The 113676-nt window shown below is 63.2% G+C and carries 101 protein-coding genes, 2 tRNA genes and 1 pseudogene (1 of these 104 only partly in view); 54 read left to right on the top strand and 50 right to left on the bottom strand.

Annotated features, from left to right (window positions below; translation table 11 throughout):
• Window positions 1-29 precede the first annotated feature (29 nt).
• From AB5Y47_RS00015 to AB5Y47_RS00030, 4 genes are all read right to left on the bottom strand, one after another.
• Window positions 30-1310 carry a sigma 54-interacting transcriptional regulator gene (locus AB5Y47_RS00015; protein ID WP_368219568.1) on the bottom strand — a complete coding sequence of 427 codons (1281 nt, stop codon included), beginning with the start codon at window positions 1308-1310 and terminating at the stop codon, window positions 30-32.
• A gap of 54 nt (window positions 1311-1364) precedes the next feature.
• A complete protein-coding gene (locus tag AB5Y47_RS00020; protein ID WP_039039694.1) occupies window positions 1365-1874 on the bottom strand; it encodes a hypothetical protein in 510 nt (169 codons plus the stop codon).
• 105 nt (window positions 1875-1979) lie between these two features.
• Complete coding sequence (locus AB5Y47_RS00025; protein WP_045522797.1) at window positions 1980-3392, bottom strand: sensor histidine kinase KdpD; 1413 nt, start codon at window positions 3390-3392, stop codon at window positions 1980-1982.
• A 102-nt stretch (window positions 3393-3494) separates the two neighbouring features.
• Window positions 3495-3587 (bottom strand): YnhF family membrane protein, encoded by a 93-nt coding sequence (locus tag AB5Y47_RS00030; protein ID WP_010675981.1) that lies wholly within the window; start codon window positions 3585-3587, stop codon window positions 3495-3497.
• Between the two features lie 125 nt (window positions 3588-3712).
• On the opposite strand from AB5Y47_RS00030, the gene folK reads away from it, so the two are divergent.
• Entirely contained in the window at window positions 3713-4258 is a 546-nt protein-coding gene (gene folK / locus AB5Y47_RS00035; RefSeq protein ID WP_049636031.1) for a 2-amino-4-hydroxy-6-hydroxymethyldihydropteridine diphosphokinase, read from the top strand.
• Window positions 4259-4316: 58 nt separating this feature from the next.
• Here folK and AB5Y47_RS00040 read toward each other — a convergent pair whose 3' ends face one another.
• Window positions 4317-5021: an SDR family oxidoreductase gene (locus AB5Y47_RS00040; protein WP_039039618.1), complete on the bottom strand. Its 705-nt coding sequence runs from the start codon at window positions 5019-5021 to the stop codon at window positions 4317-4319.
• A 159-nt stretch (window positions 5022-5180) separates the two neighbouring features.
• On the opposite strand from AB5Y47_RS00040, the gene AB5Y47_RS00045 reads away from it, so the two are divergent.
• Together AB5Y47_RS00045 and AB5Y47_RS00050 are read left to right on the top strand one after the other, a co-directional pair.
• Complete coding sequence (locus AB5Y47_RS00045; protein WP_029314862.1) at window positions 5181-5585, top strand: CBS domain-containing protein; 405 nt, start codon at window positions 5181-5183, stop codon at window positions 5583-5585.
• 248 nt (window positions 5586-5833) lie between these two features.
• Window positions 5834-6598, top strand: coding sequence for an ABC transporter substrate-binding protein (locus AB5Y47_RS00050; protein ID WP_049636033.1), 765 nt, complete (start codon window positions 5834-5836; stop codon window positions 6596-6598).
• A gap of 101 nt (window positions 6599-6699) precedes the next feature.
• Here AB5Y47_RS00050 and asnC read toward each other — a convergent pair whose 3' ends face one another.
• Window positions 6700-7161, bottom strand: a complete 462-nt coding sequence (asnC, locus tag AB5Y47_RS00055; protein ID WP_041214272.1) for a transcriptional regulator AsnC — start codon at window positions 7159-7161, stop codon at window positions 6700-6702.
• 154 nt (window positions 7162-7315) lie between these two features.
• On the opposite strand from asnC, the gene asnA reads away from it, so the two are divergent.
• Window positions 7316-8308: an aspartate--ammonia ligase gene (asnA, locus tag AB5Y47_RS00060; protein WP_049636034.1), complete on the top strand. Its 993-nt coding sequence runs from the start codon at window positions 7316-7318 to the stop codon at window positions 8306-8308.
• Window positions 8309-8562: 254 nt separating this feature from the next.
• Here the strand turns inward: asnA and AB5Y47_RS00065 are convergent, their stop codons facing one another.
• A complete protein-coding gene (locus AB5Y47_RS00065) occupies window positions 8563-9069 on the bottom strand; it encodes a DUF1543 domain-containing protein (RefSeq protein WP_049636035.1) in 507 nt (168 codons plus the stop codon).
• Between the two features lie 26 nt (window positions 9070-9095).
• A complete protein-coding gene (locus AB5Y47_RS00070) occupies window positions 9096-9722 on the bottom strand; it encodes a LysE family translocator (RefSeq protein ID WP_049636036.1) in 627 nt (208 codons plus the stop codon).
• A gap of 171 nt (window positions 9723-9893) precedes the next feature.
• On the opposite strand from AB5Y47_RS00070, the gene AB5Y47_RS00075 reads away from it, so the two are divergent.
• A complete protein-coding gene (locus AB5Y47_RS00075) occupies window positions 9894-10799 on the top strand; it encodes a LysR substrate-binding domain-containing protein (RefSeq protein ID WP_223953867.1) in 906 nt (301 codons plus the stop codon).
• 93 nt (window positions 10800-10892) lie between these two features.
• On the opposite strand, the gene clpB is transcribed toward AB5Y47_RS00075, so the two are convergent.
• The 3 genes from clpB to rluD all read right to left on the bottom strand — a co-directional run bounded on the left by clpB (window position 10893) and on the right by rluD (window position 15557).
• Complete coding sequence (gene clpB, locus AB5Y47_RS00080) at window positions 10893-13469, bottom strand: ATP-dependent chaperone ClpB (RefSeq protein ID WP_236275558.1); 2577 nt, start codon at window positions 13467-13469, stop codon at window positions 10893-10895.
• A 250-nt stretch (window positions 13470-13719) separates the two neighbouring features.
• Window positions 13720-14457, bottom strand: a complete 738-nt coding sequence (gene pgeF / locus AB5Y47_RS00085; protein ID WP_368219570.1) for a peptidoglycan editing factor PgeF — start codon at window positions 14455-14457, stop codon at window positions 13720-13722.
• Window positions 14458-14576: 119 nt separating this feature from the next.
• Window positions 14577-15557: a 23S rRNA pseudouridine(1911/1915/1917) synthase RluD gene (gene rluD, locus AB5Y47_RS00090; protein WP_010675991.1), complete on the bottom strand. Its 981-nt coding sequence runs from the start codon at window positions 15555-15557 to the stop codon at window positions 14577-14579.
• A 116-nt stretch (window positions 15558-15673) separates the two neighbouring features.
• On the opposite strand from rluD, the gene AB5Y47_RS00095 reads away from it, so the two are divergent.
• On the top strand, window positions 15674-16429 hold the full coding sequence (locus AB5Y47_RS00095; protein WP_029314864.1) for an outer membrane protein assembly factor BamD: 756 nt from the start codon (window positions 15674-15676) through the stop codon (window positions 16427-16429).
• 72 nt (window positions 16430-16501) lie between these two features.
• On the opposite strand, the gene AB5Y47_RS00100 is transcribed toward AB5Y47_RS00095, so the two are convergent.
• From AB5Y47_RS00100 to yqhD, 5 genes are all read right to left on the bottom strand, one after another.
• Complete coding sequence (locus tag AB5Y47_RS00100) at window positions 16502-17809, bottom strand: serine dehydratase subunit alpha family protein (RefSeq protein WP_368219571.1); 1308 nt, start codon at window positions 17807-17809, stop codon at window positions 16502-16504.
• A gap of 26 nt (window positions 17810-17835) precedes the next feature.
• A complete protein-coding gene (locus AB5Y47_RS00105; RefSeq protein WP_069652367.1) occupies window positions 17836-18507 on the bottom strand; it encodes a transcriptional regulator in 672 nt (223 codons plus the stop codon).
• Between the two features lie 327 nt (window positions 18508-18834).
• A complete protein-coding gene (pntB, locus tag AB5Y47_RS00110) occupies window positions 18835-20319 on the bottom strand; it encodes a Re/Si-specific NAD(P)(+) transhydrogenase subunit beta (RefSeq protein ID WP_010675995.1) in 1485 nt (494 codons plus the stop codon).
• Window positions 20320-20330: 11 nt separating this feature from the next.
• A complete protein-coding gene (locus tag AB5Y47_RS00115; RefSeq protein ID WP_010675996.1) occupies window positions 20331-21857 on the bottom strand; it encodes a Re/Si-specific NAD(P)(+) transhydrogenase subunit alpha in 1527 nt (508 codons plus the stop codon).
• A 506-nt stretch (window positions 21858-22363) separates the two neighbouring features.
• Window positions 22364-23524 carry an alcohol dehydrogenase gene (gene yqhD, locus AB5Y47_RS00120; protein WP_324029491.1) on the bottom strand — a complete coding sequence of 387 codons (1161 nt, stop codon included), beginning with the start codon at window positions 23522-23524 and terminating at the stop codon, window positions 22364-22366.
• A gap of 118 nt (window positions 23525-23642) precedes the next feature.
• Here yqhD and AB5Y47_RS00125 point away from each other — a divergent pair, with 118 nt between their 5' ends.
• From AB5Y47_RS00125 to AB5Y47_RS00135, 3 genes are read left to right on the top strand one after another with little or no spacing between them, the layout of a single operon-like run.
• Window positions 23643-24566: an AraC family transcriptional regulator gene (locus AB5Y47_RS00125; protein WP_010675998.1), complete on the top strand. Its 924-nt coding sequence runs from the start codon at window positions 23643-23645 to the stop codon at window positions 24564-24566.
• 1 nt (window position 24567) lies between these two features.
• A complete protein-coding gene (locus AB5Y47_RS00130) occupies window positions 24568-25089 on the top strand; it encodes a lipocalin family protein (RefSeq protein WP_041211937.1) in 522 nt (173 codons plus the stop codon).
• On the top strand, window positions 25086-25529 hold the full coding sequence (locus AB5Y47_RS00135) for an N-acetyltransferase (protein WP_049636043.1): 444 nt from the start codon (window positions 25086-25088) through the stop codon (window positions 25527-25529). Before AB5Y47_RS00130 ends, AB5Y47_RS00135 begins: the two co-directional genes overlap by 4 nt.
• 128 nt (window positions 25530-25657) lie before the next feature.
• Here AB5Y47_RS00135 and AB5Y47_RS00140 read toward each other — a convergent pair whose 3' ends face one another.
• Entirely contained in the window at window positions 25658-27547 is a 1890-nt protein-coding gene (locus AB5Y47_RS00140; protein WP_102948937.1) for a methyl-accepting chemotaxis protein, read from the bottom strand.
• Between the two features lie 200 nt (window positions 27548-27747).
• Window positions 27748-28245, bottom strand: a complete 498-nt coding sequence (locus AB5Y47_RS00145; RefSeq protein WP_041209527.1) for a lactoylglutathione lyase family protein — start codon at window positions 28243-28245, stop codon at window positions 27748-27750.
• A 100-nt stretch (window positions 28246-28345) separates the two neighbouring features.
• Here AB5Y47_RS00145 and AB5Y47_RS00150 point away from each other — a divergent pair, with 100 nt between their 5' ends.
• A complete protein-coding gene (locus tag AB5Y47_RS00150) occupies window positions 28346-29218 on the top strand; it encodes a LysR family transcriptional regulator (protein WP_049636044.1) in 873 nt (290 codons plus the stop codon).
• A 54-nt stretch (window positions 29219-29272) separates the two neighbouring features.
• Here the strand turns inward: AB5Y47_RS00150 and AB5Y47_RS00155 are convergent, their stop codons facing one another.
• Together AB5Y47_RS00155 and AB5Y47_RS00160 are read right to left on the bottom strand one after the other, a co-directional pair.
• Complete coding sequence (locus tag AB5Y47_RS00155; protein ID WP_368219574.1) at window positions 29273-30643, bottom strand: phosphatidylserine decarboxylase family protein; 1371 nt, start codon at window positions 30641-30643, stop codon at window positions 29273-29275.
• A 209-nt stretch (window positions 30644-30852) separates the two neighbouring features.
• Window positions 30853-30929, bottom strand: a tRNA-Trp gene (locus tag AB5Y47_RS00160).
• A 202-nt stretch (window positions 30930-31131) separates the two neighbouring features.
• Here AB5Y47_RS00160 and AB5Y47_RS00165 point away from each other — a divergent pair.
• The 4 genes from AB5Y47_RS00165 (at window position 31132) to AB5Y47_RS00180 (ending at window position 34060) form a co-directional block, all read left to right on the top strand.
• Entirely contained in the window at window positions 31132-31674 is a 543-nt protein-coding gene (locus tag AB5Y47_RS00165; RefSeq protein ID WP_227263204.1) for a hypothetical protein, read from the top strand.
• 274 nt (window positions 31675-31948) lie between these two features.
• Window positions 31949-32869, top strand: coding sequence for an aspartate carbamoyltransferase (pyrB, locus tag AB5Y47_RS00170; protein ID WP_010676005.1), 921 nt, complete (start codon window positions 31949-31951; stop codon window positions 32867-32869).
• A gap of 16 nt (window positions 32870-32885) precedes the next feature.
• Window positions 32886-33350, top strand: a complete 465-nt coding sequence (pyrI, locus tag AB5Y47_RS00175; RefSeq protein ID WP_010676006.1) for an aspartate carbamoyltransferase regulatory subunit — start codon at window positions 32886-32888, stop codon at window positions 33348-33350.
• Between the two features lie 218 nt (window positions 33351-33568).
• Window positions 33569-34060, top strand: coding sequence for an arginine repressor (locus tag AB5Y47_RS00180; RefSeq protein WP_039039633.1), 492 nt, complete (start codon window positions 33569-33571; stop codon window positions 34058-34060).
• A 154-nt stretch (window positions 34061-34214) separates the two neighbouring features.
• Here the strand turns inward: AB5Y47_RS00180 and AB5Y47_RS00185 are convergent, their stop codons facing one another.
• From AB5Y47_RS00185 to arcA, 4 genes are all read right to left on the bottom strand, one after another.
• Window positions 34215-35621, bottom strand: a complete 1407-nt coding sequence (locus AB5Y47_RS00185) for a YfcC family protein (RefSeq protein WP_010676008.1) — start codon at window positions 35619-35621, stop codon at window positions 34215-34217.
• A 121-nt stretch (window positions 35622-35742) separates the two neighbouring features.
• Complete coding sequence (gene argF, locus AB5Y47_RS00190; RefSeq protein ID WP_042864776.1) at window positions 35743-36747, bottom strand: ornithine carbamoyltransferase; 1005 nt, start codon at window positions 36745-36747, stop codon at window positions 35743-35745.
• Between the two features lie 78 nt (window positions 36748-36825).
• On the bottom strand, window positions 36826-37752 hold the full coding sequence (gene arcC, locus AB5Y47_RS00195; protein ID WP_253583727.1) for a carbamate kinase: 927 nt from the start codon (window positions 37750-37752) through the stop codon (window positions 36826-36828).
• A 62-nt stretch (window positions 37753-37814) separates the two neighbouring features.
• The gene (gene arcA / locus AB5Y47_RS00200; protein ID WP_010676011.1) at window positions 37815-39035 is read right to left on the bottom strand and encodes an arginine deiminase; all 1221 of its coding nucleotides are present in this window, start codon (window positions 39033-39035) and stop codon (window positions 37815-37817) included.
• Between the two features lie 746 nt (window positions 39036-39781).
• On the opposite strand from arcA, the gene AB5Y47_RS00205 reads away from it, so the two are divergent.
• Entirely contained in the window at window positions 39782-39958 is a 177-nt protein-coding gene (locus AB5Y47_RS00205) for a hypothetical protein (protein WP_167292772.1), read from the top strand.
• Window positions 39959-40700: 742 nt separating this feature from the next.
• Here the strand turns inward: AB5Y47_RS00205 and AB5Y47_RS00210 are convergent.
• The 6 genes from AB5Y47_RS00210 to AB5Y47_RS00235 form a co-directional block, all read right to left on the bottom strand.
• Window positions 40701-42434, bottom strand: a complete 1734-nt coding sequence (locus AB5Y47_RS00210) for a methyl-accepting chemotaxis protein (RefSeq protein WP_039039635.1) — start codon at window positions 42432-42434, stop codon at window positions 40701-40703.
• Window positions 42435-42491: 57 nt separating this feature from the next.
• Entirely contained in the window at window positions 42492-43502 is a 1011-nt protein-coding gene (gene mglC / locus AB5Y47_RS00215) for a galactose/methyl galactoside ABC transporter permease MglC (protein ID WP_010676014.1), read from the bottom strand.
• 15 nt (window positions 43503-43517) lie between these two features.
• Window positions 43518-45038 (bottom strand): galactose/methyl galactoside ABC transporter ATP-binding protein MglA, encoded by a 1521-nt coding sequence (gene mglA, locus AB5Y47_RS00220; protein WP_010676015.1) that lies wholly within the window; start codon window positions 45036-45038, stop codon window positions 43518-43520.
• A 53-nt stretch (window positions 45039-45091) separates the two neighbouring features.
• Window positions 45092-46078, bottom strand: coding sequence for a galactose/glucose ABC transporter substrate-binding protein MglB (gene mglB, locus AB5Y47_RS00225; protein ID WP_010676016.1), 987 nt, complete (start codon window positions 46076-46078; stop codon window positions 45092-45094).
• A gap of 219 nt (window positions 46079-46297) precedes the next feature.
• A complete protein-coding gene (locus tag AB5Y47_RS00230; protein ID WP_266109691.1) occupies window positions 46298-49372 on the bottom strand; it encodes a beta-galactosidase in 3075 nt (1024 codons plus the stop codon).
• A 657-nt stretch (window positions 49373-50029) separates the two neighbouring features.
• Window positions 50030-51034, bottom strand: coding sequence for a substrate-binding domain-containing protein (locus tag AB5Y47_RS00235; RefSeq protein WP_010676018.1), 1005 nt, complete (start codon window positions 51032-51034; stop codon window positions 50030-50032).
• A gap of 216 nt (window positions 51035-51250) precedes the next feature.
• Between AB5Y47_RS00235 and galE the strand changes: the two genes are divergently transcribed.
• From galE to bacA, 6 genes are all read left to right on the top strand, one after another.
• Window positions 51251-52264 carry a UDP-glucose 4-epimerase GalE gene (galE, locus tag AB5Y47_RS00240; protein WP_266109690.1) on the top strand — a complete coding sequence of 338 codons (1014 nt, stop codon included), beginning with the start codon at window positions 51251-51253 and terminating at the stop codon, window positions 52262-52264.
• A gap of 106 nt (window positions 52265-52370) precedes the next feature.
• Window positions 52371-53429 (top strand): UDP-glucose--hexose-1-phosphate uridylyltransferase, encoded by a 1059-nt coding sequence (locus tag AB5Y47_RS00245; protein ID WP_069784958.1) that lies wholly within the window; start codon window positions 52371-52373, stop codon window positions 53427-53429.
• The gene (gene galK / locus AB5Y47_RS00250) at window positions 53426-54574 is read left to right on the top strand and encodes a galactokinase (RefSeq protein ID WP_113069160.1); all 1149 of its coding nucleotides are present in this window, start codon (window positions 53426-53428) and stop codon (window positions 54572-54574) included. Before AB5Y47_RS00245 ends, galK begins: the two co-directional genes overlap by 4 nt.
• 27 nt (window positions 54575-54601) lie before the next feature.
• Entirely contained in the window at window positions 54602-55669 is a 1068-nt protein-coding gene (galM, locus tag AB5Y47_RS00255) for a galactose-1-epimerase (RefSeq protein ID WP_368219604.1), read from the top strand.
• Between the two features lie 148 nt (window positions 55670-55817).
• Window positions 55818-56813 (top strand): aldo/keto reductase, encoded by a 996-nt coding sequence (locus tag AB5Y47_RS00260; protein ID WP_113069165.1) that lies wholly within the window; start codon window positions 55818-55820, stop codon window positions 56811-56813.
• Window positions 56814-57067: 254 nt separating this feature from the next.
• A complete protein-coding gene (gene bacA, locus AB5Y47_RS00265; protein WP_368219578.1) occupies window positions 57068-57883 on the top strand; it encodes an undecaprenyl-diphosphate phosphatase in 816 nt (271 codons plus the stop codon).
• 112 nt (window positions 57884-57995) lie between these two features.
• Here bacA and AB5Y47_RS00270 read toward each other — a convergent pair whose 3' ends face one another.
• From AB5Y47_RS00270 to AB5Y47_RS00280, 3 genes are all read right to left on the bottom strand, one after another.
• Window positions 57996-58661: a ChrR family anti-sigma-E factor gene (locus AB5Y47_RS00270; protein WP_053288019.1), complete on the bottom strand. Its 666-nt coding sequence runs from the start codon at window positions 58659-58661 to the stop codon at window positions 57996-57998.
• A complete protein-coding gene (locus AB5Y47_RS00275; protein ID WP_010676026.1) occupies window positions 58654-59223 on the bottom strand; it encodes a sigma-70 family RNA polymerase sigma factor in 570 nt (189 codons plus the stop codon). Before AB5Y47_RS00275 ends, AB5Y47_RS00270 begins: the two co-directional genes overlap by 8 nt.
• A 124-nt stretch (window positions 59224-59347) precedes the next feature.
• Window positions 59348-59914 (bottom strand): LON peptidase substrate-binding domain-containing protein, encoded by a 567-nt coding sequence (locus AB5Y47_RS00280; RefSeq protein ID WP_041211950.1) that lies wholly within the window; start codon window positions 59912-59914, stop codon window positions 59348-59350.
• Between the two features lie 314 nt (window positions 59915-60228).
• Between AB5Y47_RS00280 and argS the strand changes: the two genes are divergently transcribed.
• The 4 genes from argS (at window position 60229) to hslU (ending at window position 64970) form a co-directional block, all read left to right on the top strand.
• Window positions 60229-61974 (top strand): arginine--tRNA ligase, encoded by a 1746-nt coding sequence (gene argS, locus AB5Y47_RS00285; RefSeq protein ID WP_010676028.1) that lies wholly within the window; start codon window positions 60229-60231, stop codon window positions 61972-61974.
• 3 nt (window positions 61975-61977) lie between these two features.
• Window positions 61978-62826 carry an SPOR domain-containing protein gene (locus AB5Y47_RS00290; RefSeq protein WP_052815344.1) on the top strand — a complete coding sequence of 283 codons (849 nt, stop codon included), beginning with the start codon at window positions 61978-61980 and terminating at the stop codon, window positions 62824-62826.
• Between the two features lie 186 nt (window positions 62827-63012).
• Window positions 63013-63546: an ATP-dependent protease subunit HslV gene (gene hslV, locus AB5Y47_RS00295; protein ID WP_005306539.1), complete on the top strand. Its 534-nt coding sequence runs from the start codon at window positions 63013-63015 to the stop codon at window positions 63544-63546.
• Window positions 63547-63641: 95 nt separating this feature from the next.
• On the top strand, window positions 63642-64970 hold the full coding sequence (gene hslU / locus AB5Y47_RS00300) for an HslU--HslV peptidase ATPase subunit (protein ID WP_010676031.1): 1329 nt from the start codon (window positions 63642-63644) through the stop codon (window positions 64968-64970).
• A gap of 88 nt (window positions 64971-65058) precedes the next feature.
• Here hslU and AB5Y47_RS00305 read toward each other — a convergent pair whose 3' ends face one another.
• Complete coding sequence (locus tag AB5Y47_RS00305) at window positions 65059-66483, bottom strand: MFS transporter (protein WP_368219580.1); 1425 nt, start codon at window positions 66481-66483, stop codon at window positions 65059-65061.
• A gap of 168 nt (window positions 66484-66651) precedes the next feature.
• On the opposite strand from AB5Y47_RS00305, the gene AB5Y47_RS00310 reads away from it, so the two are divergent.
• From AB5Y47_RS00310 to rraA, 13 genes and pseudogenes are all read left to right on the top strand, one after another.
• A complete protein-coding gene (locus tag AB5Y47_RS00310; protein ID WP_336591765.1) occupies window positions 66652-67572 on the top strand; it encodes a LysR family transcriptional regulator in 921 nt (306 codons plus the stop codon).
• 272 nt (window positions 67573-67844) lie between these two features.
• On the top strand, window positions 67845-68486 hold the full coding sequence (locus AB5Y47_RS00315) for a TetR/AcrR family transcriptional regulator (protein ID WP_319908112.1): 642 nt from the start codon (window positions 67845-67847) through the stop codon (window positions 68484-68486).
• 94 nt (window positions 68487-68580) lie between these two features.
• A complete protein-coding gene (gene hlyD / locus AB5Y47_RS00320) occupies window positions 68581-69549 on the top strand; it encodes a secretion protein HlyD (RefSeq protein ID WP_151028339.1) in 969 nt (322 codons plus the stop codon).
• On the top strand, window positions 69546-71315 hold the full coding sequence (locus AB5Y47_RS00325; RefSeq protein WP_368219581.1) for an ATP-binding cassette domain-containing protein: 1770 nt from the start codon (window positions 69546-69548) through the stop codon (window positions 71313-71315). Before hlyD ends, AB5Y47_RS00325 begins: the two co-directional genes overlap by 4 nt.
• Complete coding sequence (locus AB5Y47_RS00330) at window positions 71312-72421, top strand: ABC transporter permease (RefSeq protein ID WP_279987321.1); 1110 nt, start codon at window positions 71312-71314, stop codon at window positions 72419-72421. The genes AB5Y47_RS00325 and AB5Y47_RS00330 overlap by 4 nt, the downstream gene beginning before the upstream one ends.
• 3 nt (window positions 72422-72424) lie before the next feature.
• Window positions 72425-73513, top strand: a complete 1089-nt coding sequence (locus tag AB5Y47_RS00335; RefSeq protein ID WP_102948952.1) for an ABC transporter permease — start codon at window positions 72425-72427, stop codon at window positions 73511-73513.
• Between the two features lie 293 nt (window positions 73514-73806).
• Complete coding sequence (gene nirB / locus AB5Y47_RS00340) at window positions 73807-76353, top strand: nitrite reductase large subunit NirB (protein ID WP_368219583.1); 2547 nt, start codon at window positions 73807-73809, stop codon at window positions 76351-76353.
• A pseudogene (nirD, locus tag AB5Y47_RS00345) lies at window positions 76353-76424 on the top strand (nitrite reductase small subunit); the annotation flags it as partial. The gene nirB and the pseudogene nirD (AB5Y47_RS00345), both read left to right, overlap by 1 nt.
• Before the next feature lie 35 nt (window positions 76425-76459).
• Window positions 76460-76777 carry a nitrite reductase small subunit NirD gene (nirD, locus tag AB5Y47_RS00350; protein ID WP_368219585.1) on the top strand — a complete coding sequence of 106 codons (318 nt, stop codon included), beginning with the start codon at window positions 76460-76462 and terminating at the stop codon, window positions 76775-76777.
• Window positions 76778-76914: 137 nt separating this feature from the next.
• Complete coding sequence (nirC, locus tag AB5Y47_RS00355) at window positions 76915-77727, top strand: nitrite transporter NirC (protein WP_368219586.1); 813 nt, start codon at window positions 76915-76917, stop codon at window positions 77725-77727.
• Window positions 77728-77739: 12 nt separating this feature from the next.
• Window positions 77740-79146, top strand: a complete 1407-nt coding sequence (gene cysG / locus AB5Y47_RS00360; RefSeq protein WP_368219587.1) for a siroheme synthase CysG — start codon at window positions 77740-77742, stop codon at window positions 79144-79146.
• Between the two features lie 132 nt (window positions 79147-79278).
• On the top strand, window positions 79279-80703 hold the full coding sequence (gene mgtE, locus AB5Y47_RS00365) for a magnesium transporter (RefSeq protein ID WP_202043268.1): 1425 nt from the start codon (window positions 79279-79281) through the stop codon (window positions 80701-80703).
• Window positions 80704-80857: 154 nt separating this feature from the next.
• Window positions 80858-81343, top strand: coding sequence for a ribonuclease E activity regulator RraA (gene rraA / locus AB5Y47_RS00370; protein ID WP_010676045.1), 486 nt, complete (start codon window positions 80858-80860; stop codon window positions 81341-81343).
• A 271-nt stretch (window positions 81344-81614) separates the two neighbouring features.
• On the opposite strand, the gene AB5Y47_RS00375 is transcribed toward rraA, so the two are convergent.
• The 3 genes from AB5Y47_RS00375 to AB5Y47_RS00385 all read right to left on the bottom strand — a co-directional run bounded on the left by AB5Y47_RS00375 (window position 81615) and on the right by AB5Y47_RS00385 (window position 84159).
• The gene (locus tag AB5Y47_RS00375; protein ID WP_010676046.1) at window positions 81615-82289 is read right to left on the bottom strand and encodes a 7-cyano-7-deazaguanine/7-aminomethyl-7-deazaguanine transporter; all 675 of its coding nucleotides are present in this window, start codon (window positions 82287-82289) and stop codon (window positions 81615-81617) included.
• Window positions 82290-82433: 144 nt separating this feature from the next.
• The gene (locus AB5Y47_RS00380) at window positions 82434-82721 is read right to left on the bottom strand and encodes a DUF3630 family protein (RefSeq protein ID WP_139736524.1); all 288 of its coding nucleotides are present in this window, start codon (window positions 82719-82721) and stop codon (window positions 82434-82436) included.
• Window positions 82722-82731: 10 nt separating this feature from the next.
• Window positions 82732-84159: a YdiU family protein gene (locus AB5Y47_RS00385; protein ID WP_368219589.1), complete on the bottom strand. Its 1428-nt coding sequence runs from the start codon at window positions 84157-84159 to the stop codon at window positions 82732-82734.
• Window positions 84160-84263: 104 nt separating this feature from the next.
• Between AB5Y47_RS00385 and AB5Y47_RS00390 the strand changes: the two genes are divergently transcribed.
• The gene (locus AB5Y47_RS00390; RefSeq protein WP_043153448.1) at window positions 84264-84566 is read left to right on the top strand and encodes a cytochrome c; all 303 of its coding nucleotides are present in this window, start codon (window positions 84264-84266) and stop codon (window positions 84564-84566) included.
• A gap of 116 nt (window positions 84567-84682) precedes the next feature.
• Here the strand turns inward: AB5Y47_RS00390 and recQ are convergent, their stop codons facing one another.
• Window positions 84683-86518, bottom strand: coding sequence for an ATP-dependent DNA helicase RecQ (gene recQ, locus AB5Y47_RS00395; protein WP_049636068.1), 1836 nt, complete (start codon window positions 86516-86518; stop codon window positions 84683-84685).
• A gap of 131 nt (window positions 86519-86649) precedes the next feature.
• Here recQ and AB5Y47_RS00400 point away from each other — a divergent pair, with 131 nt between their 5' ends.
• Window positions 86650-87114, top strand: a complete 465-nt coding sequence (locus AB5Y47_RS00400) for a thioesterase family protein (RefSeq protein WP_039039661.1) — start codon at window positions 86650-86652, stop codon at window positions 87112-87114.
• A 123-nt stretch (window positions 87115-87237) separates the two neighbouring features.
• Complete coding sequence (locus tag AB5Y47_RS00405; RefSeq protein ID WP_010676052.1) at window positions 87238-87765, top strand: hypothetical protein; 528 nt, start codon at window positions 87238-87240, stop codon at window positions 87763-87765.
• A 238-nt stretch (window positions 87766-88003) separates the two neighbouring features.
• Here the strand turns inward: AB5Y47_RS00405 and AB5Y47_RS00410 are convergent.
• The 9 genes from AB5Y47_RS00410 to AB5Y47_RS00450 all read right to left on the bottom strand — a co-directional run bounded on the left by AB5Y47_RS00410 (window position 88004) and on the right by AB5Y47_RS00450 (window position 97305).
• Window positions 88004-88080 (bottom strand) — tRNA-Pro (locus AB5Y47_RS00410).
• Between the two features lie 140 nt (window positions 88081-88220).
• A complete protein-coding gene (locus AB5Y47_RS00415) occupies window positions 88221-88946 on the bottom strand; it encodes an MOSC domain-containing protein (protein WP_200164605.1) in 726 nt (241 codons plus the stop codon).
• A gap of 48 nt (window positions 88947-88994) precedes the next feature.
• Window positions 88995-89837: an ABC transporter permease subunit gene (locus tag AB5Y47_RS00420; RefSeq protein ID WP_010676054.1), complete on the bottom strand. Its 843-nt coding sequence runs from the start codon at window positions 89835-89837 to the stop codon at window positions 88995-88997.
• Window positions 89834-90739: an ABC transporter permease subunit gene (locus tag AB5Y47_RS00425; RefSeq protein ID WP_010676055.1), complete on the bottom strand. Its 906-nt coding sequence runs from the start codon at window positions 90737-90739 to the stop codon at window positions 89834-89836. Before AB5Y47_RS00425 ends, AB5Y47_RS00420 begins: the two co-directional genes overlap by 4 nt.
• Complete coding sequence (potA, locus tag AB5Y47_RS00430) at window positions 90736-91890, bottom strand: polyamine ABC transporter ATP-binding protein (RefSeq protein ID WP_010676056.1); 1155 nt, start codon at window positions 91888-91890, stop codon at window positions 90736-90738. The genes AB5Y47_RS00425 and potA overlap by 4 nt, the downstream gene beginning before the upstream one ends.
• A gap of 76 nt (window positions 91891-91966) precedes the next feature.
• Window positions 91967-93052, bottom strand: coding sequence for a polyamine ABC transporter substrate-binding protein (locus AB5Y47_RS00435; RefSeq protein WP_043153440.1), 1086 nt, complete (start codon window positions 93050-93052; stop codon window positions 91967-91969).
• Window positions 93053-93169: 117 nt separating this feature from the next.
• Window positions 93170-94267, bottom strand: coding sequence for a polyamine ABC transporter substrate-binding protein (locus AB5Y47_RS00440; RefSeq protein ID WP_039039663.1), 1098 nt, complete (start codon window positions 94265-94267; stop codon window positions 93170-93172).
• A gap of 54 nt (window positions 94268-94321) precedes the next feature.
• Complete coding sequence (locus AB5Y47_RS00445) at window positions 94322-95683, bottom strand: aspartate aminotransferase family protein (RefSeq protein ID WP_010676059.1); 1362 nt, start codon at window positions 95681-95683, stop codon at window positions 94322-94324.
• Window positions 95684-95973: 290 nt separating this feature from the next.
• Window positions 95974-97305 (bottom strand): glutamine synthetase family protein, encoded by a 1332-nt coding sequence (locus AB5Y47_RS00450; protein WP_010676060.1) that lies wholly within the window; start codon window positions 97303-97305, stop codon window positions 95974-95976.
• 462 nt (window positions 97306-97767) lie between these two features.
• On the opposite strand from AB5Y47_RS00450, the gene AB5Y47_RS00455 reads away from it, so the two are divergent.
• The 9 genes from AB5Y47_RS00455 (at window position 97768) to malZ (ending at window position 106481) form a co-directional block, all read left to right on the top strand.
• Window positions 97768-98154 carry a TraR/DksA C4-type zinc finger protein gene (locus AB5Y47_RS00455; RefSeq protein WP_010676061.1) on the top strand — a complete coding sequence of 129 codons (387 nt, stop codon included), beginning with the start codon at window positions 97768-97770 and terminating at the stop codon, window positions 98152-98154.
• 156 nt (window positions 98155-98310) lie between these two features.
• Complete coding sequence (locus AB5Y47_RS00460) at window positions 98311-99171, top strand: hypothetical protein (protein WP_010676062.1); 861 nt, start codon at window positions 98311-98313, stop codon at window positions 99169-99171.
• Window positions 99172-99409: 238 nt separating this feature from the next.
• A complete protein-coding gene (locus tag AB5Y47_RS00465) occupies window positions 99410-99856 on the top strand; it encodes a DUF962 domain-containing protein (RefSeq protein ID WP_041214237.1) in 447 nt (148 codons plus the stop codon).
• Window positions 99857-99877: 21 nt separating this feature from the next.
• Entirely contained in the window at window positions 99878-100357 is a 480-nt protein-coding gene (locus AB5Y47_RS00470; RefSeq protein ID WP_316287107.1) for a CreA family protein, read from the top strand.
• Window positions 100358-100434: 77 nt separating this feature from the next.
• The gene (locus tag AB5Y47_RS00475; RefSeq protein WP_042864752.1) at window positions 100435-101424 is read left to right on the top strand and encodes a 2-hydroxyacid dehydrogenase; all 990 of its coding nucleotides are present in this window, start codon (window positions 100435-100437) and stop codon (window positions 101422-101424) included.
• 104 nt (window positions 101425-101528) lie between these two features.
• Window positions 101529-102890 (top strand): molecular chaperone, encoded by a 1362-nt coding sequence (gene yegD / locus AB5Y47_RS00480; RefSeq protein WP_368219591.1) that lies wholly within the window; start codon window positions 101529-101531, stop codon window positions 102888-102890.
• A 178-nt stretch (window positions 102891-103068) separates the two neighbouring features.
• Window positions 103069-103488 carry an META domain-containing protein gene (locus tag AB5Y47_RS00485; RefSeq protein ID WP_010676067.1) on the top strand — a complete coding sequence of 140 codons (420 nt, stop codon included), beginning with the start codon at window positions 103069-103071 and terminating at the stop codon, window positions 103486-103488.
• A 69-nt stretch (window positions 103489-103557) separates the two neighbouring features.
• On the top strand, window positions 103558-104406 hold the full coding sequence (locus AB5Y47_RS00490) for an HDOD domain-containing protein (RefSeq protein ID WP_039039670.1): 849 nt from the start codon (window positions 103558-103560) through the stop codon (window positions 104404-104406).
• A gap of 245 nt (window positions 104407-104651) precedes the next feature.
• Window positions 104652-106481: a maltodextrin glucosidase gene (malZ, locus tag AB5Y47_RS00495; protein WP_029314873.1), complete on the top strand. Its 1830-nt coding sequence runs from the start codon at window positions 104652-104654 to the stop codon at window positions 106479-106481.
• A 155-nt stretch (window positions 106482-106636) separates the two neighbouring features.
• On the opposite strand, the gene AB5Y47_RS00500 is transcribed toward malZ, so the two are convergent.
• Together AB5Y47_RS00500 and AB5Y47_RS00505 are read right to left on the bottom strand one after the other, a co-directional pair.
• Entirely contained in the window at window positions 106637-107170 is a 534-nt protein-coding gene (locus AB5Y47_RS00500; RefSeq protein WP_042016441.1) for an ATP--cob(I)alamin adenosyltransferase, read from the bottom strand.
• A gap of 94 nt (window positions 107171-107264) precedes the next feature.
• Entirely contained in the window at window positions 107265-108386 is a 1122-nt protein-coding gene (locus AB5Y47_RS00505; protein ID WP_049636071.1) for a DUF5610 domain-containing protein, read from the bottom strand.
• A 169-nt stretch (window positions 108387-108555) separates the two neighbouring features.
• Between AB5Y47_RS00505 and trmA the strand changes: the two genes are divergently transcribed.
• The 4 genes from trmA (at window position 108556) to AB5Y47_RS00525 (ending at window position 112450) form a co-directional block, all read left to right on the top strand.
• Window positions 108556-109689, top strand: a complete 1134-nt coding sequence (gene trmA / locus AB5Y47_RS00510) for a tRNA (uridine(54)-C5)-methyltransferase TrmA (protein ID WP_042864749.1) — start codon at window positions 108556-108558, stop codon at window positions 109687-109689.
• A 264-nt stretch (window positions 109690-109953) separates the two neighbouring features.
• Window positions 109954-110661 (top strand): two-component system response regulator RstA, encoded by a 708-nt coding sequence (rstA, locus tag AB5Y47_RS00515; RefSeq protein ID WP_010676073.1) that lies wholly within the window; start codon window positions 109954-109956, stop codon window positions 110659-110661.
• Between the two features lie 226 nt (window positions 110662-110887).
• Window positions 110888-112213: a two-component system sensor histidine kinase RstB gene (gene rstB, locus AB5Y47_RS00520; RefSeq protein ID WP_323913925.1), complete on the top strand. Its 1326-nt coding sequence runs from the start codon at window positions 110888-110890 to the stop codon at window positions 112211-112213.
• Window positions 112214-112267: 54 nt separating this feature from the next.
• Window positions 112268-112450, top strand: coding sequence for a hypothetical protein (locus AB5Y47_RS00525; RefSeq protein WP_010676075.1), 183 nt, complete (start codon window positions 112268-112270; stop codon window positions 112448-112450).
• A gap of 74 nt (window positions 112451-112524) precedes the next feature.
• Here the strand turns inward: AB5Y47_RS00525 and AB5Y47_RS00530 are convergent, their stop codons facing one another.
• Window positions 112525-113676: the 3' portion of a malic enzyme-like NAD(P)-binding protein gene (locus tag AB5Y47_RS00530; RefSeq protein ID WP_043153426.1), read on the bottom strand. 105 nt of this gene lie beyond the right edge of the window; only the last 1152 of its 1257 coding nucleotides appear in the window; its start codon lies off the right edge, out of view; its stop codon occupies window positions 112525-112527.

The following is a 113676-nucleotide window of genomic DNA, read 5'->3' on the forward strand; positions in this document are numbered from 1 at the left end:
CCGTCATCGACGGGCCGCCCCTCTGTCATTTATCCCTTCGACTTGAAGTTGGCCGCCTCGATGCCGTGCCGATTCAGCAGCTTGTAGAAGTCGGTGCGGTTTCTCCCCGCCATGTTGGCCGCCAGGGTCACATTGCCTTCCGTGGTGCGCAGCAGCCGGATCAGGTACTCCTTTTCAAACTCGGCCCGCGCCTCGTTGAACGAGGGAATGCCGCCACCGCCGCCACTCAGGGCCGACTCCACCATGGCCGCGCCGATCACCGGGCTGCAGCAGAGGCTCGCGAGCTGCTCCACCACCCCGCAGAGCTGGCGCACGTTGCCCGGCCAGGCCGCGGCGGCCAGCAGGGCCAGCGCCTCAGGCGAGAAGCCGAGGGCGGCGCAATCGGGGTGACGGTTGCGGTAATCGTCCAGCGCCTGACGGGCCAGCAGGGGGATGTCCTCGCTGCGGGCGCTCAGAGGCGGCAGAGTGATGTTGGCCACGTTGAGGCGGTAGAAGAGATCCTCGCGAAAACGCCCCTCTTCCATGGCGGTCACCAGATCCTGATGGCTGGAGCTGATGACCCGCACCTCGGGGGTGCCCTGACCATACTCCGCCAGCACCTGGAGCAACTTGGCCTGGAGTGACTCCGACAGATCCCCTATCTCGTCGAGGAAGAGGGTGCCGCCTTTGGCCTCGGCAAACAGGCCGGACTGGCCATCCTCGCCAAACAGCTGCAAGTCCAGCGTGGGCCAGGGCAGAGCCGCGCAGTTGATGGTATGCAGCGGCTTGTCGCGGCGGTGGCTGGCCTGGTGCAGCACCTGGGTCATCACCCCCTTGCCGACGCCGGAGGGACCCAGGATCAGCACGGGCACGTCCATGGTGGCGATGCTGCTCGCCTGGATCAGCAATTGCTCCATCTGCGGGTTACGGGTCTGGATGAGGGACTGCCACTCCTGCTGCTGCTTCGGACGGGTCAGGCTGAGAGCATGCTCTATGGTGACCAGCAGCTCGTCCTTGTCGATGGGCTTGGTGAGGAAGCTGAACACCCCGGAGCGGGTCGCCTGGATGGCGTCGGGAATGGTGCCGTGGGCGGTCATGATGATCACCGGCATGCCGAGCCACTGGGACTGGATCCGCTCGAACAGCGCCAGCCCGTCCATGCCCCCCATGCGCAGATCGCTCAGCACCAGGTCGGCCCGCTGTTGGCGCAGCCTGTCCAGCGCTCCTTCGGCGCTGTCGGCGGTATCCACCTCGTAACCCTGGCTGCGCAGGCGCATGCTCATCAGCTTGAGCAGGCTGGCATCATCGTCCACCAGCAGAATACGGCTCATGCTCTCACCCCCTCTTGGCGAAAAACGCGATCATTGCGGCGCGGTCCGGAGCTGTCATGGCTGACCTCCCCCATTGAGCTTACGCTGGTTGAGCTGCTCGTCGATGGCGGAGAGCTGCTCTATCTGCTGGCGCAGACGCTTCACCTCCTGACTCTGATCGTCGCGGCGGCTGTCTCGCACCAGCAGCTCCTCCCCGAGGGCGATCCAGCTGCGCAGGAAGGCCTGGGCATCGAGACCGAGCTCCGGCAACAGAGCCTTCAGCTGATCCAGCCCGGCCCGGCGGCTGGCCACCGATTCGGACGGGTGGGTGTTGACCATGGCCAGGCTGACCCGGCTCTCGAGGTCGGTGGCGCCGGCCAGTCGCTGGCGCTCCTGCATCCGCTGCTGGGGATGGCTGGCCAGCAGCCAGTCCGAGTATTGCAGGCGCACCTGCATCTCCTTGTTGGCAAACTCCATCCGCCTGGCGATCGCCTCCTGGGAAGGCTCGGTGAGGCTGGTAGAAGGCAGCAGGGAACAGCCAGCGAGCAGGCCTATCATCAATACGGGAATCACAAATCGTTTCATCTTGAATGTCACTTCAGATCCTGGTGGGGAACAGGCACCTGCCCGCTCCTCTCAATATTCGGTGTCAAGGCGCCACCCGCACCTGCGGGGTCGCCGCCACGCCCGTCAGCTCGGGCGCACGTTCAAATCCAGCCGGAAACAGACATCCGCCTGGGCATCCTCGATCAGCCTGAGCTCGCCGCCCAGACTCATGGCAGACTCACGGGCAATGGAGAGGCCCATGCCGGAGCCTTTCAGCAATCCCTGGCGCACTATGCTGCCCTGTTCAAAGGGCTCGAAGATGCGCTCCCGCTCGTCTGGCGGGATGACAGGCCCTTCGTTGGCCACCTCCAGCCAGCCGCCGCCCGCTCCCGCCCCGGCGCGGATCCAGATCTGTCCGCCCCTGGCGCCATAGCTGACCGCGTTGGAAAAGAGATTGTCGAGGATGAGTCGCAGGCGGTAGGGCTCTGCCCGCAGGCTGATGGGCTCGGGCGGCAAGTGTACACTGATTTGCTTGGATTCCAGCGCGAGCCGGTACTCTTCGGACAAGTCTGACAACAAGGGCGCCAGGGGCACCTCGGACAGGGTGAACACCTCCTGCTGGCTGAGGCGATTGAAGTCGAGCAGCCGCTCGATCAGGGTCTGCAGACGGCGGCTGTTCTCCTCCAGCATCTGGCAGATCTCCTGCTGATCCCCGTTGAGGGGCCCCACCAGCTGCTCCGAGAGCAGATCAGCCCCCTCCCGCAGCACGGCAAGGGGGGTTTTCAGCTCGTGGGATACGTGGCGCAGGAACTGGTATTTCTGCTGTTCCAGCTCCTTGAGCTTGTCGTGCAGCCAGCTGATCCGCTCCCCCAGCAGCACCAGTTCGGCCGGGCCATCCACCGGGCGCTGATCCGGCTCGACGCCTGCGCCCAGACTCAGGATCCGCGACTCAATCTGACGTACCGGGTGGATGATGAGGTAGGTAAAGAGCAACACCAGCAGCAGGCTGAGCCCGACCACGAAGCCGCTGACCCACCAGATCTGCTGTTTCAGCTCCACGATGGCGCCCCGCATGCGGGTCACGTGATCATCCACCTGGCTGCGGGTGACCACTTCCAGTTGCTGGTTCAGTTCGTTGAAGTCGGTGAAACGGGGGCTGGTCGCCTCCTGCCTGGCCTTGCGCAGATCCTGCAGGCCGTCGAGCCAGACCAGCGTCGCCTCGAGATCTCCGTAGACCTCGGCATCCGGAATGGAGTCCTGATGGGTCGCGAGCAGTTCCCGGTAGCGCACCAGCTGCTGCCGATAGCTGGCCAGGATGCGATCATCACCCAGGACCGCATAGCGGCGCAGGGTGCGCTCCAGATCGATGGCCTGGGTGGAGAGCAGCGTCGCCCGGCGAGTGTCCCGCACCGCACGTTCCATCTCGTCGCTGGTGAGCTGGCCCAGGTGGGAGAGAGCCTGACTGTCGTGCCAGATCATGCCCCCCAGGGGCATCAGCACCAGCACGAAGCCCATCAGTACTACCTGGAGCAGGGAGCGGGGCCGAACCTTGGTCATCTTCTGCGGTCTCGATTCGTCATGGGGGAGCCAGCATATCCGCACTGCCCCAAAAAGCAAAACCGGCCATAAAGCCGGTTTGATTGCTCACCGAGGCCGGATTCACGCCAGGCCGACGGACGCCACACAGATGACAATGATCATGGCAAGGGCCCCTGACGCGGCCAACAGTGCCCATTTCATTTCTACGCTCATGCAAACCTCCTTTCTGCCAATCAGCGTTGGATCACAACAGATAACGACATGTTAATTCATAGTGAATCCCATAACCGTGAGCTGCGTATATATTTCAGACGAGCCCAACCCAAGGAATGGAAAGCATGTTTTACCTCTGTAGCATTGGATCCAATCTCGACCCCGCCCTGCACGTCAGTCAGGTCGTCGCCGAATTGCTGGCCCGCTTTGGTCGCCTTCACCTGAGTTCCGTCATCCAGACCAAACCCGTGGGCATGCATTCGCGCCACGACTTCCTCAACTGCCTGTTCGTCGTCCAGAGCGACCTCTCCCCCGTCCAGCTCAAGGCCGAGTTTGTCACCATGGAGCTGACCCATGGCCGGGATCGCAGCAACCCCCTGTGCAAGGTGGCGGACAGGCCACTGGACATCGACATACTGGCCTGCGGCGAACGGGATGACTTCGCCGAGGCCGGGGTGGATGCCTACCTGGGGGATCTGCTGGCGGAGATGTATCAGGGCGGCAGTGTGGACTCCGGCAAGGTGACCCTCGGCCTGCCGGGCAGCAAGGTGTTTGCGAAGCAGCGCATCGGCCAGGCCCCCATCCATCTCTGCCAGCAAGACGAGGCCCTGCTTCCCGGCAACGGCCACCCCGGCCCCCCTTCCCGGCACGCCGCCATCCGGCACCCTTGAGCCGTTCACACACATGAGGCGCCCAAAGGCGCCTCATGTCATGGCGGCCCGCCTTGCCCTAGATGACGGCGAGGGCGCGCCCCCCGTCCACCCGGATGCTGGCCCCGGTCATGTAGTCGTTCTTCATCAGCATCTGTACCGCCTGCCAGATGGGCTCCAGACCCCCTTCCCGCGCCAGCGGCGTCTTCGCCAGCACCTGCTGGCGCCAGTCATCCCCGTGCTCGTCGAGAAACAGGATGGGGCCAGGCTCTATGGTGTTGACCCGCACGGCAGGCGCCAGTTCGCGGGCAAAGCTCATGGCCAGGGAATGGGCTCCCGCCTTGGTGGCCACGTAGGCGGCAAACTGGGGCGCCGGGGCATGGATGTAGATATCGGTGATGTGGATGATGCCCCCGTTGGGCTGGCGGGCAAGGGCAGGGGCCAGCGCCCGGTTGAGCTGGAACGGAGCCGCCATGTGTACCCGGTAGAACTGATCAAACTGGGCCAGCTGCACCGCAGGATCCGCCGCCTGGGGCTCGAAGGCGGAGGCATTGTGGATGATCAGGGCAAGATCCTCATGGGCCGCCAGCGCCGTCACCACAGCGCCCACCTCCTCTTCCCGGGTGAAGTCCGCCTGTACCAGCTCGACGCCCACGTCTCGCAGACGATCCAGCTCGGGCCGTTCGCTGCGATAGCTGCCCGTCACCTGCCAGCCAGCGGCCACCAGCTGCTCACACAGATAGAATCCCAGGCGACGGCCACAGCCCGTTACCAATGCACGCATACCCTCTCCTTGTGGTTGTCGCCCTCCCCGATCCATGCAGGATCGCACGGAGGGCCCATTCATCGGCCATGACCTATCGATGTCCGAGGCAAAACCCATTGGCCCCGTGTCACAGCCACCGGGCATAGTGGCCCCATCGACCCCCATGGAGCCACCATCATGCTACAAATTCGCGATCATATGCAGCCATTGACCCACTCACTGCACCCCGGCCTCGGTCTGGCCGAGGCGCTGGACAGACTCCATCGGGCAAACCTGGGGGGCCTGCCGGTACTGGATGACCATCAGCACCTCGTCGGATTTCTCTCCGAGCAGGATTGCATTCCCGCCCTGCTCACGGGCAGCTATCACTGCGACACCCGTACTCTGGTCGAAGATCTGATGAGCCGGACCCCGCTGTTCGTCTCTCCTGATGACAACATCGTGGATCTCGCCCGCCAGATGGCCGGGGCCAGACCCAAGGTCTATCCGGTAATGGAGGGAGGCAAGGTGACGGGCATCATCAGCCGTCGTCAGGTGATGCAGGCCCTCAACACCCAGATGAAACAGTGTCAGGCAACCTGAGGCAGGCAACCTCGCACAGGTTTCATGCCGACCACCCTCCCGCCCACAGCCGGCGAGTGGCTGGTCCATCCCGCCCGACTCTGCCACGGGGCGGCCTGTCGATGCAGCCCGCCCCCCTCCCACCGGCACCGTTCGTTTGTCCCCTCCCCATTTCAGGGTTTGCCATCCGTGGTCGTCTCTAGTTAGATAGGTGCCGGTCACAGTCCCTGCCGGATGCGACCCCGTCCCGAGTGCTCAGGAGATGTAACGTGCGACGCTTGCTCGTATTCTGCTTGCTGCTGCCCTGCTGGCTGTCAGCCAGGGAGCTGGTCATTGGTGGCATCCTGGAGCCCCCTCTCAAGTGGCTGGATGCACAGGGACACCCTCGCGGGCTGGATGTTGATCTCGTCACCGCCATCTTCGGCACGCTCCATACCCCCATCAGGATTGAGCTCATCGATTCGGGGGCCAGGCTCACCCGCAATGCCGAAAGCGGCTTCTATGACCTGCTGCTGACCCACTCCTACAAACCGGAGCGGGAGGCCTATCTGCTCTACCCCGAACAGGCCCATATGCTCCATAGCTGGCACTTCTTCATACGCAAGGAGTCCGCAGGCCGGATCCATTATGACCATCTGACGGATCTCAAACCCTGGCGCATCGGTGTCACCCGGGATTTCTCCTATACCCCCGAGCTCGCGGCGGCCATGACAGACCCGAGCTATCACTTCCAGGAGATCCCCATCAACCAGCTGCAACTGCGCAAACTCATCGCCGGTCGCATCGACGTGGTGCCCATGTCCCTGGTCACCGCCTTCACCCAGATAAGAGAGGAGGGACTGGAAGGCAAGCTCGACTACCTGCCAAAACCCCTCAAGACCAGCCCCTACTTCAATGTCTGGACCCGTTCCCGGGCCGATGCCGACACCCCGGCCCTGATGGCCGCCTATGATGCCGAACTGCTGCACATGAAGCGGGACGGCCGGCTCAAGGCCCTCTACGACAAATACGGCATCCCCTATATCGAACCCTGATCCACCGGTCAGGGTGTCATAGCCCACAGGGTCAAATTCTGCTGCGCGGACAGGGTCTCGCACGGGAGAGGGATCTCAACGCCCCCCTCAGACCACCCGACTCAAGGCTTCACATCCCGCAGGATCGGGTTTTGCAGCGAAATCAGCGTCTCGGTGGACTGGATCTCGTCGATGGTCTGGATCTTGTGGATCAGTACCGTCTGCAACTCGTCGATGGAGCGGGTCATCACCTTCATGAAGATGCTGTAGTGGCCCGTGGTGTAGTAGGCCTCCACCACCTCGTCCAGCGCCTGCAGTTTGGCCAGGGCCGACGGGTAATCCTTGGCGCTCTTGAGGTTGATCCCGATGAAGCAGCAGACGTCGTAGCCCAGCTTCTTGGGGTTCACCTGCACCCGCGTTCCCTCGATGATGCCCGCCTGCTTCATCTTCTCTACCCGCACGTGGATGGTGCCCGGGCTCACCAGCAGTTGTTTGGCCAGCTCGGCGTAAGGCAGGCGCGCATTCTCCATCAGGGCGGAGAGGATGGCCTGATCGAGATTATCGATCCGATAATTTTCTGACACTTTTTTGCGCTCCTTTTAATGATTCATCATTAATTGATGGCTTATTTTGAAGAAAAAAACACACAAAGCCTATTTCAATTATCGAATATTGAATTTAGTTGGCATTCTGTTGAAGAATCACCGCATTCAACGGATTCACGACAGGTAATTCAGCATGAAACAGCACTACATCCGCAGCCAACAGCAGATCAGCTTCGTCAAAGAGATGTTCTCCCGCCAACTCGCACTGCAACTCGGCCTGATGGAGGTACAAGCCCCCATTCTGAGCCGGGTCGGTGACGGCACCCAGGACAACCTCTCCGGCTGCGAGCATGCAGTGCAGGTCAAGGTGAAAACCCTGCCGGAGCACAGCTATGAGGTGGTCCACTCCCTGGCCAAGTGGAAGCGCCAGACCCTGGGTCGCTTCGGTTTCGGCCCGGGTGAAGGCATCTACACCCACATGAAGGCACTGCGTCCGGACGAGGATCGTCTCAGCCCCATTCACTCCGTCTACGTCGACCAGTGGGACTGGGAGAAGGTGATGCCGGGCGAGCGCCGGGATCTGGCCTATCTGCAGGAGACGGTGCGCGGCATCTGGGCCGCCATCAAGGCCACCGAGCGCGCGGTCTGTGCCGAGCACGACCTGACCCCCTTCCTGCCGGCGGATATTCAGTTCCTGCACAGTGAAGAGCTGCTGACCCGCTACCCGAACCTCGATGCCAAGGGACGCGAGCGCGCCATCGCCAAAGAGCTGGGAGCGGTCTTCCTCATCGGTATCGGTGGCGCCCTCTCCCACGGCGAACGCCACGACGTGCGAGCCCCGGACTACGACGACTGGAGCAGCGAGAGCGAGCTCGGGCTGGCGGGTCTGAACGGTGACATCCTGGTGTGGAACCCGGTGCTGGAAGACAGCTTCGAGATCTCCTCCATGGGGATCCGGGTGGACGCAGAGGCCCTGCGCCGCCAGCTCGCCATCACCGGCGACGAGGATCGCCTGCAATATGACTGGCATCAGGATCTGCTGGCAGCACGGATGCCGCAAACCATCGGCGGCGGCATCGGCCAATCCCGTCTGGCCATGCTGCTGCTGCAAAAAGAGCACATCGGTCAGGTCCAGGTCGGCGTCTGGCCATCTGAAATGAAAGCTGCCATCCCAGGCATGCTGTAACGAATTGATTTGATTGCATCTGTCCTCCTATCGCGGCAACACGGCGCGGGACAGACGCGATAGCGAAGCTGGTCAGCCGGGGTGGAGAGCGTATCCCGACTGACTGTAAGGCGGGCATGGTCGCTGACTGTGCCTGCCGACCCTGGGGCTTGCCCCTGCGATCCGCTCAACCCACGTCAGATCGCATCGAATACATTCCTCCCGGCAATCTTCGGATTGCCGCTTTTTTTATCCCCCGCCTGCAACCGTCACGCTCAGCGGCCGATGGGCTGATATCCCTGCCATTGCGGTCTGAAGGGGCTCCCTTCGGAATCGGGCACAAGGTGCACGTACAGACCGCTCACCGTCTCCAGCAGCAGGCAGTCGTCCACCTCTTTCAGGTTGTCCTTGTGCTGGTGCCTGACCCCCTTTAGCAAGGATGCGAGCCCCCTGGCTTTTGCTTCCTTTGCATCCTTTGCCACAAAGAAATCGAAGGCATGCAGCTCCGCGAGGGAGTCTGGGTGATAGCCACCCATGTTCACAAAGTAGAGGCGGGGAGCTTCTTTCTCAGGAGGCGTCTCCCGCAGATACACCGAATAGCCATCCGCCCAGAGCAGCCTGGCGTAACCGTCGATATGCACCTTGTCGGGATCGCCGAACCAGGCCTCCCGCAGTGCAGGCCAGGCCCCCTCGGGGGTCTGCGCCGCCACAAACTGGATGTCGTGGACCTCGATATTGGATTGGCCGGCGTTGCCGCCCAGATAGAACACGAATAGAAACATGTCTGACTCCCTTGTCTCACCCCTGGTCACGCCAGCATCAGGGTGACTTTCACCCCATTGTACAGAACCCCGAACAGTGAAACTGCGAGCAAAAACAAAGATGAAATCAACGCGATATGCTTGCTGTGCCGGGCCGGCATCCAACGCTTCACCAGCAGGACATAGAGACTCAGCACCAGCAGATCGAAGAAGATCCATACCATGGAGAGGGTCAGAATGCTGGTGCCAAAGTGCGGTGTCACCGCGATGAACTGCGGGAAGAAGGCGACGAAGAAGAGAATGTCCTTGGGATTGGCCACGCCGGTCATGAAGCCCTGCGTAAAGCCACCACCTGCAAGGACAGGCGCACCGGACCGGGTATCCCGGCTCACCCCTGCCATCAAGCCGCCCACGGCCGCATAACCGATGTAGAGTGACCCCGCCCCGCCCAGCAGATAGAGCCACAAGGGTGGCAGAGAGATCACGCCGGCCAAGATCAGGGTCGCCATCAGGATCAGCACCAGGGAGGCCCCGTTGGTGCCGAGCAGGGTCATCCAGGCCTGGCGATAACCATGACGAACCGCCGTGCCGGTGACGAGCGCCACGACAGGCCCCGGAGTCAACAACAGGAGCACGACCGACAAGGTGTAGGCCCCCAGCAACATCATGTTCATTCCGTCTTTCCTCCTTCGTTGATACCGCCATGTCCGCCTTTAGCCAAGGCGGCATGATGAGTCATGCTCAACCAGCCCCGGGGTTGGCTGCATTATTCAACGGGACTCGGCCCTTGAAAAACGGATAAAACTCCCATTGAATGTGAGTAAAGCTCACATTGATATCGAACGATGACCCTTCCCCCTCTCTACGCGCTGCGTGCGTTTGAAGCCGCGGCCCGGCTCGGCTCCTTCAGCAAGGCGGCAGCCTCTCTGCACGTGACGCCGGGCGCCGTCAGTCGCCATGTCCAGACCCTGGAGGCCTGGTTCGAGTGCGAACTCTTTCACCGCCATGGCCCCAGGGTCGAGGTGACGGAAGCCGGCCGCGCCCTGGCGGAGCAGTTGACGGAGGGGTTCCAGAGCCTGACGATGGCGTGTCAGACTTTTCGCCGCAACGGCCAGGAGCTGCGACTCAAGGCGCCCTCGACCCTGACCATGCGCTGGCTGCTGGATGTGCTCGGCACGTTCCGTGAACATCACCCCACTCCCAGGATCCTGGCCTCCAGCGTCTGGATGGACATAGACGGCGTCGATTTTCACCGCGAGCCCTATGACTGCGCCATCTTGCTGGGGAACGGCCATTTCGGGGATGACACCGAGTGTCACCTGCTGTTCGAAGAGTGGCTGATCCCCCTCTGTGCCCCGGCCCTGGTGGAAACCGCCCGCACGGATTTGGCGGCGTGCGAACTGATCCACCCCTCGCCGGATCGCCGTGACTGGCGGCGGTGGCTCAAGGGAACCGGCGCCAGGCCAGGGCTCAATCTGGCCAGTGGCAAGGTGTTCGACACCCTGGAGCAGGGCAACATGGCCGCCATCAGCGGACACGGCATCTCGGTCGGGGATCTGCTGCTGAGCCAGGAGGCCATCGCAAACGGGCTGCTGGCACTGCCCTTTCACCAAGCCGTCGCCACCACGGATGGATACTACCTGGTGTGGCCCAGACACAGCGCACGGCGCAAGCATATCGACAGCCTGCGCCGCTGGCTGACCGACGCCGTGCCACACAACAGGCTGGAGCACATTGAATGGGTCGGGTGACATGCCGCAACAGTGCACAGGATCCCCCTGACGGGTTGCGAACGCCCATAAAAAAACGCAGGCGCGAGGCCTGCGTTTTCATCGATAACGGCGTTAAGGCTGGCTCATGGTGAGCCCATTGCTGTCGGCCCCCAGCCGCAGTGTCTTGCCCGGGATGACCCGGCCGCTGAGCAGGGCCTGGGCCAGCGGGTTCTCCACCTTCTGCTGGATCGCCCGCTTGAGGGGGCGCGCCCCGTAGACGGGATCAAACCCGGCATGAACCAGCTTGGTCAGCAGCTCCTCGCTCACCTCCACCTCGAAGCCCTGGGACTCCAGACGGCTCATCAGGCTCTTGAGCTGGATGCGGGCGATGGACTTGATGTGCTCCTCACCGAGGGGGTGGAACACCACGGTCTCGTCGATCCGGTTGATGAACTCCGGCCGGAAGCTGCGGGTCAGCACCTCCATCAGCATGGCCTTCATCTCGTCATAATCCTTCTCGGAGTGGTGCTCCTGGATGAGATCAGACCCGAGGTTGGAGGTCATGATGACGACCGTGTTGCGGAAGTCCACGGTACGCCCCTGACCGTCGGTCAGGCGGCCATCGTCCAGCACCTGCAACAGGATGTTGAAGACATCCGGGTGGGCTTTTTCCACCTCGTCCAGCAGGATCACCGAATAGGGGCGACGGCGCACCGCCTCGGTGAGATACCCCCCTTCCTCGTAACCCACGTATCCCGGAGGCGCCCCCACCAGACGGGCCACGCTGTGTTTCTCCATGAACTCGGACATGTCGATCCGCACCATGGCGTCCTGGGTATCGAACAGGAACTCCGCCAGCGCCTTGCACAGCTCGGTCTTGCCCACCCCGGTGGGGCCGAGGAAGAGGAAGGAGCCGATGGGGCGGTTCGGGTCGGACAGCCCGGCACGAGAGCGGCGAATGGCGTTGGAGACGGCGTCCACCGCCTCTTCCTGGCCGATCACCCGGCTGTGCAGCTGATCCTCCATCCGCAGCAGCTTCTCCCGTTCTCCTTCCAGCATGCGGGCCACCGGAATGCCGGTCCAGCGGGCCAGGACGTCGGCGATCTCCACGTCGGTGACCCGGTTGCGCAGCAGGCTGGTCTCCTGCATCTCGGCCTGGGTGGCGAGATCCAGCTGTTTCTCCAGCTCCGGGATGCGGCCGTACTGCAGCTCGGACATGCGGCCCAAGTCCCCTGCGCGGCGCGCCACCTCGAGATCCTGACGGGCCTGCTCCAGTGCCGCCTTGATGTGCTGGGTCCCGGCGAGGGCAGCCTTCTCGGCCTTCCACACCTCTTCCAGCTCGTTGTATTCCCGCTCTTTTTCCGTCAGCTCCTGATTGAGCAGATCGAGGCGCTTGCGGCTGGCGTCATCGTCCTCCTTCATCAGCGCCTGCTGCTCCAGCTTGAGCTGGATGATGCGCCGCTCGAGCCGGTCCAGGGATTCCGGCTTGGAGTCGATCTGGAGCCGGATGCTGGCCGCCGCCTCGTCGATGAGGTCGATGGCCTTGTCAGGCAGCTGGCGATCCGCGATGTAGCGGTGGGAGAGCTGGGCCGCCGCGACGATGGCGGGGTCGGTGATCTGCACATGGTGGTGCAGCTCGTAGCGCTCCTTCAGGCCACGCAGGATGGCGATGGTGTCCTCCACCGAGGGCTCCTCCACCAGCACCTTCTGGAAACGGCGCTCCAGGGCGGCATCCTTCTCCACGTACTGCCTGTACTCATCGAGGGTGGTGGCCCCGACGCAGTGCAGCTCGCCGCGGGCCAGGGCGGGCTTGAGCATGTTGCCCGCATCCATGGCACCCTCGCCCTTGCCGGCGCCGACCATGGTGTGCAGCTCGTCCACGAAGAGGATGACGTTGCCCTCCTCCTTGGCCAGATCGTTCAGAACCGCCTTGAGCCGCTCCTCGAACTCGCCGCGATACTTGGCTCCGGCCACCAGGGCCCCCATGTCGAGGGAGAGCACCCGCTTGTTCTTGAGCCCTTCCGGCACTTCGCCATTGATGATGCGCTGGGCCAGACCCTCGACGATGGCGGTCTTGCCGACGCCGGGGGCACCGATCAGCACCGGGTTGTTCTTGGTGCGGCGTTGCAGCACCTGGATGGTGCGGCGAATTTCGTCATCCCGGCCGATCACCGGGTCGAGCTTGCCGAGTTCTGCCCGCTCGGTGAGATCGATGGTGTACTTCTCCAGCGCCTGGCGATTCTCCTCGGCGTTGGCATCCTCCACCTTCTTGCCGCCACGGACCTTGTCGATGGCTGCCTCGAGTTTTTCCTTGGTCAGCCCCTGGGCACGCAGCAGTTCGCCCAGCGTCCCCTTCTCGTCCAGGGCCGCCAGCACGAACAGCTCGGACGAGATGAACTGATCCTTGCGCTGCTGGGCCAGCTTGTCGCAGACGTTGAGCAGGCGGCCTAGGCCGTTGGAGAGCTGTACGTCCCCTTCCACGCCGCTGACGCGGGGCAGGCGGTCCAGCTCCTCGCCGAGGCGCGAGCGCAGGGTATTGATGTCGAGCCCGGTCAGGGTGAGCAGCGGACGAATGGATCCGCCGTCCTGATTGAGCAAGGCGCTCATCAGATGGACGGGTTCAATGAATTGGTGGTCACGACCCAGTGCAAGAGACTGGGCATCGGAAATGGCAATCTGGAATTTGCTGGTCAGGCGATCGAGGCGCATTGCACTCCCCCTTCAAGACAGACGCCGCATGCGCGGCAACAACATCGCTTTCTGACAAGGAAGATGTGGTCTTGAAGGGCAATTTCAAGGGGTGGCTGTTTATTTTTTCCTCAATAGCAATGACCGAGGGAAAACGACCTCGCAATGGCAGCCTGTACCCTGAGCCTGCTCGGCAGCAAGACATGGCCGCCAAAGGGCCATCACCAGGGAGTGAAGAGGCGCTTGCGGCCACTCGCGAGCGCCTCTTCGGCTATTTTTCCAGCCACACAAGGGAGGCCATGCGACCCGTCTGCCCGTCGCGGCGATAGGAGTAGAAGCGCTCGCTGTCGCTGAAGGTGCAGTATTCGCCGCCATAGATGGCGGTGACGCCGGCGCGGGCGAGGCGCAGTCGGGCCAGCTGATAGATATCCGCCAGCCATTTCCCTTCGTTGAGGGATGGCACGAATACAGTCGCCGCTTCCGCCTGCTCCGCCATGAAGGCATCGCGCACCTCGCCACCCACTTCGAACGCGGCGGGACCGATGGCCGGGCCCAGCCAGACCAGGATCTCGCCAGGCTCGCAGCCCATGGCAGCGATGCTTGCCTCCAATACGCCCCCCTGCAGTCCGCGCCAGCCGGCATGGGCCGCCGCCACTACGGTGCCTGCCCGATCGCAGAACAGCACCGGCAGGCAGTCGGCAGTCATCACGATGCAGGCCTGCCCCGCCTCATGCGCACAGGCGGCATCGGCATCCGGTACGCGCTCATAACGGTCGCTCACCGGATGGACGGCGATGCCATGTACCTGGTTGAGCCAGTTGAGAGTGCCGGGGATCCCCGCCACCTGCTGCAGTCGGGCGCGGTTGGCCTCGACCCTGGTCAGTTCATCGCCCACATGGGCCCCGAGGTTCAGACCAGCAAAGACCCCTTCGCTGATGCCGCCGTCCCGGGTGGTCGAGAGAGCCCTGACATTGCCCGGTGCGGGCCAGTCGGGTGCGATCCAGTTCATTTGTGGCTCCTTTCGTTCATATGAAAACGGGGCCCCTTGGCTGCAACCAGTCAAGGGGCCCCGCATCAGATCATGGAGGGCAGGTTACGGCAGGAATCGTCGCAAGGCCGCCCCCGGGATCAGTTCCAGACCAGATCGTCCGGATTGGCCAGGGTATCCGCCCGCAGCACTTCCATCAGCGCCACCATGTCCTGCGGCGTGGGGGAGTGCCACTCCATCACTTCACCCGTGATGGGATGCGCCAGCTTCAGCATGGTGGCGTGCAGCGCCTGACGGTGGAAACCGCGCAGGGCCTCCGTCAGTTCGGGGGTGGCGTTGCGCAGCAGACGCAGACGACCGCCGTAGGCGGGATCCCCCACCAGCGGATGCTTGATGTGGGCCATGTGGACACGGATCTGGTGGGTACGGCCGGTCTCCAGCCGCAACCGCAGACGGGTGTGCCCACGGAACTTCTCGTGCACCCGGTAGTGGGTGACGGACTCGCGCCCGTTGGGCACCACGGCCATGTGGGTACGCTGGGTCGGGTGACGACCGATGGGGGCATCGACGGTGCCGCCGGCGGTCATGTGACCGATGGCAATCGCCTCGTACTCACGGGTGATCTGGCGTGCCTGCAGGGCTTCCACCAGGTGGGTCTGGGCGGGAATGGTCTTGGCCACCACCATCAACCCCGTGGTGTCTTTGTCCAGACGGTGCACGATACCGGCGCGGGGGACCTCGGCGATGCCGGGGTAGCGGTGCAGCAGGGCGTTGAGCACGGTGCCGTCCGGCGTACCGGCGCCCGGGTGAACCACCAGGCCGGCCGGCTTGTCGATCACCAGGATGTGTTCATCTTCATAGACGATGTTCAGCTCGATGTTCTGGGCATCCCAGCGGGTGTCGTCTGCCAGTTCCACATTCACATGTACCTGCTGCCCGGCCACCACTTTCTCGCGCGGGGTATTGGCAACCTGACCGTCCAGGGTCACTCTGTCCTGTAAAATCCACTCCTTGATGCGGGTCCGGGAGTAGTCGGGAAACAATTCGGCCAGGGCCTGGTCGAGTCGTTGCCCGAATTGGTGATCCTGAAATTCGCCTGTCAGTTCAATATGCTGGCTCATGTATGGTCTCTTGAGCGGGGGTATCAATTCGAAATAATCCGGGTATTCTAGCTTTTCTTTTAGCCAAGCATAACGGATACTTTGCCAATTTCGTGGAAATGGACCGGATGTTGTTGATGGGAAAGAAGTCTCACCTGCTGATGTCGCTCGCCTTGGTCGCTACCCTGATCACTGGCTGTTCCAGCACCAAACCCAAGGTTCCCGACGAACCGCCGGAAGTTCTGTACCAGAAAGCCCGCATCAAACTGGATACCGGCAACTACCTCAATGCCATCGAACTGCTGGAAGCGCTGGACTCTCGTTACCCGTTCGGTGCCTACTCCAACCAGGTTCAGCTCGATCTCATCTATGCCTACTACAAGCAGGATGATACCGCCCAGGCGATCGCCAACATCGACCGTTTTATCCGCCTGAACCCGGCGCACAAGAACATCGATTACGTCTTCTATATGCGCGGCCTGACCAACATGGCGGCGGATTACAACTTCTTCCAGGATTTCCTCGGCATCAATCGGGATGACAAGGACCCCTCCTACGCCCGTCAGGCCTTCCAGGACTTCAAGACCCTGCTGCAGAACTACCCCAACAGCAGCTATGCAGCCGATGCCCGTGCCCGCATGATCGGCCTGAAGAACCGTCTTGCCCGCTATGACCTGGGGGTAGCCGAGTACTACGTCAAGCGTGACGCCCTGATCGCCGCCGCCAACCGCGCCAAGCTGATCGTAGAGACCTATCCCGACACGATGGAAACCGAGAAGGCACTGGAAATCATGGTCAACGCCTATGACACCCTGAAGATGCCGACCCTGGCCCAGCATGCCCGCGAAGTGCTTGCCAAGAACTACCCGGACAACCGTCTCGGTCGCGGCTGAGTAGCGAACGAACAATGAAGAACCGGAGCCACTGGCTCCGGTTTTTTTATGGCCGACGGCGGCACTCCGGGGTCACTGGTGCTTACCCTGCTGCTTGGCCCGCATGATGTTGATGATCTCGATGTCGGTATCCAGCATCCCCTCCCTGGAGAGGCGACCCAGGTTGGCGATGGTCTGGTCCACATCGTCCGAGACGATCCCCTCGCTCTGGGGCACGCGCAGGTTGTTGATGGCCATCAGCGAGGATTTCACCGCCGCCGAGGTTGAGGTGGAGACCTTCATGGAGCAGGCGCTGCCGGCGCCGTCGCAGATGATGCCGGAAACATCCCCAATCATGTTGTTGATGCAGTGGCTGATCTGCTCGAACTGGCCCCCCAGCAGCCAGGTGATGGCGGCCCCCGATCCCATGGCGGCGGTACTGGCGGCACACAGGGCGGAGAGCTTGTTCTGGTAGGCCTTGATGTAGATGGCCACCAGGTGGCTCATCACCAGGGCACGGGCCAGCTGCTCGTCATCGGCCTTGAGGAAGCGGGCGGCGGCGACCACCGGCATGGTGGCGGCAATGCCCTGGTTGCCGGAACCGGAGTTGGACATGGCGGGCAGCATGGCGCCATCCATCCGCGCATCGGAGGCGGCAGACGACAGGCGCATGACCAGGGTCATCAGATCGTCGGAAAGCAGCTTGCGTTCCACCTGGTCGGTGAGGATCTTGCCGATACGCAGGCCATAGCCCTGCAGCCCTTCGTCCGCCAGCGCCTGGTTCATGGTGGCCGCCTCGCGGATGAAGTCGATCTCGGCCAGCGGCACCTCCAGGGCGAAGGCCACGATCTCCTTCAGGGTCATGGCGGGCTTGTCGGCCTTGGCTGGCTGGATCTGCACTCCGGGGGCGCTGTCCTGCACCATCAACACCTCGCCATCCTTCTCCATCAGCACGATGCGGGTGTGGTCGGTACAGATCACCACCCGGGCGCTGTGCCCCTCCACTTCGGCCAGCACCTCGGCGTAGAGCACGTCGGGCACATCCTTCACATCCACCTCTATGGTGGGCAGCAGCCCCTTGGCCGCCTCGACCTGATCCGGCGTGAGGCTCTTGAGCACCTCCAGCCCAGCATCCGGGTTGCCACCGGTGATGCCGACGGCGGCGGCCACCGGCAGGCCGATCATGCCGGTGCCGGGCACGCCGACCCCCATGCCGTTCTTGAACAGATTGCCGCTGACCCAGACGCGGGTGCGAGTCGGTACCTGCCCCAGCAGCTTGCGGCAGTTGGCCGCCGCCAGGGCGACCGACATGGGCTCGGTGCAGCCGAGGGCCGGCACCACTTCACGCTTGAGCAGGGTAATAAAGTCGGTCCATTGTACGTTCATTGCGATGTGTCTCATGTTCATGACGCCCGCGTGCGGGCTCGTCATTGTTGTTCGGCCAGTTCCGCCTTGTGATTGCGGATATGCAGGTAAACGGTATGGCGGGAGATGCCGAGCAGCTCGGCTACCAGTTGGGCGGCATCCTTGATCTCGAAGATGCCCATGTCGTAGAGCCGGTGCACGATCGCCTTGTTGCGCACGCTGCTGCCCAGCCCGGGATCCCTGTCCACCTTGGCGATCACCTGCGCCACCAGATCATCCACCGAGCTGGCGAAGGTCTCGGTGCCGTGGGCAGGGGGTTCTGCGGGCGGGGCAAAGGTGTCGAGCAGGCTGCCAAGGGGCGTGTCCAGGCTGAAATTCACGCACAGCATACCGATGGGTTTGCCCTCGCGGTTGCTGATGGTGATGGACGAAGACTTCAGCAGGGTGCCCTCCCGGGAGCGGGAGAAATAGCTGCTCCACTGGCTGCCGGCGGCACTGTGCAACTTGTCGAGCGCAAAATCGGTGACCGGCGCACCCTCCTGGCGGCCGGTGATGTGGCCGTTGGCAATCTTGATGACGGAGGCGTGCAGACTGTCAAAGGCGTGCAGCACCACCTCGCAGCCCGGGCCAAACAGGGCGGACAGCGCCGCCACCGCAGGCTCGAAGCTGGCGATCAGATGGCGCTCTTCATCGGTCAGTGTGCTGGCGTCGCGCAAGGGAGCTACCTCGGTCATGGGGTCATCCGGTCAACGTTGGGTAAGGATATTCACAGCGGACTCAAATAAAATTGAGCAAATCCGCTTTTTGCGCGGGCATTATGCCCGACTGGTGAGACAACACCACAAAATGTGAGCAAAATCACGACTGAAATGACAAAAAGGCCCCATGAGAGGCCTTTAAGGTGGTTTTTTGGTGCTTTTGCTCAACTTTAATTGAGCCAGGGCTCGCCAGTCAGTCCGGACAGGCAGGCACCACCGCCTGTCTGTTCCCTGCAACGGTCACCCACTCTGGTCATAGAAAAAGGGGGCCGAAGCCCCCTTTTTGTCTCATCCGGTCAACGCTTACAGCGCCTTCAGGATGGCCTCGACGCTGGCCTTGGCATCGCCAAACAGCATCTGGGTGTTCTCCTTGAAGAACAGCGGGTTCTGGACACCGGCGTAGCCAGTGTTCATGGAGCGCTTGAAGCCGATGACGTTCTGCGCCTTCCACACTTCCAGCACCGGCATGCCGGCGATGGGGCTGCCCGGATCTTCCATGGCGGCCGGGTTGACGGTGTCGTTGGCACCGATCACCAGCACCACGTCTGTGTCGGCGAAGTCATCGTTGATCTCGTCCATTTCCAGCACGATGTCATAGGGGACTTTCGCTTCCGCCAGCAGCACGTTCATGTGACCAGGCAGACGACCGGCCACCGGGTGGATGCCGAAGCGCACCTTGACGCCGCGATCACGCAGCTTCTGGGTGATCTCGGCCACCGGGTACTGGGCCTGCGCCACCGCCATGCCGTAGCCCGGGGTGATGATGACGGAGCTGGCGTTCTTCAGCATGTCGGCCACGTCTTCGGCGTTGGTCTCGCGGTATTCGCCCAGCTCCTGCTCGGCGGTGGAGGCCACGCCGTCGGAGCCGAAGCCACCGGCGATCACGGAGATGAAGGAGCGGTTCATCGCCTTGCACATGATGTAGGAGAGGATGGCACCGGAGGAACCCACCAGGGCACCGGTGACGATCAGCAGGTCATTGGAAAGCATGAAGCCCGCCGCCGCCGCCGCCCAACCGGAGTAGGAGTTCAGCATGGAGACCACCACCGGCATGTCCGCGCCACCGATGGAGGCGACCAGGTGCCAGCCGAAGGCGAAGGCGATCAGGGTCATCACCAGCAGAGCGAAGGTGGAGCCACCGGCGTTGACGAAGTGGATCATCAGCGCGATGGAGACCACCACGGCCAGCAGGTTCAGCTTGTGGCGGTGCGGCAGCATCAGCGGCTTGGAAGAGATGAGGCCACGCAGCTTGCCGAACGCCACCACGGAACCGGTGAAGGTCACGGCACCGATGAAGACGCCCAGGAACACTTCCACCAGGTGGATGTTCAGCATGGCGCCGGAGAGGTGCTCGACCTGGGCGACGCTTGCCGCCTGCTCGAACGCCGCCCGGGCGGCTGCCAGGGTCGCATCCAGGTTGGAACCGACGGAGACCACCACTTCAGCGGGGGCGGAGGGGTGCAGATCGATGAAGCTGTTGAAGCCCACCAGCACCGCTGCCATGCCCACGAAGCTGTGCAGCACGGCCACCAGCTCGGGCATCTCGGTCATCTCGACCTTGAGGGCCAGACGCACGCCGATGGCGCCACCGATGGCCATGGCCAGGATGATCCAGTGGACGCCACTGGTTTCCGGGTTGAAGACGGTGGCGAGCAGGGCGATGGCCATCCCCGCGATACCGAACAGGTTGCCATGCTTGGCCGTTTCTTGCTTCGACAGTCCCGCGAGACTGAGGATGAAGAGCACGGCGGCAACGATATAGGATGCTGTTACCAGTCCTTGAGACACGTTAAACCCCCTTAATCCTTACGGAACATCTTCAGCATGCGCTGAGTGACGGTGAAGCCACCGAAGATGTTGATACTGGCAATCAGCACGGCGACAAAGGCCAGCACGGTGACCAGGGTCGACCCTTGTCCAATCTGCAACAGCGCACCGACCACGATGATGCCGGAGATGGCATTGGTGACCGACATCAGCGGCGTGTGCAGGGCGTGAGAGACGTTCCACACCACGTAGTAACCGACCACGCAGGCCAGGATGAAGACGGTGAAGTGGGAGAGGAAGGCGGCAGGCGCCACAGCGGCCACCCAACCGAAGGCGGCGATACCGAGGGCACCGAACACGAACTTCTTGTTGGAGGGCTTGGCCTCTTCCTTCTTGGCGGCCGGTTTGGCGGCAGCCGGTTTCTGCGGGGCGGCAGAGACGGAGATGGCGGGGGGCGGGAAGGTCACTTCACCGGCCTGGACCACCGTCATGTTGCGCTGCACCACGTCTTCGAAGTCGATGGCGACGTTGCCGTCCTTCTCCTTGCACATCAGCTTCATCAGGTTCACCAGGTTGGTGCCGTAGAGCTGGGAGGATTGGGCAGGCAGGCGGCCCGGCAGATCGGTGTAACCGATCACCTTGACGCCGTTGTCGGTGACATGCAGTTCACCCGGTACCGTGTATTCGCAGTTGCCGCCGGCCTGGGCCGCCATGTCCACGATGACGGAGCCCGGCTTCATGCTGTCCACCATTTCCTTGGTGATGAGCTTGGGTGCCGGCTTGCCCGGGATCAGGGCGGTAGTGATGATGATGTCCACTTCCTTGGCCTGCTGGGCGAACAGCTCCATCTCGGCCTTGATGAACTCTTCGCTCATCACCTTGGCGTAACCGTCGCTGGAAGCGCCATCTTCGCCGCCGAAGTCCAGCTTGAGGAATTCCCCACCCATGGACTCGATCTGCTCGGCCACTTCCAGGCGGGTATCGAAGGCACGCACGATGGCACCGAGGGAACCGGCGGTCCCGATGGCGGCCAGACCGGCCACACCGGCACCGATGACCAGCACCTTGGCGGGCGGTACTTTACCGGCGGCGGTGATCTGGCCGGTGAAGAAGCGACCGAACTGGTGCGCGGCTTCCACGACGGCGCGATAGCCACCGATGTTGGCCATGGAAGAGAGGGCGTCGAGGGACTGGGCACGGGAGATCCGCGGCACCATGTCCATCGCCATCACATTGATGTTGCGCTCGGAAAGCTTCTTGACCAGCTCGGGGTTCTGGGCGGGCCAGATGAAGCTCACCAGGGTGGCACCATCCTTAATTTGTGCGATTTCGGCCTCGGTCGGCGCGTTGACCTTGAAGACAAGGTCGGCTTGCCAGACGTTCGGTACCACGCTGGCACCGGCAGCCTCGAAGGCGGCATCATCGAAGCTGGCTCGCAGGCCGGCACCGGCCTCGATGGCAACCTCGAAGCCGAGCTTTTTCAGCTGCTCGACAGTGGCCGGGGTCGCTGCGACCCGGGTCTCACCGGCGAGACTCTCTCTCGGTATTCCAATCTGCATGACTATTCCCTGATGGTTAATAAACAATCATCGCCAAGTCTCTCATGTCTGAGGGGACAAGGCATGATCAAAGTGCAGGTCACGGGCCCTTTGTTATGAAAATCAGCAGGCTTCACCTCGACCTCCTGTCACGGTCAGGCCCCCGCTTTTCAGGCGCGAGGGTGATTAGTATCAAATTTTGGAGTTTTATTACAACCACGGCCCCGGGCGGGCGGGTACAGAATTCAGCCCATCCCGGACCATGATTAAAAAAAACAAACCAAATTAGGGGCTTATACCAGCAAAAAGCGCTAAAAAAAGTGATCCAACCAGTCAAAAAAAATGTTTAACCCGGCCTCTACCTTAGCGTTTTTTGTTCTTACGAAATCTGCCGTTGGCTCATCTGATGAGATGAAAAGGGAAAAAGTAACCATTTTGCAACGATCAGGGGGCCGCGTCCCCGCCTGCTGGCGGGTTCGGGCCCCCTGGTGCAACCGGGCCTGCGGCCCGCTTCAGGCGCGCTCTGCTTACCAGGCCGCCTCATAAATATGCCGGCTCTGAGCCAGGTCGATGTCGCCGTGCTCACCCAGGGCGGTCATGCCGTGCTCTTCGAGCTTGGCCAGCAGGGCGTCGATCCGGGCGTCGGCCACGTAATCCCGCAGCCGGGTCTTGATCCCCATCCGCTCGAAGAAGTCACGGGTGGCGGCGATGGCACCGTCGATACGCGCCTCGTCACTGCCGCTGCGCAGATCCCAGACCCGCTCGGCGTATTGCAGCAGTTTGGCGCGCTTCTGCTCGCGCTTGGCCTGCAGCAGGGCGGGCAGCACCACCGCCAGGGTCTGGGCGTGGTCCAGACCGTGCAGGGCGGTGATCTCGTGGCCCAGCATGTGGGTGGCCCAGTCCTGGGGCACACCGGCTCCGATCAGGCCGTTCAGCGCCAGGGTGGCGCTCCACATGATGTTGGCACGCACGTCGTAGTTTTCCGGCTCCACCAGCGCTTTGGGCCCCTCTTCCGCCAGGGTCAGCAGCAGCCCTTCTGCAAAGCGATCCTGCACCTTGGCATCCACCGGGTAGGTGAGGTACTGCTCCAGGGTGTGGATGAAGGCATCCACCACCCCATTGGCCACCTGACGGGCGGGCAGGGTGTAGGTGAGCACGGGGTCGAGCACGGCGAAGCGCGGCATCACGAAGGGGGAGAAGAAGTGCTGCTTGTCGCCTGTGCTCTTGCGGGTGATGACGGCGCCCATGTTCATCTCGGAGCCGGTGGCCGGCAGGGTCAGCACGCAGCCCAGGGGAATGGCGGAGGCCACCTCGCCGCCGACGGTCTCGAGGATGTGCCAGGGGTCCTTGGCCAGGTCGTAGTGGGCCGCCGCCGCGATGAACTTGGTGCCGTCCAGCACGGAGCCGCCACCCACTGCCAGCAGGAAGTCGACCTTCTCGGCGCGGGCCAGTTCGACGGCGCCCATCAGGGTCTCGTAGGTGGGGTTGGGCTCGATGCCGCCAAATTCAAACAGGGTCAGGCCGGCCAGCTCGCTGCGGATCTGGTCCAGCAAGCCGCTGCGCACCACGCTGCCACCGCCGTAGGTGACGAGGATGCGGGCGTCGCTGGGGATCTGGCCGCGCAGCTGGGCCACCTGGCCCTTGCCGAACAGCACCTTGGTGGGGGTGTGCAGGATGAAGTTGTTCATGGGATCTCCCGGGGTGGTCGTAGTCGGTAAGGTATGGGTTGCATTTTTCTCTTATAACCCCCTACCATCAAGGGAGCTTTCTGCCGATTTCTTGCCTATTTCTACTGAGCCTGGATAAATGAGTACAAATCAGCCCATCGCGGCGACCCACCAGTCCGCCCTCGCCAGCCGACTCGCCGCCCTGGCACCCCACCCGGGGATCACCGCCGCCCCCGTGCCCGGCGTGCACCTCATCTACACCACGGAGCATCACGACCGCATCCCGGTGCTCTACCGCCCGCGCATGATCATCATCCTGCAGGGGCACAAGGTGGGCTATCTCTCGGACTTCACCTTCCGCTACGACCCCGAGCACTACCTGATGATGACCCTGCCGCTGCCCTGCGAGTGCGAGTGCTTCGCCTCCCCCGAATCCCCTCTGGTGGGGCTCTCGGTGGAGATCGACGTGGCGGCGCTGCAGGCCCTGCTGCTGGAGATGGGGGACGCGGCCCCCGCCCCGGCGGAACCGGGTCGCGGCGTCGTCTCCGTGCCCCTCTCCGAGACCATGCTCTGCGCGGTGGAGCGCCTCATCGACGTGATGGACAAGCCGCTCCACGCCCGGGTGCTGGGGCCCCAGATCGTGCGCGAGATCCTGTTCCACGCCCTGCACGAAGGGGGGGCCCCCGCCCTGCTGGCCATGGCCAGCCGTCACAGCCAGGTGAGCCAGATAGCCCGGGTGCTGCGTATCATGGAGCAGCGCTTTACCGAGAACCTGACGGTGGAGGAGCTGGCCCGGGAGGCAAACATGAGCGTCTCGGCCTTCCACCACCACTTCAAGGCGGCCACCGCCACCTCGCCCCTGCAGTACATCAAGACCCTGCGCCTGCACCGGGCGCGGCTGATGATGCTGCACGACGGCCTCAAGGCCGGGGTGGCGGCGGACAAGGTAGGCTACGAGAGCGGCTCCCAGTTCAGCCGCGAATACAAACGCTTCTTTGGCAACACCCCGAGCGAACACGCGGCACGCTTCCGCTCGGGACAACTGCGTATCGTGGAGGGATGACATGCGCACACTGATCCTGCTCGTTCTGACCCTGCTGGCCACCGCCTGCACCGGCATTCCACCGGGACACCAGGTGGTCAAGCCCTTCCAGCTCGACCGCTACCTGGGCACCTGGTACGAGGTGGCCCGCCTCGATCACGGTTTCGAGCGCGGCCTGAACCGGGTCACCGCCACCTACAGCCTGCGGGATGACGGCGGTGTCAGGGTGATCAACCGGGGGCAGGACGAACAGGGGGAATGGCGCGAGGCCGAGGGGCGCGCCTACTTCGTGGGCGACAGCGACGAGGGGCGCCTCAAGGTGAGCTTCTTCGGCCCCTTCTACGGCAGCTACAACGTGCTGGCGACGGACTATGAGCTCTCCCTGGTGAGCAGTTACAACCTCCAGTACCTCTGGATCCTCTCCCGCACGCCCCATCCCCCCAAAGAGAAGGTAGAGGCCCTGGTCGAGCGGGCCAGAGGGCTCGGCTTTGCCACCGACCGGCTGATCTGGGTCAGCCAGGATCCGGCGGGGAACGCCCCATGAGGATCTTCCAGGCCACCCCCGGGGACATTCCCCGGGTCACCCCCCTGTTCGTGGAATACCGGGCGTTCTACCAGCTGCCTGCCCGGCCCGAGGCCGCCGAAGCCTTCCTGCTGGAGCGCTGCACCGCCGGGGAGTCGGTGCTCTTCGTGGCCCAGAGCGAGGCGGGAGAGGTGCTGGGATTTGCCCACCTCTATCCCCTGTTCTGCTCCCTCGCCCTGAAACCCATCTGGCTGCTGTACGATCTGTTCGTGGCGCCGGCGGCCCGCCAGCAGGGGGTGGCCCAGGCGCTGCTGGCGCGGGCCGATCGCCACGGCCAGGACACGGGCGCCGCCTTCCTGATGCTGAGCACCGCCACCGACAACCGGCAGGCTCAGGCCCTCTACGAAGGGCACGGCTACCAGCGGGACAACGAGTTCTACAGCTACATCAAACCTCTCTGAGCCTCTGCCTGCGCCCGTTGCAGGGCCAGGACCCGATATTATTCAGCGGGTGCATGGCGAAATAATATCCATACACAGGATGAATAAAGGCGACCCCGGGGTCGCCTTTGTCACATCCGGGTCTCAGCCTAGAGCCGGAAGCGCCCGATCTCCTGCTCCAGCCGCTCGGTGAGAGACTTGAGCTGGGCCGCCTGGGCGGCCTCTTCGCCGGCCTGGGCCGCCAGCGCCTGGGAGACGTGGCGGATATTCTCGGTGTTGCGGCTGATCTCGCCGGTCACCGAGGTCTGCTCCTCGGCCGCCGCCGCGATCTGGGTCGCCATGTCGCTGATGGCGCCGATGGCCTCGTTGATCCTGCCCAGGCTGAGATTCGCCGCTTCGGCGTCCTCCACGCTGGTGCCCGCCAGCTGGCGGCTGGTCTCCATGCCGCCCACCGCCTTGCGGGTGGTCTGCTGCAGCGCCTCGATCATCTGCTGGATCTCGGCGGTGGAGTCGTGGGTGCGGCGCGACAGCACCCGCACCTCGTCCGCTACCACAGCAAAGCCGCGCCCCTGCTCCCCGGCCCGGGCCGCCTCGATGGCGGCGTTCAGGGCCAGCAGGTTGGTCTGCTCGGCGATGCCGCTGATGGTGGCCAGAATGCCGCTGATCTGCTGGGCGTGGCCATCCAGCTCGTGGATGGTCTGGCTGGCGTCGGAGACCTCCCCCGCCAGCCCCGTGATGCTGCGCTGGCTCTGGCCGACCTGGGACTGGCCGGCCACCGCGAGGCGCACCGCATCACCGGCGGTGTTGGCGGCAAACTCGGCGTTGCCGGCGATCTCCTGGGTGGCGGAGGCCATCTCGGTCACCGCGGTGGCCACCATGACGATCTCGTCCTGCTGCTGGCGCACCCGCTGGCTGCGGGCCTCGGCCCCCGCCGCCTGGGTGCGGGACTGGGCCGCCAGCTCGACGGTGACGTCCCGCAACCGGCTGACGATGCCGTGCAGTCGCGCCACGAACTGGTTGAAGTTCTGGGCCAGCTGCCCCACCTCATCCTGGCTGCGGGTGGCGATCTGCACCGTGAGATCCCCCTCCCCGTGGGCGATGTCGGCGAGCGCCCTGGAGACCCGTCCCAGATCCGCGAACAGGTAGTTGAACATGGCGATGAGTAGGGCACCGAACACCAGCAGCAGTACCAGGGTCAGCCCCACCAGTTGCCACAACAGGGAGGCGAGCGGCGCCTCCAGCACCTCCTTGTACATCACCATGGCGAGCAGCCAGTCGGTGCCGGGCACGCCTTGCACCGAAAGCAGCACCTCGCGCCCGTTCAGGTTGGCGCCGTGCAGCTCGCCGTCGCGGCTCCACGCATCCAGCGCCGCCCCGGTGAGGCCGGGATCCAGCTCCGCCACCTGCTTGAGCGCCAGCTCCTTGTTCGGGTGGCCGACGATGAGGCCGGTGCGATCGAGCAGCATGGCGTAGCCCTCTCCCTGCACCTTCATGGCCAGCACCTCGTCGATGAGGGCGTCGAGGGAGAGATCCGCCCCGGCCACCCCGATCACCCGGCCCTGGTGGCTCACCGGCTCGGCCAGGGTCACCACCATCTGCTGCATGGTCACGCTGACATAGGGCGGCGTGACGATGAGCTTGCCCGCCTTGTCGGCGTTCTGGTACCAGGGGCGGGCCCTGGGGTCATAGTTGGCGGTGTTGAGGGCGGGATCGTGGCGGGTCATCTCCCCCTGCGCCGAACCAAAATAGGTGAGGCCGAAACCGCCGGAGGTGCGGGTCTGCAACAGGTGGGGCACCAGGGCCGTGTCGGGGTCGTGCGCAATGACGGCGGCCAGGGCGTCGACCGCGTGCTTGCGATCCTCAAGCCAGTTGCCGATGGCCACCGAGTGGGCGTGGCCGTAGTTGACCGCCTCGCTCTGGATGGCGTCAAGGGTGCGGGATTTGAGGGTGTGGAAGGCGACAATACCGAGCAGGGCTGCCATCAGCAGCACTACCCCCAGGCTGGCCGCGAGCAGCTTGCCGCGCAACGAGAGAGTCATGACAACGAATCCTTGTGGTAGCCGGGGGCCGGGAATACCCCCATCTTGGTAGTTCTATCGGCACAATGATGAACGGTCTTTAGTGAATCCTGATATTTTTTCATATATCAACAACAGAACGCACTACCAGCAACAGACTGTTCACTATTCCATGCTGACACCCGCAGGCACCACAAGGCCGCCCGAAGGCGGCCTGTCACTTACCCCTGATAGGCACCGGCGGAGTAGGTCAGCTCATAGCTGTGGCTGTAGATCTCGATGATGTTGCCGAAGGGATCTTCCATGTAGACCATGCGGTAGGGCTTCTCGCCCGGATAGTACTCGCGCACCGGCATCCGCTGCTTGCCACCCGCTGCGACGATGCGCGCCGCCAGCCCCTCGACATCCGGATCCTGCACGCTGAAGTGGAACACCCCGGTCTTCCAGAATTCGAAGTTGTTTTCGCGCTGCTCGCTGTTGGGGAACTCGAACAGCTCGATGCCGATCTTGTCGCCGGTGGAGAGATGAGCGATGCGGAAAGAGCCCCAGCCCGGGCCAAATACGTCGTTGCACATCACGCCGATGGCGGAGTCATCCTCGGTGATGGTGGTCGCCGGCATGATGAGATACCAGCCCATCACCTTGGTATAGAACTCGACTGCCTTGTCGAGGTCAGTCACCGTGATGCCGATGTGGGAGAAGTTGCGCGGGTAAGTCATAAGTCACCTTGAAATTGTGTGTGGGAAACAGGTGACATGATAGGAAGAGACGCCATAATGAAAAATAAGGTCAAACTAATGGAATACATAAATTAAATTTATGGTTAATCCACTCTGGCTCCACACCCTGGTGGTGGTGCATGAAACCGGCAGTTTTACCCGTGCCGCCGATCGGCTGGATCTCACTCAGGCCGCCGTCAGTCAGCATATCTCGCGCCTCGAGGCCGAATTCGGCCCCCTGCTGCTACGCAAGCCCCGTCAGCTGGAGCTCACCCCGCGCGGGCTGGTGCTGCTCGACTTCGCCCGCCAGCAGGCGCAGGCCGCCGAACAGCTGCGAGCCCGTCTCTCTGATGACGACCCTCACCGCGGCGCCATCACCCTCACCACCCCCGGCAGCATTGGCCTGCTGCTCTATCCCCTGCTGCTCGATCAGCAACAGGAGCATCCCGGACTCACCATCCAGCACCGCTTTGCCCCCACCCCCGACATAGTGCAGGCGGTACTGGCGGGGCGCAGCGATCTGGGACTGGTGGATCAACCGCCGGAGCACCCCAGCATAGCCGCCGAGCCCTTCGCCCGCGAACCCCTCTGTCTGGTAGTACCCAACGACGGCGAGGAGCCGAGCTGGCAGCACCTCTGTCAGCTCGGCTTTATTGACCACCCGGACGGCCGCAGCATGGCTCAGCGCCTGCTGGGACGACGCTATCCCGGCCAGCGCTTCGGCGAGATCCCGCTGCGCGGCTTTACCAACCAGATCGGCCTGATCCTGGAGCCAGTCGCCCGCGGCCTCGGCTTTACCGTGCTGCCCCGCTTCGCCGTCACCGCCTTTGCCCAACAGGAGCAGATCCGGGTGATCCAGAGCAGCATTGAGGTGATCGACACCCTCTGGCTGATCTACCGTGCCGAATGGCCGCTCCCCGCCCGCCACCAGCGGCTGGTGGAAACCCTCAAGACGCAGGTCGGCGCCATCTGATGGACAAACAACAAGGCCGCCTCAAGGGCGGCCTTTTACTGTCCGGCGGCTGGGTTATTTGACCCGCGCCAGCGCCGTGTTGATCCTCAGGTTGGTCGCCTCCAGCCCCGGCTGCTGGCCGTAGAAGTCGAACGCCAGCTCGACACCGGGGCGAAACAGCAGGCAGTGGGTGGAGCCGCCGAAGTGGAACATGCCGAGCTGCTCCCCCTTCGCGATCCGCTGCCCCGGCTGCACCGTCACCTCGCAGCTCGACACCTCCGCCATGCCCACCGGCACCACGCACATCAGGCCGATCCTGGGGTTGTCCGCCTCGATGAAGATGAGTGCACGGGTCGCCACCGCGGTCAGGAAGGGTTGGGACTGGTTCGGGGCGCTGGGATCGGGCCCCGCCGGGCTGTCGAAACCCTGGTGGCGGTTGGCCAGGTAGTAGCTGCCGTTGACCACCTTGACCGAGCGCACCGTGCCGCTCACCGGGCTGTGCCAGCGGTGATAGCTGAGGGCGCTGAGGAAGGCCTGATAGAGGGTGCCCCCCTCGAACGCGGCGGCGCGCGGGTCGAAGTCCAGCAGGTTGTCCAGGGAATAAGGCTGCCCCTTGAGCCAGAAGGCGTCCTGCCGCCTTACCCCGGTCACCACCTGCAGCGGGGCCGACTCGCAGGCGTTGGCGATCACGCTGTCATCGTCCGGGGCCGTCACCGGCCGCACGCCGGGGCAGAAGCGGCGGGTGAAGAAGTCGTCCCAGCTGGCGAAGCCCTCGTATTCCTCTCCCGGCGCGGTGTGGAAGATCCCCTCGAAGCGCTCTGGGGTGGGGTTGTCGCCGGCCCCGAGCGCCCCCTGCGCCACCTTGATCATCTCCCGTTTCGCCACGTCACCCAGCCAGGGGACGATCAGGGTCTGGCGATCCAGGGGGCTCACCGACTCGGTCAGCACATAACGGGACGCGGGACCTTGCAGGAAGTCGGCCCAGTAACCGAGGATCTTGCGTAATTGCTGGTTCACCAGCGCATTGGCGAAGAAGTCGTACCCGGCGGCCGTCGCCATGGGCCAGTTGAGCAGGGCATTGATGGGGAATCCGATCAGCCCGGCGGGCTCCTGGGTCTGCACATCCTGATAGGCTTCCGGGGCCGTGGTCATGATGCCGTTGAGCAGCTGCAGGAACTCATCGAAGCTGCGCACCTGGACCTGACCGAGCGGCGTGCTGTGCTCGTGCTGCCACGCCTCGTCAAACATCCCCTGTGCCTGCTGATGCAGGAGAGGATCCTGCTCCACCAGCGCCTTCAATCCGGCGATCGGGGCCACCAGCGGGCGAGGCTGGCGGGTGACCGCCTGACGCAGCCGCTGTACCCAGCGCGCCACATGGGCCTGATCCCGGGGGACCCAGCCACCGGCATGGGCATGGGGGTGACGCGTATCCACTGCCTTGTTCATCGCTCTCTCCTTGTTGAAGCGCCTTGGGCCCGCCGGATGCGATGCGCCTGAAGGCGCCATCTGGCAGGAAGCAAGGTGTAGCACAGGGGGAAAGCGGCCTCCATTGACAGAAATGGCAGCGGCGAAGCGGGGAAAAAGAGGCTAACGGAGGCGTTGGCAAACGACGGAAATGCGAAAGGCCAGCTCAATGAGCTGGCCTTTCTGAAAAATGGCAGGGGCGGCAGGACTCGAACCCGCAACCATCGGTTTTGGAGACCGCTGTTCTACCAATTGGAACTACGCCCCTGCAACAAACGAGGCGTAGTATACAAAGCGGAGGTCAAAGGTAAAGGCTTTTTTTCTCACTTTCGATGCGATCGAACAAATGACGACCAGATCCCCGCAATTCCAACAAGGAGCGGGGGTAAGCTGCTGTATTTGCAGCCCCGACGGGGTAGGAATGGGACACAAATGGGGGTAGGGTGAAACCAGGCTCAGGGAGGCTGCCCATGCTCAATTACCGACTGCTGCAACAGCTTGCGCCCCTCAACTTCCGGGATGAGCGCAAGACGGAGACCCTGGCCGACTATCTGGACAGAGTCTCTCCCCTGGTGCCCTCCATTCCCTCCAATGTGCTCGCCCAGTGGATTTACCGCCATTGGCGCGGTTTTGAATCCAACTGGAGCTTTATCGATCTCGCCAGCCACCAGTTCGAGTGCGAGCACTGGCCCACCGCGCAGATTATCGAGCAGATAGACTCCCGCCACATGGAGGTGATCGATCGCTGGGGCGAGATGCTGCGCAGCAACCGCTACGTGCGCCGCTCCTGGCTCGGCGATGACATGCTGCGCCGGGGCACCTGGTCCGAGCCTGTCATCGTCCTCGCCACCGCCCCGGGAACCTGCTACCCGGACGGTCACCCCCTGCCCCATCCCTACTGCCTGCTGGAGGGGCACCACAGGCTCGGCTACCTGCGCAGCATGGCCGCCGATGGCGCTCCTTTGCAGACGCAGCACGCACTCTGGATTTGTCGACCCGTTCGCGACACTTAAACGTTTTTCTGGGCAAATCCTGCCTCTGAAATAAATTTTTGACAATTCAAAAACCAGCCCTATAATCGGTGCGGTTTTGAAAAAGGTCGGGACAGGACAATGCCGTTTTTGATGAAAAAAGCAGCCTTGCAGACGGGTGGAGCGCACCAGAGCGGCCCCGTTGTTTCCGGTTCCCGTCCCACAGATCCCCCGTTTTTTTTGAAAAGAGCCCCTGTTTCAGGGGCTTTTTTTTGTGCCGGAAAAACCTTCATTGATGCCAAAGGGAATGCAGACGATGACCAATCCACTCTATAACAAACACGTCATCTCCATCTCGGATCTGACCCGGTCCGACATGGAACTGGTGGTCGCCACCGCACAGCGGTTGAAGGCCGAACCCGACAGCCGCCTGCTGAAAGACAAGCTGGTCGCCAGTTGCTTCTTCGAAGCCTCCACCCGCACCCGTCTCTCCTTCGAGACCGCGGTCCAGCGCCTGGGCGGCAACATCATCGGCTTCGCCGACGGCGGCAACACCAGCGCCAAGAAGGGCGAGACTCTGGCCGACTCCATCAAGATCATCAGCTCCTACACCGATGCGGTGGTGATGCGCCACCCGAAGGAAGGGGCAGCCCGTCTGGCCTCCGAGTTCTCCCGGGTGCCGGTCATCAACGGCGGTGACGGCTCCAACCAGCATCCCACCCAGACCCTGCTCGACCTCTTCTCCATCCACGAGACCCAAGGCAAGCTGGACGGCCTCAACGTCGCCTTCGTCGGTGACCTCAAGTACGGCCGCACCGTCCACTCCCTGGCCCAGGCCCTGAGCCTGTTCAACTGCCGCTTCTTCTTCATCTCCCCGGAGGCGCTGGCCATGCCGGACTACCTCTGCGAGGAGCTGGAAGAGAAGGGCATCCGCTTCAGCGTGCACGAGACCATGGAAGAGGTGATGCCGGAGCTCGACATCCTCTACATGACCCGCGTCCAGAAGGAGCGCTTCGACGAGACCGAGTACAAGCACATGGCCGCCAAGTTCGTGCTGGAGCTGGCGACCCTGGAAGGGGCCAAGCCCACCATGAAGATCCTCCATCCCCTGCCCCGGGTTGACGAGATCGAGGTCGCCGTCGACAAGACCCCCCACGCCTACTACTTCCAGCAGGCGGAGAACGGGGTCTATGCCCGCCAGGCACTGCTGGCACTGGTACTGAACGAAACCGTCTAAGGGAAAGGGGAACATCATGTCCGAGAAGAACCAACTGCAAGTCGAAGCCATCCGCCACGGCTCCGTCATCGACCACGTCCCCGCCGGCCAGGGCATCAAGATCCTCAAGCTGTTCCAGCTGATCGAGACCCAGGAGCGGATCACCGTCGGCTTCAACCTCAAATCCGGCGCCCTCGGCAAGAAGGATCTCATCAAGATCGAGAACACCCGTCTGACCGAGCAGCAGGCCAACCAGCTCGCCCTGTTCGCCCCCAAGGCGACCGTCAACATCATCGAAGACTTCGTGGTGGTGAAGAAGCACCAACTGGCGCTGCCGGAGTTCATCGAAGGGGTGTTCCACTGCCCCAACTCCAACTGCATCTCCCACAACGAACCGGTGGAGAGCTACTTCCGGGTGCGCGAGGTGAAAGGGGCGGTGCGGATGAAGTGCAAATACTGCGAGAAGTCCTTCACCCAGGACATCGTCAGCGAACGCTACTGATTTCCTGCCGACAAAGGATATCCATGTGGGCCCCATCGGGCCCATTTTTGAACCCTGTCACATCACTTATTCCCCCTTTGGTTATAATTTGCCATCCCGTAATGGATATACCTCGCTCATCCCCTGCTTGAGTGCTCCTCATTAGTGTTTTTCGCTATGAAAAGCCGGAACGACAGACTGGGCGAGACCGCCATCGCTCATCGCCAAAGGAAGTCGCCATGGTCAACACCCTCAGCCGCCCAGCAGAACCAGAGTCCGACCTGGCCCAGCTCGACGCCTGCCGCCAGATCATCGGCCAGCACTGCTACAGCACCCAGGAGGAGATCCGCCGCGAGCTCTCCGCCCGCGGTTTTGCGGACATCAGCCAGTCCACCATCTCCCGCCTGCTGCGCCGTCTCGGGGTCGCCAAGGCCCAGAACGCCAACGGCAAGAAGGTCTACACCCTGGTGGACGAGCAGCTGGAGCCCGCCGGCAGCACCCGCTCCATCCACGACATGGTGCGCGCCGTGGTCCACAACCAGCAGATGGTACTGGTGCATACCACCCCGGGGGCCGCTACCGTGGTGGCTCGCCTGCTGGATCGCAACGCCAATCCCGAGATCCTGGGGGCCGTGGCCGGCAACGACGTGGTACTGATCGCCCCGCGCCACATCAGCCGAACCCGCCAGGCTCACGCTGCCGTGGTGCGCACCCTGGAAAACGCCCGCTGACCCCTGCTGGATGCCAGAAGGCGACCCCGGGGTCGCCTTTTTGTTGCCCGCGCGGCAAGGAGTCAGACCACGGGAGAGCCCGGGCGCCCCGCCTTGCCAGCCATAAAAAACGGGAGCCCCAGGCTCCCGTTGTTGTCCCTATGTCTGTCGGCATTCATGCCAGCACGGCGCCCAGGCTCAGGCAGAGCACGATCAGCACGGTCAGCATGCCGAGCAGCGGGGCCACCCACTTCAGCCAGCGCACATAGGGCACCTTGGCAATGGCCAGCCCCCCCATGACCACGGCGGAGGTCGGGGTCACCAGGTTCACCAGACCGGAGGCGGACTGGTAGGCGGTGACCACCAGCTCGCGGCCCACGTTGGCGAAGTCGGCGAGCGGCGCCATGATCGGCATAGTCAGCACCGCCAGACCGGAGGAAGAGGGCACCAGGAAGGAGAGCACCACTTCCAGCACGAACATCACGTTGATGAAGACGATGGTGGAGAGGCCGGTCACGATCCCCTCTGCGCTGTGCAAAATGGTGTGGGTGATCATGCCGTTGTCCATCACCACCACGATACCGCGGGCGATACCGATGATGAGGGCCACGCCGAGCAGGTCACGAGCGCCGTCGATGAAGTTGGAGGTCAGCTCCTCCTCGCTCATGCGGGAGATGACGCCGACGATGATGGCGGCAGCCAGGAAGACGCCGGAGATCTGCGCCATCCACCAGCCCAGCACGGCCACCCCGTAGATCATCACGGCAAAGGCGGCGACGAAGATACCCAGCACGATCTTGCGGGTGGTGGTGAACTCCAGCATCTGGTCGCTCTTGTTGCCGAGGAAGTGGGCACGGTTCTCTTCCCACTTGTCGGCCACCAGGGACTTGCTGGGATCGCTTCGCACCATCTTGGCGTAACGCATCACATAGGCCACGCAGATCAGCCAGCCGGCCACCAGCATGGCGACCCGCAACCAGATGCCGTCGGTGAAGGAGATGCCGGCCGCGTTGGCGGCGATCACGGTGGCGAACGGGTTGATGGTGGAGCCCAGGGTACCGATACCGGCCCCCAGCAGCACGGTCGCGGCAGCGACCACGGGGTCGAAGCGGGCCGCCATCATCACCGGCACCAGCAGGGTGTAGAACGGCAGGGACTCTTCCGCCATGCCGTAGATGGTACCCCCTGCGGCGAACAGCGCCATCAGGATGGGGATCATCCACTCTTCACGGCCACGCAGGCGATCGGTGACGCGCTCGATACCGGCATCGATGGCACCTGTCTTGGTCACGATGCCAAGGAAGCCACCGATGATCAGGATGAAGAGGGAGACGTCGATGGCGCCAGCCTCGTAGGTGTCGTGGTTGTAGAGACCGTCGATGGGTGCCAGCAGCACGTCGACGATCCCCTGGGGATTGGCATCCACCAGTTTGTAGGTACCGGCCACCGGCACTTCCTTGCCGAGGGCCTCGTTCATGGTCATCTCGTATTTGCCGGCCGGCACTATCCAGCTCAGGGCGGCCACCAGGGCGATCAGCACAAACAGTATCGTGTAGGCTGACGGGAACTTGAATTTGGTCATGGTCCAGCTTCCTTCTGTGGGTGTGGTATCCATGCAGGCTGCGGGTCGTAGGGTTGGAGGTATTATGCCGCTGTCACATGGTTGAAAAGCCGGGGGTCACCCCCCGGCACCACTGACGACGTCAGTCGCCCAGCGTAGCCACCATCACTGCCTTGATGGTGTGCATCCGGTTTTCCGCCTCGTCGAACACGATGCTGTGTTCGGATTCGAACACGTCCTCGGTCACTTCCAGGCCCTTCATGCCATATTTGTCGGCCACTTCCTTGCCCATGGTGGTCTCGTCGTTGTGGAACGCCGGCAGGCAGTGCATGAACTTCACATCCGGGTTCTTGGTGGCGTTGATGACGTCCATGTTGACCTGATACGGGGTCATCAGTTTCACCCGTTGATCCCAGGCTTCCTTCGCTTCACCCATGGAGACCCAGACGTCGGTGTAGAGGAAGTCGGCACCCAGCACACCCTCTTTCACGTCTTCGGTCAGGTGGATGCGCGCACCGGTCTCTTCGGCGATGAGGCGGCAGGTGGCAACCAGCTCCTCTTCCGGCCAGAAGGCTTTCGGAGCGACCAGACGAATATCCATACCCATTTTGGCGGCGCCGACCATCAGGGAGTTCCCCATGTTGTTGCGGGCATCACCCAGGTAGGCGAACTTGATTTGATCCAGACGCTTGCCCTTGCCGTGCTCCAGCATGGTCATGAAGTCAGCCAGGATCTGGGTCGGGTGGAATTCGTTGGTCAGGCCGTTCCACACCGGTACACCGGCGTAGGCACCCAGCTCTTCCACGATCTCCTGACCGTAGCCACGGTATTCGATGCCGTCATACATGCGACCCAGTACCCGGGCGGTGTCCTTCATGGACTCCTTGTGACCGATCTGGGAACCGCTTGGGCCAAGGTAGGAGACTTGCGCGCCCTGGTCGAAGGCCGCCACTTCAAACGCACAACGGGTGCGGGTGGAGGTCTTCTCGAAGATTAGGGCAATGTTCTTGCCGACCAGATGCTTGCGCTCATAGCCACCGTATTTGGCTTTCTTCAGGTCGATGGCCAGATCGATCATGTATTGGATTTCGCGCGGGGTGAAGTCCAGCAGTTTCAGGAAGTTACGGTTACGCAGATTAAAAGCCATGATGAGTTCTCTCTATATTTGTTCAGACCAATTTGGCAGTGTTATTGACTACGCAGTTGTTCAGACCAGAGCCTTGGCTCAGGCATTGACGGTATTGGTGGCGACGATGTTGGTGCCGGCTTCCCCCTTGAGGATGGCCAGGCCATCTTCCAGGGAGCCGATGCCGACCATGCCGCCGGTCGCCTTGACGAATTCACAGGAGGCTTCGACCTTGGGCCCCATGGAGCCTGCGTCGAACTTGACCCCGGCCAGCTCGTCCGGGCTGGTGATCCGCAGCGGACGCTGGGTCGGCTTGCCCCAGTCCAGATAGACGGCATCGGCATCGGTCAGGATCAGCAGGGCGTCGGCCTTGATCTGCTTGGCCAGGTAGGCGGCAGACATGTCCTTGTCGATGACAGCCTCGATGCCGGTCAGGCTCTGGCCATCCCAGGTCACCGGGATGCCACCACCACCGGTACAGATGATGAGGTGACCCTGGGCGATCAGGGTTTCGATGGCGTCACCTTCGACGATGCGCTGGGGTAACGGGGACGGCACCACGCGGCGGAAGAACTTGCCGTCTGCCTTGACCACCCAGTGCTTCTCTTCTGCCAGGGTGCGGGCTTCCGCCTCTTCGTAGACGGGGCCGATGAACTTGGTCGGGTTGGCAAACGCCGGATCCTGGGGATCAACCTGCACCTGGGTCAGCAGCGCGGTGACGTTGCGGCTCGGCATCAGGTTCTTCAGCTCCTGGATCAGCATGTAGCCGATCATGCCCTGGGACTCGGCACCCAGCACATCCAGGGGATAGGGGGAGACCTTGGTGTAGGCGCTGTTCTGCAGGGCCAGCAGGCCGACTTGCGGGCCGTTGCCGTGCACCAGCACCACGTTGTAATCCTCGGCGATGCGGGCGATGGTCTTGGCGGCGGTGGCGATGTTCTTGCGCTGGATGTCGGCTTCCAGAGGTTCACCGCGGCGGAGCAGGGCATTGCCCCCCAGGGCGACGACGACAGTTGGTTTTTTCATGGGTGTTACTCTCGAATTCGGGTGTGTGTGGCGCCAGCCTCTGCCGGCGCCACGCCGTCTTGTCAGATGCCGTCACGTTCCATCGGGCAGCTCATGCAGCGGGCGCCGCCGCGGCCACGTCCCAGCTCTTCACCCGGGATGGGCAGCACTGTGATGCCAGCCTTGTCGTACTTCTCGTTGGTGTAGGTATTGCGCTCGTAACCCACCACCACGCCAGGGCGCACGGTCAGCACGTTGTTGGCGTCGTTCCACTGCTCCCGCTCGGCCTCGAAGCTGTCGCCGCCGGTGGTGATGAGCCTGAGCTGATCCACCCCCAGCGCCTTCTCGATGGCGGTCACGAAGTAACCCTCTTCCTTGATGTTCATCCCGGTGGCACCGCCCGGGGTCAGGCTCCAGCAGTTCACATCCTTGCGGATGACTTCCGGATAGACGGAGAAGGTGTCGACATCCATGTGGGTCATGACGGTGTCGAGGTGCATGCAGCTGCGGTGTTTCGGCAGCTCCATGGCGATGACCTGTTTCGCCTGACCGTGCTTGAACAGGCTGCGGGCCAGGTGCTCCACCCCTTGTGGCGTGGTCCGCTCGGACATGCCGATGAGCACGGCGCCACGGCCGATGACCAAGACGTCGCCCCCTTCGATGGTGGAGTTGTCGTAGTCGCGCTCCTCGTCACCGAAGTACTTGATGAACTCCTGACCGGCAAACTGCGGGTGCCAGCGGTAGATGGCCTTCACGTGGTTGGTCTCGCGACGACGGGCGGCCTTGGCCATGGGGTTGATGGAGACGCCGCCATAGACCCAGCAGGAGGTATCGCGGGTGAAGAGGTGGTTGGGCAGCGGTTCGATGATGAAATCGGTCGGGGCATGCATGCCGACCACCATGTTGACGCCACTGTAGGGCATCTCGGAGTAGGTCAGGCCGCCGGAGAGGATGCGGGCCAGCTCGCGGTGAGGCATGTCCGCCAGGAAGCAGCGCACGTCGTTGGCCAGGGCAGTGCCGAGGCGATAGTCGGAGACCTGGTGTTGCAGCAGCCAGGCTTTGGCTTCCGGCACATCCAGGGTTTCCGCCAGCAGATTGGTCAGGAGGAAGACTTCGACATTCTGATCGCGCAGTACCTGAGCGAATTTGTCGTGCTCCTGACCGGCACGTTCCACGGACAGGACGTCGTCAAACAGCAGATCCTGGCAGTTGGAAGGGGTCAGACGCTTCAGACTGAGGTTGGGGCGGTGCAACATGACACGGCGCAACTGGCCAACTTCAGAACCTACATAAAATTTGCTCATGATGATATTCCGTCTAGCTGTGGTCCCTGCGAGTGATTGAATAGATTCCTTCTATTCAGGCTCGTGGCTAAGGCGGGATATTCTTTATGTAGGGTACTCGGCTTATGTTCTATCCTGCCCTTGCCTTTCGACGCAGAGATTAGGTCTGGCAACTCCACCAAACTTGGACATTGATCACATTCACCCGAGACTGCATAAATTCAGAAGTTAATTTATGATGGAGTTTACATATCTGACATTTCCCTCACCCTCCATCCGGCATAAATACGCAATAAGGCCCCAATATATTCCACAAAGAGCGCAATTTCATTCATCCATGATATCCAGAAATGGATAGCCACCAATAAAAAACATCAAATAAATCATTACATTAAAATCAAAATGCTCATTTTTTGAATAAACTTCACCCAACTTTGAATTTATCCTCGCTTATCATCCCGTTTGCTCTCACATAAATAATCACCTGCTCCTTTATCGCTGAATAATCCATCTCTTGTCCCAGATCATGGCGGCCTGCCCGGGCCAGATGGCGAGCCTCATCGCCAAGCCGTGTGCACTATCTCTTTTATATGGATATGCATTTTGCACGCATCCTGATGGCGGCTTTTTCACCGACCGGAGTGCAACCGGGATTCAAAGTTTTTTCATTAGTTGAATTTTTTCAGTCACCTTGCGCCGATTTCGGGTTCGCCTTAACTCAAAAAGTGATGCTTGTCACATTCGTTCCCGTCACCAAGGAGATAACCATGAAGATCCCGTCGCTGTTTCTGTTCGTCGCCCTGGTCCTGCCCATGACACCTACCTTGGTGCATGCCCAGGGAGCCCCCGCCATGCCGCTGGTGGTCTGTCACGTTGACCAGGCACCCCAGATGCTGGTCCCCGCCTACCTATGCCAATGGCACGGTGGCAGCCAGCATCCCTGACCCTCTCGCCCAAGGGGAGGCGATCTCCTCTTGGGTCATCCCCGCTTTCCCTCCTTTATCTCCTGAATGGGATCCGGACCACGCCACCTGCATCATGCCCGTTGCTCTCCTCCACCCTCATCTGCGATCGACACTGACCGACCTCCCCGGATTCTGAACCGCAGTTAAACGCCTTGTGAGATATTCGCCATCAACTGCGTAAGTAAAGTGCCAACAAAATTCTCGCCATAGTCGGAAGATGCGCGTGAAAAAACAGCATGATAGAACATTAAAGTCATGATTTTAAAAAAGATAACTTCATTATCCTTTCGCGGGAAACCAGTTTGGATAAAACGTTTTTCAGCATGTCATTGTCGCCCTGCGCGAAATCCTTATAGTTACTCCTGCACGGACGCAATGAAGTCGGTCAGGAAGACTGGCTGCCAGGGTTGGGCAAATGGACTCACCACAGGATGTGGTAAAGGACACCTCCCAGGACGGAGAAAGTGCGACGGGAACGGATGACTCGTCAGGCCATGATGGCTAAAGGACACCCCAAAGGATTGGGAAGGGGAAACCTAAAGGAAGAGGTATAGTCAGGGATTGCAGGGAGCAACTTCGTTCAAGGATATGAGCGATAAGACTATCGGGGGCGACGCAAGTCGCCCCCATCTTTTTTGGGTATTTTTCACGTCTGCCCGCTGATGGGTCACCCCGGCCACGGTACTGCTGGCCAGGGTACCCGGGACTCGCCCAGCCGGCGCTATTCCAGCCGGAAGTGCCCCACTATCTCCCGCAGCCTGTCATAGGTGCGCTGCATGGCATTCGAGCTGTCCACGGTGCGCTCGCCATTCCCCTTGAGCTGGGTGATCACCTCGGCGATGGCACTCATGTTGCGATTGATCTCCTCGGCGACGGCACTTTGCTCCTCCGCGGCCGTGGCGATATGGCTGATGAGATCGTTGATCTCCACCACTTCTCCCGCCATCAGATCCAGTGACGCATTCACCTTGCTGGTGTTTTCCGCCGCATCCTGGCAGCTCTGTCGGGTGTTGCCCATGGCGGCCACCACGGTCTGGGTACCCCGTTGCAGCCGGGTCAGCATGGTCTGGATCTCGGCAGTGCTCTTCTGGGTGCGTCCCGCCAGAGAGCGCACTTCGTCCGCCACCACCGCAAACCCCCGCCCCTGCTCACCAGCCCGGGCTGCCTCGATGGCAGCGTTGAGGGCCAGCAAGTTGGTCTGCTCTGCGATGCCACCGATGACCCCGAGAATCGAGCCTATCTGCTGCACATCCTGCTGCATGGCTTCGATGGAGTGTGCCGTGGCCTCCACCTCCGTCACCAGCGCAGTGACGCTGGCCATGGCCTGATCCACCACCTGACGCGACTGGTTGGCCAGTTGCTGGCTCTGGCCGGTTAGCTGGGCAGTATTGGCCGCGCTCTCCGATACCGAAACGGCAGTACGGCTCATCTCGTTGATGGCGGTGACTACCTGTTCGGTCTCCCGCACATGCTCGGCCAGCAGGCCCTGGGCCGACCCCGTCTGCCTCGCCAATGCCGATATCCCTTCATTGAGCTGGCCGCTCGCTTGTCTCACCTCCCCCATCATGCCCTGCAACTGCTCGATGAAACGGTTGATGCCCGCCGAGATCTGGCCGAGATCATCCTTGCTGGTCACCGTGAGCCGGCGGGTCAGATCCCCATTGCCCTGGGAGAGCTCCTGCACCAGGTCGCGCAAGGAGAGGATGGGTCTATAGGCCAGGTTGAGGGCCACCATGGAGAGGGCCAGTACCAGCGCCGCCACCCCGAGCAGGGCCAGGGTGATCTTGCCGTTGAGCGCCTGGGTCATGGCCCGGATATAGTCGAGATCCACATAACCGGTCAGGGTCCACTCGCTGCCGCGAATATCCAGCTTGTTGGGGCGGCTCTCGCTCTCTCCCTGGGGCTTGCTGCTGTAGAGCACCTGTCCCTGACTGTCGGTGAGGGAGAAGTAACGCCCTTCCCCGCTTACCTTGGTCAGCAGCGTCTTGAATTCGCTCATGTCGAGGTAGTAGAGGTAGGCGGAGTCTGCACCGCGCGGCACCAGGATGGAGATGACGGGTTTGCCGTCCAGCTGCTCCAGCGGGCTGACGGTGATCTGGTTGTTGGCGGCGGGGATCAGCTTGCGCAGGGCATCAACCCTGGCCTTGTCGTCGATGACCCCGTTCGCGTCGAATGCCATGTCGCCAATGAGCTTGACGATGTTGTGAAAGCCGGTCTCCTGCAGCGCCTTCTTGACGCTGGTCACCCCGAGGTTGAGGTTGGCGGCCAGCAGCACCTTCTGGTTGATGTCACCCGCCAGCTTCTCCCTGACCAGGGTGATCTGCTCGTTGATGTTCTGGGTGGCCTGGGTGCGGATGTAGCCGCTGATGAAATGGTTGACGCTGAACCAGGCGGTACCGATGGTGACCAGAATGGCGAGCAGCAACAGCACGTTGATTTTGACTTTGAATGCCATGGTATGGGTCCCTCCAAAGAGAAAGGGCCGGGATGACCCGGCCCTCCCTGCCAATGCTTACTTCTTCTTGGCGTACTTCATGGAGTCCAGGGCTACCGCCAGGATGATGATGCCGCCCTTGATGATGAACTGCCAGTAAGGGCTGACACCGATGTAGGTCAAACCATAGTTGATCAGCGTGAAGATAAGTACGCCGGTGATCACACCCGCGACAGTTCCCACACCGCCGGCAAACGAAACCCCCCCCACCACGCAGGCCGCGATGGCATCCAGCTCGTACATGAAGCCGAGGTTGTTGGTGGCACTGCCGATCCGCCCCGCTTCCAGCATGCCGCCGAAGGCGTAGAAGACACCGGCCAGGGCATAGATGACCACCAGGTTGACGGCGACGTTGACGCCGGACACCTTGGCCGCTTCCGGGTTGCCGCCGATGGCGAAGATGTTCTTGCCAAAGCGGGTCTTGTTCCACAGCACCCAGACGAAGACGCTGGCGATGGCCGCATAGAAGGTCAGGTACGAGAGCTTGAACCCGCCAATCCGGATGAAGCCCTGCGCAAAGTTGGAGAAGCGAGGATCAAACCCGGCCACCGGAGAAGCCCCCACGGAGTCGAAATAGAGGGAGTTGATGCCGTAGACGATGATCATGGTGCCCAGGGTGGTGATGAAGGGCGTCACGTTCAGGTAGGCGACGATCAGGCCGTTGACCAGACCAATCAGGGCCCCCACCACGCACACCAGCAGGATCACCGCCGGAATGGGCACCTCCCCCAGGGTGGGGAAGACCTTGTTGACGTTGGTCAGGGCCTGCAGCATGGTGGCCGCGATCAGCGCCGCCAGGCCGACCTGGCGACCGGCCGACAGGTCAGTACCCTGGGTGATGATGATGCCCGCCACCCCGAGGGCAATGATGACCCGTACCGAGGACTGGGTCAGGATGTTGCTGAGGTTGGTGAGGCTGAGGAAGGAAGGCTCCTTGATCACGATGATCATGAGCAACACCAGCAACACCACATAGATGCCGTTCTCTTTGAGCGCCTGCATCAGATTGAAATTTTTAGCCGACTCCATAATGTCTTCCTGTCTTTATAGGTACAGAGATGCCAGGCGCAGGATCTCGCTCTGGTCAGTTTCTTTGGTGTTGACGATCCCCGCGACCCGGCCATTGCTCATGACCATGATGCGGTCCGTGATGCCGAGCAGTTCCGGCATTTCGGAGGAGATGATGACGATGCCCTTGTCCTTCTTCGCCAGCTCCAGGATGAGCTGGTAGATCTCGAACTTGGCGCCGACGTCGATACCCCGGGTCGGTTCATCCAGCATCAGGATCTCGGGCTGGGTCAGCAGCCATCGACCGATGATCACCTTCTGCTGGTTGCCACCGGAGAGGGAGCCGATCTGGGTCTGCTGGGTCGGTGTCTTGACCCGCATGGAGTCGATGACCCACTGGGTATCGCTCTTCATCTTGTTGTCGCTGAGCAGCCCCATGGATCCCTTGTAGTTGTCCATGTTGGCGATCAGGGAGTTGAAGGCGATGTCGAGGCGTGAATAGATCCCGGTAGAGCGGCGCTCCTCGGTCACCAGGGCGAAGCCGTTCTGGATCGCCTCGTGGGCGTTGTGGTTCGCCACCTCTTTGCCGTGCAGCTTGATGGTCCCTTCGCTGCGATCGCGGATGCCGAACAGGGTCTCCACGATGTCGGTGCGCTTGGCCCCCACCAGACCGGCGATGCCGAGGATCTCCCCCTTGTGCAGGTTGAAGGTCACGTCCTTGATGGAAGGCTGGTTCTTGGCCGTCAGGTGCTCGACCTCGAGGATCACCTCTTTGGGCTGGTTGGTTTTTTCCGGGAAGCGCTGGGTGAGCTCGCGGCCGACCATCATGCCGATGATCTGATCCATGGTCATGCCCTTGAGGGGCTGGGTCGCCACCCACTGGCCATCCCGCAATATGGTGATCTCGTCACAGAGCTGGAAGATCTCTTCCATCTTGTGGGAGATGTAGACGATGCCGCACCCCTTCTCCTTGAGCTTGTTGATGATCTTGAAGAGGTGGTTGACCTCTTTCTCGGTCAGGGAGGAGGTGGGTTCGTCCATGATGACGATCTTGGCGTCATAGGAGAATGCCTTGGCAATCTCGATCATCTGCATCTGGGAAACCGACAGGGTGCCGACCTTGACCCTGGGGTCGATGTCGATGTCCAGCTCCTCGAAGATATGCTTGGTGTCCTGATACATCTTGCCGTGGTCGACAAACAGTCCCTTGGTGGGATAGCGGCCGAGCCACATGTTGTCCATCACGGTGCGTTGCAGTACCAGGTTCAGCTCCTGGTGCACCATGGAAACGCCATTCTCCAGCGCCTCTTTGGACGAGGTGAAGTTGATCTCCTGTCCCTTGAAGAAGATCTTGCCCTGATCCTTCTCGTAGATGCCGAACAGGCACTTGAGCAGCGTGGACTTCCCTGCGCCATTCTCGCCCATCAACGCATGCACAGAATGAGGACGGACCCGTAAATTGACATTATCGAGTGCCTTGACGCCAGGAAAGCTCTTACTGACGTCAATCATCTCCAACAGCCATTCTGATTGTTGCCGTGTTGTCATATCAGCCATCACATCTGGTTGAAAAGAGGGCAAGGGGATCTCCCTTGCCCTGAGGGGAGGAATTACTCGAATTGGGACAGGTTGTCTTTGTCTACGCCCACGTAGGCAACGCGGACGACCTTGTTGTCGATCTTCCAGTTGGTGCCTTCACCGGCCGGCTTGCCTTCGGCCAGGTTCTTGGTCAGCTCGAAGGTGGCCTTGGCCTGGTTGGCCGCATCGTTCAGCACGGTACCGGCCATGGCACCGCTCTTGACCATGGCCAGGGCTTCCGGCAGGGCGTCAACACCGAACACCGGGATGGCGGTCTTGCCCTGGGCCTTCAGAGATTCCACGGCGCCCATCGCCATGCCGTCGTTGTTGGCGATGACCACTTCGATCTTGTTGGCGTTCGGACCGGAGATCCAGGCATCCATCTTGTCCTTGGCCATGGCGGTATCCCACATACCGGTATCCATGTGCAGTTGCTCGGTCTTGATGCCGCCATCGTTCAGAGTCTTGACGACGTAGGTGGTGCGGGCTTCCGCATCCGGGTGGCCAGGCTCACCCTTGAGCAGCACGAACTGGATGACGCCATCCTTGTTCAGATCCCACTCGGGGTGCGCTTTCCAGTGCTTGGCGATCAGCTGGCCCTGAATGATTCCGGACTCCTTGGAGTCGGTGCCAACGTAGTAGGCCTTGTCATAGCTGGCCAGGTCGGCCGCGCTCGGTTCCTTGTTGTAGAAGACCACGGGGATCTCGTCCGCACGGGCTTTCTCAATCACGACAGGGGCCGCCGCCGGGTCAACCAGGTTGATGGCCAGGGCCTTCACGCCCTTGGCCAGCAGTACATCGATCTGGTCGTTCTGCTTGGACTGGTCGTTCTGGGAGTCGTTCATCAGCAGTTCCACACCCGGGGTGGCCGCCGCTTCTTTCTCGATGGCCTTGCGCACCACGGCCATGAAGTTGTCGTCGTACTTGTAGACGGTGACCCCGATACGGGTATCGGCCTGGGCTTGGGCTCCCGCCATCAGTCCCATCAGCAAGGTGGCAACTGTCGTGAGTTTTTTCATTGTTATGCTCCGATCTCTATCTGTTTTTTGTAGGGAATGCTGTACACCGTTTGAGCTGGCGCCAGCCTAATGTAATCAGTTTGTTGTGAGGCGGTCTGTGATCCTGGCAACAAAATGAAAACGTTTACACTCTGTTACATAGCCGTAATATTGTTAAAAATTAAATAGTTACGTGAGAAACTGCCTTTGGGTCTCGCCATCTCGCGACGGCGGGTCCGGCTAGCGCAGACGGCAGTGCCACTGATAACGACCCGGCAACAGCCAGAACTCGGGCCGCACGCTCTGGCTCCAGGAGTCGTCGCCTCCCACCCCCATGTGGAAGCCATCGAGGCACAGGTGCGTGCCCCCCAGAGCCACCAGATCGGTCTGGTGACGGGCTTCGGTCAGCTGCTGCTGACTGTAGCGGCTGACACTGAAGTGGAAGCGCCCCTCCACCACCAGATCCCCCAGTTGCAGTGCGCGGGTATCGCAGCGCAGCCCGTTGTCGGTCGGGAAGACATAAGGGGTGTGCAACGCCTCGATGGGCAATTGCCAGCGACCGAGATCGGCGGCGAGCCGGCGATCCGGGTAATTCTCGTGGGGGCCAAGCCCCAGCCAGCTCACCGGGGCACCTTCGGCCGGTTCATCGGCCAGCCAGAGCCGGGCACCGATGCGCGGCAGGGAGGGCATGTCGGCGGCCACCTCCACCTCGATGGCGAGGTGCATGGCGCCCTCCCCGTCAATCCTGTGATGCCAGCGGGTCAGGATCTTCGGCTCGTCACCCACGAAGTAGCCGTGGTGCGCCGTGATGAGACCCTGCTCCGGACTCGGCTCCAGGCCGAGACAGCGGTGCTGCAGATCATTGAGTCCGGCCTCCTGCCAGCGGGCAATCCAGGCGTTGGGATCGGCGTGATCCGCCTCGCTGGTGCCGATATCGTTGTCGAGCGGCGCCCGATAGAAGTGATCGGCGATGGCGTCGCACAGCCGCTCGCGGCCCTGTTTCTGCCAGCTGACGATGCGACCACTGGCCTTGTCGAGCTGCCACAGGGAATCTGCGGCGCCAAGCACCCAGTGATCGCGCTGCTCGGTCAGGCTGACCGCCGGGCAGGCCGACGGCAGCGCCAGGGGCGCGGGCAACAGGCATTGCTGGCGAGCCACCTCGTGACCCGCTCCGGCCCAGGCCGTGGCGGTGGGCTGCACGATGGCGAGATCCAGCCAGGCAAGCGCCCCCGGCGCAAAGGCCGGCAATTGCTCCAGCAGGGTCAGCGTCACGCTCCCCCAGGGGGCCAGCTCGAGCGGGCATTCACCCTGGCTCACCACCACGCCGTCTTCACACAGCCGCCACAGCAGGCGTTCGTTGTCCGTCTCGCGGAACAGGTATTCGCTGCGGATCTCCACCGTCAGCGGCTGGCGACCCTGCAGGGTCAGAACGAAGGGCTGCTGGGCACGCCGGGCTTCAAACAAGGAGGGATGGGGGGTGCGATCGGGGAACAGCAGGCCGTTGCAGCAGAACTGGCGATCGTTGGGAGTGTCGCCGAAGTCGCCACCATAGGCCCAGAAATGGCGGCCATCGTCGGTCTGCTTGTCCAGCCCCTGATCGACCCAATCCCAGACAAACCCACCCTGCAGCCGCGGATGATCGCGAAATGCCTGCCAGTAATGGGCATAGCCCCCCAGGCTGTTGCCCATGGCGTGGGCGTATTCGCACAGGATCAGCGGCCGGGTCTCTTCCGGCAGGCCGATCCACTTGGCCAGTGCCCACTTGGGCACCGCCGGGAAGGGTTGATCCTGATGGGTACGGGCATACATGGGGCAGATGATGTCGGTGGCCGGGGTGTCGGCCCCGCCCCCTTCGTACTGCACCGGGCGGCTGGGGTCCGCCCCCTTCACCCAGCGATACATGGCGTCGTGGGCCGGGCCATAACCGGATTCGTTCCCCAGAGACCAGATGATGATGCTGGGGTGGTTGAAGTCCCGGGCCACCATGCGGGTAACCCGCTCCAGGAAGGCGTTGCTCCAGGCGGGATCCCGCGCCAGCCGCCCCATGGGGGTCATGCCGTGGGTCTCCAGGTTCGCCTCGTCCACCACATAGAGGCCGAGCCGGTCGCACAGGCGATAGAGCTCGGGGTGATTGGGATAGTGGGAGCAGCGCACCGCGTTGAAGTTGTGCCGCTTCATCAGCAGCAGATCCTGCTCCATGTCGGCCGGGGTCACCACGTGACCCGTGGCGGGATGGTGTTCATGGCGATTGGCACCACGAATCAGCAGGGGCTGACCGTTGACCCGCAGCAGGCCGCCACGGATCTCCACCGCCCGAAAGCCCACGTCATGGGCCTCGCTCTCGAGAGCGCTTCCCTGCTCGCCCAGCAGGGTCAGGGTCAGGCGATAGAGGTGCGGGGTCTCGGCGCTCCACTTGTGTGGGGCCGTTACCGTCAGGCACAGCTCGGCGCGATCGTCATACACCCCTTTCTCGTCGATGGCCTGGGTGCCAATCTGCTGGCGCAGGGTCGCCACCCGCTCGTCGCCATCATAGAGGTTGGCCTCCACCGACAGACCGGCTCCGTTGGCCGCCTGCAATTCAACCTTGAGGCGGGCATCCCGGTAGCAGGCGTCGAGCTCGGGCGTCACTCGGATATCCATCAGATGACGGGCCGGTTTGTGCAGCAGGCTGACGGAGCGGAAGATGCCGCTCATGCGCCACATGTCCTGATCTTCCAGATAGGAGCCGTCAGACCAGCGCAGCACCAGGACGGCGAGGCGGTTGGCCCCGGCCTGAAGGAAGGGGGTCAGATCGAATTCCGCCGGCAGCCGGCTGTCCTGGGAGTAACCGACCCAGCGGCCGTTGCAGAAGAGATGAAACGCGCTGTCCACCCCGTCGAAGATGATCCGGGTCTGCCCCTCGGCCAGCCAGTCCGCAGCAACGGTGAACTCGCGGGAGTAGCAACCGGTGGGGTTCTCGGCAGGCACCCGCGGCGGGTCGCAGGGAAAGGGGTACTTGATGTTGGTGTAGATGGGCACATCCGTGACGGGTCGCACCCCCGGATAGGCCGCAGCCAGTTGCCAGTTGCCCGGCACCTTGATGGGGCAGGCATCCGGCAGATCCTCCACCAGCCACTGCTCCGGCACCCGCTCCGGGGCCTCGAACCAGGAGAACTGCCACTCGCCGTCCAGCAGCAGGCGGGAAGGTGACAACCCCCCCATCCTGGCTTCCCCTTCACTGCGCCAACTGGACAAGGGGGTATGGGCTGGCAACCGGTTCACGGCGGTGATCCCCTGGGTCTGCCAATCCTGACGGGCCACTATCTCCCTGAGCATGCTTCACTTCTCCCTGCATTCACGCTGAAAACCACTGCAGTGTAGGAGAGTTTTGCCCGGTGATCGGCGATCCCGCTCACACAGATGTAAACGATTACACTCATTTTGTTAAGTAAAACGGAGTAAAAATCGGATAAATCCGGGTAAATGACCCCATGGGGGAAAAAGCGGACCTTCGGAAGGGCAAAAGATGCCCGGGAGTGTGAAACCGGGAGGCAATGGCCGAGCCAGCGGAGCAAGCCATGGCAAAGACACTACATCGCGCCCCCCTCGCCTCATCAGGTGCTGGAGCGCCCCAACCCGGTTCTGGGCACGCAGCCCGGTCTCTCGAAGGAGTGTGCAGAGGCCACGAGAGCCCCTGCCCGGCGCAGAGAAAAGCCATGGCGGGTGTCTGGCAGGATCTGGCCGGAAGTGAGGCTCGGCAGGCCGGGGGAGAGGAGCTCGTGGCAGACGAGCGGGAAGAGCAGCCGAGTTCAGCAGGCAGGGAGTGTGAGGGGACGGTTATCACTCCTCAGACAGTCCTTTATGGTCTGCGCTAGCCATGCTTTCAGCTATCCGTCTGAGCTACTCATAGTCTGAGCTATGGGGGCGCTTTATGGGCTGCAGTACGGGTTCGCCAGGTGCAGCGCTTGCGCCGACAGGGCGCAAGCGCTGCGATCAGGACCTGACGGGAGCGACCGAATGGCGGTTGATCAGGGTGGGGGTATAGATGCGGCTCTGCACCGATTCGCTCTCCCCTGCGGCGAGTTGCAGCGCCAGCTTGGCCGCCTGGGCCGCCATCAGCTCGATGGGATAGCGCATGGTGGAGAGCTTGGGTCTCAGGTATCTGGCGTAGATGATGTCATCGAAGCCCACCACAGACACCTCTTCCGGCACCTTGAGGCCGTTGTCCGCCAGCACAGAGATGGCCCCTGCCGCCATGGCGTCGTTGTAGGCCACCACCGCCGTGATGGGCAACCCCTTGGCCAGCAGGTTGAGCATGGCGCGCTCGCCCCCCTCTTCATTGGGCATGCCGCTCTCCACCAGCTCGGGATCGGCGAAGACCTCCGCCTCCGCCAGGGCATCCTGATAGCCCTGGTGGCGCAACAGCGCATCCTCGATGGCGTGATCCGAGCTCAGGAAGGCGATATGGCGGTGGCCGAGATCCAGCAGATGACGGGTGGCGGTCGCCGCACCCTGGCGGTTGTTGAGAGCGATGCAGCGCCCCCTCAGACTCGGAATGTCGCGGTTGATCAGCACCATGCCGGGGGCGCGCAGGGCGTAGTCGACCAGCTCCTCGTCGCCGAGCGCCTTGCTGTGCACCACCAGTGCCTCGCAGCGTTTGCCGATGAGCAACTCGATGGCCTCCCGCTCCTGCTGGGCGCGGTGAAAACCATTACCCATCAACAGGTGCAAGCCCTGCTCCACTGCCACCGCAGCGACCCCTTTGACCAGGGCGCCGAAGAAAGGATCCGCCACGTCGCCCACCACCACTCCCATGGTGTCACAGGTCTGGCTGACCAGGGCCCGCGCGTTGGCGTTGGGGGTATAGCCCAGCTCGGCCATGGCCTTCAGCACCACCTCGCGGGAGGCGGCACTGGCCTTGGGTGAGTTGTTCATCACCCGTGAAACCGTTGCCACTGACACATTGGCCAAACGGGCGACATCCTTGATGGTGCTCATGCTGTTTTCACTTATTTCACGCTGCAACTGGCCGCATTATACCGTTCAATGTCACTGATAACAGGGGGAAAAATCAGAACTTGCCACATTGGTCGATGAAAACAAGTGTAATCGTTTACACATATTTGTTAAGCAGCTCACAGTTTGCCCGTCAGCCCCTCGGCTAGACTCCTGCTCAGGCTTTCCTGATGCGAGGAGTTGAGGGTGGAACAACGGATGAAAGTACTGGTCACCGGCGGTTGCGGCTACATCGGCAGCCACACCTGTCTGGCCTTGCAGGCCGCAGGCATGGAGCCCGTGGTGGTAGACAACCTCTGCAACAGCAAGGCGGGCGTCCTGACCCGTGTCGCCGCCATCAGCGGGCGCGAGCCCCGCTTCTACGAAGGGGACATCCGTGACCCGGCCCTGCTGGATCGCATCTTCAGCGAGCAGCACATCGACGCCGTGATCCACTTCGCCGCCCTCAAGGCGGTCGGCGAGTCGACCCGCATCCCGCTGGACTACTACGAGAACAACCTGAGCGGCACCCTGGTATTGCTGCAGGCGATGAAACGGGCCGGGGTACGCAATCTGGTGTTCAGCTCGTCGGCCACCGTCTACGGCGATCCCGCCAGCACCCCGATCCGGGAAGATTTCCCCCGCAGCGCCACCAACCCCTACGGCCGATCCAAGCTGATCATCGAGGAGATCCTCGAGGATCTGCAGCGGGCCGAGCCCCACTGGAGCATGACCCTGCTGCGCTATTTCAACCCCGTCGGCGCCCACGAGTCCGGCACCCTGGGAGAGGATCCCCAGGGCATCCCCAACAATCTGATGCCGTTTTTGACCCAGGTCGCCATCGGCCGGCGCGACTGCCTCTCGGTCTTTGGTAACGATTACCCAACCATCGACGGCACCGGGGTGCGCGACTACATCCATGTGATGGATCTCGCCGAAGGGCACGTCAAGGCTCTGGAACACTGCGCCGGACGGGGCGGTGTCCACGCCTACAACCTGGGCACGGGCCAGGGCCAGAGCGTGTTGCAGATGGTCGCGGCGTTCGAGGCCGCCTGCGGTCGGCCCCTTCCCTACCGGATCGAGCCACGGCGCCCCGGCGACATCGCCGAGTGCTGGGCCGATCCCGCCAAGGCCGAACGCGAGCTGGGCTGGCGTGCCCGGCGGGATCTGGCCGCCATGTGCGCCGACAGCTGGCGCTGGCAATCCGCCAACCCCCAGGGGTATGAGGCGTGATATCCGTTTTGCTCCCTTCTCCCGTCGCGGGAGAGGGGCCACAGATGAGCGGCGCACCCGCCCTCATCACTGCCCGCAATTCCTTTATTGAGCTTGAGGAGTGATGATGTTCAACCCGGTTGATCACCCCCACCGTCGTTTCAACCCGCTGACCGGCCAATACGTGCTGGTCTCCCCTCACAGGGCCAAGCGCCCCTGGCAAGGCCAGGTCGAGAAGGTGAGCCTGGCGCCGAGCCAGGCCCATGATCCCGACTGCTTCCTCTGCGCGGGCAACACCCGGGTGACCGGCGATATCAACCCCGACTATCAGGGCACCTTCGTCTTTACCAACGACTTCGCCGCCCTGATGCAGGACACCCCGGCCGCTGACGCGGCGCCGGATCCCCTGCTGAAGCTGGAAGCCGCCCGGGGCACCAGCCGGGTCATCTGCTTCTCGCCGGATCACGGCAAGACCCTGCCCGAGCTGCCCCTGCCCGCCATCGAAGGGGTGATCACCACCTGGATGGACCAGGTGGCCGAGCTCTCTGACCAGTGGGAATGGGTCCAAGTCTTTGAAAACAAGGGCGCCGTCATGGGCTGCTCCAACCCGCACCCTCACGGCCAGCTCTGGGGCAGCGACTTCCTGCCCAACGAGATTGCCCGGGAAGAGGCGCACCAGCGCGCCTGGCTGGCCGAACACGGCCGTCCCCTGCTGCTGGACTATGTGGAGCGGGAGCTGGCGGATCGCTCCCGCATCGTGGTGGAGACCGCCCACTGGCTGGCGGTGGTGCCCTTCTGGGCGGCCTGGCCGTTCGAGACCCTGCTGCTGCCCAAGGCCCATGTCCCCTCCATGCTGGATCTCACCCGGGAACAGCAACAGGACCTGGCCATCGCGCTCAAGGAGCTCACCAGCCGCTACGACAACCTGTTCCAGTGCAGCTTCCCCTACTCCATGGGCTGGCACTTCGCCCCGCCCCGTTCCGACTGCCCCGAGGCGTGGCAACTGCACGCCCACTTCTATCCGCCCCTGCTGCGCTCCGCCACGGTGCGCAAATTCATGGTGGGCTTCGAGATGCTGGCCGAGACCCAGCGCGATCTCACCCCGGAACAGGCGGCCGAACGGCTGCGCGCCCTCAGTCCCATCCACTACAACGACCAGAACCAGGCCAACGAGGAGGCCCTATGACCCCGAGCCAGCGCGTCAGCGCCGTGTTTGCCGAGCAGTTTGAGCAACAACCCGACCTGCTGGTACGGGCTCCAGGTCGCGTCAACCTCATCGGCGAGCACACCGACTACAACGACGGCTTCGTGCTGCCCTGCGCCATCGACTACGAGACCTGCGTCGCCATCGGCCTGCGCGGAGACAACCTGGTCGAAGTGATCGCCGCCGACTACGACAACCAGCGCGACCGGTTCAGTCTCGATCAACCCATCGAGCACCACCCCAGCCAGCGCTGGAGCGACTATATCCGCGGCGTGGTGAAACACCTGCAGGCACGGGGCCACGCCCTGCGCGGCCTCAATCTGGTGGTCTCCGGCAACGTGCCCCAGGGGACGGGTCTCTCCTCCTCCGCTTCCCTGGAGGTGGCCATCGGCCAGGCCTTCAAGGAGGCCCAGGGGCTGGCCATCAGCCAGGCGGAAATCGCCCTCAACGGCCAGCAGGCGGAGAACCAGTTCGTCGGCTGCAACTGCGGCATCATGGATCAGATGATCTCCGCGAGCGGCAAGCAGGATCACGCCCTGCTGCTCGATTGCCGCTCCCTGGAGACCCGGCTCATCCCCATGCCCACCGATCTGGCGGTGCTCATCGTCAACTCCAACGTGCGCCGCGGCCTGGTGGACAGCGAATACAACACCCGTCGCCAGCAGTGCGAAACCGCCGCCCGTCACTACGGGGTCAAGGCCCTGCGCGACCTGGATCTGGCGACGCTGGAAGCGGGCAAGGCCGGTCTGGACGAGGCCTGCTATCGCCGTGCCCGCCACGTGGTCGGCGAGAACGCCCGCACTCTGGCGGCGGCCGATGCGCTGGCACAGGGCGATCTGGTGCGCCTCGGCGAGCTGATGGGCCAGTCCCACGCCGCCATGCGCGATGACTTCGAGATCACCGTGCCCCCCATCGACGGCCTGGTGGAGATCATCAAGGCCCGGATCGACAGCGAAGGCGGTGTGCGCATGACCGGCGGCGGTTTTGGCGGCTGCGTGGTCGCCCTGCTGCGCCCCGAGAAGGTGGCCGAGGTGATCGCCGTGGTGGAGGCGGAATACCCGGCCCGTTTCGGCCTCAAGGCGGACTGCTACGTCTGCCGTGCCAGCGCAGGGGCCGGCAGACTGTAACGCACGCCTGACAACGGGTGACGCCCCCTGCCCGGCACTCGCGACGCCGGCAGGGGGCGACGGGATCACGACGGGGAACCGCAAACCATGATGAGATTCGAGCTGGAAAACGAGGAGGGACTGCGGCTGCGCGGTCTCACATACGGGGCCACCCTCACCTCCCTCACCCTGCCGGTGGCGGGAGAGCGGCGGGAGGTGCTGCTGGGCTGCGCCGACGAGGCCTACCTCACCCAGCAGGTATGGCTGGGGGCCGTGGCGGGGCGCTTTGCCAACCGCATCGGCGGCGCCCGCCTTGAGCGGGAAGGCCAGTGCTGGACGCTGGACGCCAACCAGGGGGCCAACTGCCTGCACGGCGGGCGCGACGGGTTCCATCGCCGCACCTGGCAGATCAAGGAGCAGGAGGCGGACAGGGTCAAGCTGGCGCTCCTCTCCCGGGCGGGGGATCAGGGCTTTCCCGGCAATCTGAGGGTGAGCCTGGAGTATCGGCTGGAGCAGTGCGATCTGGTGGTCGACTTCTGCGCCAGCACGGACGCCCCCAGTCCGGTCAGCCTCACCAGCCACGCCTACTTCAACCTGGATGGCGGTGGCGACATCCGCCACCACACCATCAGCCTCGACGCCGACCGCTACCTGCCCACGGATGACCAGAGCCTGCCGCTGGCCATCGCCCCGGTGGAAGGCCCCTTCGATCTGCGCGCCCCCCGCCCCATCGACCAGGCGTGGCTGGACCACCCCCAGCAGCAGTTGGCCAAGGGATACGATCACGCATTTCTGCTCAACAATAGCGATTTTGAGCCTGCTGATGAGCCGTTTGGTGGGTCCCACCAGCCATGGGCCGCCCGGGTGATCTCGGGGGATGGCAAGCTGACCATGGCGGTCTACACCAACCAGCCCTCCCTGCAGTTCTACAGCGGCAACTGGCTGACCGGCACACCGGATCGTCAGGGCCGACCCTACCGGGATTACGACGGCTTCTGCCTGGAAGCCCAGCAATTGCCCGACAGCCCGAACCGGCCCGCCTTCGGCGATCCCTGGTTGCTACCGGGGCAGCGTTATCGCCACCAGACCCGTTATCGCTTTATTCCTGCCCCCTGACAGCCCTGCTCGGGCAGACGAAGGGGCCCGGGCGCGCCGCCACGTCATGGCGGCCCCGGCCCCGATGGCACCACCGAATCAGCCGGGGTGATGCCCGCCGCAGGGCCCGTCGCTCCTCATTGCACATCAGCCAAGGAACCGCACCGTGATGGATGACAACTACCTCGCCGCCCCCGACCGCTACCAGCGCCAGCCCTACCGACCGGCGGGCCGCCACGGCCTGCGCCTGCCCGGCATCGGTCTGGGCCTTTGGCACAACTTCGGCGCCGGGAGCGATCCCGCCACCGCGAAGGCCATGGTGCATCAGGCGTTCGATCTGGGGATCACCCACTTCGATCTCGCCAACAACTACGGGCCGCCGCCGGGATCTGCCGAACTGACCTTCGGCACGCTGCTCAAGAGGAGCCTGGCTCCCTATCGGGACGAGCTCATCATCGCCAGCAAGGCGGGCTACGTGATGTGGGACGGCCCCTACGGCGATGGCGGCAGCGCCAAGTACCTCTTCGCCAGCCTGCACCAGAGCCTGCGCCGTCTGGGCCTCGACTACGTGGACATCTTCTATCACCACAGGCCGGATCCCCGCACCCCGCTCGAGGAGACCTGCCAGGCCCTGGCCCTGATGGTGCGCCAGGGCAAGGCGCTCTACATCGGCCTCTCCAACTACCCGGCCCCGCTCGCGGCCAAGGCTGCCACCCGGCTGGCGGAGCTCGGCACCCCCTGCCTGGTCAACCAGCTCAAATACTCCCTGTTCCAGCGCGATGTTGAGCCCGACACCCTGCCGGCCTGCCGGGAGCACGGCATGGGGGTGGTCGCCTTCTCGCCCCTGGCGGGGGGGCTGCTGAGCGATCGCTACCTGGCGGGCATTCCCGCGGATTCTCGTGCCGCCAGTGCCAGCCCCTTCCTCACGGCGGACCAGATCACCGAGGAGAAGCTCGCCACCGTCCGCGCCCTGCATGCACTGGCCCTGCAACGGGGTCAGTCCCTGTCGCAACTCGCACTGCAATGGGTACTGCGCGACCCCGTGGTGAGCTGCGCCCTGATCGGCGCCAGCCATCCCCAACAGATAACGAGCGCCGTCGACGCCCTGGGACAGCCCCCCCTGGACGATGATCTTCAACAGAAAATCCTGTCCATACTGGCCTGACAGCACAAAGAGATCATAAAACAGAGGTCAACAGGCGTGACTGACCTGTCAGAACGTGACGGGGCAGTCATGGCTTCTGACAGCATGCGGCAAGCCGCGCCCTGCATGGTCCGCCAACGCCCTTTCCCGGCCGGAACAGGGCGCTGAAATCCCAAATATTCACTGGTTGCCCGCGCGATTTTCCGCCATCATTGGCCGCCCCGACCCGTTCGGGGTTGATTTTATCCAGACCCCATAACCAAGAGATCTGCACCATGACCGAATCCTACGCCCTGTTCGTCGCCTTTGTGCTGGGCATAGTGGAAGGCCTGACCGAGTTCCTCCCCGTCTCCTCCACCGGCCACATGATCATCGTCGGCCACCTCCTCGGGTTTGAAGGACCCAAGGCCGCCACCTTCGAGGTGGTAATCCAGCTCGGCTCCATCCTGGCAGTGGTCGTCATGTTCTGGCACCGCCTGTTCGGACTCATCGGCATTCACTTCGGTCAGAAACCGACCCCGGGCCACGCGACCCTCTCCCTGGTGCACGTCATCCTCGGCATGCTGCCTGCCGTGGTCGTCGGGCTGGCTATCCACAGCTGGATCAAGGCCAATCTGTTCGGGCCGGAAACCGTGATGTATGCCCTGGTGGCCGGTGGCATCCTGCTCATCATCGCCGAAAAGTTCCGCCCCGCCGTGACCGCGGAGACCCTGGACGACATCAGCTACAAGCAGGCCTTCGGCATCGGCCTGTTCCAGTGCCTGGCACTCTGGCCCGGTTTCTCCCGCTCCGGCGCCACCATCAGCGGCGGCATGCTGATGGGCATCAGCCGCCACGCGGCAGCGGAATTCTCCTTCATCATGGCGGTACCCATGATGATCGCGGCCAGCGGCCTGGATCTCTACAAGAGCCGCGACTTCCTCTCCATGGCGGACTTCCCCATGTTTGCGGTGGGCTTCGTCACCGCCTTCGTGGTGGCCATGGTCGCCATCAAGACCTTCCTGGCGCTGATCCGTCGTCTCGACTTCATCCCGTTCGCCATCTACCGCTTCCTGCTGGCCTTCGTCGTCTACCTGGTCTTCGTGGCCTGATGGGCTTCGCCGCCAAGCAACACAAAAGGGACCCGAGGGTCCCTTTTTTCATGCCGTGATACCGCCTCAGTCGCGCGGCAGCCCGCTATCGCCGAGCAGCCGTGAGCCCAACTCAATAGAGGTGCTGGCTGATGCCGTTGAGCAGCCGTGACAGCCCCTTGGTGAACTGCACGGGGGCATCCTGCACCGTGTAGCAGAGGCAGCCGTCCGGGGTGTGGGGGCTGTGGGCGTGGCTGGCGTCGCGCCAGATGAAATCCCCCGCCTGATAGCGGGTGTCGCCATCCTCGATGGTGCCCGCCAGCAGCAGGGTCAGCTCATATCCCTTGTGGGTGTGCTCGGGGATCCGCCCCCCCGCCTCGATGTGGAGCAGGTTGGCCCGCGCCCCCATCTCGTCCAGCGGCAGGCTGACCTGACGGATGGCCCCGAGATGACGCCACCTGGGGGCATGATGCCGTGCCAATGCCCGCGGCAGCCGGTAACTGTGACCCGCCACCCTGAGCTCTGGCCTCGGGCTCTCGGCAAGGGCGAGCGCCGCCTCCGTCGCCACCGGCTGTTGCAGTATGCCCGCCAGCATGGCATCGAATCCGGCGGGCAGCGCCTCGTCCGGCGCGTCAGGGGCGAGATGCTGGCACGCCAGCGCCTCTTCAAATTCCTTCACCCGGGCGGCGCACTCGGGGCAGAACTCGCAATGGGCGGAGACACCGACGGCCAGCGGCAGAGGCAGCTCGTCGGCAGCGAAGGCGCGCAGCATGGGTTCAGTCGGATGGGTCTTAATCATGGCCTTGCTCCACTTGTTCCTTCAGTTTCTGTAGTGCCAGCCGCAGCCGGGACTTGATGGTGCCAAGGGGCACGCCGAGCCGGTCGGCCAGCTCCTGCTGGGAGAGCTCCTGCAGGTAGATGCCGCGCACCACCTGCTGCTGCGGCTCCGGCAGCGTGGCGACATAGTGGGCCATCTGGCGGGTCAGCACCGCGTCTTCACCGCCGCTCAGGTGCTCCTCTTCGGCCCGGAATTCCAGCAGCGGCCAGATCTCCTCGGCGCAGAGCTCCTCCTTGCTGGCGCGGCGGCGGCGCAGCATGTCAAAGCTCTGGTTGCGCATCACAGTGTAGATCCAGGTGGTGGCGGCGCCCTTGTCGGGGTGATAGAGCCGTGCCTTCTGCCAGACCAGCAGCATGGTCTCCTGCACCAGTTCCATGGCGTTGGCCTCGCTGCCGAGGTGACGCAGCCCGTAGCTGCGGATGCGCGGCGCGAAGTGGTGGAACAGGGTGGCAAAGGCAGCCTTGTCGGCCCGCTCGGCCACCCGGACCAGCAAAGATGTGAGGTCGCCGTCTGGGTTGTCCATGGGGGGCGATGTCCTGCGTGGAGCCGATTGTGGTTGGCCAGTATATGCCATTGCGCCATCCCTCGCGTGTGGTGTTCACCCCCAATACGGTGAGCGAGGAAAAAGGATCACCGGGAAGGGGAATTCAATGGCTCGCGACCAGCAGACCGCTCAGCAGGGAGAGGGTGGGCTGGTTGTCCTTGGCCGCCACCAGCCACTGTTTTTGCTCCACCGGGATGGGCAGCACCTCCAGCCAGCGCTGGGCGACCCAGCTCGCATCCTCCCAGTCCGGCTCCGGATAGAGTGCCGCGTACTCCGGATAGTCGTTGAACACATCCTGCAACGCCTTGGCCAGGGAGTGCTGATCCGCCTGGAGCCTGCCGCTCTGCCAGGGGGGCAGGGGATCCACCTCGCCGACCCGCAGACCGTCCTCTTCCTGCCAGAGATCCGTGATACGCACCCGCTCCACCCCGAGCACCGTGATGCCGAGCAAACCATCGGGCAGCAGATCGAAATCGATGATGCGCACCCGGGTGGCGATGGGGTACATGTTGCGCAGCGCGTCGGGCTGGCGGGGGTCCAGCATGCAGAGCGCGAACTCCCGCTCCCGGGACTCGGCGATCATGCGCTGGTATCTGGGCTCGAAGATGCGCAGCGGCATGATGCCGCCCGGCAGCAGGTGAGCGGAGAGTGGAAACAGTACCAGTGTCATGGGAATCATCCTCCAACGGCGTCCTCAAAGGATACGACCGCCACGGGAAGCGGGATCATTCAGATCGAATCGGTATAAATAACCCTGTCATAATCAGGGGAAAATAGCCTGGACAAGCCGTTTCGTTATGCAGTAGAAATGGATAACCACCACTTATCCAAATCAATATCCTGCAATGTGGTGGAAAACGCAGTGAAATATCCGCCACACCTACGGGTGCGGGCCGTTCCTATAGTTTTCTCGGCCCGATGCGGGTAAAATTCACGCCCTTATCCAGTCAGTCACTTTTCGACGCGCAACCTCGGTGGTCAGTTATGAAAGAGCATATTCATCATCTACTTGAACAAACGGTAGCCAATCTCAAGTCCGCAGGCGTCCTGCCCGCCGACCTGGAAGCCCGGGTGCAAGTAGACCGATGCAAGGAGAAGGCTCACGGCGACCTGGCCACCAACCTGGCCATGCTGCTGGCCAAACCGGCCCGCAAGAATCCCCGCGAGCTGGCCGCTGCCATCATCGAGCACCTGCCTGCCTCCGATCTGATCGCCAAGGTCGAGATCGCCGGCCCCGGCTTCATCAACTTCTTCTTCGACCCGAGCTGGCTGGCCGGTCAGGTGGAAGCCATGGTGACCTCCGACAACGCCAACGTGAAGCTGCCGGCGCCGCAGACCGTGGTGGTGGACTACTCCGCCCCCAACGTGGCCAAGGAGATGGCGGTGCACCACATCCGCTCCACCGTGCTCGGTGACGTGGCCGCCCGCGCCCTCGAATTCCTGGGCCACAAGGTGGTGCGTGCCAACCACATCGGCGACTGGGGCACCCAGTTCGGCATGTTGATCGCCTATCTGGAGAAGATGGCCAACGAGCACGCCTCCGACATGGAGCTCAAGGACCTGGAAGCCTTCTACACCCAGGCCAAGCGTCACTATGACGAAGACGAAGCCTTCGCCGAGCGCGCCCGCAACTACGTGGTGAAACTGCAAGGTGGCGATGAGTACTGCCGCACCATGTGGAAGAAGCTGGTCGACATGACCATGGAGCAGAACCAGCGCAACTACGACCGTCTGAACATCTCCCTGTCCAACAAGGACATCATGGGCGAGTCCATGTACAACGACATGCTGCCGCAGATCGTTGCCGACCTGAAAGCCAAGGGGCTGGCGGTCGAGAGCGAAGGGGCCACCGTGGTCTTCCTGGACGAGTTCAAGAACAAGGATGGCGAGCCCATGGGCGTCATCATCCAGAAGAGCGACGGCGGTTTCCTCTACACCACCACCGACATCGCCTGCGCCAAATACCGTTACGAGAACCTGGGCGCCGACCGGGTCATGTACTTCATCGACTCCCGTCAGCACCAGCACCTGATGCAGGCCTGGACCATCACCCGCAAGGCGGGCTATGTGCCGGAGTCCGTGCCCCTCGAGCACCACGCCTTCGGCATGATGCTGGGCAAGGACGGCCGTCCCTACAAGACCCGCTCCGGCGGCACCGTCAAGCTGGTCGACCTGCTGAACGAAGCGGAAGAGCGCGCCAGCGCCCTGCTGGAGAGCCGCAACAGCGACCTCTCTGCCGAAGAGAAGGCCCAGGTGGTGCACGCCATCGCCATGGGTGCGGTCAAGTATGCGGATCTCTCCAAGAACCGCACCACCGACTACATCTTCGACTGGGATCTGATGCTGTCGTTTGAAGGCAACACCGCCCCCTACCTGCAATACGCCTACACCCGTATCCAGTCCATCTTCCGCAAGGCCGGCGTCGATGCCGACACCCTGAGCGGCAAGGTGGTCCTGAGCGAAGACGCCGAAGAGACCCTGGCCCAGAAGCTGATCCAGTTCTCCGACGCGGTCAACGGCGTGGCGGACAAGGGGATGCCGCACCTGCTCTGTACCTATCTGTACGAGCTCTCCGGCAACTTCATGACCTTCTACGAAGCCTGCCCGATCAACAAGGACGGCGTGGACGAGGCGACCCGCCAGAGCCGTCTGCTGCTGTGCGCCGCCACCGCCAAGGTGCTCAAGCTGGGCCTGGGCGTGCTGGGCATCCACACCCTGGAGCGCATGTAATAGATGGCGACCCGGGATTACGTCGGCAACAGCCCGAGACGACGGGCGGGTGGCCGTAACATCAAGAAAGCGGCCCCTCGCCGCTTTCCTGTTATCCCGGCACTGCTGGCCGGGGCCCTGGTCGTCGGTTTCGGCGCCTTCCTCTACCTCATCAACGGCAAGGGCGCCGATGCCCCCACCATCGAAGAGCAGGTGAAGGCCAACAAACCCAAGGCACAGGGCAATACCCTGCCCCAGGAGAAGTGGAGCTACATCGAGCGGCTGGAGAACAAGCAGGTGGACATCATAGAGCCGCCGCCCCAGCCGGGCGTGCTGCCGCCCCCGCCCGCCGAGACCATGACCCTGCAACCGGAGGCACTGCCCAAGCCGGTCGCGACCGACATTCCCCAGCCGGGAACCCCCATCGGTCAGGTGAAGCCCTATCAGCCGCAACCGGTGCAACCGGCCAAGCCGGCCACCGGTGCCCCGGTCGCCAGCGCCCGGGAGCAGGTGATCGACCAGAAGGCCGAGCGTGAGCGGATGGAGCGGGAGATCCGCGCCGAACTGGAGCGGGAGCGTGCCGAGGCCGCCAGGGCCAAGGCGGCGACCCAGACTGCACAGACCGCAGCCGCCGACGGCGGTCGCTACATGATGCAGTGTGCCGCCCTGCGCTCCCAGGATTCCGCGGAATCCCTCAAGGCGCGCATCGCCTTCACCGCCGGGCTCTCCTCCAGTCTGCAGGTGGTGAACGGGGCCGGTGGCGCCGTCTACAAGGTGATGGTGGGCCCCTTCAACGGCAAGGCGGCGGCCGATGCGGCCAACCGCAAGCTGCAGGGCTCGGGCATCAGCGGCTGCATCCCCAAGAAGGGGTGATCGCCGCGTCCATGCACAGGGCCGGGTGGCAACACCCGGCCCTGTTTCTTTTGGCGCCATCCCGCGCCCACCCGATCCCTCCCCCGCGATCCGTGCTCGGCACAGGCTTGAAAAGCCGTTTTGCCATCCCCATCTTTTCCTCCATGCACAGTCAGGCCGTCATTCGGCTCAAGCGAGGTAAGTAAAGTGACTACCATAGTTTCAGTTCGCCGCAACGGTCAGGTCGTCATCGGTGGCGATGGCCAGGTTTCTCTTGGCAACACCGTCATGAAGGGCAACGCCCGCAAGGTTCATCGCCTCTACAACGGCAAGGTACTGGCTGGTTTCGCCGGCGGCACCGCCGACGCCTTCACCCTGCTCGAGCGCTTCGAAGCCAAACTGCAGGCCCATCAGGGCAACCTGGAGCGCGCCGCCGTGGCGCTGGCCAAGGACTGGCGCACCGATCGCGCCCTGCGCCGCCTCGAAGCCCTGCTGGCCGTCGCCGACGAGCACAAATCCTTCATCATCACCGGCAACGGTGACGTGGTGCAGCCGGAGCACGATCTCATCGCCATCGGCAGCGGCGGCAACTTTGCCCAGTCCGCCGCCATCGCCCTGCTGGAGAACACCGAGCTCGACGCCAAGAGCATTGTCGAGAAGTCCCTCAAGATTGCGGGCGACATCTGTGTGTTCACCAACGGCAACCACACCATCGAAGTGCTGGATTATTCAGCTAAATAAGTCGGCGAAATAGGGCCGCCAAATAAGGCCGCCTTGCCAGACGCCCCATTTTCCAAGGGGTGGGCCCTGCCCGCCCCGGATACAGGAACGCCATCATGTCCGAGATGACCCCGAGAGAAATCGTCCACGAGCTGGACAGACACATCATTGGTCAGGCCGACGCCAAGCGCGCGGTCGCCGTCGCCCTGCGCAACCGCTGGCGCCGGATGCAGCTCTCCGAGGAGATGCGCCACGAGGTGACCCCGAAGAACATCCTGATGATCGGCCCGACCGGCGTCGGCAAGACCGAGATCGCCCGTCGCCTGGCCAAGCTGGCCAACGCCCCCTTCATCAAGGTGGAAGCGACCAAGTTCACCGAAGTGGGCTATGTGGGCAAGGAAGTGGACAGCATCATCCGCGATCTGACCGATGTCGCCATCAAGCTGGTGCGCGAGACCGAGATGGAGAAGATGAAATACCGCGCCGAGGAAGCCGCCGAAGAGCGCATCCTCGACGCCCTGCTGCCCAACCCGCGCAACAGCTGGGGTGAGGAAGAGAAAGCCGACAACTCCAACACCCGCCAGATTTTCCGCAAGAAACTGCGGGAAGGTCAGCTGGATGACAAGGAGATCGAGCTGGATCTGGCCGCCTCCCCCATGGGTGTCGAAATCATGACCCCGCCGGGCATGGAAGAGATGGCCAACCAGCTGCAGGGACTGTTCCAGAACCTGGGCCAGAACCAGAAGAAGAAGCGCAAGATCAAGGTCAAGGAGGCCATGAAGGCGCTGATCGAAGAGGAAGCGGCCCGCCTGGTCAACCCGGAAGAGCTGAAGCAGAAGGCCATCGCCTCCGTCGAGAACAATGGCATCGTCTTCCTCGACGAGATCGACAAGATCTGCAAGCGCGGCGAGAGCTCGGGCCCGGACGTTTCCCGTGAAGGGGTGCAGCGCGACCTGCTGCCGCTGGTCGAGGGCTGCACCGTCAACACCAAGCACGGCATGGTCAAGACCGATCACATCCTGTTTGTCGCCTCCGGCGCCTTCCAGATCGCCAAGCCGTCCGACCTCATCCCCGAGCTGCAGGGCCGCCTGCCGATCCGGGTCGAGCTGACCGCCCTGACCACCGAAGACTTCGAGCGCATCCTGACCGAGCCGAACGCCTCCCTGACCGATCAGTACAAGGCGCTGATGGCCACCGAAGGGGTCAACATCGAGTTCACCCAGGATGGCATCCGCCGTCTGGCCGAAGCGGCCTGGCAGGTCAACGAGCGCACCGAGAACATCGGCGCCCGCCGTCTGCACACCGTGATGGAGCGCCTGATGGAAGACATCTCCTACGACGCCTCCGAGAAATCCGGCGAGACCTTCGTCATCAACACCGACTACGTCAACGCCCACCTCGGCAAGCTGATTGAAGACGAGGATCTGAGCCGCTTCATTCTGTAACAGGTTGATCGATAACGAGGAGCTGAGCGGTTTACTATCCTGCTCAATCCCATAGCAAGACGCCTCCCCTGTGGAGGCGTCTTCGTTTTCAGCGTTCTCCCGACTCGCAGCCGTCCCGGGCCACATCACCCTGCACGGCACGCTCCTCCCTTCCCGCCAGCCAGAGCGCACTCATCAGAAGCAAGGCCGTCAGGGCGAAGGTGACCCGGGTGGCAAACGCCAGCTCGTCCGCCGTCGCGAGGGCGAGATCGGGCCGCCCCGCCAGGGCGGCGAACAGGCCCCCCAGCCCCGCCGCCCCCGTCAGCTGGCCCAGGTTGCGCGACAGGGTCAGCAGCCCGGCCACGGCGCCACGGCTCGCCCCCTCCGCCTCCCCCACCACGGCGCTGTTGTTGGCGGTCTGGAACAGGGCATAACCGGCGGTGAGCAGCAGGATGGGCAGCAGGTAGCCGAGGGGCCCGAGCGCCCTGTCCAGCAAGGCCAGCAAGACGGCGGCCACCACCATGAGCCCCAGGCCGAGGCGCACCACAGGGGTCGCCCCCACCCTGTCCACCAGCCAGCCAGCGGGCATGCCGGACAGCGCCGCCAGCAGGGGGCCCATGGAGATCATCAGCCCCACCGTCCCCATGTCGAGGGCAAAGGCGCCGTGAAGGTAGAAAGGACCGATCAGCAGCGTCGCCACCATGACGCTGGCCACCAGCGCACTGGCGATGATCCCGCCTCTTCGCCTGGACGCCCCCAGCAGCGCCAGGGGCAGCAAGGGGCGACGGGCGCCCGAGTCGGCACGCACGAAGAGCACCATGGCGACGAGTGCCCCAATCCCCGGCCAGACCCCGAGCGGGCTGCCCCGGGTCAGTGCCAGCCCGTAGCAGAGCAGCGCCGTCACCAGCAGCAACAGACTGGTGAGCGGGAGGCCTCCCTCGGCAGAGCCCGCCTCATCCCGGGGCAGATCGCGCCAGGCACACCCCAGCGCCAGCAACGCCAGGGGGAGCAGCAGCAGGAAGGGAGCCTGCCAGCCAAATCCGCCGATCAACAGGCCGCCAAAGGAGGGGCCGAGCGCCGTGCCGCAGGCCGACAGGGTGCCGAGCAATCCCATGCTCCAGCCCCGTCGGGCTGGCGGCACCAGCTCTCCTGCCATGGCCAGCGAGAGCACCAGCATGCAGGCCGCACCCGCCCCTTGCAGGGTGCGAGCGGCAATGAGCCAGCCAATGGAAGGGGCCAGGGCGCACAGCAGGGAAGCCAGCGCAAAGACCCCGGTCCCCCAGAGCAGCAGGCGACGCCGCCCCAGACGATCCCCGAGCCGGCCCGCCACCACCGTCAGACTGGTGATCCCAAGCAGGTAGGCCACCAGCACCCATTGCAGGCTGGCGAAGGACACGCCGAAATCCTGCCCCAGGGCAGGCAGCACCAGGTTGGCCATGCTGCCCGCCAGCATGGGCAGCAGGGTGGCGAGCCCGAGCCCCACGAGGCCAAGACGGCGCGTCACGGGAGGGGAAACAAGAAGTGGTGTGGACATGGCAGTCTCTCCGGCAAGTGATGATGCACCCAGGCTAGCGGGGGGGATGACAAGGCGGAAGACGCACTGATTGCAGCTTATAGTTGCACCAGACGGCATATGAAGAGACGGCAACTCGCGTATCATGAACGGGTCGGCCCGTCAGGCGCCGCCTGCGAGGAGACGACCATGACCCCGGATTTCAACCTGCTGATCACCCTGGATGCCCTGCTGGAAGAGGGCAGTGTGGCGGGCGCCGCCAGACGGCTAGGCCTGAGTGCTTCCGCCATGAGCCGGGCCCTGGCAAGGCTGCGGGAGACCACGGGGGATCCGCTGCTCGTGCGGGCGGGACGCGGCCTGATCCCCACACCTCGGGCGCAGATCCTGCGGGATGAGGTCGCCCGCCTGGTTCAGGAGACCCGGGCCGTACTGCGCCCCCAGCAGGAAGTAGACCCGGCGAGCCTGGAGCGCACCTTCCGCCTGCGATCCAGCGACGGCTTCGTGGAGGCGGTAGGCCCCGCCCTGCTGGCGCGCCTCGCCGTCGAGGCCCCCGGGGTGCGGCTGCACTTTCTGGCCAAACCCGACAAGGAGAGCGGCCCCCTGCGCCGTGGCGAGCTGGACTTCGAGACCGGGGTGATCGGCGCCACCACGGCCCCCGAGCTGCGCACCCAGGCCCTGTTCCAGGACCACTTCGTCGCCGTGGTGCACCCGGACCACCCCCTCTGCGACGGCACCCTGACCGTGGCGCGCTATGCCGCCGCCCGCCACGTGCTGGTCTCCCGCCGGGGCCAGCCACACAGCCCCATCGACGAGATCCTCGCAGGCCAGGGGAAGCGGCGCACCATCACCACCCTGGTTCCCGGGTTTGCGACGGCGCTGGCCCTGGTCAGGGAGAGCAATCTGGTGGCGACGGTGCCGCGCCTGCACTGCGCCAGCCTGCTCGGCGATCTGGTCACCCTGCCCCTGCCCTTCGCTCTGCCAGGGATCCGGGTCGCCCTGCTCTGGCACCCCAGTCAGGATGCCGATCCGGGCCACCGCTGGCTGCGCGCCCTGATACGGGATACCTGTGCCCGGCCCCCCTATCACACCGGGGCCACCGACACCCCCTGATCCGGGTCAGGCAGCGCCCGGCTCCATCACAGGCCCCTTGTGGCCCGAGCGCCCGCCCCCGGGGCCTGAAGCGCCTGTCACCACCCCATCACACCGACATGCCCGTGGCTTGGGCACAATCGGTGGATCCTTCCCCCTGCCGGACGGGGATCACGACCCCTCAGAGCGGGGCGGATCACATTGCGGGCAAAAAGATCCTGTCGCCCGCTTCCGCATTTTTTATACGGTCGTATAATTGCGTACAAAATGCATACACCAGGAGCGCCAGCCAGATGCACCCCACCCGTCAGAAACTGCTCGATACCGGCCTCGCCATCGCCACCGAGAAGGGGCTGCGCGGCCTGACGGTGCGCGAGCTGGCGGCGGCGGCCGAGGTGAACCTCGGCTCCTTCGTCTACCACTTCGGCAACCGCGACGCCTTTATCGACGAGCTGGTGGAACTCTGGTACGCCCCCCTCTATGACGAGCTCAAGGCCGTGGCAGCCAAAGGCTCCTACCCCTCTGCCATCGCCATGTTCGAGGCCACCATGGAGGCGCTGATCGGGCTGGTGGCGCGCCAGCGCGGCTTCATCAACCACCTGTTTGGCGATGCGCTGGCGGGGGAAGGGGCGGCCCAGCGCTTTCTGCTCAGCCTGCCGCGCCGTCATCCCCTGCTGCTGATCGAACAGGTACGGATGGCACAGGCGGAAGGGTCGCTGGTCGCGGGTCACCCGCTCCAGCTGATGATCTTCATCATGGGGTCGGTCGGCCTGCCGCTGGTGATCGCCGGCAGCGGTCGCCAGCTCGGCTGGCTGCCCGAACAGGCCGCCCCTTTTCTCAGCCAGATAGACAACCCCGAGGCCGCCAGACAGCGGCTGGTATGGGCCCTGCGCGGCCTGCGCCCCACCGACATCAAGGAAGGAGAAACGGCATGAAACAACCCATCGCCATCATCCCTATGGCAGCTCTGCTGCTGGCCGTTCTCGGTGGTGACCTCTGGTGGCAGAGCCATCCTCAAGGAGAAGCAGCATGAAACAACGCATTGCAATCGTGGCCCTGCTGCTAACCGTTATCGGTGGCTACCTCTGGTGGCAGGGGCGCCCCGCCGACGGATCCATCCTCTACGGCAACGTCGATATTCGCGACGTCAATCTGGCCTTTCGGGTCGGCGGACGCGTCGATCAGGTGCTGGTCGATGAGGGAGATAGGGTAAAAGCGGGTCAACTGCTGGCCCGCCTCGATCCGGTTCCCCTCACCCACAGCCGCGACAGCGCCAGCGCCAATCTGGCTGCGCTCACTGCCGCCAACGCCTTGATCCACAAAGGCTATCGCAGCGAAGAGACCGACCGCGCCCGGGCCGCACTGGCCGCCGCCGAAGCCGCTGCGCTGGAAGCCGACCAGCAGTGGCGCCGCCAGAGCGCATTGGCCGCCACCGGCGCCATCTCCCGCGGTCAGCTCGATACCGCCCGCTCCCAGCGGGATCAGACCCAGGCACAGGTACGCTCCGCCCGCGAGCAGCTCGCCCAGCTCGAAACCGGCTACCGCCCGGAAGAGATTGCCCAGTCCGATGCCCAGCTGGAAGGGGCCAAAGCGGCGCTCGCCAGTGCCGAGCTGGCGCTGGCGGATGCCAGCCTGACCGCCCCCAGCGACGGCATCATCATCAGCCGCGCCATCGAGAACGGCAGCATGGTGCAGAGCGGAGCGACCGCCTTCAACCTCTCCCTGACCGCGCCGGTCTGGGTGCGCGCCTATGTGGAGGAGCCCTGGCTCGGCCACTTCCCGAGCGGCGCCAAGGTGACCCTCACCACCGACTCGCGGCCGGACAAGCCCTATCACGGAGTAGTGGGATTTGTCTCGCCCACCGCCGAGTTCACCCCGAAATCGGTGGAGACGCCGGACCTGCGCACTCACCTCGTCTACCGGCTGCGCATCGTGGTGCAGGATCCCGACCCGGCCCTGCGACAGGGGATGCCGGTCACCGTCAGGCTGGCTCCATGAACAGCGCCATCTCCCTTGAAGGGCTCACCAAACGCTTTGGCGAGCGGGTCGCCCTCAACGCCATCTCGGCCACCATTCCGGCTGGCGGCATCACCGGGCTGGTGGGCCCCGACGGCGCGGGCAAGAGCACTTTGCTGCGCCTGCTGGCCGGTCTGCTGATCCCCGAAGCGGGCACCATCCAGGTGCTGGGTCTGGATCCGGTGAGCCAGGGGGATCTGCTGCGTCAGCGCCTCGGCTACATGCCCCAGCAGTTCGGCCTCTACGAGGATCTCAGCGTGCTGGAAAATCTCACCCTCTACGCTGACTTGCGCGGCGTACTGGAGCCCGAACGCACGCCCACCTTCGCGCGGCTGCTCGCCTTCACCGATCTTGCCCGCTTCACCGCAAGGCCGGCGGGCAAGCTCTCTGGCGGGATGAAACAGAAGCTCGGGCTGGCCTGCGCCCTGCTCGGCACCCCGGATGTGCTGCTGCTCGACGAACCGGGGGTCGGGGTTGATCCCATCTCCCGCCGCGCCCTTTGGCAGATGGTGCGCGAGCTGGCCAAGGGGGGGATGACGGTGCTCTGGAGTACCGCCTATCTCGATGAGGCGGAGCTGTGCGACCACGTGCTGCTGATGGCGGATGGCGAGGTGCGCACCAGCGGCACGCCAGCCGATCTGATGGGGGCCATGGCCAGCCGCTGCTGGCTGCTGGAGGCGGGGCAACTGGATGGCCGCGAGCGGCGCGCCCTGCTGCGCCGGGCACTGGCTCACCCGGCGGTGATGGATGGCGCGGTGGCGGGGGAGCGGGTTCGCCTGCTGCTGCACCCGGGCATGACGCCCCCACCGCTGGCGGAGCTGCATCTCGCCAACGGCGCCTTTCAACCGGCCCAGCCCCGGCTGGAGGATGCCTTTATCGACCTGCTCGGCGGCGGCCCCGGCGGGGAGTCGAGTCTGGCAGCCGGGATGCGGGAAGCCGAACTGCCGCAGGGGGTCTCCCCCGAGGCGGTGATCGAGGCGCGCCACCTCACCAAGCGCTTCGGCGATTTTGCCGCCACCGATGATGTCAGCTTTGCGGTGCGCCGCGGCGAGATCTTCGGGCTGCTCGGCCCCAACGGGGCGGGCAAGTCCACCACCTTCAAGATGGAGTGCGGCCTGCTGCGCCCGAGCGAGGGACAGGCGCTGGTAACCGGTATCGATCTGGCTCACAGCCCCTCGGCAGCGCGCCAGCGCCTCGGCTACATGGCGCAGAAGTTCTCCCTCTACAAGCAGCTTACCGTGGCCCAGAACCTCTCCTTCTTCGCCGGTATCTACGGCCTGTTCGGCCGCCACCAGCAGACGCGGATCGACGCCATGGTGACTGCCTTTGCCCTCGCCCCCTGGCTCAATCAGAAGGCGGAATCCCTGCCCCTCGGCCTGCGCCAGCGCTTATCGCTGGCCTGCGCCCTGCTGCACGAGCCGCCGCTGCTGTTCCTCGACGAGCCCACCTCCGGGGTCGATCCGGTAACCCGGCGCGAGTTCTGGTCGCACATCAACGCGCTGGCCGACCACGGCGTCACCGTGCTGGTCACCACCCACTTTATGGATGAGGCGGAGTATTGCGACCGCATTGCCCTCATCTATCGCGGCAAGCTGCTGGCGCTCGGCACCCCGGACGATCTCAAGGGGCTGGCCGCCAAAGAGGCGGTGACCTCTTTGCCAACCGGATCCTTGCCGACCTGTTCTTTGCCAACAATGGAAGAGGCCTTTATCACCCTGGTAGAGCGAGCCAGCGAGGAGGACGCATGAGCATCAACCGTCGGCGACTGATGGCCCTCTGCCGCAAGGAGACGCTGCAAATCGTCCGTGACCCGAGCAGCATCCTCATTGCCTTCATCATGCCGGTGGTACTGCTGGTGGTGATGGGTTACGCCATCAATCTGGATGTGGACCATCTGCGCCTCGGCATCTGGCGCACCGACAGCGGCGCCCCGGCGGTACGGCTGGAGCAGGCCTTGCGCGGCTCTACCGCGCTGGAGATCCACAGCGGGCCGAGCAAGGAGTCCCTGCTCGCCAGTCTGGCCCGTGGCGAGATCCGCGGCCTGCTGATGATCGATGACGGCTTCTCCCGCGCCATGGCCGGTCAGGGCAATGGCACGCCGCAGGCGCTGCTGCTGACCGACGGCTCCGAGCCCAACACCGCCAACTTCGTCACCAACTATGTGCAGGGGATCTGGCAGGGGTGGCTCGCTGGCGAGGGGGTCGCCATGCCCGTGTCGATACAGAGCCGCGCCTGGTTCAACCCGGCACTGGTGAGCCGCAACTTTTTGGTGCCGGGCTCCATTGCGGTGGTGATGACCATCATCGGGGCCCTGCTCACCTCGCTGGTGGTGGCGCGGGAGTGGGAGCGCGGCACCATGGAGGCGCTGCTCGCCACCCCGGTCACCAAGGGGGAGCTGCTGCTCTCCAAGCTGCTGCCCTACTATGGCCTTGGCATCATCGCCATGCTGCTCTGCCTGCTCTTCTCGGTGGCAGTGATGGGCGTGCCATGGCGCGGCTCCCTGCTGCTGCTCTTTCTGGTCACCAGCGTCTTTCTCGGCAGCGCGCTCGGGCTCGGGCTGTTCCTCTCCACCGTGATGCGCAGCCAGTTCAACGCCGCGCAGGCAGCGCTGATCGCCGCCTTTCTGCCCGCAGTGATGCTGTCGGGCTTCGTGTTCGAGATCGCCAGCATGCCACCTTGGCTTCGGGCCATCACCCACCTCATTCCGGCCCGCTATTTCGCCAGCTCCCTGCAGACCCTCTATCAGGCGGGCAGCGTCTTCTCGATCCTGCTGGTCAACGGTTTCTGTCTGCTGCTGCTGGCCGGTTTCTGGCTGGCCCTGACCGCCCGCAAGACACGGCGCACTCTGGAGTAACCCATGCTGATCCGACTCTGGTGGCTGATCCGAAAAGAGCTGCAGGCCCTGATGGGCAATACTCAGGGGCGCTTTCTGCTCATCATGCCGGTGCTGCTGCAAACCGCCCTCTTCCCGTTCGCCGCCACTCTGGAGGTGACCGGCAACACGCTGGCCATCTACAACCAGGATGGCGGAGCCCAGAGCCGCGAGCTGCTGGAGCGCCTCACCCATATGCCCGCCTTCACCACCATCATTCCGGTGCAAGGCGAGGCGGGCATGACCGAGGCCATCACCGGGCAGCAGGCACTGCTCGGGCTGATTATTCCAGGGGATTTTTCGCGCCGACTGGCGCGGGGCGAACCGGCCAGGGTGCAGCTGATTATCGACGGCCGCCGCTCCAACGGCGGTCAGGTAGCGGCGGGCTACATCAGTCAGGTGATCGCCCGCTGGCAAAGTGAGGGCAAGGGCCAACCCGAGCTGGCAGTACGCAACCTCTACAACCCCAACGTCGAGTTCCACTGGCATATCCTGCCGGCGCTTGTGGCCATCATCACCACCACCGGTTGTCTGATCGTTACCGCCCTCTCGGTCGCGCGGGAACGGGAAGAAGGCACCTTCGATCAGCTGCTGGTCTCCCCCCTCACCGCAGGCTGGATCATGGCGGGCAAGGCGGTGCCCGGCATCATGGTGGCGGTGGGGCAAGGGTGCATAGTCGCGCTGGCCGCCCGCTTCGTCTTTCACCTCCCCTTTGCCGGCAGCCTCAGCCTGCTGATGGCGGGCATGGTCTGCTACGGGCTGGCACTGGCCGGGATCGGGCTCTTCATCTCGTCGTTCTGCTCGACCCAGCAGCAGGCCTTTCTCGGGGTCTTCTCCTTCACCGTCCCGGCGGTGATCCTCTCGGGTTATATCTCGCCGGTGGAGAACATGCCGCAGGTGTTCCAGTGGCTGGCGGCCATCGACCCCCTTACCCACTTCATCGTGCTGCTCAAGGGGGTCTTCCTCAAGGGGTTTGACTGGTCGGCCGCCTGGCCCCTGCTCTGGCCGCTGCTCGCCATCGCCGGCGTCACCCTGTCGCTGGCGCTCGCCATGTTCCGCCGCCATATCGCCTGACGCGCCACCTTGTTCAGCTGATGCCGGTCTCGCCCAGCGCGAGGCCGGCCATTTTCCGCCAGAAGTTTTCACTCTCCGGCCGTGGGTAAACCGGGCTTTCCCTCCACCACCCCTCACCCCGAGCCCCAGAAATCATCAACTGGTATACCTATTTTTGTATATCTTTGAATTATATCGAATTACCCCTGACGAGATATATAAATAGACACTTGACTTGCATCAATTGCCCGCCCCGACTGACTGGGTAGCCTAGCCCCAGAATGATGTTTTATTACTCCAAACTTGAGGCAACTATGAGCAAAGTCAGACTGGTCGTTGTGGGCAACGGCATGGTGGGGCACCGCTTCATCGAAGAGTTGATCGAGCGGGCCGAGCCGGGCCGCTACGAGATCACCGTCTTCGGTGCAGAACCCCGTCCCGCCTACGATCGCGTCCATCTCTCCTCCTACTTCTCCCATCACACCAGCGAAGATCTCTCCCTCGTCAAACCCGGTTTCTACGACAAGCACGGCATCCGCCTGCTGCTCGGCGAAGCGGTGAAAAAAATCGACAGGGCCAACCGCGAAGTGCATTCCAACAAGGGCACAGTGGTCGAGTACGACAAGCTGGTGCTGGCCACCGGCTCCTACCCCTGGGTGCCGCCCATTGCGGGCAGTCAGCACCACGAGTGCTTCGTCTATCGCACCATCGAGGATCTGAAAGCCATCCGCAGCGCCGCCAAGAGCGGCAAGAGCGGGGTGGTGATCGGGGGCGGTCTGCTTGGCCTCGAAGCCGCCGGCGCCCTCAAGGCGCTGGGTCTCGAAACCCACGTGGTGGAGTTTGCTCCTGTGCTGATGGCCGAGCAGCTCGACGGTCAGGGCGGCCAGCTGCTGCGCCGCAAGATTGAATCCATGGGCGTGCAGGTACACACCAGCAAGAGCACCAGCGAGATCCTGATGCATGGCGGCGAGCAGGCGAAACACCGCCTCGCCTTTGCCGACGGCAGCCAGCTGGAAGTGGATGTGGTGGTCTTCTCCACCGGCATTCGCCCGCAAGATACCCTGGGCCGTTACGGTGATCTCGCCATCGCCGACCGTGGCGGCATCGTCATCGACGATCACTGCCTCACCTCCGACCCCGACATCTATGCCATCGGCGAGTGCGCCGCCTGGCAGGGCCGCTTCTTCGGGCTGGTGGCGCCGGGCTACAAGATGGCCCAGATCACCGTCGACCATCTGCTCGGCGGCGACAGCCGTTTCGAAGGGGCGGACATGAGCGCCAAGCTCAAACTGCTCGGTGTCTCCGTCGGCTCCATCGGTGATGCTCACGGCCGCACCCCGGGCAGCCACAGCTATGTGTTTCAGGACGACCAGGCCGGCGTCTACAAGAAGATCGTGGTGAGCGAAGACAACAGCCGATTGCTCGGCGCCGTGTTGGTGGGTGACGTGGAAGATTACGGCAACCTGCTGCAGATGATGCTCAATGCCCTGCCGCTGCCGAGCCACCCGGACACCCTGATCCTGCCCGCCTACGCCGGGGCCAAACCGACCCTGGGGGTGGATGCCCTGCCGGAAAGCGCCCAGATCTGCTCCTGCTTCGACGTCTCCAAGGGTGACATCGCCAAGGCGGTGGCCGAGGGCCACACCACCCTGGCCGCCATCAAGCAGCACACCAAGGCCGGTACCGGCTGCGGCGGCTGCGTGCCCCTCATCAGCCAGGTGCTCAACGCCGAATTGGTGAAGCAGGGCATAGAGGTCAACAACCACCTCTGCGCCCACTTCCCCCACTCCCGTCAGGAGCTGTTCCATCTGGTCAAGGTGGAAGGGATCAAGAGCTTCGACGAGCTGCTGGCCAAGCATGGTCACGGCTATGGCTGCGAGGTGTGCAAGCCCACGGTCGGCTCCATCCTCGCCTCCTGCTGGAACGGCTATGTGCTGAGCCCGCTCAACACCCAGCTGCAGGACACCAACGACATCTTCCTCGGCAACATGCAAAAAGACGGCAGCTACTCCGTCATCCCGCGCATGGCCGGTGGTGAGGTGACCCCGGAAGGCTTGCTGGCGGTGGCCGAAGTGGCCCGCGACTACAAGCTCTACACCAAGATCACCGGCGCCCAGCGCATCGGTCTGTTCGGGGCCCAGAAGGATGATCTGCCCGCCATCTGGCGCAAGCTGCTGGCGGCCGGATTCGAGACCGGTCAGGCCTACGCCAAGGCACTGCGCATGGCCAAGACCTGCGTCGGCAGCACCTGGTGCCGCTTCGGCGTGCAGGACAGCGTCGGCCTCGGGGTCTTCCTCGAGAACCGCTACAAGGGCATTCGCACCCCGCACAAGATGAAGTTCGGCGTCTCCGGCTGTACCCGCGAATGTGCGGAAGCGCAGGGCAAAGACGTCGGCATCATCGCCACCGATGCTGGCTGGAACCTCTATGTGGGCGGCAACGGCGGCATGAAGCCGCGCCACGCCGACCTGCTGGCGTCTGACCTCGACCGCGAGACCCTCATCAAGCTGATCGACCGCTTTATGATGTTCTACGTCACCAGCGCCGACAAACTGCAGCGCACCTCGGTCTGGCTCGGCAACCTGGAAGGGGGCGTCGACTACCTGCGCGAAGTGATCGTCGACGACAAGCTGGGGCTGGCCGAGACGCTGGAGCGCGATATCCAGACCCTCATCGACAGCTACGAGTGCGAATGGTCGCGCACCCTCAACGAAGAGGAGGCACTCAAGCGTTTCAGCCACTTCATCAACAGCGACAAGCGCGACCCGGACGTCCAGTTCGTCGCCGAGCGCGACCAGCACAGACCCGCCACTCCGGCCGAGCGCATCCCCGTCTACCAGATCGAGGTGGAGACCAAATGATGAAATTAGCCTGCCAACTCAATGACATTTTCCCAGGCACCGGGGTTTGCGCCCTGATCGAAGGTCGCCAGAATATGCCTGTTTCGCTCGATGTGGAGGTTCAATCATGAAATTAGCCTGCCAACTCAACGACATCCTGCCGGGAACCGGTGTCTGCGCACTCATTGAGGGTCGCCAGATCGCCCTGTTCCGCCCGAGCGCGGCGGCTGAGGTGTTCGCCATCGACAACCGGGATCCCTTCTTCGCCGCCAACGTGCTGTCGCGGGGCCTGATCTGCGAACACGACGGCGAGCTCTGGGTCGCCAGCCCGCTCAAGAAGCAGCGCTTTCGCCTGAGCGATGGCTACTGTTTCGACAACCCCGCCATGTCGGTGCAGAGCTATCCCGTTGAAGTACGCGACCAGCAGGTCTGGGTCGCCGTCTAACACCAGACCCCACCCCGGCCCTCCCCTTCACAGGGGAGGGAGCAAAAAGCTCCTCCCCCTGAGCAAGGGGGAGGCTGGGAGGGGGTTGAAGAAACAGTCAGGGTTGCCCGCGGGCGGCCCTCTTGAAGGAACCAAAGATGTGTACCGAAACCATCAACAAGTGCGCCGCCAACGCGGCCCGCATCAACCGCTTCGAGCGCAGCGACAAGCTCGGCTTCTGGCTCAGCTCCGCCATGGCGGGGGCCTATGTGGGCCTTGGCATCATCCTCATCTTCACCCTCGGCAATCTGGTGGACCCGAGCATCCGTCCGCTGGTGATGGGGGCCACCTTCGGCATCGCCCTGACCCTGGTCATCATCGCAGGCTCCGAGCTGTTCACCGGCCACACCATGTTCCTCACCTTCGGGGTGAAGACCGGCAAGATTTCCATGGGGGATCTGCTGCGCATCCTGCCGCAGACCTGGGCTGGCAACCTGCTCGGCTCCATCGCGGTGGCGCTGATCTACTCCTACGGCGGCAGCCTGCTGCCGGACGCGGGCAGCCTGGCGCACAAGGTGGCGCTGGCCAAGACCCAGGCACCGGCGCTGACCCTGTTCATGAAGGGGATCCTCTGCAACTGGCTGGTCTGCCTCGCCATCTGGATGGCGCTGCGCACCGAGGGTGCCGCCAAGTTCATCGCCATCTGGTGGTGCCTGCTGGCCTTCATCGCCTCCGGCTACGAGCACTCGGTCGCCAACATGACCCTGTTCGCCCTCTCCTGGTTCGGTGCCCACTCCGAGGCCTACACCCTGGGCGGCATCGGCCACAACCTGCTGTGGGTGACCCTGGGCAACACCGTCTCCGGCGCCCTCTTCATGGGCCTCGGCTACTGGTATGCCACCCCCAAGGCTGAGCGCCCGGTCGCGGTGAGCGACGCCACCACCACCGCCAGCCAGACCCAAACCGCCTGATCAGGAGGCCCCATGGACTACTTGCCCATCTTTTGCCGACTCGACAACAAACCCGTGCTGCTGGTCGGCGGCGGCGAGGTAGCGGAGCGCAAGGCGCGCCTGCTGCTGGATGCCGGTGCCCACCTCACCGTGGTCGCGCCCGAGCTCGACCCCGAGCTGACGGAGCTGGCTGCCAACGGCAGCATCGAGTGGCTCGCCGGTGAATTTGCATCGGAACAACTGGCGGGCAAGTGGCTGGTGGTAGCCGCCACCGATCGGCGCGAGGTGAATGCCCTGGTCTACCAGAGCGCCAATATGGCGCGGATCTTTGCCAACGTGGTGGATGACCCGAAACGCTCCAGCTTCATCATGCCGTCGATCATCGATCGCTCGCCCCTGATGGTGGCCATCTCCTCCGGTGGCAAGGCGCCGGTGCTGGCCCGTCTGCTGCGGGAAAAACTCGAGGCCCTGCTGCCGCAACATCTGGGGGCCGTGGCGACCTTCGCCGGCAGCCTGCGGGAGCGGGTCAAGGCGCGCTTCGCCAGCATGAGAGAACGGCGCAGCTTCTGGGAACGGCTGCTCGGGGCGGACCGGCTCGGCCAAGCACTGGCACGGGGCGATAGCGCCTCTGCCCACCAGCTGGCCGACAGCCTGTTTGCCGACGAGAGCCAGACCGGTGGCGAGGTGGTACTGGTGGGAGCAGGCCCCGGCGATCCGGGCCTGCTCACCCTGCACGCCCTGCGCCAGATGCAGCAGGCCGACGTGGTGGTCTATGACCGGCTGGTCTCGGACGAGGTGATGGCGCTGGTGCGCCGCGACGCCAAGCGCATCTTCGTCGGCAAGCAGGCGGGCAACCACTGCGTGCCGCAGGAGGGGATCAACCAGCTCTTGCTGGAAGAGGCCAAGAAGGGGCAGCGGGTGGTGCGGCTGAAGGGGGGTGACCCCTTTATCTTCGGCCGTGGTGGCGAGGAGCTGGAGACGCTGGTCGGCACAGGCATCGGCTTTCAGGTGGTGCCCGGCATCACCGCGGCCAGCGGCTGCGCCGCCTACGCCGGTATTCCGCTGACCCACCGCGACCACGCCCAGAGCGTCCGTTTCGTCACCGCCCACGGCAAGGGGGGCGCCCGGGATCTCGACTGGCCGCTGCTGGCCAAGGACAAACAGACGCTGGTGTTCTACATGGGGCTCTCATCCTGCGCCACCATCCGCGAGCAACTGCTGGCCCACGGCAAGGCGAGCAACACCCCGGTGGCGCTGATCGAGCGCGGCACCCAACCCTGCCAGCGGGTCATTCGCGGCACCCTCGACCAGTTGCCCGCGCTGGCGGTGGGCGTCGAGAGCCCGGCCCTCATCATGGTGGGTTCGGTGGTGACCCTGGCCGACCAGCTTGCCTGGTTCGGGCAAGGATGCACCGCCAACGCGGCCCTGGCCTCGGCCTGATCGCTGCATCCATTCCAACGCCACCCTCGGGTGGCGTTTCTTTTTCTGCATTTACAGTCATAACCTCTTGTTTTGAGTCTGGTATCCTATGGGGACTGTCCGCCGGATCACCGAATTCAGGAATTCTGCTTCATGTCCCTCCCCCCCAAGAACAGCGCCAAACAGCGTGAACACGACAGAGCCCGCATCCTCACGCTGCTGCTGGCCGATGACGCCCTCACCGAGAGCCTGCTCGACCCGCAAGGGGAGCAGGACGCAGAGCTTCGGGACCAGACCAGCGAGCTGACCCGGCTGGTCAACAGCCTGCCCGCCGCCGATATCGCCGATGCGCTGGAGTCCCTGCCGCCGGACGAGCGCCACGTGCTGTGGCAGCAGGTGGATGCAGACAAGCACGGCCAGATCCTGGTGGAAGCGTCGGAGACGGTGTGGGACAGCCTCATCAGCGGCATGAGCGACAAGGAGCTGCTGCACGCCCTGAGCACCCTCGACATCGACGACCAGATCTACCTGGGCCAGCACCTGCCCCGCAACCTGATGGGGCGGCTGCTCACCTCCATGGCGCCGGTGGACAGGGACAAGGTGCGGGAGGTGATCCGCTACGGCAAGCACACGGTCGGCGCCATGATGGACTTCGAGCTCATCACGGTGCGGCCCGACGTGACCCTGGCCACCGTCCAGCGCTATCTGCGCCTGCGCGGCCAGATCCCCGAGAACACCGACAAGCTGTTCGTCACCGATCGGCGCAACCGGCTGCAGGGGGAGCTGCCCCTCACCGCCGTGCTGCTGCACAAGCCCGAAACCCTGGTGAGCGACGCGATGGAGAAGGATCCGGTCACCTTCGATCCGGAAGACAACGACGAGGCCGCCGCCCGCACCTTCGAGCGGGACGACCTGGTCTCCGCCGCCGTGGTGGATGCCAGGGGCAAGCTGATGGGACGGCTCACCGTCGCCGAGGTGGTGGACCTGGTCTATGAGGAGAGCGACACCGACCTGCGCCGCATGGGGGGGATCAGCGAGGAAGAAGATGTGTTCGCCCCCGTCTCCAAGGCGGTCAAGACCCGCTGGGCCTGGCTCGCCATCAATCTCTGCACCGCCTTCGTGGCATCGCGGGTGATCGGCCTGTTCGAGCACACCATCTCCCAGCTGGTGGCGCTGGCGGCCCTGATGCCTATCGTCGCCGGGATCGGCGGCAACACCGGCAACCAGACCATCACCATGATAGTGCGGGCGCTGGCGCTACAGCACATCCAGACCGGCAACGTCTCCTTCCTGCTGTGGCGCGAGCTGGGGGTAGCCCTGATCAACGGCCTGGTGTGGGGCGGCATCATGGGCATCGCCACCTTCCTGCTCTATCAGGATGCGGCGCTGGGCGCGGTGATGACGCTCGCCATGATGCTCAACCTGCTGGTGGCGGCCCTGATGGGGGTCATCATCCCCATGACCATGAGCCGGCTGGGGCGCGACCCGGCGGTGGGGGCCAGCGTGATGATCACCGCCATCACCGACACCGGCGGCTTCTTCATCTTCCTGGGGTTGGCGACCCTGTTTCTGCTCTAGGGCCCGAGGCTGACCGTCTGCGGCTCCTGCCATGACGCGGGGCCGCTTTCGCGCAAAAACGGCATTTCCCGCCACTGGGCAAGGAATAGTCGTTGAAATGCCAACCCCACTCCTTATACTGGATCCACCTGTTTCCAGCGGTGGATCTGACACAATGGAATACAACACTTCAGAACTGTGCGACATCTATCAGGACATGGTGGATGTGCTCGAACCCATGCTCTGCTCCTTCGGCGGCCGCGCCTCTTTCGGCGGCGTCATCACCACAGTCAAATGCTTCGAATCGAACGGTCTTATCCGTGAACTGGTCAAGGAGAACGGCGTTGGTCGCGTGCTGTTGATCGACGGTGGCGGCTCCATGCGTCGTGCCCTGATCGACAGCGAGATCGCCACCACGGCGGCGGAAAATGAGTGGGAAGGGATCGTCTGCTACGGTTGCGTCCGTGAGGTCGATATCCTGGAAGATCTCGACATCGGCATTCAGGCCCTGGCGGCCATTCCGGTGGGCGCCGACAGCAAGGATATCGGGGAAACCGATCTGCCTGTCAACTTCGGCGGCGTCACCTTCCTGCCGGATGACCACCTCTATGCCGATACCACAGGGGTGATCCTCTCCCCCGATGCCCTCGACATCGAGTAAACAGCGCTGAGTGAAAATGGGAGCCCTGGCTCCCATTTTTTATGCCCGCTGATGGCGGAAAAGACGCAAAAAAAGAGGGCCAGTAAACTACTGGCCCCTTAACTGGAAGCAATGTGAGCAATGTCGTGCCTTCACAAGAAGTCCATCACGTTGGAACAAATGAAGTCTTTCCCGGAAAACAAGTTAACAATAATCATTCTCATTTAACTGTGCAAGCCTTATTTGCGAAGATCGCAAAAAAATTGACCACCCATGGGGGTGGTCAATCTCATCAGGCTTGTCGCGTAGCAGCTTGCAGGCCAGCCAATCCGGCCTCCCCCACCAGCTTGCGGCTGAGATAGCGCAGCAGCACACCGTAAAGCGGCACAAATAACCCCAGACTTATCAGCAACTTGAATACGTAATCCACGGTCGCGATCTCGACCCAGTGCTCGGCCATGAAGGGATCCGTGCTGCGCCAGAAGGCGATGCTGAAGAAGGCGATGGTATCCACCAGATTGCCGAACAGGGTGGAGGCCGCCGGTGCCACCCACCAGGCTTTCAGCAGGCGCAGGCGGTTGAACACCACCACATCCATGAACTGGCCCACCAGATAGGCCATAAAGCTGGCTAACGCGATCCGGGCAACAAAGAGATTGAACTCTGCCAGATTGCCCACCCCCTGGAAGCTCCCTTCGAAGAAGAGCACCGAGAGCACGTAGGACACGGTCAATGCCGGCAGCATCACGGTCTGGATGATCTTGCGCGCCAGGCCGGCGCCGAAGATCCGCACCGTCAGATCGGTGGCCAGGAAAATGAACGGGAAGCTGAAGGCACCCCAGGTGGTGTGGAAGCCAAAGATGGTGATCGGCAGCTGCACCAGGTAGTTGCTGCTGGCAATGATCAGGATGTGGAACAACGAGAGACGCATCAGTGCCGTCTGGTACTGAGCCGGAGTCAGGTTCATATTGTGACCTTTTTGGTTAATGGGGTTAGGGAACCCATATCGCCACCATGGCGATAATCAAGGGGCGAGATTATACGCCCCAAAATTGATAGTTCAATCTTTATGCGGTTATCTCAAGGGATTGACTCGCATCGCACGCCAAGCTCACTCCCGGGACTGCCGAGCCAGCCAGAACAGCGCCTCCGCGTCGTCCGGCTGCACCGCCGCCAGCCAGCAGCCGCTATAATGCTCGTACTCGAGCCGAAAGCGGCTGCCTTCAAACTCCAGCAGCCAGCTGTGGCGATCCGCCCCCCACTCCCGCTCGAGGGCCGCCAGCTCCCACTCCTGCAACAGGGCCTCGGCCAAGGTCGGGAAGCTGTCCCAGTCAAGGCCCGGGCAGGTCAGCATCACCACCCCGGCTTCCCTGTCTGTCTGCGTGATACGCCAGTTCATCTGTGGTTCCTCAACTGCTGCACGAGAGCTCGCCCCCGCAATACCAGCCCGGATGCGGAGTGGCGAGATCCTCGTATGCCGGTTGCTCATCATAGGGATGCTGCAGGGCCGCAAACAGCCGCTCGAACGGCGCCATGTCGCCCTGCTCTGCCGCCTCGATCACCTGCTGGGCCAGCGCGTTGCGCAGCACATACTTGGGATTGACTGCATCCATCTGCCCCTTGCGCACGCCATCCTCGCTCCCTTCCCGGGCGAGGCGTGCCCGATAGACCTCAAGCCACCCCTGCCAGACGGCAGGATCCGGCAACAGGGCCAGCAGGCTGGCGGGCCACGCTCCCTCTCGCGTCACCTCACCGAGACGTCGCAGGAAGAGGTGGTAATCCACCTTGTGCGCCGCCAGCAGCCGGAACAACTCGCGGAACAGCGCCGGATCCTCCTCTTCCCACACCGCCAGCCCCAGCTTGGCGCGCATCAGCTCGGAGTAGTGCAACATCAGCTGGTGCTCGTACTGGGCCAGGGCCGACGCGAGCGCGTCGCCATCCACATGGCCGGCCAGCGCCTGTGCCAGCTTCTGCAGGTTCCAGTATCCGACCGCAGGCTGCTGATCCAGCGCATAGCGACCATCCGGATCCGAGTGGTTGCAGACGAAGTCCGGCACATAGGCGTCGATGAAACCGTAGGGGCCGTAATCCAGGGTCAGCCCGAGCAGGGACATGTTGTCGGTGTTCATCACCCCGTGACAGAACCCCGCCGCCTGCCACTTGGCGATGAGCCGCGCGGTGCGGCGCACTACTTCGGCAAACAGCTCGGCGCCATCGGCCAGCTCGGGGAAGTGGTAACGCCGCACATAGTCGATGAGGGCGGGGATCTTCTCCCCCTGCCCGCTCCAGGCGAAATACTCGAAATGACCGAAGCGCAGATGGCTCGGCGCGGTGCGCAGCACGGTCGCCCCGCTCTCCACCTGCTCCCGGTAGACAGGCTCGTCACTGCCCAGCAGCACCAGAGCCCGGGTGGTGGGAATGCCGAGGGCATGCAGCGCCTCGGAAGCCAGGTACTCGCGAATGCTGGATCGCAGCACGGCACGGCCGTCGCCGAAGCGGGAGAATGGCGTCTTGCCCGCCCCTTTGAGGTGCAGGTCCCAGCGGCTGGCATCAGGCGCCAGCTGCTCCCCCAGCAGCAGAGCGCGGCCATCCCCGAGGCGCGGGCTGTAACCACCGAACTGGTGGCCCGCATAGACCTGGGCCACCGGCTGCATGCCCGGCAGGGGCTGCCCCTGGCCGCAACAAGCGAGCCACTGCGCCTCGCTCACCTCCCCGAGCCCCAGCTCACCAAGCAGCGCACGGTTCAGATGCAGCAATCTGGGGCCATGCAGCGGCTGCGGGGCAACGGGCTCGCAAGCCCAAGGGAGTTCGGTGGCAAAAGTGTTGATCAACTTCATGGTGATGGAGGTTGTCCCTGCGTATGCTCGTGTCACTCTTTATACCGCCGTCGGCTCGTCGAGGCTAACAGGCGATCACGATTATTCATTTCAAGGAGAAGACGATGCCAAAGTGGGTCTATACCCTGCCCCTGCTGGCGCTTGCCTGGGGCCATCAGGCCAAGGCGGCCGACATAGACGCAGGCAAGGCCAAATCCGTGGTCTGTGCCGCCTGTCATGGCGCGGATGGCAAGGCGAGCGTCCCGACCTACCCCCACCTCGCGGGCCAGAACCAGGCCTATTTGCTCAAGCAGATGAAAGCGTTCAAGGAGGGTTCCCGTACCGAGCCGCTGATGGTTCCCTTCATGGCGATGCTGACCGAGGCGGACATGGAGAATCTGGCAGCCTATTACGCCAGCCTGAAATAATGCATGGCGCCGACCAACGGGCGCCTTTCCACTGTTTGTTGTGCCAGCCTACTTGTTGTGCCAGCCTACCGGCCTGGGCCTGCAGCGGTCGATGACAAGGTCTACCTGGGCCGACCCTACCGGCGGCAGTAGTCGATGATCAGGTCCATAAAGGCCTCACCGAAGCGCTCCAGCTTGCGGTGACCGACACCGTTGACCGCCAGCATTTCCTCCTCGGTCATCGGCATGAGCTGTGCCATCTCAACCAGGGTGGCGTCGTTGAACACCACATAGGGCGGCACCTCTTCATCCTCGGCGATCTGCTTGCGCAGGGCGCGCAGCTCCTTGAACAGCCGCTTGTCATAGTTGGCGTTGTCGAGCAGGCCGTTGCGCTTCTCCTTGCGACTGGAGATGGGCTGCAGGCGGGGGACTGCCAGTTCAAGCTTCATCTCGCCACGCAGCACGGGTCGAGCCGCTTCGGTCAGCTGCAACACCAGATTGCGGGTGATGTTCTGGGTCAGCAACCCCTTGTGGATCAGCTGGCGGATGACGCTCATCCAGTATTCGTGGCTCTGATCCTTGCCGATGCCGTAGGTCGACAGCTTGTCGTGACCGTGATCCTTGATGCGCTGGTTCAGCGATCCGCGCAGCACCTCCACCACATAACCCACCCCGAAATTCTGTCCCACCCGCCAGACGCAGGAGAGCGCTTTCTGGGCATCTTCGGTGCCGTCATAACTCTGGGGCGGATCGAGGCAGATGTCGCAGTTGCCGCACGGCTTGTCGTTGTACTCGCCGAAGTAGTTGAGCAGCACCTGACGGCGGCAGGTCTGCGCCTCGGCGAAGGCCGCCATCACGTTGAGCTTGTACTGCTCCACCTGCAACTGCTGGGGGTTTTCGATGTTGTCGAGCAGCCGGCGCACCCGGCCGATATCGGCAGGATCGTAGAGCAGCAGCGCCTCGGCCGGGGTGCCGTCACGCCCGGCGCGGCCGGTTTCCTGATAGTAGGATTCGATGTTCTTCGGGATGTCGTAGTGCACCACGAAGCGCACGTTGGGCTTGTCGATGCCCATGCCGAACGCCACCGTCGCCACCACGATCTCGATGTCATCCTTGAGGAAGGCCTCCTGGGTCTGCTGACGCAGCTCCAGCGGCAGACCGGCATGATAGGGTGCCGCCTTGCAGCCGTGACGGGATAGCCGCTCGGCCACCTCCTCCACCCGATTGCGGCTGGAGCAGTAGACGATGCCGCAGTTGCCCTTCTGGCTCTGCACGTAGCGCAGCAGCTGCTCCGCTGCCTTGAACTTCTCCACCAGGCTGTAGCGGATATTGGGCCGATCGAAGCTGGCGGTGTGGATGAAGGGATCGTTCAGTTCCAGCCGGTGCAGCATGTCGCTGCGGGTCGCCTCGTCGGCGGTGGCGGTGAGCGCCACCACGGGCACCTGGGGGAACCACTGCTTGAGCCGTCCCAGCGCCGCGTATTCCGGCCGAAAATCGTGCCCCCACTGGGAGACGCAGTGGGCCTCGTCGATGGCGAACAGGCCGAGGGGCAGCTCCGCCAACCGGTCCATGAACTCGTGCTGCAGCAAACGCTCGGGGGAAACATAAACCAGCTTGATCTCGCCCCGGCGCATGGCGGCAAAGTTCTGGATCATCTCCTCCCGGCTCAGGGCCGAGTTGATGTAGACCGCCGCCACGCCGTTGGCGCGCAGGGTGTCGACCTGATCCTTCATCAGCGAGATGAGGGGGGAGACCACTACCCCGAGCCCGGGGCGCAGCAACGCCGGGATCTGGTAGCAGAGCGACTTGCCGCCACCGGTGGGCTTGAGCACCAGCGCATCGCGCCCCGCCACGATCTGCTCGATGATTTCGAGCTGGCCCGGCCGAAATTGCTGATAGCCGAACACCGCCTGCAGCAGGGCAAGGGGATTCTCTGGCTGGGGGTCAGGCAGGGTTTCGGCAATGGCGGTCATGGGCTCTCCTTTGGGGTCGCCATTCTAAAGCAGCCGCCGCCCACAATAAACCTGCCATTGCGACTGTTAAGGAAGTGTTGCAGACTGGCTGGAGTTTTTACTCGGCTTTGATGACAGGGCGGACTCAAGGAATGAAACAGATGCTCAAGAAGATGGCGCTCAGTGGCATAGCCAACCTGTTCGCCGAAAAAATGCCCTTCAACAAGCTGATCGGCATGCAAGTCACCCACTACGACTTCGACAAGGTGGAGCTGCGCATCAAGATGGAACAGAAGCTCATCGGCAACCCTTTCCACAACATACTGCACGGCGGCGTCACCGCCAGCCTGCTCGATGTGGCGGGCGGCATGATAGTCGCCGCCTCCTGCATCGACGAGTTGGAGGACTTCTCCCCCAGCTATCTCAAGGAGCGCTTCTCGCGACTTGGCACCATCGATCTGCGGGTGGACTATCTTCGTCCCGGTCGCGGCAACGAGTTCATCGCCACCGCCCACATCATCCGGGCAGGCAGCAAGGTCGCAGTCGCCCGCATGGAGCTGCACAACGAAGAGGGCACTCACATCGCCTTCGGCACGGGGACCTACCTCGTCGGCTAATGGTTTTTATTGCATAAAAAGTGCGCTTCTAAGCTGATTTTAATCATTAGAATTCTTACCCCCTCCTCCGCTCAGGGTCCATACTGAAAGTCGGGATTCTGTGCAGAGGGAGGATTGCAGACGATGAGCGCGATACTGGCTACCCAACCATCCAGAGCCTTGCTGACACGACTTGAGGCCATGCGCGAAGAAGTGCAGACCCCAGAGTGCCGTCACTGGTTGGAACAGGAGCTGGAGGGGTATTCTCTCTGTTCACCCCTGCCCTGGTATCGCATCATTGCCTGTCGGCAACGCGGTCACTTCCTGAATCTGAAGACGGGAAAATATCTGACTTGCCATATCGGCAGCCAAACGCTAAGCCAACGCGACCTGGCCCAAGTTCAGTTCATCTATGCCCGTGAACCCGCCGCCCACTATTTACTGCGTCACGATTCCCATATCGAGCCCTGGCCGGAATCGCTGCTGGAAGCGTATCGAGAGCAGCTGATCCCTGGTCATCTCTGCCTGCAAGCCTGGCATGAGCCCGTGTCTTCGCTGCGTTCACAACTGATGGAGGGAATAGCACATTTCATTAGTGAGTACCCCAAGCATGCGGCCCTGCAAACCCAACACGGTTTCAAGGCATTGCGGCATCAACACTGGCATATCTGAATGAGCGCCTGGGGCGCAAGGAGGGCACCATCGACAAGACCCACAACGAGATTGTCACAATCTAGAGTGCCGGAGTCAGGATCAGACTCCACCAGTGGGGCCACCGAGCGGTGGCCCTTTTAGTTGGGCAAATGAGGAAGATCGGAGCAGCAGCTGCAGCAATCGACAATGGAAATGTCAGCTTTGCTTCAACAGACCAAATGCGAAAAGGCCGCTCATTGAGCGGCCTTTTCAAATGTGGTCGGTGTGAGAGGATTCGAACCTCCGACCCCTTCGTCCCGAACGAAGTGCGCTACCAAGCTGCGCTACACACCGATGTCTGCGGGGCGAGAATTTACCGAAAGCCCCGACCCGACACAAGCCTTTTTTTGCATTCACTCTAAAAAAACGGCTTTACGCTCAATAATTCAGCGAGTCGCAGCAAAAATCGCCACAAGGCATCTTTCCGCCTGCCTTCAGCCCTGTCGAGGCAACCTGAACTCGGTCGGCCCCAGCAAACGCCGGCTCCAATCCGCCACCACTCCATGTTCCAGCCAATGAGCCGCATGCTGGCGCCAATTGGGAGAGAGCGCCGGGTTCTCCAGCAGCAGTTGCAGGTCTTCCTCGTTGCGAACCTGGTTGAACAGGATGTCGGCGGTGCGCTTCACCGTCAGCTCAGGGTAGGGTCTGTCCACCAGTGTCAGCTCCCCCTGCGGCTCCACCCTTCCCTCTTCCAGCACCCGCAGCAGCCAGCCACAGCGACCACTCAGCTGCATCACCTGGGAGAGCTGGCCATAGCCAAAGCGCTGGTTGAGCTTGAAACAGGGGGATCTGGGCTGGCTTATCTGGATCAGCGCCTCCCCAAGTCGATAGACATCGCCGATGCAGGCCTGCGCCTCCGTCAGCCCCGAACCAGAGAGATTCTCGCCAAAGGCGGCAGGCTGCCAGGGTGTGCGTGGTACAGGCAGTTCCAGCGCGGTTTGCCAGGTTTTCCACCAGGCGTAGTGCTCCGCAGGGTAATGGTGCAGGGCTCGATCCGGGCCGCCATGATGGCGTCTGTCGCTCTGCTCATCCCCGCGAAGGCCGAGGAAATCGCACCACAGAGGGACGTCGGCAGGCTGCTTGTGGATGGCACTGATGAGGCCGGGGGCCTGCTCTGGGTTCAGTTCGGCGCTCTGGCCGATGAAGAGGGAGATCCGCATTCCATTCTCCTGACGGATGGGGGAATGCGGATCTTATCACGGGGCAGGTCAGGCAACTGCCTGCATCTGGGTGGTCATGGCGATCTCGGCGCGACGGCGTTTCTCCGCCCGGGCCATCAGATACCAGCTACCGAAGGTGAACAGGGATACCGACAGCAGGATCAGACTCGCGATGGCGTTGATCTCGGGCTTCACGCCGAGACGCACCGCCGAGAACACTTCCATCGGCAAGGTGGTCGAACCCGGGCCGGAGACGAAGCTCGCCAGCACCAGATCATCCAGCGACAGGGCAAACGACATCATGCCACCCGCCGCCAGCGACGGGGCGATCATCGGGATGGTGATCAGGAAGAACACCTTCCAGGGCTTGGCTCCCAGGTCCATGGCCGCCTCCTCGATGGAGAGATCCAGCTCCCGCAGCCGCGCCGACACCACGATCGCCACATAGGCGGTACAGAAGGTGGTATGTGCTATCCAGATGGTCAGCATGCCCCGCTCCGCGGGCCAACCCACCAGCTGGGCCATGGCCACGAACAGCAGCAGCAGGGAGAGACCGGTGATCACCTCGGGCATCACCAGCGGCGCCGTCACCATGCCGCCGAACAGGGTCCGGCCACGGAAGTGAGGGATCCGGGTCAGCACGAAGGCCGCCACCGTCCCCAGCGCCACCGCCGCGATGGCGGTGTAGAAGGCGATCTCCAGGGAGCGGAACACGGACCCGATCAACTGTTTGTTGTCGAGCAGGCCGAAGTACCACTTGAGCGACCACCCCCCCCACACCGTCACCAGCTTGGAGGCGTTGAAGGAGTAGATGACCATGATGATCATGGGCAGGTAGATGAACAGCAGACCCAGCCACAGCATCAGCTTGGCAAAACCGAAACGTCTCATGCCTTGCCCTCCAGCTCTTTGGCCTGGTTGCGGTTGAACAGGATGATGGGAATGATCAGCACCGCCAGCATCACCACCGCCAAGGCGGAGGCCACCGGCCAGTCACGGTTGTTGAAGAACTCCTGCCACAACACCTTGCCGATCATCAGGGTCTCCGGCCCCCCCAGCATCTCGGGGATGACGAACTCGCCCACCACCGGGATGAAGACCAGCATGCAACCGGCGATGATGCCGTTCTTGGAGAGTGGCACCGTGATCTGCCAGAACCGGGTCAGGTTGCGGGCACCCAGATCGGAGGCTGCCTCCAGCAGGCTCTGGTCGTGCTTGACCAGGTTGGCGTAGAGCGGCAGCACCATGAACGGCAGGTAGGAGTATACGATGCCGATATAGACCGCCAGGTTGGTATTGAGGATCTGCAGCGGTTCGTCGATCACCCCGATGCCCAGCAGGACGCTGTTGAGCAGGCCGTTGTTGCTGAGGATCCCCATCCAGGCGTATACCCGGATCAGGATCGCCGTCCAGGTCGGCATCATGATGAGCAGCAACAGAACGGTCTGGGTCTCCTTGTTGGCCCGCGAAATGGCGTAAGCCATGGGATAGCCGATCAACAGGCAGAGCAGGGTACTGACCAGGGCTATCTTGAGGGACCCCAGATAAGCCGCGATGTAGAGCTCATCCTCCTGCAGCAGCAGGTAGTTGCCCAGGTTGAGCAGTATGGTGAGCTGATTGTCTGCCCAGCTCACCACGTCCGTATAGGGGGGGATGGCCACGTCCGCTTCGGCGAAGCTGATCTTCACGACGATGATGAAGGGCAGCAGGAAGAAGAGGAACAGCCAGAAGAAGGGGATGCCGATGACCAGCTGCCGCCCTCCCACCTGTTTGAGTCGTCTCAATGCCTTCATGATTGCAGCACCACGCCGCTGTCATCTTCCCAGTAGAGGAACACCTGGTCATCCCAGGTCGGCCGTTTGCCGTGGCGTTCGGCATTGGCGATGAAAGCCTGAACGATTTTGCCCGAGGGCAACTGGATGTGATACACGGAATGGCCGCCCAGATAGGCGATGTCATAAACCTCGCCCTTGGTCCAGTTGAAGTCCGGATGCTCGATCTCTTCCGGCTTTTGCAGGCTCATCAGCAGTTTTTCCGGACGCAGGGCATAGGTGACCTTCTTGTTCTCCGCCCGGGAGCTGATGCCGTGACCCACATAGATGGGCTGCTCCAGATCCGCACAGGCGATGATGGCGTGGTCCTGCTCATCCTCCACCAGCAGGCCGTCAAACAGGTTGACGTTGCCGATGAACTCGCACACCAGCCGGCTGGCCGGGGTTTCGTAGATGTCCATCGGGCTGCCGATCTGCTCGATGCAACCGAGGTGCATGATGGCGATCCGCTCGGCCATGGTCATGGCTTCTTCCTGATCGTGGGTCACCATGACGCAGGTCACGCCGACCCGCTCGATGATCTCGACCAGCTCGAGCTGCATGGTGGAGCGCAGCTTCTTGTCCAGCGCCCCCATGGGCTCATCCAGCAGCAGCAGCTTGGGACGCTTGGCCAGGGAACGAGCCAGGGCCACCCGCTGACGCTGACCACCGGAGAGCTGGTGCGGCTTGCGGCGGGCGTACTGGGTCATCTGCACCAGCTTGAGCATCTCTTCCACCCGGGCATCGATCTCCGCCTTGGGCAGGCCATCCTGCTTGAGGCCGAAGGCGATGTTCTGGGCCACCGTCATGTGGGGGAACAGGGCATAGGACTGGAACATCATGTTGATGGGGCGTTCATAGGGCGGCATGTCGGTAATGTCGACGCCGTCGAGGAACAGCCGTCCTTCCGTGGGTCGCTCGAACCCGGCCAGCATCCGCAGCAAGGTGGACTTGCCGGAGCCGGACCCACCCAGCAGGGCGAAGATCTCGCCCTTGTGGATGTTGAGAGACACGTTGTCGACCGCCAGCGTTTCGTCGAACTGCTTGCTTACCCTGTCTATTTTGACCAGCACTTCTTTACGCTGCTGGCTGCCCTCGAGGGCTTTCTTGTAGGCACTGGAGGCTATCGCCATTACCAAACTCCCAAAGGTGATTCCGGCCTGGGCCGATCCATCAATACAATCTGGCGCCCCGGGATGGGCGCCAAGGTTAGGTTCCGGATTTGATCTTGGTCCAACTCCGGGTGATCAGGCGCTGCACCGAGCGGGGATGTGCTTCCTGCACATACAGACGCTCAAGCACCGCCTGGGGGGGATAGACAGACTCGTCCTCGCGCACGGCCTTGTCCATGAACTCTCCCGCCTTGATGTTCGGGTTCGCGTAACCCACATAGTCGCTCACCTTGGCGATGACCTGCGGTTCGAGAATGTAGTTGATCAAGGCGTGAGCCTCTTTCACGTTGGTGGCATCGGCCGGGATCGCCATCATGTCGAACCAGAGATTGCCACCCTCCTTGGGGATGCTGTAGGCAATATTGATCCCCTTGCCCGCCTCCTCGGCCCGGGACGCCGCCTGCAGGATGTCGCCGGAGAAACCCGCCGCCACGCAGATGTTGCCGTTGGCGAGGTCACCGATGTACTTGGAGGAGTGGAAGTAGGCCACGTAGGGGCGCACCTTGAGCAGCTGCTCTTCGGCCCGCTTGATATCCGCCGGCTCATGGCTGTTGGGGTTGAGCCCCAGGTAGTTGAGGGCAGCCGGGATCATCTCGTCCGCCGAATCGAGGAAGGCCACGCCGCACTGGGAGAGCTTCTTCATGTTTTCCGGCTCGAAGATGGTCGCCCAGGAGTCAATCTTGTCGACACCCAGCACTTCCTTGATCTTGTCGACGTTGTAGCCGATGCCGTTGGTGCCCCAGAGGTAGGGCACGGCGTACTGATGGCCCGGATCCACCTTCTCGAGCTGCTTGAGCAGCATGGGGTCCAGGTTGCTCAGGTTTGGCAGCAGGGTGAGGTCCAGCTTCTGGAAGGCCCCCGCCTTGATCTGCTTGGCCAGGAAATTGTTGGAGGGCACGACCAGATCGTAGCCGGTGCGTCCGGTCAGCAGCTTGCCTTCCAGCGTCTCGTTGGAGTCAAACACGTCGTAGACGGTCTTGATCCCGGTCTTCTGCTGAAAGTCACTGAGGGTGGTCTCGCCGATATAATCGGACCAGTTGTAAAAATGAACCACAGGGGCTGCCTGGGTCAGATTTGCAAACCCCAGGGTCAGGGCCAGCGTTGCCATCTTGGTCATGTGCACTTATCAGTCCTCATTTGTGTGATTTTGCCAGTCGCGCATCCATACGCGCCGTCCAACCTGTCGGGTGGTCACCACCCTCCCGGCCGAACTGCGGACCGGGAGGGGTACTCGTCACTCTTACTTGCCTGACTTGATCTTGGTCCAGCTGCGGGTCATCAGACGCTGCACCTTGGCCGGCAGATCCGGGAAGGTGTAGATCTTCTTGAGGGTATCCGGCGTCGGGTAGATACCCGGGTCGGTACGGATCGCCTCGTCCACCAGCGGCGTGGCCGCCTTGTTGCCGTTCGGGAACTGCACCACGTTGGTGATGTTCGCGATCACGTCCGGCTTCATCAGGTAATTGATGAAGGTGTGGGCCGCCTCGACGTTCTTGGCATCCGCCGGGATGGCGATCATGTCGAAGAAGCTGCCTGCCCCCTCTTTCGGAATGGTGTAAGTCAGGCTGACACCGTTCTTGGCCTCGGCGGCACGCGCCTTGGACTGCTGCAGGTCACCGGAGTAACCGACCGCCACGCACAGGTTGCCGTTGGCCAGATCCGAAATGTACTTGGAGGAGTGGAAATAGGCGGTATAGGGACGGATGGAGAGGAACAGCTCCTCTGCCTTCTTCAGCTCATCCGGCTTCTGGCTGTCCGGCTTGAAGCCCAGGTATTGCAGGGCGGCCGGCAGCATTTCGGTCGGCGAGTCGAGGAAGGAGACACCGCACTCCTTCAGCTTGGCCATGTTCTCCGGCTTGAACACCAGATCCCAGGAGTCCACCGGGGCATCGGCCCCCAGCACGGCCTTCACCTTCTCGGCGTTGTAGGCATAGCCGATGGTGCCCCACAGGTAAGGGATGGAGTATTGGTTGCCCGGATCGCTCGGTTCGAGCGCCTTGAGCAGGTCGACGTCCAGGTTCTGCCAGTTGGAGAGTTTGGACTTGTCCAGCTTCTGGAAGACACCTGCCTTGATCTGCTTGGCCAGGAAGGGGTTGGACGGTACGACGATGTCATAGCCCGACTTGCCTGCCAGCAACTTGGCTTCCAGCACTTCGTTGCTGTCGAACACGTCGTAGACCACCTTGATGCCCGTCTCCTTCTGGAAGTTTTCCAGCGTATCCGGCGCGATGTAGTCGCTCCAGTTGTAGACGTGCAGCACCTTCTCGTCGGCCATCGCCCCGGTACTCATCATGACCAGCGCCACGGAAGCAGCCATCATTCCCTTTTTAAAAGACATAGTCCTTGTCTCCTAAGCAAATTGTATGCGTAAGCCAACCTGCCCGGTTCCCGCCTATTCCCGCAGCTTTGCAGCCGTCAGGTCCAGACTGAGCCTGGCCAGTTTGACCAATTCATCCACCTGTTCCTCGGTGATCACCAAGGGGGGCGATATGATCATGGTATCGCCGACAGCCCTCATCACCAAGCCATTGTTAAAACAGAACTCCCGACAGGTCATCCCGGCATGGAGCTCGGCCGGGAAGCGACGTTTCGTCTGCTTGTCCTGCACTATTTCCAGCGCGGCGACCAGGCCTTTTCCACGGGTTTCCCCCACCAGCGGATGGTCCGCCAGCTCAGCCCAGCGGCGCTGCAAATAGGGGCCGATACTATCATGAACTCGCTTAACTATGCTCTCCCTTTGCATAAGCTGGATGTTGGCAATGGCCACGGCGCAGGCGACCGGATGGCCGGAATAGGTGAAGCCATGGTTGAACTCGCCCCCCTCTTCCACCAGCACCCTGGCAACCCTGTCCCCCACCATCACGGCGCCCATCGGCAGATAGCCGGAGGTAATGCCCTTGGCCAGGCACATGAGGTCGGGTTTGATGCCAAAACCTTCACTGGCAAACCAGTGACCGGTGCGGCCAAAGCCGCAGATCACCTCGTCGGCGATAAGCAGGATGCCGTACTGGTCGCAGATGCGCTGGATCTCGGGCCAGTAGCTCTCGGGGGGAATGATGACCCCCCCCGCACCCTGGATAGGCTCGCCGATGAAGGCGGCCACCTTGTCCACCCCCAGTGCCAGGATCTTCTCTTCCAGCTGGCGGGCACGGGCCAGACCGAACTCGTGGGCGCTCATGCCCTCTCCCTCACCGAAGTGATAGGGCTGGTCGATGTGTACTATGCCCGGAATGGGCAAGCCGCCCTGGGCGTGCATCCCCTTCATGCCGCCCAGACTGGCCCCCGCCACGGTGGAGCCGTGATAGGCATTGTGGCGGCTGATGATCACCTGCTTGTCAGGTTGTCCCTTGCTGGCCCAGTAGTGGCGCACCATGCGCAGCACGGTGTCGTTGCACTCGGAACCCGAACCGGTGAAGAAGACGTGGTTGAGGTGGGAAGGGGTGATCTCGGCCAGCAGGGTGGCCAGCTCGGCAGCAGGGGGGTGGCTGGTCTGGAAGAAGAGGTTGTAGTAGGGCAGCTGCTGCATCTGGCGAGTGGCGGCATCCACCAGTTCCTGACGGCCGTAGCCCATGTTGACGCACCACAGACCCGCCATCCCGTCCAGAATGCGCTTGCCTTCGGAGTCTTCCAGATAGACGCCTTCGGCCTTGGTGATGATGCGACTGCCCTTCTTGTTCAGGGCCTGAAAATCGGTAAACGGATGCAGATGATGGCTGGCTTCCAGTTGCTGCCACTCACGGGTGGTGTGCTGCATTGCTTGCTCCTCGGTTCCTTCGATTCGGCGAATCTTGTCGCCATTCATGAGGGCACGGATGGCCTGCCCGGTCACTGCCATTCACGGGGCTGGCACTCTCTTGCCTGCTCGATGCCTTTCCATGGGGCGAACATCGTCGCCAGTTGATTGCAGGTGATCCCCTCTCCATTGCGGGAGCGGGCCTCACCTTTACTCGGTGCCTTCCGGGTCGCGGGCACCGCCGCGAGACGGGCCTTCGGCCCCTTGCTTGCGATATGACGGGGAGAGGCCTCGCCTCCCCCGGGGACAGATCAGACGTTCAGCAGCAGGAATTCCCGTTCCCAGCGGCTGATCACGCCGAAATAGGTCTCGTACTCCTTGCGTTTGACGGCCACGAAGGCGCGGATGAAGCGCTCCCCCAGCATGTCCTTGATGGGTTCACACTGCTCCAGGTGGCTCAGCGATTCCTCCAGCGAGCGGGGCAGGCTGTAGGGCAGGTCATAGGCACTCGCCTTCATCTCCTGCATGGGTTCGAGCTTCTCCAGCATGCCGAGGTAGCCGCAGGCCAGGGTGGCGGCCAGGGCCAGATACGGGTTGGCATCGGCCCCGGCGAAGCGGTTCTCGACCCGGCGTGCACTCGGTTCGGAGAAGGGGACCCGCAGGCCGCAGGTGCGGTTTTCCACACCCCACTGCACGTTGCGCGGCGCACTCTCGCCAAAGGTGAGGCGGCGGTAGGAGTTGACGTTCGGCGCCAGCAGGGCGGTCACTGCCGGGGTGTATTTCTGCAGGCCGGCGATGAAGTGCATGAACAGATCGGAGTTGCCCCCTTCGCTGGTACCAAACAGGTTGTTGCCATCCATGTCTTCCAGGCTCTGGTGGATGTGCATGGCGGAACCCGGTTCGTTGCTCATGGGTTTGGCCATGAAGGTGGCATAGATGCCGTGGCGATGGGCGGCCTCGCGCATGGTGCGCTTGAACAGAAACACCTGGTCGGCGAGATCGATGGCATCCCCGTGCAGGAAGTTGATCTCCATCTGGGCGGCACCGGATTCGTGGATCAGGGTGTCCACCTCCAGCTCCTGGGCCTCGCAGTAGTCGTACATGTCCTCGAAGATGGGGTCGAATTCGTTCACCGCATCGATGCTGAACGACTGGCGGGCCGTTTCCGGGCGGCCGTTGCGGCCCACCGGCGGTACCAGCGGATAGTCGGGATCTTCGTTGCGGGTCACCAGGTAGAACTCCAGCTCCGGCGCCACCACCGGCTTCCAGCCCTGCTTCTCGTAGAATGACAGAACCCGGCGCAGCACGGAGCGGGGAGCGATGTCGATGAGCTTGCCGTTGACGTCAAAGCAGTCGTGGATCACCTGGGCGGTGGGCTCCAGCGCCCAGGGCACGAAACGAATGGTGTTGGGATCGGGATAGAGCTGCATGTCCCGCTCCAGCGGGTCTATCATGCTGTCGTCATCCGGGTACTCGCCAGTCACCGTCTGGGTGAAGATGACCTCGGGCAGCCGCATGCCCCCCTCGCGCAGAAACTTGTTGGCTGGAATGATCTTGCCTCGGGCATTGCCGGTGAAATCCGGAAACAGGCACTCCACTTCCGTGATGCGATTGCTCTCCATCCAGCCCTTGATACTGTCCATGTTAAACCCCGACTTTACGGTTGCCATTGTCAAGGGTGTCTAATATAAGGAACACCCTTGTTAAGAAAATGTAATCGACCACACCATAAAAGCCCGTGATAAAGGCCTTTGTCAAGCAGCGGTGTTTAAAAAACTATAAACAACGGCCTGTATAATGACCAGTGCGGCACCAAATACTAAACACTTTGTGTCACGATCAGCCCACTGCAAGCTCGATGCCAACGGCGGCGGGATCTCGTTCGATACTCAGTCAGACCCTGTCGGAGAAGGCCCATTTCTTTGCAAGGGCGCACACTCCTTATCCAATTTCCTTTGCATGTCTGCGTTTTTTTGGTACAAGGCCCGCCCTGATTTGCACTCTCCTGCATGGATTTGGTGCAAAACGGGATACAAGGGCTTGGTCTGACGACAGACAGCCCCCATCAATGGGTAACATTGGGAAACTGACTGGTAGCAAACCGTATGTGTGATTTCATGACAGAAGACCAACTGACCTTCTACAAAGGCCAGATCGAGCGACAAATCCTTGAGCTCGAAGAACGTCTCAACTCCCAGGCCAGCCAGGCTATCGCCACCGATACCAACGAGATGGCGGATGAAATTGACCGTGCCAGTGTCGAGGAGGCCCGTCGCCTGGAGCTGAACCGCATCGAGCACGACAAGTTGCACCTGCGCAAGCTGAAAGGGGCGTTGAAGCGCATCAATGAAGGGGATTTCGGCTATTGCGAATCCTGTGGCGACGAGATCTCTCTCAAGCGGCTGCAGGCCCGTCCCGAGTCCCGCTTCTGTGTTGAATGCCAGAGCACCAAGGAATTCAACGACACGCACGTGTTCCGTCGCGTCGCCTGATGCGGCGAACAAGCCCGGCCTCGGTACGAGCCGGGCACAGGGCAGGCCATGCCCGAAGATGACGCGGCCGGGTGATCCCCGGCCCCTTTCACAGCAAGAGCGTGACAACTTCTGTTAGACTCCGGGCAAGTCCCGGATCCTACAGGAGATCAAAGCGTGAAATGGCTCATCAGGCTGTGCTTGTGCCTGCCATTGCTGGCACAAGCACAGACGCTCACCGTCAAGGTCCCCAGCCGACCGATCAACGATCTCGACAACGAATACCAGCTCAAGCTGCTGGAACTGGCGCTCAACCACGCCGGGCAGCCCTACAAGCTGGAGCGGGTCGACCTCAATCTCAACCAGTACAGCCTCCAGCAGGCGCTTGCCAAGGGCAAGGTCATCAATGTGTTCTGGATGGGTACCTCCAGCGCGCTGGAATCCTCCCTCACCGCAGTGCCAATCCCGCTGTTTCGTGGCCTGGAAGGGCTGCGCCTCTCCTTCATCCACGCCGATGCCCAGGAGCGGTTCAACCAGATCAACACCCTGGCAGACCTCAAGAAACTGAAAGCCGCACAGGGGGTGGGCTGGGCCGACAACAAGATCCTGGAACTGGCAGGCATTCCCACCTATGCCGGGCGCTACAGCAACCTGTTTCGCCTGATGAATGACGGCGACAAGCTGGACTTCTTCCCCCGTGGTCTGGTGGAAATCTTCGCCGAACGCAGCGAGCTGGCGGCACAATATCCCAACCTGGTGATCGATCAGCACCTGCTGATCCGCTACCCCTTCGCCGAGTTCTTCTTCGTCAGCCCGGAGTCGCCGAAGCTGGCCAAGGCGATCCAGACCGGCCTCGAGCGTGCCTATGCCGACGGCAGCTTCATGGCGTTCTTTCGGGAGAACCCCAAGATCCGCGAGGCCCTGGCCAGCGCGAATCTGGAGCAGAGAGTCACCATCGCCCTGCCCAATCCCGACATGACCCCCTTGCTCAAAAGCATTCCGGCCCAATATTGGGAATATCCACCGTCGCAGGAGTAAACGGACACGATATCCGGCGTTGAGAATATCCACCGCTGCGAGCGTGAACGGACACGGCCTCCGGCGTTGAGAATATCCACCGCTGCGAGCATAAACGGACACGGTATCCCGGCGTTGGGAATATCCGCCGCCGGGAGCGTGATCAGCCGCGGGTCATCCCATCCGGTGGGCGCAGCCCGCCGCAGACGCACAGGAACGCGAGGTCGCCCGGCCTCAATACGCGCACCAGGGAGGTGCCATGAAACGACTGGATGACTGGTTTCGCGACTACGGCCAGAGCCATCAACACCCCGTCAATGTGGCCATCCACAAGGTGGCGGTGCCAGGCATCTACCTCTGCATCCTGGCACTGCTCTGGTGCCTGCCCGCCGGTCCCCTGCCAGCGTCCTTCAACTGGGCGGGGCTGGTGGCCATCCCGGTGCTGGTCTTCTACCTGCGGCTGTCGTTGACGATCTTTACGGGGATGACGGCCCTGACCGCCCTGGGACTGGCCTTCTGCCACGTCTGGCAGGGGCCGCTGCTGTGGCCTGCCCTCATCGGGTTCGTGCTGTTCTGGATAGCCCAGTTCGTCGGTCACCATATCGAGGGGAAACGCCCCTCCTTTCTCACCGACCTGCAATTTCTGCTGGTAGGCCCCGCCTGGGTGCTGGCCAGCCTCTATCGTCGTTTGGGCATCCCTTTCTGAGGGAGGCCAACAGGAGAGACCATGAGACATCTTCAGACCCTTGCTCGCCCCCTGCCCCTGCTGCTGGGGGCAGTGATGGCCGGCCCGGTGCTGGCCGACAAGGCCGATCCCGTCGGCGAGGTGAGCACCGCCTTCAAGCTGCTCGGCCCCAACCACAAGATCCTGGTGGAGGCGTTCGACGACCCGAAAATCACCGGTGTCGCCTGCTATCTGGCCCGCCCCAAGACAGGGGGCGTCAAGGGCGGACTCGGGCTGGCGGAGGATCCCTCCCACGCCTCCCTCTCCTGCCACCAGATCGGCCCCATCACCCTGCCCGCCAGGCTGAAGGCGGGGGAAGAGGTGTTCGATGTCAGCACCTCGCTGGTGTTCAAGGAGCAGAAGGTGGTGCGTTTTTACGACGAGAAGCGCAATGCCCTTGTCTATCTGACTTACAGCACCAAGTTGGTGGATGGTTCGTACAAGAGTGCAGTGAGTGCCGTCCCCATCATGCCCTGGGGTTGAAACAGCACCACTTATCCCGTGATGACGGTCACTATTTGTTGTAATTTAACCACATCATTATCTACGGAGAGCGCACCATGAGAGTCGCCGTTTTCAGTACCAAGAGCTACGACAAGGAACATTTCCACCAGGCCAACGCCCAGTACGGTTTCGATCTGGAGTTCTTCGACGTGCGGCTGGAGGCCAAGACGGCCCGTCTCGCCCACGGCTTCCCCGTGGTCTGCCTGTTCGTCAACGATGATGCCGACCGCGAAGTGCTGACCGAGCTGGCGCAGTACGGCACCAGGGTCATCGCCCTGCGCTGCGCCGGTTACAACAACGTGGATCTGGCCGCCGCCAAGGAGCTGGGACTCAAGGTGGTGCGGGTGCCTGCCTACTCCCCCGAGGCCGTTGCCGAACATGCGGTGGGCCTGATGATGACCCTCAACCGCCGCATCCATAAGGCGTATCAGCGCACCCGGGACGCCAACTTCTCCCTGGAAGGGCTGGTGGGCTTCAACATGCATGGCCGCACCGCCGGCATCATAGGCACCGGCAAGATCGGCATCGCCACCTTGCGCATCCTCAAGGGGTTCGGCATGCGCCTGCTGGTGAGCGACCCCTATCCGAACCAGGCGGCCATCGATCTGGGCGCCGAGTACGTGGATCTCGACACCCTATTCCGTCAGTCCGATGTCATCAGCCTGCACTGCCCCCTGTTCAAGGAGAACTATCACCTGCTGAACAAGGAGGCCTTCGCCAAGATGAAGGACGGGGTGATGATCATCAACACCAGCCGGGGCGGCCTGCTCGACTCCAACGCCGCCATCGAGGCCCTCAAGACTGCCCGCATCGGCGCCCTGGGGCTGGACGTCTACGAGGAGGAGGAAGACCTCTTCTTCGAGGACAAGTCCAACGAGGTGATCACCGACGACGTCTTCCGCCGCCTGTCTGCCTGCCACAACGTGCTGTTCACCGGTCACCAGGCCTTCCTGACCCGGGAGGCGCTGCACGCCATCGCCGACACCACCCTCAGCAACATCCAGGCCATCGAGAGCCAGGGCCGCTCTGACAACGAAGTGGAGTGATCCCTGAGACGTTGTCGCCACGCCATTGATCCCGCCGCCGGGTTGTGAGACCCGGCGGCATCGGGTAGGCTACCAGCCCTTTTTTGTACAGGAGTCTGGCCAGCATGTTCATCGGATTTGATTACGGTACCTCCAACTGTGCCGTCGCCGTGATGGAACAGGGCAGCCCCAGGCTGCTGACCCTCTCCGGTTCCCATTACCTTCCCTCCACCCTGCACGCCCCCCACCGGGACGCCATCGCCGGCCTCCTGGCCGAAGGGCTGGCCCCCGTCCAGCAGAGCGAATACCTCAAGCTGCGCGGTCCCGTGGTGACCCGGGCACAGGCGGTGCGCCGCCAGATGCGCGAAGAGGGACTCATCGACGAGCTGAGCTTCGGCGGTGCGGCGCTGGCGCGCTATCTGGAAGAGCCGGACGAGGGCTACTACATCAAGTCCCCCAAATCCTTTCTCGGGGCCTATGGCCTCAAGGCTCCCCAAATCGCCCTGTTCGAGGACATCGTCTGCGCCATGATGTTGCACGTGCGCCGGGAGGCGGAGCAGCAGACGGGCAGCACCATCCGCCAGGCGGTGATCGGCCGACCGGTCAACTTCCAGGGACTGGCGGGGGAAGAGAGCAACCGCCAGGCCATCGCCATCCTGAGGGAGGCGGCACGCCTCGCCGGGTTCGAGCGGGTGGAGTTCCTCTATGAGCCGGTGGCCGCCGGCTTCGAGTTCGAGGCGCGCCTCACCGAGGATGCGGTGGTGCTGGTGGTGGACATCGGGGGCGGGACCACCGACTGCTCCGTACTGCGCATGGGCCTGAGCCACCGTGACCAGCTGGATCGCAGCGGCGATCTGCTCGGTCACAGCGGCCAGCGCATCGGGGGCAACGACTTCGACATCCGCCTGACCGTGGAGGGCATGATGCCGCTGCTCGGCATGCACGAGAACCTCAAGACCGGCAAGCCACTGCCCCATCCCCTGTTCTGGGACGCCGCCGCCATCAATGACGTCAGTGCCCAGAGCCGTTTCTACAGCCTAGATACCGCCCGCCAGTTGCAGGATCTCCAGCTCGACAGCCAGCCCGGCAGCAAGCTCCCGCGCCTCGCCAGCCTGCGGGCCCACAAGCTGAGCCATCAACTGGTGTGGCGCGCCGAGCAGGGCAAGATCGCCCTCTCCGACCACGAGCACAATCACCAGACCCTGAACGAGCTGGAAAAAGGGCTGGAGGCGGCACTCACCCGCCCCCAGCTGGCCAGTGCTTCCGCCCCCTTGCTGGAGAAGATTGGCGAGCTGATGGACGAGGCTATCCTGGCGGCAGGCGTGCAGCCTGACCGGGTCTTCGTCACCGGCGGCAGTGCCCGCTCCCCCCTCATCAAGGCCTTCATCCAGCAGAAACTGCCCAAGGTACCGCTGGAGGGGGGTGATGACTTCGGTTCGGTGGCCTCGGGCCTCGCCCGCTATGCCGAGCGCCTGTTTGCGGACTGAGACGGCCAGGGGAGCCATGGGCAACCGGTAGACAGGTTCGCTCGGGACGGGTGTTGCCATTTGCCGACACCCCCTCTTCCCCCGGGGCGACAGAAGCGGTCGGGCTCCTCCCCCCTCGCCCTGCCGCCCGGGCCCGGGGACGGGTATGCTTGTCATACCCACCACCGGAGCCCCTTCAATGCCCAGATACCTGCTACTGCTGCTCGCCCTGCTTCTGCTCAGCGCCTGCAGCAGTGCTCCCCGCTTTGCCTCGCAAGATCTGCAACACCATCACTGGGTGCTCGATCGGCTGGATGGCCAGGCCATCGCCAGCCGCCGCAGCAATCCCCCCGACATCGAGATCGGTGAACACTTCACCGTCAACGGCATCGCCGGTTGCAACCGCTACTTCGGCCAGGGTCACCTCAAGGGGAACAAGCTCTGGGTCACCAGCCTCGGCAGCACCGCCATGGCCTGCCCCCCCGAACTCGATCTGATAGAGCAGGCCGTGCTCGCCACCCTGACGGAGGGGGCCACACTGAGCGGTTCCACCCAGACCCTGATCCTCCAGGGAAAACGGCACCGTTTGGAATACAGGCTGCAAGACTGGGTGTACTAGGGCTCACAAAACCGCTCGCCAGCAGGAACAACTGGCCAGGCTGTGGCACAATATGAGGCATTGTTAGCAATGGAGGCTGCCTCAGCCATGTCGATGGATCGCCTGTTTGGCAAGATCAAGCAACTGCCCACAATTCCGAAACTGCTGCACGAGCTGATGCAGAGTTTCAACGACGAGAATGCCCGCATCGACGAGATCGCGGCCAAGATCGCCATGGACCAGGTGATCAGCGTCAAGGTACTGCGGATGGCCAACTCCGCCGCCCTGCGCCGTGGCAATGAAATCACCTCCATCGAACAGGCGGTGATCCGCCTCGGTTTCAACCGCCTGCGCTCCGTGGTGGTCGCCTCCGGCATCATCAGCAGCTTCAAGGCCCCCCCCGGCTTTGACAAGCTCCACTTCTGGACCCAGACCTTCCAGGTCGCCACCATTGCCCGCACCCTGGCACAGCAGACCACCTCGGTGGATCCCGAGACCGCCTTCACCTGCGCCCTCATTCACAACATCGGCGAGCTGCTGATCCAGAGCACCCTGCCGGAAGAGGCGGGGCTCATCAATCTGGCCATCGAGAAAGGCAGCAGCCGGGTCGATGCCCAGCGGGAGATGCTGGGTTACGACTATGCCCAGCTCGGCGCAGAGCTGGCGCGGCGCTGGAACCTGTCGCCCGCCTTCGTGGATGCCATCGCCCAGCAGCTCGACCCCCTCTCCCACGATCCGGTCAGCAAGGAGGCCGTGCTCATCCGGCTCGCCGTCTTCGTCTCCTTCGCCTGGCAGGCCGGCGTACCGGCACAGGCCATCATCGCCCGTTTCCCCAGAACCCTGGCTGACCAGCTGGGGCTGGATCCCGCCAGCCTGGCGGATCAGCTGGAGCAGCTGCACGAACAGGGCAACGCCCTTGCCGATTTGCTGACCCAGTAGATGCACAACGGCCGATCAGCAGGAGCCGGATCCCCGTCTCATTCTGGCGGATCAGCTCGAACAGCTGCACGAACAGGGCAACGCCCTGGCCGATTTGCTGACCCAATAGCGTCACGGCAGACCGCCCAGCCAAGCCGGAAGCACCGTCTCATTCTGGCCGGTCGTCACATACACACGCCCATGGACGGGATAAGATGGCCTGCGCCCATCCCCCATTCCTGAGCCTCTCTGACACAGTAGATACCATGACCCATCCCTTCCTGTTTCACCCCCAGGCGGCACCCTGGTTCAAAGAGAGTGCCGACACCCTGCAGCTCACCCTGTTCAGCGAGCTGGACGCCCCCATCCGCGAGGTGTGGCTGCGCCACGAGCCGGACAACGAGGAGTATCTGGTCGCCATGACGCCGGTCGCCACCCGGGACAGGCTTCAGGTCTGGCAGGTCGAACTGCCGCTGGCCAGGGGGCAGGAGATCCACCTCTACTGCTTCAAGTGCCTCACCGACGAGGAGCAGTGGTGGCTGCACGGGGCAGGCGTCAGCGCCGCCATGCCGCCGCGGGAGCAGCATTTCCGCTTCAACAGCCATCACCAGCCCCCGGCCTGGGTGCAGGATCAGGTGTTCTACCAGATCTTCCCCGACCGCTTCTGCAACGGCGACCCGTCCCTGAGCGTCAAGCATCACGAGTACGAGTACAGGGGCAAGGCGGTCATCAGCAAGGCCTGGGGCGAGCCGGTCAGCCGCCACGAAGAGGGGCACGGCGCCTGTGAATTCTACGGCGGGGATCTGGCGGGCATCGACGCCAAGCTGCACTACCTGCAATCCCTGGGGGTGACGGCGCTCTACCTCAACCCCATCTTCGATTCGCCGAGCAACCACAAGTACGACACCCAGGACTACTTCAAGGTGGATGCGCACCTCGGTACCAATGCCCAGTTTGCCGAGCTGACCCGCAACCTGCACCAGCGCGGCATGAGGATCATCCTGGATGCGGTGGTTAACCACACCTCCACCGAGCACCCCTGGTTCTGCCCGCCGCTGGGCGCCCAGAGCAACCCGGATTCCCCCTGGCGCAGCTTCTACACCTTCGATCAGGAAGGGGATTATGTTAGCTGGAAAGGGATCCGCAGCCTGCCCAAGCTGGATTTCTCAAGTGAACAGGTGCAGGACGCCGTTTATCGGGCAGACAACGCCATTCTGCGCTACTGGATGCGCGCCCCCTACCAGATCGATGGCTGGCGCTTTGACGTCATCCACATGCTGGGGGAGCGGGGCACTGCCGAGGGCAATCGCGGCCATGTACGCGCCATTCGCGGCGCGGTGAAGCAGGAGAATCCGGACGCCTACGTGCTGGGCGAGCACTTCTTCGAAGCGAGCCAGTGGCTGCAGGGGGATCAGGAGGACGGCGCCATGAACTACTACGGCTTCGCCCACCCCATCCGCGCCTTCCTGGCGGGGCAGGACATCGCCTATCACCCCATCAAGATCAGCGCCACCGAGCTGGATCACTGGCTCAAGCTGGCGCGGGCCCATATTCCGTTCAAGAACCAGCTGGCCCAGTTCAACCTGCTGGACAGCCACGACACTGCCCGCTTCCTGCACCTGCTGGGGGAAGACAAGCAGCGGATGCGACTCGCCGCCACCCTGCTCATCACCTACATCGGTGTGCCCTCCATCTACTACGGCGACGAGGTGGGGCTCTCCGGCGGCAACGACCCGGACTGCCGCCGCTGCTTCCCCTGGGATACCACCGACTGGGATCACGTGCTGCACGACCACTATCGCCGCCTGATCCAGCTGCGCCGCCAGCGCCCGGCCCTGCGCCGGGGAGACATCCAGACCCTCTACGCCGGCCCCCACAGCTATGTGTTCGCCCGTACCCTGCAAAGCGATCAGGTGGTGGTCGCCTGCAACCGCCACCCCACGGAGCCGCGCACCATCAGCCTGCCCCTGTGGCAGACCGCCAGCCCCGCCAGCCGCTTCACCGACGCCTTCAACGGCGACAAGTTCGAGGTGGTGCAGGGGGAGGTGCAGCTCACGATCCCGGCCAACTCGGCCAGGGTACTGCTGTCGAGCTAGGGATCGCGGCAATAGAAAACCGGCGCTCGGGGCGCCGGTTTTTTTTATGCCTGCACCCACCGAAGTGGCGGATGCTGCCTCATCGCTGTTTTTCGATCCAATAACCCTACGCCGCCATGTGTGATGCGACGAATGCATCAAACATCGTCTCTTCATCAGTAGTTGATGCTGACATAGGGGACTTCGGTCACATCCCACGCCTGCTTGAGGTAGACGGTGAGCACGAAGAAGAAGTTGGCCAGCAGGTTGGCGAAGCGATAGAGGATAGGATCGAAGCGCACGCCGCTCTCTTCCAGGCGTACCAGCAGACGCACCACCTTCTTGCTGCCACAGCGGCACAGGTGCAGGGTGGGAATGGGCTGGGGCCCCTGGGGCAGCACGAAGCCGGTCACTCGGCCGCGACTCGCCTCGTTGTAGTGATCGTACCGCCCCTTCAGCCAGTCCAGATCCTCCTCGAAGATGCCGAGCCGTCCCCGCACCGAGCCGTTGAGGTTGTAGATGAGCCGCTGCAGGGTCGCCAGATCCGCCATCACGGGCCGGGTATCCTCATCCGGCATCAGATGAGAGAGCACGGCCCCCACCTGGCAGCAGAGCTCGTCGGTGGCGATCTCGTAGTCGCACTGGAACTGGGTTTCGAAGATGAAGGGGTAGCAGAGCTCGCGCTTGTCTCTTGGCTTCTTGGGGTTCATGGCATCGCCGGGCTGGGGAAAAGGGCAGTGTGCCAGCCCGGGGACGGGCTGGCAAACACCCCGCCCCCGCCGGCATCACGGGGGCGTCGCCAGACTAGCCGGTCGCCATCTGCTGGCCAAGCAGCCGCATGGCCTCCAGCATCCGCTGGTTGAAGCCCATGAAGCCTGCCCCCTGGGTCGCCCCGTCCTGACCCCGCGCCGCCAGCACGGTGGGTGTCAGCGCCTCCTGCTGGGAAGGGGGCAGCAGGGCGTCGGCCTGCTGCTGCAACCGGCTGAGCCTCGGCAGGTAGTCCGCCAGGGGCTTGAGGCTCTCCTGCAGGGAACTGGCCCCCTGGTAGGTCTGACTCAACTTGGCCGATTGCTTGAGCTTGAGGGAGTAGGAGACCAGCTGGCTGTCATCCAGTTGCAGCCCGTTCAGCCCGTCCGCCAGGGTCTTGCCGTCGCCCCCCTTGAAGAACTGCCCGGCCAGCTCGTCCAGCCCCTTGACCAGGGTGCCGATGGCATCCATCTCGGCACTGTCGAGATCCCCCTCCAGGGAGAAGTCGAAGCTCTGGCTCGACTTGAGGCTGAACTGGCTGCCGCCCCCATCGCTCTGGGACTTGAACTGCCAGCTGTCGCTGAAGCGCAACATCACCTTGTCCCCATCCCGGGTCTCGATCTCGAGGAGGGCCTGCTGGCGGCTGGCCATCCTGGCATCCCCCAGATCCGTGGTCGACACCTTGCCGAAGAACTCCTTCTCGAACTCGTCGAGCCCCTTCTGGATCAGCTTGTAGCTCTGATCCATGCCGGTCTTGATGTCCTCGTTGTCCGCCCAGTCACCGAGCTGCTTCCTGGCGTCACCGAAGCCCTTGTCCACCCCCTTGCGGGCCTGCTCCATCATTTTGGTCAGGTCGTCGTCGGACTTGCCGTCCGCACGGGCCGCGCCTATCCGCCCGGTGACGAACTGCAACACGTTGTCCGCCACCGACTGGAAATCGAACAGGGTCTCCGGGGTGATCTCCTGGGGTTCCTGCACCTTGGGTGCCTTGTAGCCCTGGCCGTTGATCTCCAGCGCAAATTGCAGCGCCTGCTGGATCAGCACCTGGGCCCATTTCGGGGGCTTGTTCAGGGAGACCTCATCCCCCTTGTCCGCCGTCTTCGACTCCGTCTGTTGAGGCGATTTGGGAGCAATGCCCACTCCCTTGGGTTGGGCTGCGCCCATGCCATCAATTTGCATCATTACTCTCCCGCCTATAGTGGTGGATCGGTTATCGGCCCGACTGGCCACTTCTTGACCACAAAAAACTTGGACAATCCGCAACGGCCTTTTAAAATCCCCACCCTTTGGTTGGCTGCGGCCTTCCCCCGGTCTTTCCCCGGCTCTGCCCGGTGCATGCGAGGTATCCATGACTCAATCCCAGCCCTCTTCCGCCGACGCCCAGGGCAGACGGACTCCTGCCGACTACCAGGCCCAGCTCGACGAGAAGCGCGATCGCCTCACCCAGCTGTTCGCCCCCTTCAATCCGCCTGCGCTGGAGCTACACGCCTCTCCCGCCGAGCACTACCGGATGCGCGCCGAGTTCCGCATCTGGCACGAGGGGGATGACCTCTTTCACTGCATGTATGCACCGGCCACCAAGGAGATCATCCGGGTCGACAGCTTCCCCACCGCCAGCCTGCTCATCAACCGGCTGATGCCGGTGCTGCTGGCCGGGCTGCGCCCGCACCCCGTGCTGCGCAAGAAGCTGTTCCAGATCGACTATCTCTCCACCCAGTCCGGCCAGATCTGCGTCAGCCTGCTCTACCACCGCAAGCTGGAGAACGAGTGGCAGCAGGCCGCCGAGGCGCTGCAGGCCGACCTGCGTGCCAAGGGGTTCGAGCTGCAACTGATTGGCCGCGCCCACAAGCAGAAGATCTGTCTCGGGGATGACTTCGTCATCGAACGCCTGACCGTGCAGGGGCGCGAGCTGGTCTACAAGCAGGTGGAAAACAGCTTCACCCAGCCCAACGCCGCCATCAACGAGCAGATGCTGGGCTGGGCCCTGGACGTGACCAAGGGGAGCGAGGGGGACCTGCTGGAGCTCTACTGCGGCAACGGCAACTTCTCCATCGCTCTGGCGCAGAACTTTCGCAAGGTGCTGGCCACCGAGATCGCCAAGCCGAGCGTGGACTCCGCCCAGTTCAACATCGCTGCCAACGGTGTCGACAACCTGATCATCCTGCGCATGTCGGCGGAGGAGTTCACCATGGCGATGCGCGGTGAGCGGGAGTTCAACCGCCTCAAGGGGGTCGATCTCGGCGCCTACCAGTGCAACACCATCTTCGTCGACCCGCCCCGGGCCGGTCTGGACGACGCCACCGTCAAGCTGGTGCAGGATTACGACAATATCCTCTACATCTCCTGCAACCCCGAGACCCTGCAGGCCAACATGGCCGTGCTCGGTGAAACCCACGAGATCGCCCGCTTCGCCCTGTTCGACCAATTCCCCTGGACCCACCACATGGAAGCCGGGGTGTACCTGAAGCGCAAGGGCGGCTGATCCGGGCGGTTCCCCGGCTGCTCCATGGCAGCCGGAGCCGCTTTGGCCACTAAAGGGCGCGGATCCTGCCTCATCGCGCTGCCCCGACCCGCCACGGGACAATTGGGGCGGCCCGATGCCAACCGGTTCATCCTGTCCCCCCTTCTCCCCCGGGAGAAGGGGCAATAACCCCCGCATTGATTAGTTATCCCGGTGCAGAGCGCGGACGCAGCCGTTATGCTGGCGACACGCCCACTCACGCCATGACCGGGGAACCACGCCACCATGCCACGCGTTCTGTTTGTTGAAGACGATCCCGAGATAGGCCAGCTCATCAGCAGCTGGCTCGGTCGCCACGACATCGAGGTGCTGCTGGAGACCCGGGGTGACCGGGCACTCGACAGGGCCCTGGCCGAGCAGCCGGATCTGGTGCTGCTCGACATCATGCTGCCGGGGCAGGATGGCCTCTCCCTGTGCCGGGATCTGCGTCCGCGCTTTGCCGGCCCCATCGTCATGCTCACTTCGCTCGACAGCGACATGAACCAGATCCTGAGCCTGGAGCTGGGGGCCAACGACTACATCCTCAAGACCACGCCCCCCCCGGTGCTGCTGGCCCGGCTACGAGTCCAGTTTCGCCAGCAGGGGCAGAGCCAGCAGGCCGTGGTCCCCGCCGCCCCGCCCCAGCGCCTGCAGTTCGGCCGCCTCCAGATAGACGGCCCGGGTCGGGACGTGCGCCTCGATGGAGAGAGCATTCCCCTCTCCACCGCCGATTTCGACCTCCTGTGGGAGCTGGCCTGCCACGCCGGCCAGATCCTGGGGCGGGAGGCGCTGTTTCGCAGCCTGCGGGGGCGCGACTACGATGGCCAGGATCGCAGCATGGACGTGGCCATCTCCCGTCTGCGCCGCCGGCTCGGGGATGACAGCAACAACCCGACCCGCATCAAGACGGTGCGCCAAAAGGGTTATCTACTCGTACCCCAGGCTTGGGAATGAGCTGGTGTCTCACACGCCTGCACACCAGAAGCCAGGGAATGACAGCAACAACTCGCCGCATCAAGACGGTGCGCCAGAAGGGTTACCTGCTGGTGCCCCAGTCCTGGGAATAAGCCCCGCCGAATGACCTTGATGCACTCAGCCTTCTCCCATTGCGGGAGAAGGGTTGGGGATGAGGGGCAACAAGGCAATGCCCAGACGCAATCCAGGCAAGAGGAGAGCCCCGATGCGACGCCTGTTTATCCAGTTCTATCTGCTGCTGATAGGCTGCTTCACCCTCGCCATTCTGCTCATCGGGCTGGTCTATCAGGTCAGTGCAGAGCGGGCGGGGGACCGTTATCTGGAGCGGATGATGCAAGGCTCCCTCGGCCTGCTCACTGGCGAGCTGGCCCGGCTGCCGCCGGAACACTGGGCCGCCCGCACCGGCGAACAGAGCCGCCAGCTCAATCTGCCGCTGCAGATCGGCGTCCTCGCCAACCAGCCCCTGGCCAGCGAGGATCAGGCCTTCCTCGAGGCGGGCAACATCGTCATCGTCGAGGAGGATGACACCTTCCTGCAGCGCATCCCGAACACCGACAAGGTGCTGATCGTCGGCCCCGTCCCCTACCTCTCCTACCTGCACGAGCTGCACTGGGTGGACGTGGGGCTGTTGCTGCTCATCGGCCTTTCCCTCGGCCTGCCCATCCTGCTCTGGCTGCGCCCCCACTGGCGCGGCCTGCAACAGCTCGAACAGACCGCCCGCCGGGTCGGCGACGGGGATCTCTCCTGTCGCACCGGTTTGCCGCCCGGCAGCAGCCTGGGCCGGGTCGGCCGCACCTTCGACCAGATGGCGGAGCAGTTGCAGGCCATGCTGGCCAGTCGCAAGCAGTTGACCGACGCCATCGCCCACGAGCTGCGCTCCCCCCTGGTGCGGCTGCGCTATCGCCTCGCCATGCTGGCCGAGCCTCCCTCACCCGAGGAGCAGCAGGGACTGGAGCGGGACCTCGGCGCCCTCGATGCCCTCATCGAGGAGATGCTGACCTATGCCAGGCTCGATCGCCCCGAACTGCCGCTGCAATGCAGCGATCTGGAGCTCGGCAGCTGGGCCGGCAGCCGCCTGGCCGACTGGCAGGCCCTGCGACCGGACAAGCGGCTCGACTTCGTGCGCCCGGCCATGGCTCTGCCCTGGCGCGGCGACACCCGATTGCTGGACCGGGCGCTGGAAAACCTCATCGGCAACGCCCTGCGCCATGCCACCAGCCAGGCAAGCCTCTGCATAGCGCGACAGGGGGACGACTATCTGCTGGAGGTCGCCGACGATGGCCCCGGCATCGATCCCGCGCTGGCCCCGCAAATCTTCGAGCCCTTCGTGCGCCTGGATCAGAGCCGGGACAGACGCACCGGCGGCGCCGGGCTGGGGTTGGCCATCGTGCGCAGCATCGCCCACCACCACGGCGGCGAGGTGCAACTGCTGCCAAGCAGCAGCGGTGCCCGTTTCTGCCTGACCCTGCCCGTACATTTGGATACAAACCGTCACCAGTCGCTCACTGAACCGCAGGTCGAACAGCCCTAGGATGAAGTCATGGAGAGACGCTCCATGTCATCAAACCGAACGAGGAACTGGAATATGAACAAGCTGATCCCCCTGACTCTGGCCGCTGTCTTCGCCCTGACCTCCGGCTTCACCATGGCTGCCACCCCGACCAAGGCCGCCGCTCCCCACGCCACCCAGACCAAGGTCGTGAAAAAGCATCACAAGGCTGCCCACGCCAAGGCGCCGGCCGTCAAGGTTGCCCCCAAGACCAAGTAAGCTGCCCGCTTCCGCCATGAAAAAGGGGCCCCCGACAGGGGGCCCCTTCTGTTTTTTTACGCGCTTGCCGTGACTCAACCCAGCATGTAATCCGCCGGCAGTTCGATGCGGGCCACCCCGGAGGCAACCGCCGCCAGTGCCACGGCACGGGCAACCCGCGGCAGCAGGCGGGCGTCCATGGGCTTGGGAATGACGTAATCCTTGCCGAAGGCGAGTTCACTCACGCCAGCGGCGGTCAGCACCTCGGCGGGCACCGGCTCCTTGGCCAGAGCACGGATCGCCTCCACTGCCGCGATCTTCATGGCATCGTTGATGCGGCTGGCACGGGCGTCGAGGGCGCCGCGGAAGATGAAGGGGAAGCAGAGCACGTTGTTGATCTGGTTCGGGTAGTCCGAGCGGCCGGTACCCATGATGAGATCCCCGCGTACTCCGTGAGCCAGAGCAGGCTTGATCTCGGGGTCCGGATTGGAGCAGGCGAAGATCACCGGGTTGGGGGCCATCAGGGCCACCGCCTCGGCAGGCAGTACGTCCGGGCCGGAGACGCCGACGAAGACGTCAGCCCCGTCGATGACATCCATCAGGGTGCGCAGGGGGGTGTCGTTGGCGAAACGCTGCTTGTACTGGTTGAGATCGGTGCGGCCGCTGTGGATCACACCCTGGCGGTCCAGCATGAAGATGTTGTGCGGCGCAGCCCCGCACTTGATCAGCAGATCCATGCAGGCGGTGGCGGCGGCGCCGGCGCCCATGCAGACGATGCGGCTGGTGCCAATCTCCTTGCCCTGCACTTCCAGCGCGTTGAGCAGCCCGGCGGCGGTGACGATGGCGGTACCGTGCTGGTCATCGTGGAACACCGGGATGTCGCAGCGGGCGATCAGCGCCTCTTCAATTTCGAAGCACTCGGGGGCCTTGATGTCTTCCAGGTTGATGCCGCCGAAGGTGTCGGCGATGGCGGCCACCGTATCGATGAACTGGGCGCTGGTCTCGTGCTTCACCTCGATGTCGATGGCGTCGATGCCGGCAAAGCGCTTGAACAGCAGGGCCTTGCCCTCCATCACCGGCTTGGAGGCCAGCGGGCCCAGATTGCCCAGCCCCAGGATGGCGGTGCCGTTGGAGATGACGGCCACCAGGTTGCCCTTGCCGGTGTAACGGTAGGCATCGGCCGGATTGGCGGCGATCTCGCGTACCGGTTCGGCAACGCCCGGGCTGTAGGCCAGCGCCAGATCGCG

It is taken from the genome of Aeromonas sp. R7-2 (genome assembly GCF_040908105.1).
Taxonomy (GTDB): Bacteria; Pseudomonadota; Gammaproteobacteria; order Enterobacterales; family Aeromonadaceae; genus Aeromonas; species Aeromonas caviae.

What these genes read in the sequence shown, in the direction of transcription:
- nirB (WP_368219583.1), top strand. Translation starts at nt 73,807, where the DNA reads ATGAGCAAAGTCAGACTGGTCGTTGTGGGCAACGGCATGGTGGGGCAC.
- AB5Y47_RS00325 (WP_368219581.1), top strand. Translation starts at nt 69,546, where the DNA reads ATGAACAGCGCCATCTCCCTTGAAGGGCTCACCAAACGCTTTGGCGAG.
- AB5Y47_RS00145 (WP_041209527.1), bottom strand. Translation starts at nt 28,245, where the DNA reads ATGACTTACCCGCGCAACTTCTCCCACATCGGCATCACGGTGACTGAC.
- malZ (WP_029314873.1), top strand. Translation starts at nt 104,652, where the DNA reads ATGACCCATCCCTTCCTGTTTCACCCCCAGGCGGCACCCTGGTTCAAA.
- pyrI (WP_010676006.1), top strand. Translation starts at nt 32,886, where the DNA reads ATGTCCGAGAAGAACCAACTGCAAGTCGAAGCCATCCGCCACGGCTCC.
- rstB (WP_323913925.1), top strand. Translation starts at nt 110,888, where the DNA reads ATGCGACGCCTGTTTATCCAGTTCTATCTGCTGCTGATAGGCTGCTTC.
- rraA (WP_010676045.1), top strand. Translation starts at nt 80,858, where the DNA reads ATGGAATACAACACTTCAGAACTGTGCGACATCTATCAGGACATGGTG.
- AB5Y47_RS00205 (WP_167292772.1), top strand. Translation starts at nt 39,782, where the DNA reads ATGAAGATCCCGTCGCTGTTTCTGTTCGTCGCCCTGGTCCTGCCCATG.
- AB5Y47_RS00210 (WP_039039635.1), bottom strand. Translation starts at nt 42,434, where the DNA reads ATGGCATTCAAAGTCAAAATCAACGTGCTGTTGCTGCTCGCCATTCTG.
- AB5Y47_RS00390 (WP_043153448.1), top strand. Translation starts at nt 84,264, where the DNA reads ATGCCAAAGTGGGTCTATACCCTGCCCCTGCTGGCGCTTGCCTGGGGC.
- AB5Y47_RS00165 (WP_227263204.1), top strand. Translation starts at nt 31,132, where the DNA reads ATGCTCAATTACCGACTGCTGCAACAGCTTGCGCCCCTCAACTTCCGG.
- galE (WP_266109690.1), top strand. Translation starts at nt 51,251, where the DNA reads ATGAAAGTACTGGTCACCGGCGGTTGCGGCTACATCGGCAGCCACACC.
- potA (WP_010676056.1), bottom strand. Translation starts at nt 91,890, where the DNA reads ATGGCGATAGCCTCCAGTGCCTACAAGAAAGCCCTCGAGGGCAGCCAG.
- trmA (WP_042864749.1), top strand. Translation starts at nt 108,556, where the DNA reads ATGACTCAATCCCAGCCCTCTTCCGCCGACGCCCAGGGCAGACGGACT.
- hlyD (WP_151028339.1), top strand. Translation starts at nt 68,581, where the DNA reads ATGAAACAACGCATTGCAATCGTGGCCCTGCTGCTAACCGTTATCGGT.
- AB5Y47_RS00020 (WP_039039694.1), bottom strand. Translation starts at nt 1,874, where the DNA reads ATGAAACGATTTGTGATTCCCGTATTGATGATAGGCCTGCTCGCTGGC.
- AB5Y47_RS00310 (WP_336591765.1), top strand. Translation starts at nt 66,652, where the DNA reads ATGACCCCGGATTTCAACCTGCTGATCACCCTGGATGCCCTGCTGGAA.
- arcC (WP_253583727.1), bottom strand. Translation starts at nt 37,752, where the DNA reads ATGAAAAAACCAACTGTCGTCGTCGCCCTGGGGGGCAATGCCCTGCTC.
- AB5Y47_RS00030 (WP_010675981.1), bottom strand. Translation starts at nt 3,587, where the DNA reads ATGAGCGTAGAAATGAAATGGGCACTGTTGGCCGCGTCAGGGGCCCTT.
- AB5Y47_RS00185 (WP_010676008.1), bottom strand. Translation starts at nt 35,621, where the DNA reads ATGACCAAATTCAAGTTCCCGTCAGCCTACACGATACTGTTTGTGCTG.
- asnA (WP_049636034.1), top strand. Translation starts at nt 7,316, where the DNA reads ATGAAACAGCACTACATCCGCAGCCAACAGCAGATCAGCTTCGTCAAA.
- AB5Y47_RS00490 (WP_039039670.1), top strand. Translation starts at nt 103,558, where the DNA reads ATGGAGGCTGCCTCAGCCATGTCGATGGATCGCCTGTTTGGCAAGATC.
- clpB (WP_236275558.1), bottom strand. Translation starts at nt 13,469, where the DNA reads ATGCGCCTCGATCGCCTGACCAGCAAATTCCAGATTGCCATTTCCGAT.
- bacA (WP_368219578.1), top strand. Translation starts at nt 57,068, where the DNA reads ATGACCGAATCCTACGCCCTGTTCGTCGCCTTTGTGCTGGGCATAGTG.
- AB5Y47_RS00445 (WP_010676059.1), bottom strand. Translation starts at nt 95,683, where the DNA reads ATGCAGCACACCACCCGTGAGTGGCAGCAACTGGAAGCCAGCCATCAT.
- yegD (WP_368219591.1), top strand. Translation starts at nt 101,529, where the DNA reads ATGTTCATCGGATTTGATTACGGTACCTCCAACTGTGCCGTCGCCGTG.
- AB5Y47_RS00230 (WP_266109691.1), bottom strand. Translation starts at nt 49,372, where the DNA reads ATGCTCAGGGAGATAGTGGCCCGTCAGGATTGGCAGACCCAGGGGATC.
- AB5Y47_RS00275 (WP_010676026.1), bottom strand. Translation starts at nt 59,223, where the DNA reads ATGGACAACCCAGACGGCGACCTCACATCTTTGCTGGTCCGGGTGGCC.
- mglA (WP_010676015.1), bottom strand. Translation starts at nt 45,038, where the DNA reads ATGGCTGATATGACAACACGGCAACAATCAGAATGGCTGTTGGAGATG.
- AB5Y47_RS00400 (WP_039039661.1), top strand. Translation starts at nt 86,650, where the DNA reads ATGAAACAGATGCTCAAGAAGATGGCGCTCAGTGGCATAGCCAACCTG.
- AB5Y47_RS00280 (WP_041211950.1), bottom strand. Translation starts at nt 59,914, where the DNA reads ATGACACTGGTACTGTTTCCACTCTCCGCTCACCTGCTGCCGGGCGGC.
- AB5Y47_RS00465 (WP_041214237.1), top strand. Translation starts at nt 99,410, where the DNA reads ATGAAACGACTGGATGACTGGTTTCGCGACTACGGCCAGAGCCATCAA.
- mgtE (WP_202043268.1), top strand. Translation starts at nt 79,279, where the DNA reads ATGTCCCTCCCCCCCAAGAACAGCGCCAAACAGCGTGAACACGACAGA.
- AB5Y47_RS00075 (WP_223953867.1), top strand. Translation starts at nt 9,894, where the DNA reads ATGACCCTTCCCCCTCTCTACGCGCTGCGTGCGTTTGAAGCCGCGGCC.
- AB5Y47_RS00315 (WP_319908112.1), top strand. Translation starts at nt 67,845, where the DNA reads ATGCACCCCACCCGTCAGAAACTGCTCGATACCGGCCTCGCCATCGCC.
- mglB (WP_010676016.1), bottom strand. Translation starts at nt 46,078, where the DNA reads ATGAAAAAACTCACGACAGTTGCCACCTTGCTGATGGGACTGATGGCG.
- AB5Y47_RS00505 (WP_049636071.1), bottom strand. Translation starts at nt 108,386, where the DNA reads ATGCAAATTGATGGCATGGGCGCAGCCCAACCCAAGGGAGTGGGCATT.
- AB5Y47_RS00500 (WP_042016441.1), bottom strand. Translation starts at nt 107,170, where the DNA reads ATGAACCCCAAGAAGCCAAGAGACAAGCGCGAGCTCTGCTACCCCTTC.
- nirD (WP_368219585.1), top strand. Translation starts at nt 76,460, where the DNA reads ATGAAATTAGCCTGCCAACTCAACGACATCCTGCCGGGAACCGGTGTC.
- AB5Y47_RS00415 (WP_200164605.1), bottom strand. Translation starts at nt 88,946, where the DNA reads ATGCGGATCTCCCTCTTCATCGGCCAGAGCGCCGAACTGAACCCAGAG.
- nirC (WP_368219586.1), top strand. Translation starts at nt 76,915, where the DNA reads ATGTGTACCGAAACCATCAACAAGTGCGCCGCCAACGCGGCCCGCATC.
- AB5Y47_RS00405 (WP_010676052.1), top strand. Translation starts at nt 87,238, where the DNA reads ATGAGCGCGATACTGGCTACCCAACCATCCAGAGCCTTGCTGACACGA.
- AB5Y47_RS00305 (WP_368219580.1), bottom strand. Translation starts at nt 66,483, where the DNA reads ATGTCCACACCACTTCTTGTTTCCCCTCCCGTGACGCGCCGTCTTGGC.
- AB5Y47_RS00130 (WP_041211937.1), top strand. Translation starts at nt 24,568, where the DNA reads ATGCGCACACTGATCCTGCTCGTTCTGACCCTGCTGGCCACCGCCTGC.
- AB5Y47_RS00025 (WP_045522797.1), bottom strand. Translation starts at nt 3,392, where the DNA reads ATGACCAAGGTTCGGCCCCGCTCCCTGCTCCAGGTAGTACTGATGGGC.
- argS (WP_010676028.1), top strand. Translation starts at nt 60,229, where the DNA reads ATGAAAGAGCATATTCATCATCTACTTGAACAAACGGTAGCCAATCTC.
- AB5Y47_RS00100 (WP_368219571.1), bottom strand. Translation starts at nt 17,809, where the DNA reads ATGAGACACATCGCAATGAACGTACAATGGACCGACTTTATTACCCTG.
- pyrB (WP_010676005.1), top strand. Translation starts at nt 31,949, where the DNA reads ATGACCAATCCACTCTATAACAAACACGTCATCTCCATCTCGGATCTG.
- AB5Y47_RS00455 (WP_010676061.1), top strand. Translation starts at nt 97,768, where the DNA reads ATGTGTGATTTCATGACAGAAGACCAACTGACCTTCTACAAAGGCCAG.
- AB5Y47_RS00150 (WP_049636044.1), top strand. Translation starts at nt 28,346, where the DNA reads ATGGTTAATCCACTCTGGCTCCACACCCTGGTGGTGGTGCATGAAACC.
- AB5Y47_RS00470 (WP_316287107.1), top strand. Translation starts at nt 99,878, where the DNA reads ATGAGACATCTTCAGACCCTTGCTCGCCCCCTGCCCCTGCTGCTGGGG.
- AB5Y47_RS00065 (WP_049636035.1), bottom strand. Translation starts at nt 9,069, where the DNA reads ATGTTTCTATTCGTGTTCTATCTGGGCGGCAACGCCGGCCAATCCAAT.
- yqhD (WP_324029491.1), bottom strand. Translation starts at nt 23,524, where the DNA reads ATGAACAACTTCATCCTGCACACCCCCACCAAGGTGCTGTTCGGCAAG.
- cysG (WP_368219587.1), top strand. Translation starts at nt 77,740, where the DNA reads ATGGACTACTTGCCCATCTTTTGCCGACTCGACAACAAACCCGTGCTG.
- AB5Y47_RS00115 (WP_010675996.1), bottom strand. Translation starts at nt 21,857, where the DNA reads ATGCAGATTGGAATACCGAGAGAGAGTCTCGCCGGTGAGACCCGGGTC.
- AB5Y47_RS00105 (WP_069652367.1), bottom strand. Translation starts at nt 18,507, where the DNA reads ATGACCGAGGTAGCTCCCTTGCGCGACGCCAGCACACTGACCGATGAA.
- galK (WP_113069160.1), top strand. Translation starts at nt 53,426, where the DNA reads ATGACCCCGAGCCAGCGCGTCAGCGCCGTGTTTGCCGAGCAGTTTGAG.
- pgeF (WP_368219570.1), bottom strand. Translation starts at nt 14,457, where the DNA reads ATGAACTGGATCGCACCCGACTGGCCCGCACCGGGCAATGTCAGGGCT.
- AB5Y47_RS00440 (WP_039039663.1), bottom strand. Translation starts at nt 94,267, where the DNA reads ATGTCTTTTAAAAAGGGAATGATGGCTGCTTCCGTGGCGCTGGTCATG.
- AB5Y47_RS00290 (WP_052815344.1), top strand. Translation starts at nt 61,978, where the DNA reads ATGGCGACCCGGGATTACGTCGGCAACAGCCCGAGACGACGGGCGGGT.
- AB5Y47_RS00155 (WP_368219574.1), bottom strand. Translation starts at nt 30,643, where the DNA reads ATGAACAAGGCAGTGGATACGCGTCACCCCCATGCCCATGCCGGTGGC.
- folK (WP_049636031.1), top strand. Translation starts at nt 3,713, where the DNA reads ATGTTTTACCTCTGTAGCATTGGATCCAATCTCGACCCCGCCCTGCAC.
- rstA (WP_010676073.1), top strand. Translation starts at nt 109,954, where the DNA reads ATGCCACGCGTTCTGTTTGTTGAAGACGATCCCGAGATAGGCCAGCTC.
- AB5Y47_RS00380 (WP_139736524.1), bottom strand. Translation starts at nt 82,721, where the DNA reads ATGAACTGGCGTATCACGCAGACAGACAGGGAAGCCGGGGTGGTGATG.
- AB5Y47_RS00335 (WP_102948952.1), top strand. Translation starts at nt 72,425, where the DNA reads ATGCTGATCCGACTCTGGTGGCTGATCCGAAAAGAGCTGCAGGCCCTG.
- recQ (WP_049636068.1), bottom strand. Translation starts at nt 86,518, where the DNA reads ATGACCGCCATTGCCGAAACCCTGCCTGACCCCCAGCCAGAGAATCCC.
- AB5Y47_RS00385 (WP_368219589.1), bottom strand. Translation starts at nt 84,159, where the DNA reads ATGAAGTTGATCAACACTTTTGCCACCGAACTCCCTTGGGCTTGCGAG.
- AB5Y47_RS00525 (WP_010676075.1), top strand. Translation starts at nt 112,268, where the DNA reads ATGAACAAGCTGATCCCCCTGACTCTGGCCGCTGTCTTCGCCCTGACC.
- AB5Y47_RS00180 (WP_039039633.1), top strand. Translation starts at nt 33,569, where the DNA reads ATGGTCAACACCCTCAGCCGCCCAGCAGAACCAGAGTCCGACCTGGCC.
- AB5Y47_RS00330 (WP_279987321.1), top strand. Translation starts at nt 71,312, where the DNA reads ATGAGCATCAACCGTCGGCGACTGATGGCCCTCTGCCGCAAGGAGACG.
- arcA (WP_010676011.1), bottom strand. Translation starts at nt 39,035, where the DNA reads ATGAGCAAATTTTATGTAGGTTCTGAAGTTGGCCAGTTGCGCCGTGTC.
- AB5Y47_RS00260 (WP_113069165.1), top strand. Translation starts at nt 55,818, where the DNA reads ATGGATGACAACTACCTCGCCGCCCCCGACCGCTACCAGCGCCAGCCC.
- AB5Y47_RS00015 (WP_368219568.1), bottom strand. Translation starts at nt 1,310, where the DNA reads ATGAGCCGTATTCTGCTGGTGGACGATGATGCCAGCCTGCTCAAGCTG.
- AB5Y47_RS00125 (WP_010675998.1), top strand. Translation starts at nt 23,643, where the DNA reads ATGAGTACAAATCAGCCCATCGCGGCGACCCACCAGTCCGCCCTCGCC.
- AB5Y47_RS00135 (WP_049636043.1), top strand. Translation starts at nt 25,086, where the DNA reads ATGAGGATCTTCCAGGCCACCCCCGGGGACATTCCCCGGGTCACCCCC.
- AB5Y47_RS00070 (WP_049636036.1), bottom strand. Translation starts at nt 9,722, where the DNA reads ATGAACATGATGTTGCTGGGGGCCTACACCTTGTCGGTCGTGCTCCTG.
- AB5Y47_RS00450 (WP_010676060.1), bottom strand. Translation starts at nt 97,305, where the DNA reads ATGGACAGTATCAAGGGCTGGATGGAGAGCAATCGCATCACGGAAGTG.
- hslU (WP_010676031.1), top strand. Translation starts at nt 63,642, where the DNA reads ATGTCCGAGATGACCCCGAGAGAAATCGTCCACGAGCTGGACAGACAC.
- AB5Y47_RS00420 (WP_010676054.1), bottom strand. Translation starts at nt 89,837, where the DNA reads ATGAGACGTTTCGGTTTTGCCAAGCTGATGCTGTGGCTGGGTCTGCTG.
- AB5Y47_RS00270 (WP_053288019.1), bottom strand. Translation starts at nt 58,661, where the DNA reads ATGATTAAGACCCATCCGACTGAACCCATGCTGCGCGCCTTCGCTGCC.
- AB5Y47_RS00140 (WP_102948937.1), bottom strand. Translation starts at nt 27,547, where the DNA reads ATGACTCTCTCGTTGCGCGGCAAGCTGCTCGCGGCCAGCCTGGGGGTA.
- AB5Y47_RS00045 (WP_029314862.1), top strand. Translation starts at nt 5,181, where the DNA reads ATGCTACAAATTCGCGATCATATGCAGCCATTGACCCACTCACTGCAC.
- AB5Y47_RS00040 (WP_039039618.1), bottom strand. Translation starts at nt 5,021, where the DNA reads ATGCGTGCATTGGTAACGGGCTGTGGCCGTCGCCTGGGATTCTATCTG.
- mglC (WP_010676014.1), bottom strand. Translation starts at nt 43,502, where the DNA reads ATGGAGTCGGCTAAAAATTTCAATCTGATGCAGGCGCTCAAAGAGAAC.
- AB5Y47_RS00235 (WP_010676018.1), bottom strand. Translation starts at nt 51,034, where the DNA reads ATGAGCACCATCAAGGATGTCGCCCGTTTGGCCAATGTGTCAGTGGCA.
- AB5Y47_RS00375 (WP_010676046.1), bottom strand. Translation starts at nt 82,289, where the DNA reads ATGAACCTGACTCCGGCTCAGTACCAGACGGCACTGATGCGTCTCTCG.
- rluD (WP_010675991.1), bottom strand. Translation starts at nt 15,557, where the DNA reads ATGAGCCAGCATATTGAACTGACAGGCGAATTTCAGGATCACCAATTC.
- AB5Y47_RS00425 (WP_010676055.1), bottom strand. Translation starts at nt 90,739, where the DNA reads ATGAAGGCATTGAGACGACTCAAACAGGTGGGAGGGCGGCAGCTGGTC.
- AB5Y47_RS00095 (WP_029314864.1), top strand. Translation starts at nt 15,674, where the DNA reads ATGGGAAAGAAGTCTCACCTGCTGATGTCGCTCGCCTTGGTCGCTACC.
- AB5Y47_RS00245 (WP_069784958.1), top strand. Translation starts at nt 52,371, where the DNA reads ATGTTCAACCCGGTTGATCACCCCCACCGTCGTTTCAACCCGCTGACC.
- AB5Y47_RS00475 (WP_042864752.1), top strand. Translation starts at nt 100,435, where the DNA reads ATGAGAGTCGCCGTTTTCAGTACCAAGAGCTACGACAAGGAACATTTC.
- AB5Y47_RS00485 (WP_010676067.1), top strand. Translation starts at nt 103,069, where the DNA reads ATGCCCAGATACCTGCTACTGCTGCTCGCCCTGCTTCTGCTCAGCGCC.
- argF (WP_042864776.1), bottom strand. Translation starts at nt 36,747, where the DNA reads ATGGCTTTTAATCTGCGTAACCGTAACTTCCTGAAACTGCTGGACTTC.